106 protein-coding genes and 1 other RNA gene (2 of these 107 running past the window's edge) are annotated in these 115,343 nt (G+C 37.9%); 88 read left to right on the top strand and 19 right to left on the bottom strand.

Annotated features, from left to right (window positions below):
* The 5 genes from leuB to bsdcttw_RS17960 form a co-directional block, all read left to right on the top strand.
* On the top strand, nucleotides 1–901 hold the 3' portion of the coding sequence (leuB, locus tag bsdcttw_RS17980) for a 3-isopropylmalate dehydrogenase (RefSeq protein WP_185256201.1). The gene continues 188 nt to the left of window position 1, outside the view; the window shows 901 of its 1,089 coding nt (coding positions 189–1,089); its start codon lies beyond the left edge, outside the window; its stop codon occupies nucleotides 899–901.
* A 165-nt stretch (nucleotides 902–1,066) separates the two neighbouring features.
* On the top strand, nucleotides 1,067–2,332 hold the full coding sequence (gene leuC, locus bsdcttw_RS17975; RefSeq protein WP_185259866.1) for a 3-isopropylmalate dehydratase large subunit: 1,266 nt from the start codon (nucleotides 1,067–1,069) through the stop codon (nucleotides 2,330–2,332).
* Nucleotides 2,333–2,436: 104 nt separating this feature from the next.
* Nucleotides 2,437–2,919: a 3-isopropylmalate dehydratase small subunit gene (gene leuD / locus bsdcttw_RS17970; RefSeq protein ID WP_185256200.1), complete on the top strand. Its 483-nt coding sequence runs from the start codon at nucleotides 2,437–2,439 to the stop codon at nucleotides 2,917–2,919.
* Nucleotides 2,920–3,132: 213 nt separating this feature from the next.
* A complete protein-coding gene (locus bsdcttw_RS17965) occupies nucleotides 3,133–4,005 on the top strand; it encodes a DegV family protein (protein WP_185256199.1) in 873 nt (290 codons plus the stop codon).
* 175 nt (nucleotides 4,006–4,180) lie between these two features.
* Complete coding sequence (locus tag bsdcttw_RS17960; protein WP_185256198.1) at nucleotides 4,181–5,785, top strand: MBL fold metallo-hydrolase RNA specificity domain-containing protein; 1,605 nt, start codon at nucleotides 4,181–4,183, stop codon at nucleotides 5,783–5,785.
* 817 nt (nucleotides 5,786–6,602) lie between these two features.
* Here bsdcttw_RS17960 and bsdcttw_RS17955 read toward each other — a convergent pair.
* Nucleotides 6,603–7,385, bottom strand: coding sequence for a shikimate dehydrogenase family protein (locus bsdcttw_RS17955; protein ID WP_185256197.1), 783 nt, complete (start codon nucleotides 7,383–7,385; stop codon nucleotides 6,603–6,605).
* A gap of 378 nt (nucleotides 7,386–7,763) precedes the next feature.
* On the opposite strand from bsdcttw_RS17955, the gene spoIIIAA reads away from it, so the two are divergent.
* The 8 genes from spoIIIAA (at nucleotide 7,764) to bsdcttw_RS17915 (ending at nucleotide 13,366) form a co-directional block, all read left to right on the top strand.
* Entirely contained in the window at nucleotides 7,764–8,729 is a 966-nt protein-coding gene (gene spoIIIAA / locus bsdcttw_RS17950) for a stage III sporulation protein AA (protein ID WP_185256196.1), read from the top strand.
* A complete protein-coding gene (locus bsdcttw_RS17945; protein ID WP_185256195.1) occupies nucleotides 8,726–9,256 on the top strand; it encodes a stage III sporulation protein AB in 531 nt (176 codons plus the stop codon). The genes spoIIIAA and bsdcttw_RS17945 overlap by 4 nt, the downstream gene beginning before the upstream one ends.
* A gap of 45 nt (nucleotides 9,257–9,301) precedes the next feature.
* Complete coding sequence (spoIIIAC, locus tag bsdcttw_RS17940) at nucleotides 9,302–9,496, top strand: stage III sporulation protein AC (protein WP_185256194.1); 195 nt, start codon at nucleotides 9,302–9,304, stop codon at nucleotides 9,494–9,496.
* 15 nt (nucleotides 9,497–9,511) lie between these two features.
* A complete protein-coding gene (locus tag bsdcttw_RS17935) occupies nucleotides 9,512–9,895 on the top strand; it encodes a SpoIIIAC/SpoIIIAD family protein (protein WP_185256193.1) in 384 nt (127 codons plus the stop codon).
* A 40-nt stretch (nucleotides 9,896–9,935) separates the two neighbouring features.
* On the top strand, nucleotides 9,936–11,066 hold the full coding sequence (locus tag bsdcttw_RS17930; protein WP_185256192.1) for a stage III sporulation protein AE: 1,131 nt from the start codon (nucleotides 9,936–9,938) through the stop codon (nucleotides 11,064–11,066).
* Nucleotides 11,067–11,149: 83 nt separating this feature from the next.
* Complete coding sequence (locus tag bsdcttw_RS17925) at nucleotides 11,150–11,803, top strand: stage III sporulation protein AF (RefSeq protein ID WP_185256191.1); 654 nt, start codon at nucleotides 11,150–11,152, stop codon at nucleotides 11,801–11,803.
* 116 nt (nucleotides 11,804–11,919) lie between these two features.
* A complete protein-coding gene (locus tag bsdcttw_RS17920; protein ID WP_185256190.1) occupies nucleotides 11,920–12,516 on the top strand; it encodes a stage III sporulation protein AG in 597 nt (198 codons plus the stop codon).
* A gap of 22 nt (nucleotides 12,517–12,538) precedes the next feature.
* Nucleotides 12,539–13,366 (top strand): SpoIIIAH-like family protein, encoded by an 828-nt coding sequence (locus bsdcttw_RS17915; RefSeq protein WP_185256189.1) that lies wholly within the window; start codon nucleotides 12,539–12,541, stop codon nucleotides 13,364–13,366.
* Nucleotides 13,367–13,567: 201 nt separating this feature from the next.
* On the opposite strand, the gene pflB (bsdcttw_RS17910) is transcribed toward bsdcttw_RS17915, so the two are convergent.
* The 3 genes from pflB (bsdcttw_RS17910) to bsdcttw_RS17900 form a co-directional block, all read right to left on the bottom strand.
* A complete protein-coding gene (gene pflB / locus bsdcttw_RS17910) occupies nucleotides 13,568–15,814 on the bottom strand; it encodes a formate C-acetyltransferase (protein ID WP_185256188.1) in 2,247 nt (748 codons plus the stop codon).
* A gap of 20 nt (nucleotides 15,815–15,834) precedes the next feature.
* Nucleotides 15,835–16,578: a pyruvate formate-lyase-activating protein gene (pflA, locus tag bsdcttw_RS17905; RefSeq protein WP_185256187.1), complete on the bottom strand. Its 744-nt coding sequence runs from the start codon at nucleotides 16,576–16,578 to the stop codon at nucleotides 15,835–15,837.
* 82 nt (nucleotides 16,579–16,660) lie between these two features.
* Nucleotides 16,661–17,374 (bottom strand): Crp/Fnr family transcriptional regulator, encoded by a 714-nt coding sequence (locus tag bsdcttw_RS17900; RefSeq protein WP_185256186.1) that lies wholly within the window; start codon nucleotides 17,372–17,374, stop codon nucleotides 16,661–16,663.
* Nucleotides 17,375–17,867: 493 nt separating this feature from the next.
* Between bsdcttw_RS17900 and bsdcttw_RS17895 the strand changes: the two genes are divergently transcribed.
* The 11 genes from bsdcttw_RS17895 to bsdcttw_RS17845 all read left to right on the top strand — a co-directional run bounded on the left by bsdcttw_RS17895 (nucleotide 17,868) and on the right by bsdcttw_RS17845 (nucleotide 26,990).
* The gene (locus bsdcttw_RS17895; protein WP_185256185.1) at nucleotides 17,868–18,254 is read left to right on the top strand and encodes an Asp23/Gls24 family envelope stress response protein; all 387 of its coding nucleotides are present in this window, start codon (nucleotides 17,868–17,870) and stop codon (nucleotides 18,252–18,254) included.
* 135 nt (nucleotides 18,255–18,389) lie between these two features.
* A complete protein-coding gene (nusB, locus tag bsdcttw_RS17890; RefSeq protein ID WP_185256184.1) occupies nucleotides 18,390–18,803 on the top strand; it encodes a transcription antitermination factor NusB in 414 nt (137 codons plus the stop codon).
* 64 nt (nucleotides 18,804–18,867) lie between these two features.
* A complete protein-coding gene (gene xseA, locus bsdcttw_RS17885) occupies nucleotides 18,868–20,097 on the top strand; it encodes an exodeoxyribonuclease VII large subunit (protein ID WP_185256183.1) in 1,230 nt (409 codons plus the stop codon).
* A 92-nt stretch (nucleotides 20,098–20,189) separates the two neighbouring features.
* The gene (gene xseB / locus bsdcttw_RS17880) at nucleotides 20,190–20,399 is read left to right on the top strand and encodes an exodeoxyribonuclease VII small subunit (RefSeq protein WP_185256182.1); all 210 of its coding nucleotides are present in this window, start codon (nucleotides 20,190–20,192) and stop codon (nucleotides 20,397–20,399) included.
* Nucleotides 20,400–20,455: 56 nt separating this feature from the next.
* The gene (locus bsdcttw_RS17875) at nucleotides 20,456–21,358 is read left to right on the top strand and encodes a polyprenyl synthetase family protein (RefSeq protein WP_408626492.1); all 903 of its coding nucleotides are present in this window, start codon (nucleotides 20,456–20,458) and stop codon (nucleotides 21,356–21,358) included.
* 64 nt (nucleotides 21,359–21,422) lie between these two features.
* Nucleotides 21,423–23,330 carry a 1-deoxy-D-xylulose-5-phosphate synthase gene (dxs, locus tag bsdcttw_RS17870; protein ID WP_185256180.1) on the top strand — a complete coding sequence of 636 codons (1,908 nt, stop codon included), beginning with the start codon at nucleotides 21,423–21,425 and terminating at the stop codon, nucleotides 23,328–23,330.
* A gap of 106 nt (nucleotides 23,331–23,436) precedes the next feature.
* Nucleotides 23,437–24,252 carry a TlyA family RNA methyltransferase gene (locus tag bsdcttw_RS17865; RefSeq protein WP_185259865.1) on the top strand — a complete coding sequence of 272 codons (816 nt, stop codon included), beginning with the start codon at nucleotides 23,437–23,439 and terminating at the stop codon, nucleotides 24,250–24,252.
* A gap of 73 nt (nucleotides 24,253–24,325) precedes the next feature.
* Nucleotides 24,326–25,162: an NAD(+)/NADH kinase gene (locus bsdcttw_RS17860; protein ID WP_185256179.1), complete on the top strand. Its 837-nt coding sequence runs from the start codon at nucleotides 24,326–24,328 to the stop codon at nucleotides 25,160–25,162.
* A complete protein-coding gene (gene argR / locus bsdcttw_RS17855; RefSeq protein ID WP_185256178.1) occupies nucleotides 25,159–25,620 on the top strand; it encodes an arginine repressor in 462 nt (153 codons plus the stop codon). Before bsdcttw_RS17860 ends, argR begins: the two co-directional genes overlap by 4 nt.
* 116 nt (nucleotides 25,621–25,736) lie before the next feature.
* Entirely contained in the window at nucleotides 25,737–26,465 is a 729-nt protein-coding gene (locus tag bsdcttw_RS17850; RefSeq protein WP_185256177.1) for a YebC/PmpR family DNA-binding transcriptional regulator, read from the top strand.
* Nucleotides 26,466–26,513: 48 nt separating this feature from the next.
* Entirely contained in the window at nucleotides 26,514–26,990 is a 477-nt protein-coding gene (locus bsdcttw_RS17845; protein ID WP_185256176.1) for a hypothetical protein, read from the top strand.
* 159 nt (nucleotides 26,991–27,149) lie between these two features.
* Here bsdcttw_RS17845 and bsdcttw_RS17840 read toward each other — a convergent pair whose 3' ends face one another.
* Complete coding sequence (locus tag bsdcttw_RS17840) at nucleotides 27,150–27,623, bottom strand: DUF2691 family protein (RefSeq protein WP_185256175.1); 474 nt, start codon at nucleotides 27,621–27,623, stop codon at nucleotides 27,150–27,152.
* Between the two features lie 127 nt (nucleotides 27,624–27,750).
* Nucleotides 27,751–28,530 carry a hypothetical protein gene (locus bsdcttw_RS17835; RefSeq protein ID WP_185256174.1) on the bottom strand — a complete coding sequence of 260 codons (780 nt, stop codon included), beginning with the start codon at nucleotides 28,528–28,530 and terminating at the stop codon, nucleotides 27,751–27,753.
* A 602-nt stretch (nucleotides 28,531–29,132) separates the two neighbouring features.
* On the opposite strand from bsdcttw_RS17835, the gene bsdcttw_RS17830 reads away from it, so the two are divergent.
* The 15 genes from bsdcttw_RS17830 to smpB all read left to right on the top strand — a co-directional run bounded on the left by bsdcttw_RS17830 (nucleotide 29,133) and on the right by smpB (nucleotide 50,103).
* Nucleotides 29,133–29,852 carry a hypothetical protein gene (locus bsdcttw_RS17830; protein ID WP_185256173.1) on the top strand — a complete coding sequence of 240 codons (720 nt, stop codon included), beginning with the start codon at nucleotides 29,133–29,135 and terminating at the stop codon, nucleotides 29,850–29,852.
* 255 nt (nucleotides 29,853–30,107) lie between these two features.
* On the top strand, nucleotides 30,108–34,007 hold the full coding sequence (locus bsdcttw_RS17825; protein WP_185256172.1) for an Ig-like domain-containing protein: 3,900 nt from the start codon (nucleotides 30,108–30,110) through the stop codon (nucleotides 34,005–34,007).
* Between the two features lie 491 nt (nucleotides 34,008–34,498).
* Nucleotides 34,499–36,187: a DNA repair protein RecN gene (recN, locus tag bsdcttw_RS17820; RefSeq protein WP_185256171.1), complete on the top strand. Its 1,689-nt coding sequence runs from the start codon at nucleotides 34,499–34,501 to the stop codon at nucleotides 36,185–36,187.
* A gap of 299 nt (nucleotides 36,188–36,486) precedes the next feature.
* Nucleotides 36,487–37,776 carry a SpoIVB peptidase gene (gene spoIVB / locus bsdcttw_RS17815; protein WP_185256170.1) on the top strand — a complete coding sequence of 430 codons (1,290 nt, stop codon included), beginning with the start codon at nucleotides 36,487–36,489 and terminating at the stop codon, nucleotides 37,774–37,776.
* 480 nt (nucleotides 37,777–38,256) lie between these two features.
* Nucleotides 38,257–39,060 carry a sporulation transcription factor Spo0A gene (gene spo0A / locus bsdcttw_RS17810; protein ID WP_185256169.1) on the top strand — a complete coding sequence of 268 codons (804 nt, stop codon included), beginning with the start codon at nucleotides 38,257–38,259 and terminating at the stop codon, nucleotides 39,058–39,060.
* Nucleotides 39,061–39,279: 219 nt separating this feature from the next.
* Nucleotides 39,280–40,722: a glycogen synthase GlgA gene (gene glgA, locus bsdcttw_RS17805; RefSeq protein ID WP_185256168.1), complete on the top strand. Its 1,443-nt coding sequence runs from the start codon at nucleotides 39,280–39,282 to the stop codon at nucleotides 40,720–40,722.
* 134 nt (nucleotides 40,723–40,856) lie between these two features.
* Nucleotides 40,857–41,042 (top strand): hypothetical protein, encoded by a 186-nt coding sequence (locus bsdcttw_RS17800; RefSeq protein WP_185256167.1) that lies wholly within the window; start codon nucleotides 40,857–40,859, stop codon nucleotides 41,040–41,042.
* Nucleotides 41,043–41,054: 12 nt separating this feature from the next.
* Entirely contained in the window at nucleotides 41,055–41,339 is a 285-nt protein-coding gene (locus bsdcttw_RS17795; protein ID WP_185256166.1) for a spore coat protein, read from the top strand.
* Between the two features lie 383 nt (nucleotides 41,340–41,722).
* Nucleotides 41,723–42,736, top strand: coding sequence for a type I glyceraldehyde-3-phosphate dehydrogenase (gene gap / locus bsdcttw_RS17790; RefSeq protein WP_185256165.1), 1,014 nt, complete (start codon nucleotides 41,723–41,725; stop codon nucleotides 42,734–42,736).
* A 166-nt stretch (nucleotides 42,737–42,902) separates the two neighbouring features.
* Complete coding sequence (locus tag bsdcttw_RS17785; protein WP_185256164.1) at nucleotides 42,903–44,099, top strand: phosphoglycerate kinase; 1,197 nt, start codon at nucleotides 42,903–42,905, stop codon at nucleotides 44,097–44,099.
* Between the two features lie 74 nt (nucleotides 44,100–44,173).
* The gene (tpiA, locus tag bsdcttw_RS17780; RefSeq protein WP_185256163.1) at nucleotides 44,174–44,920 is read left to right on the top strand and encodes a triose-phosphate isomerase; all 747 of its coding nucleotides are present in this window, start codon (nucleotides 44,174–44,176) and stop codon (nucleotides 44,918–44,920) included.
* Between the two features lie 307 nt (nucleotides 44,921–45,227).
* Nucleotides 45,228–46,772 carry a 2,3-bisphosphoglycerate-independent phosphoglycerate mutase gene (gene gpmI, locus bsdcttw_RS17775; RefSeq protein ID WP_185256162.1) on the top strand — a complete coding sequence of 515 codons (1,545 nt, stop codon included), beginning with the start codon at nucleotides 45,228–45,230 and terminating at the stop codon, nucleotides 46,770–46,772.
* Nucleotides 46,773–46,838: 66 nt separating this feature from the next.
* Entirely contained in the window at nucleotides 46,839–47,075 is a 237-nt protein-coding gene (secG, locus tag bsdcttw_RS17770) for a preprotein translocase subunit SecG (RefSeq protein ID WP_185256161.1), read from the top strand.
* Between the two features lie 306 nt (nucleotides 47,076–47,381).
* Nucleotides 47,382–49,511, top strand: a complete 2,130-nt coding sequence (rnr, locus tag bsdcttw_RS17765) for a ribonuclease R (protein WP_185256160.1) — start codon at nucleotides 47,382–47,384, stop codon at nucleotides 49,509–49,511.
* 124 nt (nucleotides 49,512–49,635) lie between these two features.
* On the top strand, nucleotides 49,636–50,103 hold the full coding sequence (gene smpB, locus bsdcttw_RS17760) for an SsrA-binding protein SmpB (protein WP_185256159.1): 468 nt from the start codon (nucleotides 49,636–49,638) through the stop codon (nucleotides 50,101–50,103).
* An 84-nt stretch (nucleotides 50,104–50,187) separates the two neighbouring features.
* On the opposite strand, the gene bsdcttw_RS17755 is transcribed toward smpB, so the two are convergent.
* Nucleotides 50,188–50,523 carry a hypothetical protein gene (locus tag bsdcttw_RS17755; protein WP_185256158.1) on the bottom strand — a complete coding sequence of 112 codons (336 nt, stop codon included), beginning with the start codon at nucleotides 50,521–50,523 and terminating at the stop codon, nucleotides 50,188–50,190.
* A gap of 127 nt (nucleotides 50,524–50,650) precedes the next feature.
* Nucleotides 50,651–51,205 carry a hypothetical protein gene (locus bsdcttw_RS17750; protein ID WP_185256157.1) on the bottom strand — a complete coding sequence of 185 codons (555 nt, stop codon included), beginning with the start codon at nucleotides 51,203–51,205 and terminating at the stop codon, nucleotides 50,651–50,653.
* Between the two features lie 143 nt (nucleotides 51,206–51,348).
* On the opposite strand from bsdcttw_RS17750, the gene bsdcttw_RS17745 reads away from it, so the two are divergent.
* Both bsdcttw_RS17745 and ssrA read left to right on the top strand, forming a co-directional pair.
* Complete coding sequence (locus bsdcttw_RS17745) at nucleotides 51,349–51,588, top strand: hypothetical protein (protein ID WP_185256156.1); 240 nt, start codon at nucleotides 51,349–51,351, stop codon at nucleotides 51,586–51,588.
* Between the two features lie 501 nt (nucleotides 51,589–52,089).
* Nucleotides 52,090–52,451, top strand: a transfer-messenger RNA (tmRNA) gene (gene ssrA / locus bsdcttw_RS17740).
* A 220-nt stretch (nucleotides 52,452–52,671) separates the two neighbouring features.
* Here ssrA and bsdcttw_RS17735 read toward each other — a convergent pair.
* A complete protein-coding gene (locus tag bsdcttw_RS17735) occupies nucleotides 52,672–52,989 on the bottom strand; it encodes a hypothetical protein (RefSeq protein ID WP_185256155.1) in 318 nt (105 codons plus the stop codon).
* A gap of 219 nt (nucleotides 52,990–53,208) precedes the next feature.
* On the opposite strand from bsdcttw_RS17735, the gene bsdcttw_RS17730 reads away from it, so the two are divergent.
* The 3 genes from bsdcttw_RS17730 (at nucleotide 53,209) to bsdcttw_RS17720 (ending at nucleotide 54,376) form a co-directional block, all read left to right on the top strand.
* Nucleotides 53,209–53,475, top strand: coding sequence for a hypothetical protein (locus bsdcttw_RS17730; protein ID WP_185256154.1), 267 nt, complete (start codon nucleotides 53,209–53,211; stop codon nucleotides 53,473–53,475).
* 164 nt (nucleotides 53,476–53,639) lie between these two features.
* The gene (locus bsdcttw_RS17725; RefSeq protein ID WP_185256153.1) at nucleotides 53,640–53,993 is read left to right on the top strand and encodes a hypothetical protein; all 354 of its coding nucleotides are present in this window, start codon (nucleotides 53,640–53,642) and stop codon (nucleotides 53,991–53,993) included.
* Nucleotides 53,994–54,190: 197 nt separating this feature from the next.
* On the top strand, nucleotides 54,191–54,376 hold the full coding sequence (locus bsdcttw_RS17720) for a hypothetical protein (protein ID WP_185256152.1): 186 nt from the start codon (nucleotides 54,191–54,193) through the stop codon (nucleotides 54,374–54,376).
* Nucleotides 54,377–54,502: 126 nt separating this feature from the next.
* On the opposite strand, the gene bsdcttw_RS17715 is transcribed toward bsdcttw_RS17720, so the two are convergent.
* Entirely contained in the window at nucleotides 54,503–55,102 is a 600-nt protein-coding gene (locus tag bsdcttw_RS17715) for an acetate uptake transporter (RefSeq protein ID WP_185256151.1), read from the bottom strand.
* 267 nt (nucleotides 55,103–55,369) lie between these two features.
* On the opposite strand from bsdcttw_RS17715, the gene bsdcttw_RS17710 reads away from it, so the two are divergent.
* The 12 genes from bsdcttw_RS17710 (at nucleotide 55,370) to rlmH (ending at nucleotide 65,977) form a co-directional block, all read left to right on the top strand.
* On the top strand, nucleotides 55,370–55,837 hold the full coding sequence (locus bsdcttw_RS17710) for a DUF3783 domain-containing protein (protein WP_185256150.1): 468 nt from the start codon (nucleotides 55,370–55,372) through the stop codon (nucleotides 55,835–55,837).
* Between the two features lie 198 nt (nucleotides 55,838–56,035).
* Nucleotides 56,036–57,742 carry a bifunctional lysylphosphatidylglycerol flippase/synthetase MprF gene (locus bsdcttw_RS17705; protein WP_185256149.1) on the top strand — a complete coding sequence of 569 codons (1,707 nt, stop codon included), beginning with the start codon at nucleotides 56,036–56,038 and terminating at the stop codon, nucleotides 57,740–57,742.
* Between the two features lie 74 nt (nucleotides 57,743–57,816).
* Nucleotides 57,817–58,464, top strand: coding sequence for a flavodoxin family protein (locus bsdcttw_RS17700; RefSeq protein WP_185256148.1), 648 nt, complete (start codon nucleotides 57,817–57,819; stop codon nucleotides 58,462–58,464).
* A 215-nt stretch (nucleotides 58,465–58,679) separates the two neighbouring features.
* The gene (locus tag bsdcttw_RS17695; protein WP_185256147.1) at nucleotides 58,680–59,402 is read left to right on the top strand and encodes a peptidylprolyl isomerase; all 723 of its coding nucleotides are present in this window, start codon (nucleotides 58,680–58,682) and stop codon (nucleotides 59,400–59,402) included.
* Between the two features lie 206 nt (nucleotides 59,403–59,608).
* Entirely contained in the window at nucleotides 59,609–60,283 is a 675-nt protein-coding gene (locus bsdcttw_RS17690) for a response regulator transcription factor (RefSeq protein WP_185256146.1), read from the top strand.
* Nucleotides 60,284–60,314: 31 nt separating this feature from the next.
* Nucleotides 60,315–61,841 (top strand): sensor histidine kinase, encoded by a 1,527-nt coding sequence (locus bsdcttw_RS17685; protein ID WP_185256145.1) that lies wholly within the window; start codon nucleotides 60,315–60,317, stop codon nucleotides 61,839–61,841.
* A 168-nt stretch (nucleotides 61,842–62,009) separates the two neighbouring features.
* Complete coding sequence (locus tag bsdcttw_RS17680) at nucleotides 62,010–62,786, top strand: DUF4352 domain-containing protein (RefSeq protein WP_185256144.1); 777 nt, start codon at nucleotides 62,010–62,012, stop codon at nucleotides 62,784–62,786.
* Between the two features lie 25 nt (nucleotides 62,787–62,811).
* Entirely contained in the window at nucleotides 62,812–63,150 is a 339-nt protein-coding gene (locus bsdcttw_RS17675; protein WP_185256143.1) for a PH domain-containing protein, read from the top strand.
* A 344-nt stretch (nucleotides 63,151–63,494) separates the two neighbouring features.
* Nucleotides 63,495–64,271, top strand: a complete 777-nt coding sequence (locus tag bsdcttw_RS17670; RefSeq protein ID WP_185256142.1) for a threonine/serine exporter family protein — start codon at nucleotides 63,495–63,497, stop codon at nucleotides 64,269–64,271.
* The gene (locus tag bsdcttw_RS17665) at nucleotides 64,268–64,693 is read left to right on the top strand and encodes a threonine/serine exporter family protein (RefSeq protein ID WP_330602240.1); all 426 of its coding nucleotides are present in this window, start codon (nucleotides 64,268–64,270) and stop codon (nucleotides 64,691–64,693) included. The genes bsdcttw_RS17670 and bsdcttw_RS17665 overlap by 4 nt, the downstream gene beginning before the upstream one ends.
* Before the next feature lie 183 nt (nucleotides 64,694–64,876).
* On the top strand, nucleotides 64,877–65,464 hold the full coding sequence (locus bsdcttw_RS17660) for a histidine phosphatase family protein (protein WP_185256141.1): 588 nt from the start codon (nucleotides 64,877–64,879) through the stop codon (nucleotides 65,462–65,464).
* A gap of 33 nt (nucleotides 65,465–65,497) precedes the next feature.
* Nucleotides 65,498–65,977 carry a 23S rRNA (pseudouridine(1915)-N(3))-methyltransferase RlmH gene (gene rlmH, locus bsdcttw_RS17655; RefSeq protein ID WP_185256140.1) on the top strand — a complete coding sequence of 160 codons (480 nt, stop codon included), beginning with the start codon at nucleotides 65,498–65,500 and terminating at the stop codon, nucleotides 65,975–65,977.
* Between the two features lie 322 nt (nucleotides 65,978–66,299).
* On the opposite strand, the gene bsdcttw_RS17650 is transcribed toward rlmH, so the two are convergent.
* Nucleotides 66,300–66,674, bottom strand: coding sequence for a pyridoxamine 5'-phosphate oxidase family protein (locus bsdcttw_RS17650; RefSeq protein ID WP_185256139.1), 375 nt, complete (start codon nucleotides 66,672–66,674; stop codon nucleotides 66,300–66,302).
* A gap of 266 nt (nucleotides 66,675–66,940) precedes the next feature.
* On the opposite strand from bsdcttw_RS17650, the gene bsdcttw_RS17645 reads away from it, so the two are divergent.
* From bsdcttw_RS17645 to pflA (bsdcttw_RS17615), 7 genes are all read left to right on the top strand, one after another.
* Nucleotides 66,941–67,450: an RrF2 family transcriptional regulator gene (locus bsdcttw_RS17645; protein ID WP_185256138.1), complete on the top strand. Its 510-nt coding sequence runs from the start codon at nucleotides 66,941–66,943 to the stop codon at nucleotides 67,448–67,450.
* 64 nt (nucleotides 67,451–67,514) lie between these two features.
* Nucleotides 67,515–68,141, top strand: coding sequence for a histidine phosphatase family protein (locus tag bsdcttw_RS17640; RefSeq protein WP_185256137.1), 627 nt, complete (start codon nucleotides 67,515–67,517; stop codon nucleotides 68,139–68,141).
* A gap of 265 nt (nucleotides 68,142–68,406) precedes the next feature.
* Entirely contained in the window at nucleotides 68,407–69,174 is a 768-nt protein-coding gene (locus bsdcttw_RS17635) for a transporter substrate-binding domain-containing protein (RefSeq protein WP_185256136.1), read from the top strand.
* A 175-nt stretch (nucleotides 69,175–69,349) separates the two neighbouring features.
* A complete protein-coding gene (locus bsdcttw_RS17630; RefSeq protein WP_225903877.1) occupies nucleotides 69,350–69,988 on the top strand; it encodes an amino acid ABC transporter permease in 639 nt (212 codons plus the stop codon).
* The gene (locus bsdcttw_RS17625; protein ID WP_185256134.1) at nucleotides 69,975–70,697 is read left to right on the top strand and encodes an amino acid ABC transporter ATP-binding protein; all 723 of its coding nucleotides are present in this window, start codon (nucleotides 69,975–69,977) and stop codon (nucleotides 70,695–70,697) included. Before bsdcttw_RS17630 ends, bsdcttw_RS17625 begins: the two co-directional genes overlap by 14 nt.
* A gap of 240 nt (nucleotides 70,698–70,937) precedes the next feature.
* Complete coding sequence (gene pflB / locus bsdcttw_RS17620) at nucleotides 70,938–73,163, top strand: formate C-acetyltransferase (RefSeq protein WP_185256133.1); 2,226 nt, start codon at nucleotides 70,938–70,940, stop codon at nucleotides 73,161–73,163.
* A gap of 168 nt (nucleotides 73,164–73,331) precedes the next feature.
* Nucleotides 73,332–74,066 (top strand): pyruvate formate-lyase-activating protein, encoded by a 735-nt coding sequence (pflA, locus tag bsdcttw_RS17615; protein ID WP_185256132.1) that lies wholly within the window; start codon nucleotides 73,332–73,334, stop codon nucleotides 74,064–74,066.
* A 148-nt stretch (nucleotides 74,067–74,214) separates the two neighbouring features.
* Here pflA (bsdcttw_RS17615) and bsdcttw_RS17610 read toward each other — a convergent pair whose 3' ends face one another.
* Nucleotides 74,215–75,390, bottom strand: a complete 1,176-nt coding sequence (locus tag bsdcttw_RS17610) for an ISL3 family transposase (protein WP_185255255.1) — start codon at nucleotides 75,388–75,390, stop codon at nucleotides 74,215–74,217.
* Between the two features lie 227 nt (nucleotides 75,391–75,617).
* Here bsdcttw_RS17610 and bsdcttw_RS17605 point away from each other — a divergent pair, with 227 nt between their 5' ends.
* Nucleotides 75,618–76,637 (top strand): LacI family DNA-binding transcriptional regulator, encoded by a 1,020-nt coding sequence (locus bsdcttw_RS17605; RefSeq protein ID WP_185256131.1) that lies wholly within the window; start codon nucleotides 75,618–75,620, stop codon nucleotides 76,635–76,637.
* 124 nt (nucleotides 76,638–76,761) lie between these two features.
* Here bsdcttw_RS17605 and bsdcttw_RS17600 read toward each other — a convergent pair whose 3' ends face one another.
* The gene (locus bsdcttw_RS17600) at nucleotides 76,762–79,806 is read right to left on the bottom strand and encodes a CBM35 domain-containing protein (RefSeq protein WP_185256130.1); all 3,045 of its coding nucleotides are present in this window, start codon (nucleotides 79,804–79,806) and stop codon (nucleotides 76,762–76,764) included.
* 450 nt (nucleotides 79,807–80,256) lie between these two features.
* Here bsdcttw_RS17600 and bsdcttw_RS17595 point away from each other — a divergent pair, with 450 nt between their 5' ends.
* From bsdcttw_RS17595 to bsdcttw_RS17580, 4 genes are all read left to right on the top strand, one after another.
* Nucleotides 80,257–81,264: an ArsR/SmtB family transcription factor gene (locus bsdcttw_RS17595; protein WP_185256129.1), complete on the top strand. Its 1,008-nt coding sequence runs from the start codon at nucleotides 80,257–80,259 to the stop codon at nucleotides 81,262–81,264.
* 229 nt (nucleotides 81,265–81,493) lie between these two features.
* Nucleotides 81,494–82,831: an ABC transporter substrate-binding protein gene (locus bsdcttw_RS17590; RefSeq protein ID WP_185256128.1), complete on the top strand. Its 1,338-nt coding sequence runs from the start codon at nucleotides 81,494–81,496 to the stop codon at nucleotides 82,829–82,831.
* 132 nt (nucleotides 82,832–82,963) lie between these two features.
* Nucleotides 82,964–84,004, top strand: coding sequence for a carbohydrate ABC transporter permease (locus bsdcttw_RS17585; RefSeq protein WP_225903697.1), 1,041 nt, complete (start codon nucleotides 82,964–82,966; stop codon nucleotides 84,002–84,004).
* Nucleotides 84,004–84,861, top strand: coding sequence for a carbohydrate ABC transporter permease (locus bsdcttw_RS17580; protein WP_185256127.1), 858 nt, complete (start codon nucleotides 84,004–84,006; stop codon nucleotides 84,859–84,861). Before bsdcttw_RS17585 ends, bsdcttw_RS17580 begins: the two co-directional genes overlap by 1 nt.
* A gap of 102 nt (nucleotides 84,862–84,963) precedes the next feature.
* On the opposite strand, the gene bsdcttw_RS17575 is transcribed toward bsdcttw_RS17580, so the two are convergent.
* From bsdcttw_RS17575 to bsdcttw_RS17560, 4 genes are all read right to left on the bottom strand, one after another.
* Nucleotides 84,964–85,770 (bottom strand): Cof-type HAD-IIB family hydrolase, encoded by an 807-nt coding sequence (locus bsdcttw_RS17575; protein ID WP_185256126.1) that lies wholly within the window; start codon nucleotides 85,768–85,770, stop codon nucleotides 84,964–84,966.
* A 65-nt stretch (nucleotides 85,771–85,835) separates the two neighbouring features.
* Entirely contained in the window at nucleotides 85,836–86,741 is a 906-nt protein-coding gene (locus bsdcttw_RS17570; protein ID WP_185256125.1) for a GGDEF domain-containing response regulator, read from the bottom strand.
* 210 nt (nucleotides 86,742–86,951) lie between these two features.
* Nucleotides 86,952–87,272 carry a putative heavy metal-binding protein gene (locus tag bsdcttw_RS17565; RefSeq protein WP_185256124.1) on the bottom strand — a complete coding sequence of 107 codons (321 nt, stop codon included), beginning with the start codon at nucleotides 87,270–87,272 and terminating at the stop codon, nucleotides 86,952–86,954.
* Nucleotides 87,273–87,519: 247 nt separating this feature from the next.
* Entirely contained in the window at nucleotides 87,520–88,722 is a 1,203-nt protein-coding gene (locus tag bsdcttw_RS17560; protein WP_185256123.1) for an argininosuccinate synthase, read from the bottom strand.
* A gap of 249 nt (nucleotides 88,723–88,971) precedes the next feature.
* On the opposite strand from bsdcttw_RS17560, the gene bsdcttw_RS17555 reads away from it, so the two are divergent.
* The 14 genes from bsdcttw_RS17555 to bsdcttw_RS17490 all read left to right on the top strand — a co-directional run bounded on the left by bsdcttw_RS17555 (nucleotide 88,972) and on the right by bsdcttw_RS17490 (nucleotide 104,584).
* Complete coding sequence (locus tag bsdcttw_RS17555) at nucleotides 88,972–89,562, top strand: Maf family protein (RefSeq protein WP_185256122.1); 591 nt, start codon at nucleotides 88,972–88,974, stop codon at nucleotides 89,560–89,562.
* A gap of 114 nt (nucleotides 89,563–89,676) precedes the next feature.
* Nucleotides 89,677–90,897 carry a bifunctional glutamate N-acetyltransferase/amino-acid acetyltransferase ArgJ gene (gene argJ, locus bsdcttw_RS17550; RefSeq protein ID WP_185259862.1) on the top strand — a complete coding sequence of 407 codons (1,221 nt, stop codon included), beginning with the start codon at nucleotides 89,677–89,679 and terminating at the stop codon, nucleotides 90,895–90,897.
* A gap of 64 nt (nucleotides 90,898–90,961) precedes the next feature.
* On the top strand, nucleotides 90,962–91,864 hold the full coding sequence (argB, locus tag bsdcttw_RS17545) for an acetylglutamate kinase (RefSeq protein ID WP_185259861.1): 903 nt from the start codon (nucleotides 90,962–90,964) through the stop codon (nucleotides 91,862–91,864).
* Nucleotides 91,865–91,936: 72 nt separating this feature from the next.
* A complete protein-coding gene (locus bsdcttw_RS17540; protein ID WP_185256121.1) occupies nucleotides 91,937–93,115 on the top strand; it encodes an aspartate aminotransferase family protein in 1,179 nt (392 codons plus the stop codon).
* An 86-nt stretch (nucleotides 93,116–93,201) separates the two neighbouring features.
* Nucleotides 93,202–93,642, top strand: coding sequence for a DMT family transporter (locus bsdcttw_RS17535; RefSeq protein ID WP_225903695.1), 441 nt, complete (start codon nucleotides 93,202–93,204; stop codon nucleotides 93,640–93,642).
* 137 nt (nucleotides 93,643–93,779) lie between these two features.
* Nucleotides 93,780–94,451, top strand: a complete 672-nt coding sequence (locus bsdcttw_RS17530) for a helix-hairpin-helix domain-containing protein (protein WP_185256120.1) — start codon at nucleotides 93,780–93,782, stop codon at nucleotides 94,449–94,451.
* Between the two features lie 50 nt (nucleotides 94,452–94,501).
* Nucleotides 94,502–95,188, top strand: coding sequence for a response regulator transcription factor (locus tag bsdcttw_RS17525; protein ID WP_185256119.1), 687 nt, complete (start codon nucleotides 94,502–94,504; stop codon nucleotides 95,186–95,188).
* Nucleotides 95,145–96,605 (top strand): HAMP domain-containing sensor histidine kinase, encoded by a 1,461-nt coding sequence (locus tag bsdcttw_RS17520; protein ID WP_185256118.1) that lies wholly within the window; start codon nucleotides 95,145–95,147, stop codon nucleotides 96,603–96,605. Before bsdcttw_RS17525 ends, bsdcttw_RS17520 begins: the two co-directional genes overlap by 44 nt.
* A gap of 124 nt (nucleotides 96,606–96,729) precedes the next feature.
* Nucleotides 96,730–97,689, top strand: a complete 960-nt coding sequence (locus bsdcttw_RS17515; protein ID WP_185256117.1) for a GerMN domain-containing protein — start codon at nucleotides 96,730–96,732, stop codon at nucleotides 97,687–97,689.
* 2 nt (nucleotides 97,690–97,691) lie between these two features.
* The gene (locus bsdcttw_RS17510; protein ID WP_185256116.1) at nucleotides 97,692–100,331 is read left to right on the top strand and encodes a ComEC/Rec2 family competence protein; all 2,640 of its coding nucleotides are present in this window, start codon (nucleotides 97,692–97,694) and stop codon (nucleotides 100,329–100,331) included.
* A gap of 234 nt (nucleotides 100,332–100,565) precedes the next feature.
* On the top strand, nucleotides 100,566–101,072 hold the full coding sequence (locus tag bsdcttw_RS17505; protein WP_185256115.1) for an SF0329 family protein: 507 nt from the start codon (nucleotides 100,566–100,568) through the stop codon (nucleotides 101,070–101,072).
* 57 nt (nucleotides 101,073–101,129) lie between these two features.
* Complete coding sequence (locus bsdcttw_RS17500; protein WP_185256114.1) at nucleotides 101,130–102,329, top strand: hypothetical protein; 1,200 nt, start codon at nucleotides 101,130–101,132, stop codon at nucleotides 102,327–102,329.
* A gap of 169 nt (nucleotides 102,330–102,498) precedes the next feature.
* Nucleotides 102,499–103,020: a YcxB family protein gene (locus tag bsdcttw_RS17495; protein ID WP_185256113.1), complete on the top strand. Its 522-nt coding sequence runs from the start codon at nucleotides 102,499–102,501 to the stop codon at nucleotides 103,018–103,020.
* A gap of 61 nt (nucleotides 103,021–103,081) precedes the next feature.
* On the top strand, nucleotides 103,082–104,584 hold the full coding sequence (locus tag bsdcttw_RS17490; RefSeq protein ID WP_185256112.1) for a DUF3878 family protein: 1,503 nt from the start codon (nucleotides 103,082–103,084) through the stop codon (nucleotides 104,582–104,584).
* Between the two features lie 281 nt (nucleotides 104,585–104,865).
* On the opposite strand, the gene bsdcttw_RS17485 is transcribed toward bsdcttw_RS17490, so the two are convergent.
* Nucleotides 104,866–105,129 (bottom strand): helix-turn-helix domain-containing protein, encoded by a 264-nt coding sequence (locus bsdcttw_RS17485; protein ID WP_185256111.1) that lies wholly within the window; start codon nucleotides 105,127–105,129, stop codon nucleotides 104,866–104,868.
* A 9-nt stretch (nucleotides 105,130–105,138) separates the two neighbouring features.
* The gene (locus tag bsdcttw_RS17480; RefSeq protein WP_185256110.1) at nucleotides 105,139–106,008 is read right to left on the bottom strand and encodes a hypothetical protein; all 870 of its coding nucleotides are present in this window, start codon (nucleotides 106,006–106,008) and stop codon (nucleotides 105,139–105,141) included.
* Nucleotides 106,009–106,382: 374 nt separating this feature from the next.
* Here bsdcttw_RS17480 and bsdcttw_RS17475 point away from each other — a divergent pair, with 374 nt between their 5' ends.
* From bsdcttw_RS17475 to bsdcttw_RS17450, 6 genes are all read left to right on the top strand, one after another.
* On the top strand, nucleotides 106,383–107,213 hold the full coding sequence (locus bsdcttw_RS17475; RefSeq protein ID WP_185256109.1) for an undecaprenyl-diphosphate phosphatase: 831 nt from the start codon (nucleotides 106,383–106,385) through the stop codon (nucleotides 107,211–107,213).
* Between the two features lie 326 nt (nucleotides 107,214–107,539).
* Entirely contained in the window at nucleotides 107,540–109,012 is a 1,473-nt protein-coding gene (locus bsdcttw_RS17470) for an ABC transporter substrate-binding protein (protein ID WP_185256108.1), read from the top strand.
* Between the two features lie 92 nt (nucleotides 109,013–109,104).
* Complete coding sequence (locus bsdcttw_RS17465) at nucleotides 109,105–110,022, top strand: carbohydrate ABC transporter permease (RefSeq protein WP_225903694.1); 918 nt, start codon at nucleotides 109,105–109,107, stop codon at nucleotides 110,020–110,022.
* Between the two features lie 12 nt (nucleotides 110,023–110,034).
* Nucleotides 110,035–110,913: a carbohydrate ABC transporter permease gene (locus bsdcttw_RS17460; RefSeq protein ID WP_185256106.1), complete on the top strand. Its 879-nt coding sequence runs from the start codon at nucleotides 110,035–110,037 to the stop codon at nucleotides 110,911–110,913.
* Nucleotides 110,914–110,974: 61 nt separating this feature from the next.
* The gene (locus bsdcttw_RS17455; protein ID WP_185256105.1) at nucleotides 110,975–113,269 is read left to right on the top strand and encodes a glycoside hydrolase family 65 protein; all 2,295 of its coding nucleotides are present in this window, start codon (nucleotides 110,975–110,977) and stop codon (nucleotides 113,267–113,269) included.
* Nucleotides 113,270–113,284: 15 nt separating this feature from the next.
* On the top strand, nucleotides 113,285–115,343 hold the 5' portion of the coding sequence (locus tag bsdcttw_RS17450) for a glycosyl hydrolase family 65 protein (protein ID WP_225903693.1). 104 nt of this gene lie beyond the right edge of the window; 2,059 of the gene's 2,163 nt are visible here — the first part of the coding sequence; it begins with the start codon at nucleotides 113,285–113,287; the stop codon falls past the right edge of the window.

Below are 115,343 nucleotides of genomic sequence, written 5' to 3'. Positions count from 1 at the left end.
GGCAAAGAAAAGCGATGCAGTACTGCTTGGAGCTGTGGGCGGTAATGTAGGTGTCTCCAAGTGGTATAGTCTCCCACCGGAATTAAGACCCGAAGCCGGGCTGTTAAAGATTCGAAAAGGCTTGGAGCTATTTGCTAACTTAAGACCGGCACTATTATTTGACGATTTAAAGAAAGCTTGCCCTTTAAAGGAAGAGGTAATTGGAGAAGGTTTTGATATGATTGTGGTCAGGGAACTGACAGGAGGGCTTTATTTTGGAGACCGGAAAACGGTGGTCGAGAATGGAATTCGGAAAGCTTATGATACCTTGACCTATGACGAAGAAGAAATAAGGAGAATTGCAAAAACCGGTTTTGAAATCGCCAGAAAAAGAAGGAAGAAACTCTGCAGTGTAGATAAAGCGAATGTAATTGACTCTTCCAGACTGTGGAGGCAGGTCGTTAAGGAAGTGGCAGAGGAGTATCCCGATGTGGAACTTAGCGATATGCTGGTTGACAATTGCGCAATGCAGCTGGTAAAGGATCCGGGGCAATTTGATGTAATTCTCACGGAGAATATGTTTGGAGACATCTTATCCGATGAGGCAAGCATGATAACCGGTTCTATCGGAATGCTGCCCTCTGCCAGCCTTGGTAAAACAAAACTTGGACTGTATGAACCAAGCCATGGCTCAGCGCCGGATATAGCCGGAGAGAACAAAGCAAATCCCATGGCGACAATCCTATCTGCCGCTATGATGCTTAGATATTCCTTTGATTTGGAACCGGAAGCCCTTCTGATAGAGGAAGCTGTAAGTAAGGTACTGGGTAAGGGATACCGAACCATCGACATTATGTCACCGGGGAATATACTGGTTGGCACAGATAAGATGGGTGATTTGATAGCAGAGGAGATAGTGTGAATTATTACAAAGCATAATTCACACATAGGTTTGGTAAAGGTAAGATTGCTGGTATGAATATTGTAAAGCACATTTCAGACAAGTGCTTGGGAAAACAGGAATCAGCCTTTCTAAAAATTTGTGCTGGCATGAGAATTAAGAGACGTCAGCGGAATGGAGATTAATATGGGAATGACTATGACTCAAAAGATTCTGGCCGCTCATGCAGGACTTCGCAATGTAGTAGCCGGACAGCTGATAGAAGCTGATTTGGATATGGTGTTAGGCAATGACATTACTGCTCCTGTTGCGATACAGGAGATGACAAAAATAGAGAAAAAACAGGTATTTGACAAAGATAAGATAGCGTTAATACCTGATCATTTTACCCCCAATAAGGATATTAAATCAGCTCAGAACTGTAAGTGTCTGCGTGAGTTTGCAAAAGAATACGAAATCACCAATTATTTTGAAATCGGAGAAATGGGAATAGAACATGCGCTGCTGCCGGAGAAAGGTCTTGTGGTAGCCGGAGATGTAGTGATAGGCGCAGATTCCCACACCTGTACATATGGTGCTTTAGGTGCCTTTTCAACAGGTGTCGGAAGTACCGATATGGCAGCCGGAATGGTAACCGGTAAAGCATGGTTTAAAGTGCCCTCTGCACTTAAGTTTGAACTGACAGGATGTCCTGACAGATGGGTGAGCGGAAAAGATATTATCCTTCACATTATCGGCTTAATAGGAGTTGATGGTGCACTTTACAAATCGATGGAATTTACAGGGGACGGAATAAAGAATCTGTCCATGGATGACCGTTTTACTATGGCGAATATGGCGATTGAAGCTGGCGCCAAGAACGGAATATTTCCGGTGGATAATAAGACAATTGATTATATGAAGGGACATTCTTCAAAGGAATATAAGATTTATGAAGCAGATGTGGATGCGGAATATGAAAAAACTTATAATATTGACTTATCTAAGATTCGGCCGACAGTAGCTTTCCCTCATCTGCCCGAGAACACCAAAACAATTGATGAGGTTGGTGATATTGAGATTCAGCAGGTAATCATCGGGTCATGTACCAACGGCAGACTTGAAGATTTACGGGCGGCAGCTAAAGTATTAGATGGGAGAAAAGTAAAGAAAGGTATGAGAGTCATTATATTTCCGGCCACCCAGGATATCTATCTTAAGGCAATGGAGGAAGGGCTTCTTTCAATCTTTATAAAAGCAGGAGCAGCAGTCAGTACTCCAACCTGCGGGCCTTGTCTTGGCGGACATATGGGGATTTTAGCACAGGGTGAGAGGGCAGTGGCAACCACTAACCGTAACTTTGTAGGAAGAATGGGGCATGTGGAATCCGAAATCTATTTAGCCAGCCCTGCTGTTGCAGCAGCCAGTGCCGTAACAGGCAGAATATCCGGACCGGAAGAACTGGGTTTATAATTAAGGATAGATATTTAATGTTGAAAATATATGGATGATAAATATATGGAAGATAAAATAAATGAGGATGGAAATACTAATATTCCCCGGAAAAGGAGTCAGAAATGAAAGCACACGGAACAGTGCATAAATATGGTGACAATGTGGATACAGACGTAATAATACCTGCCAGATACCTTAATACCACCAATCCCAAGGAACTGGCGGAAAAATGTATGGAAGATATTGACCCGGCATTTGTAAATAGAGTAAAAAAGGGTGATATCATTGTTGCTAATAAGAACTTTGGCTGCGGCTCCTCCAGAGAGCATGCGCCTATTGCTATTAAAGCATCCGGAATCAGCTGTGTTATAGCAGAAAGTTTTGCTAGGATCTTCTACCGAAACTCCATTAACATAGGACTCCCAATTATTGAATGTAAGGAAGCAGCCGATGAAATAGAAGCTGGAGACGATGTTAAGATTGATTTTGACAGCGGTATTATATACGATGTGACAAAAGGGAAAACCTTTAAAGGACAGCCCTTTCCGGAATTTATGCAGAGAATTATTAAGGCTGAAGGTCTTATAAACTATATAAACAGTTAGTTCTTCTTTTAAACCACTCAAAAATTATAGGGGAAAACCCTGTAGCGTTTGAGTGGTTTTTTTCTATGCTAGGCTTTCACCTATCATGCCTGTCTTGTATTGATTTGTTAAAAGTGTTAAAATATAACTGTATTAGTGATTGATAAATTTAAGAGAGAAAGGATGCCGGGAATTGGCAGTATCAAGGCATTACTCTGATACTTGGGATTATAAATGAGGGATTTTTGTATCATAACGGACGGTACAGCGGATCTGACACAGGAGATGATAGAAAGACTTGGAATCATCTCTATACCGATGGGGTTTGAGGTTGAAGGAAAAGCGTATATTCATTATCCGGACGCCAGGGAATTGGCTTCCCATGAGTTTTATGAAAAACTTAAGCAAGGAAGTAAGTCAGTAACTTCGCTTATTAATACAGACACTTTCTTATCAGTATTTGAACCGATTATAAAAGAAGGCAAAGATATCTTATACATTGCATTTTCCTCTGCCCTTAGTGGAACCTATAATTCCTCATTGATTGCAAAAGAAGATTTGGAAGAAAAATATCCGGAGGCAAAAATCATATGTTTTGATTCCAAATGTGCATCTGTGGGAGAAGGACTTTGTGTTTATACAGCTGCCCAGCTAAAACAGGAAGGGTATACCATAGAGGAATTAAAGAATTGGCTGGAAAAAAACATACTAAATATCTGTCATTGGTTTACAGTGGATGACTTGTTTCATCTTAAAAGAGGCGGAAGAGTCAGCGCACTTAGCGCAGGAATCGGTACAGCACTTAACATTAAACCGGTTCTGCATGTTGATGAGGAAGGACGCCTGATTCCAATGGAAAAGGTAAGAGGTAGAAAAAAATCAATCCAGGCACTTTTTAGTCATATGGAAGCTTCTGTCACAGCTCCGGAAGAACAGGTTATCTTCATAGGTCACGGCGATGCAAAAGAAGATGCAGAGTATCTTGCAGAATTAATAAAAGCAAAATATCCGGTAAAGGATGTGATTATTAATTATATCGGTCCGGTGGTTGGCACCCATTCAGGGCCCGGAACGATAGCATTATTCTTTTTTGGTACTGGTAGGTAAGCTGGAAAATATAATACAATTTCCTGCACAATTCTATGCCTGGGAAATCCTCGGCACGAAACTGCTAGTGTGTTAGGTGTTGCAAATAAACTGAAAGTATAAAATCTCATATCAAACAAACGCATCATGTATGAAGTATCATCTATAGGGAATGATAGAGAACAGGAGGTTGCTTATGAAATTAATATTTATTGGAGCTGCCCATGAAGTAACCGGCAGTTGTTATTTACTAGAAGCCTGCGGAAAGAATATATTGATTGACTGCGGATTAGAACAGGGCCGGGATATATTTATCAATAAGCCTATACCGATATCGGACAGAGAGATTGATGCGGTCTTACTGACCCATGCCCATATGGATCATGCAGGAAGGCTTCCACTGCTCTATAAAGAAGGTTTTAGCGGTAATATACATTCCACACAGGCAACAAAAGACTTGTGTGAGATAATGCTTCAAGACAGTGCCCATATTCAATTGTTTGAAGCTGAGTGGAAGAATCGTAAGGGTATCAGGAAAGGAGAACCGCCGGTTGAACCTCTGTATGTGGCTGAGGATGTCAAGGGAACCTTGGACAGATTTATTTCTCACAGTTATGGAGAAAAGGTGAGCCTTTTTAACGGTATTGAATTCCGTTTTGTGGATAGCGGTCATTTACTGGGCTCTGCCAGTATTGAAGTATGGATTACGGAAGATGGTGTAACGAAGAAAATCGTATTCTCCGGAGATATCGGAAATATCAATCAGCCTTTAATTAACGACCCCCAGTATATTGAAGAAGCAGATTATGTGGTTATGGAATCTACCTATGGTACCAGAGATCATGGAGCGGCTCCGGATTATATTACAGAACTGACTGACATACTGCAGACAACCTTTGACAGAGGAGGAAATGTTGTGATTCCTGCCTTTGCGGTGGGAAGAACGCAGGTGCTTTTATATTTCATTCGTCAGATTAAGATGGAGAACCGCATCAAAGGCCACAATAATTTTAAAGTATATGTGGATAGCCCTCTGGCAAATGAAGCGACGGAAATATTTACGGAAAACGTACAGGGTTACTATGATGCACAGGCAATGGAATTGGTGGAGAAGGGAATAAATCCGATACAGTTCCCGGGACTTATAACGGCTGTTACTTCAGAGGAGTCTAAAGCCATCAACTTTGATAAGGATGTAAAGGTTATTATATCCGCCAGCGGTATGTGTGATGCAGGCAGAATTAGACACCACTTAAAGCATAATTTATGGCGAAGTGAAAGTACTGTTCTGTTTGTGGGACATCAATCAGAGGGAACACTAGGTAAGATTATTATAGATGGAGCGGATCATGTGAAGCTCTTTGGCGAAACCATACAGGTTAAGGCTGAAATCAGAAGAATGAATGGTACCAGCGGCCATGCTGACAAGACCGGACTTTTAAAATGGATTAATTCCTATAAGAAGAAACCGGAAGTAGTATTTGTAACCCATGGTGATGAAGAAAGCTGTGAATCCTTTGCTGCTGAGCTGAAAAATGAATATGGACTTGAGAGTTTCACTCCCTTTAGCGGTGATTGCTATGATCTAAAGGAAGGTATCTGGCTTGAGAAAAATCAAGGTATTCGTGTGAAGAAGGGTGAAGAAAGAGAAGAGAAGAAAGCTACTTCTTCTGTTTATATACGTCTTCTGGACACCGCTAACAAGCTATCAGCTCTTATACGTCAAAGTGAAAAGAGACCGGCAAAAGATCTGGCCAAGTTAAATGATATGTTGAATTCCTTAATTGAAAAGTGGAAATAAAAAGGATGCTTTATGGTTTCTAAGAATATCTTGCGGACCATAAAGCATTCTTTTTAGTATTTAATAAAAAACAGAAGTAAAATTATGAATGCTATTATATAAAAATTAATAATTATACAAAATTTAGAAAAAATGTTGACATTTGTAAAATCATCAATTAGACTAAAAAATAGTAATAAGGCTTAGTACATATACTGATTAAATAAGGAAGGTTATAAAAATTTTAAAAAAATAATGAGGTAGGTCTGCATGATTCTTAAAATTGTTTATATAATTTTTATATGTTTATACAGTATTCTATTATTGGTATCATCCGTAAAAGCCATTGGTGAAAATCCGAAGGAAAAGGACAAGAAGATAGACACAGGAAACCTCTTTATCCTTATCGGAAGTGTATTGCAGTTCTTTAGCATCCTCCCCTTATTACTAGAGCAATTTACGAACTATATCTTTGTTCTTCTAACTGGTTTAGTTTTCATACATATAGGTGCGCTTGTAAATGGTTATAAAAAATACGGCAAACCACACTGGCAGCACCATATTGTCAGATTGATACTATCAATCATCATTTTGTACGTCTTTTACATAAGCATGAGAATCTAAACCTATTCAACAAAAATATGTGGAAGTTTCAGGCTCTTTTATAGCCTAATATATATACATATAAATTAATCCAGCAACCGACCTGTTTCACCATATGCACAGGAAAATTACGCAAAGCAGAAAGAACGAATGCGCCTTGGAACCAGCGCATGAGTCTTTCTGCTTTGCGTAATTTTCCGTCCCATTGTAAAAAACCCGTATTTTGCCATTCAAATCAGGTAAATTCTTTCATCATTTGCATATAAATATCTTCAATAGCTTCATCATTAATAGCAGTATCTAAAAATATTTCCACTGCCCTTTTTGCCTGAGCAATTAACATTTCCAGACCATTTACGGCAGGAAGGCCAAGGCTTTCTGCCTGCAGCAACAGCTTCGTTTTTAGGGGGTTGTAGATAATATCTACAACCCCTTTTAAGTTGGTGTAAGGGGCAAGATCCATAGGAGAGTTTTCGGTATTCGGAAACATTCCCACAGGGCTTGTATTAATTATATATGCTACATCCAGGTGATTTTTCAAAGCATCTTCATAAGTAATACAGCCATTATCCTCTCTGTACTTTACATGGAGTATTTCTGAAGCTTCCAAATGGGAGAGGGCCGCAGACACAGCCTTCGAGGAACCGCCGTTACCAATTATAAAGACTTTTTTCCCTTTCACCTCCATTTGATGATGTTCCAGCGTATATAGAAATCCAAAAAAATCTGTATTGTAACCATATAACTGTCCATTGCGGTTAACAATGGTATTAACTGCACCGATTTGTTTGGCATGCTCATCAATTTCAAACAAATAAGGAATTACATCACTCTTATAAGGTATTGTAACATTAATTGCTTTAAAATCCTTCTTTACCATGAAATCTGCAAATTCATCCTTTGCGACAGGTCTTATCTCATAGCTGTAATTCTTAATATCATGATAATGAATCAGCTTTTCGTGAATTGGCTTGGAAAAGCTATGTCCTAATTTTTCTCCGATTAATCCATACTCCATAATAAATACCTGCCCTTTCTAGTAAATCTTTCTTAGATTTTTAGAATATTTTATTTGTAAGGAAGCATATAATCTTCCGGTGATAACAACATTTTAATCAGGAAATGCGCTTTAAAATCAACGCAGCCTTTTTCTGACAGGTATAAATTACGTACCTTTGCCACCCGAATCTTCCTATAAGGCTATACCAAGGATAATATAATAAATTCTATTTTGCAAGTTAAAATATGAGGTCATAAATTTTTCAAGGGTACATATATTGTTTTAAAGGAGGAGGACGAGTACCGGAAGTTACCGTTTGAATCCGTCGGAAGGAATTTTCCACTTTTGATTGAGTGTGCACAGGCTTTGGCATGGGTACATATATGGAGGTCTGCAATGAATAAGAAAGAGGAACTTCTTAAGATATTTTCCATTAAGCTTAGGAATATACTGGCAAAGGCTGAGTTGGATTATGAGCTTTTGCAGGAGATCAGGTTACGGGTGAACGCTCCTTTGTTGATTGTCTATGATAATAAGGAATATTTTCTTACAGAGCAATCTGAATTATCAAGATGCGGGGAGGACAGTTACCTTTTAACCAAAAATGAATTAAAAGAGACTATGGAGTATATAAGTAATTACTCCTTGTATGCATTTGAAGAGGAATTAAAGCAAGGCTTTCTTACCATAACCGGGGGGCACCGGGTGGGAATTGCCGGAAAGACAGTATTGGAGGAAAATCGTTTAAAAAGTATTAAACATATCTCCTTTATCAATATTCGCTTGTCCCATCAGATTAAAGGATGTGCCAATAAAGTAATTCCCCTTATTATGGAAAATGGGAACTGTCTGCATACCCTCATTATCTCACCGCCCTGCTGCGGTAAAACCACACTTTTGAGGGATATTATCAGACAGATATCCGATGGTGAAAAAGACAGAGGCGGACTTACGGTAGGTGTAGTGGACGAAAGATCTGAAATAGGAGCTTGTTATATGGGTGTTCCTCAGAATGACCTTGGTATCCGTACTGATGTATTGGATTGCTGCCCGAAAGCCAAGGGAATGCTGATGTTAATCCGTGCTATGTCGCCCAGAGTAATTGCAGTTGATGAAGTTGGTTCGAAAGAGGATATTGAAGCAATTGAATATGTAATAAACTGCGGATGTAAACTTATTGCGACAGTTCATGGCAATTCTCTGCAAGATGTCAAGGGCAAACCGCTTTTAAGAAAATTAATAGAAGACAGACTGTTTGAGAGGTATATTCTTTTAAGCAATAAAGGAAGCGTGGGACATCTGGAAGAGGTTTATGACAGAGATGGTATTGAAATTTATTCAAAAACAGGAGGAGGCTTATGATCATCACCTTCATCAAAATGTTAGGCTGTATATTGATACTTATCTCCTCAGCAGGAATGGGGATGTACTTTAGCGGTGAGTTAAAAGGAAGGATTCAAGATTTAAAGGAGCTGAGGAGAATATTGAATCTGTTAAGAGGGGATATACGCTATGCCAATACACCGCTGCCGGAAGCAGTACAAGCCCTTACGGTAAGGCATGATGGTAAGTATAGGAAGTTTCTGCAAATGGTTGCAGATAAGTTAAATGAACTTGGGGGAGTATCGTTTGCTGCAATCTGGAGTGAATCCATAGGTAAAGGATTGGAAAACACTTCTCTTAGCAAGAAAGATCTTCTTAATCTGGTTCAATTCGGTGAGAATATGGGATACCTGGATAAGGAAATGCAATTGAATACCATTGATTTATATTTGACTCAGATTGAAGAGGAGATAAAGGAGCTTTCAAAAAATGTTAAAGAAAAAACCTATATGTATAATACTCTAGGAATTCTTGGAGGGATTTTCTTAACAATTGTCATGCTGTAATTTTCAAGATTTTATGCTGCTGTTGGCGGCGGAATAGAGGTTAACATGGACATCAACGTAATTTTTAAAATAGCTGCGGTAGGAATCCTGGTCTCTGTATTGAATCAGATATTAAAACAATCAGGAAGAGATGAGCAGGCATTTCTCACTACTCTGGCAGGTCTCATCCTGGTCCTTTTCTGGATTGTACCTTATATCTCCGACTTATTTAAAACCATTCAAAACCTGTTTACCTTATAAGGAAGGGAGAAAGGAATGTTACAGATAGCCTTAGTCGGGATCAGTGTTATACTGCTTGCGATTATTTTTAAAAATTATAAGTCGGAATATTCAATATATATAAGCCTTGCAGGCTGTATTTTGATTTTCTACCTGGGTTTAAGTAAGCTAGAGCTGATAATCAGTACAATTAAGAAAATTCAAACATATATTAACCTAAACGAATCTTATTTAGGGATATTAATTAAGATTATCGGCATTACCTACATAGCAGAATTTACAGCAGACCTTTGCAAAGATTTTGGACATACTGCCGTAGCAAACCAAATTGAATTGGTAGGAAAACTGACGATACTGGCCACCGGTATGCCAATATTGTTAGCTCTGCTGGATACCATTAACAAATTTCTGACTACTTAAACAAAAGGCAGTTTTCAACTACGAATGGAAAGGGGGTATTATGAGGAAAGCAATCCTTTGCGTGATATTTCTACTGCTGTTTCTTATGATGTTTCAGACAAAAGTCTTTGCAGCCTCTGATAAACTTTCACAAGGAAGCGAGGATATTGATTTCAGCCAGATTCAATCGGTGATAGATGATACCCTGTCAAATAATAATAAATTTGATTTTATGGATTATGTAAATGATTTAGTAACGGGAAGAAAAACTTTTTCAATTACCGGGATACTAGATGACCTAAAGCAAGTAATTGCAAATGAAATTAAAAATAACATCGGTACCTTTACCGGTCTTATATCCATAGCCGTGATAGCGGCGGTATTTACGAATTTTTCATATGCGTTTCACAATGTACAGGTAGCAGATACCGGATTTTATGTGGCTTATCTTTTACTGTTTTCTATTTTAACCGGTTCTTTTATTACTGCCTCCTCCATGGCTGCCCAGACACTTTCGTCACTGCTTGAACTGATGAAAGCACTGGTTCCGTCTTATTTTATTGCGGTGGCATTTTCCACCGGACCGGGAACCTCAATGGTATATTATCAGATAACACTATTTTTAATAACCTTTGTAGATGTACTGTTAATTAAGATTATTATTCCTATGATTAATATCTATCTCGTTATCTCCATGGCAAATAATCTTTCGAAAGAAGACCTTCTCTCAAAACTGACAGAACTATTGGAAACCGTAATGAGCTGGGGACTTAAAACACTGGTAGGGGTCGTAGTAGGGTTTAATGCTGTTCAGGGACTTATTACACCGGTATCTGACAAGATGAAGAAATCATTGCTCTTTAAAGCGGCAGGTGCTGTGCCGGGAGTGGGGGATATCTTTGGTACTGTAGCTGAAAGCGTACTGGGTGCCGGAGTGCTTTTAAAAAATGCAATAGGCGTGACGGGAGTAGTGGTTATAATTATCCTGTGTGCCGTACCGGTTATCAAACTTGCTGTTATGACCTTAATATATAAGGTCAGCAGTGCGGCTGTCCAGCCAATATCGGACAAGCGTATGCTAAAATGTATCTCTGCTTCTGCTGATGCTTCTATGTTTCTCTTACAGACGGTTATCGTCGGCGCAGTTTTATTTATTATAACCATCACCATTGTGGCAGCTACTACCACATAGAGGAGATGAAACATGCGAAATACTTTATTACATATTTATTTGCTGATATTCCCAATTAACGGGTTTGGCAGTATGGAGGTTATATGCAGTATATCTATTCTTGGGTAAAGAACATTGTTATTTTTATGGTGCTCATTAGTGTGATAACCAATTTATTGGGTAAGAGCTCTTATAAAAAATACATCAACCTCATATCAGGAATTATCCTGGTAATTCTGGTCATATCTCCACTGCTAAAGATATTTCAGCTGAATAATACGCTGGACTATTATTTTACAACGAATTCACTGGTAGCAGAGACAAAGGATTCTCTTAACATGGAAGAAAAATTAAACAGCACAGGGGCCAGGCAGAAAGAAGAAATTTTCTCACAGGTAAAAGTAAAAGTTGAAAATAAAGTAAAGGAGCTGTTAAAAAATGAAAATATTGAGGTGGACAGTATGGAAGTTACCTTAGTGGAGGATGAGACAGACAGTAACTATGGTGAACTTAAGAAACTTGATATTAAGGGGGTATACAATGCAAATCAACAGTCTGATAAAAAAGCCGATAAGGAGGCTATTAATATTGACAGGGTTGTTATTGATGATATTAACATAAAGAAAGATTCAAAGAGTATGGAAGATACAAAGGAGAGTAAAAACTACCTGTCCCCGGTAGAAATCAATGCAAAAAAAGTTTTGTCGGACTTCTATAATCTCAAAGCAGATAATATAAATATTAGTATACAGGAGTAATCTCCCACATACTAAGAATGTTTTATAAGATACCAGTAAATAGGCTCCTAGTTTGGGAACCCACCTATTAAATGCAGCGGAGATGGTGACCGTTAAAGCAGCATGGAAGACAAAATATGGAAAAAGAAAAAAAGAAAATTACCTTGAAAGAGATAGGACCAGCAAGACTTGTAATGTTACTAATGGCAGGAATATTTCTGGTGTTAGTATCACTTCCTAATTTAACATCTTCTGATAAAAAAACCAAAGAGCCGTCTGTTAGCAGCAAAAGTTTGGTAAGTCAATCCTCTGACAGCGCCAAGGATGAAACAAAGCTTTATGTTACAGATTTGGAGGACCGCTTAAAAAAGGTGCTAATGAAAGTAGATGGCATCGGGGCTGTAGAGGTCATGATAACCCTAAAGGGATCCAAAGAGGAAGTAATATTAAAAGATAGACCATACACAAATGAAAGCGTGAATGAAGTTGACGGGGAGGGCGGAAGCAGGAATAGTGACAAAACAGAACAAAGTGATACCACCATTATGGTAGAGGGAAGTGACGGTGTAAAAAAGCCCTATATCCTAAAGGAGATTGAACCGGAAGTAGAAGGTATCCTTGTGATAGCTCAGGGCGGCGATCGGGCTGTCATCCAAAGTGAAATAATTGATGCTGTACAGGTATTATTTGGCGTTCCGTCACATAAAGTTAAAGTAATGAAAATGAATTCATAAAGATTCTTCAAGGAGGTTTAGCATGAAAAACTTATTCAGAAAAAATAATATCATAATTGCAGCCTTAGCAATCATGATAATCATTGCCGGGTATTTGAACTTTAGTAGTAAACATGACCCCTTAAAAACCGGTGATACAAATGACGCAAATACAGAATCCACTATGGGAAATGATATATCTGACAGCGACTTTTTGGCATTAGATGATCAGGGTAATGTATTACCGGAATCCTCACTGGACCTTTCCGACTCTGACAAGGGCACAACCAGCGACGTAGCAGCAGATACTTCAAAGAAAGATACTACAGCAAAGGACGATGCATCCACTGACACAAAGAAAACTGCAGACAAGGACAGTACTACTGATACCGCATCAAAGGATAATGCAGATGTAGCAGCAACTGATGATGGCACAACAAAGACAGCAGATAAATCCGATGGTAAAGAGACCAGTACACCAGGTGAAGCCGTTTTAGTAAGTACAACTACAACCGCTGATTTCTTTGAAGCAGCCAAGTTAAACAGAGAGCAGTGGAGATCAAAATACATAGATACTTATAATGATATTATTGCTAAAGATAATCTTTCTGAAGAGAGTAAGCAGGTTGCCGTAAATGCACTTATTAAATTAAATAAGATTAAAGAAGCTGAAAATGCAGCAGAAACCTTGCTTGGTGCAAAGGGCTTTACGGATTCATTGGTATTTATGCGCGATAAGAGAGTTGATGTAGTAGTAAATGCTGAGAAATTAACAGAACAGGATCTTGCACAGATCATGGATGTTGTAAAAGCTGAAACCGGTATGAAAGCAAGCCAGATTCATATTAATCCAACAATAGCAAATGAATAAATAAGAAATCCCCTGTAATACCTTAAAATAAGAGGTTTACAGGGGATGTTTTTTAGTTTTTCAATCATATAACAGGGAATTTGCACCAAGCAAAAAGAACGAATGCACCTTGGAACCAGTGCATGAGTCTTTCTGCTTGGTGCAAATTGCCGTCCCATTTTGAAAGACCGACCCTTCGATAATCAAATCAATTACAAGGAATTACATATTGCCATGACAGGTTCTTGCTATAACGTCAAGCTGTTGTTCTTTTGTAAGGTCAATGAATTTTACGGCGTATCCGGAGACACGAATTGTAAAGTTAGCGTATTCCGGCTTTTCGGGATGTTCCATAGCATCCTTTAATTTATCCACACCAAATACGTTGACATTAAGGTGATGTGCTCCGCGGTTAAAATAACCGTCCATTACATTTACAAGGTTTTTACTCTGTTCCTCTTCTGTATGGCCTAAAGCACTGGGACTGATGGTCTGGGTGTTGGAGATACCATCAAGGGCATATTCATAAGGCAGCTTTGCAACAGAGTTCAAAGAAGCCAGCAGGCCGTTCTTTTCAGCACCATAAGAAGGGTTAGCACCGGGAGCAAGAGGAGTCCATGCAGGTCTTCCGTCCGGGAGAGTACCGGTATTCTTACCATATACAACATTAGAGGTTATGGTAAGGATGGAAGTAGTAGGCTCAGAATCACGGTAGGTATGAAATTTCTTCAGCTTTTTCATAAATGTTTTTAAGAGCCAAACAGCGATATCATCTGCACGGTCATCATCGTTTCCGTAACGAGGGAAATCACCTTCGATTTTAAAGTCAACAGCTACGCCGTTTTCATCACGTACAGGTGTTACCTTTGCATATTTGATGGCTGCCAGGGAATCTACCACATGGGAGAAACCTGCGATACCTGTTGCGAAAGTTCTTCTTACATCAGTATCGATTAGTGCCATTTCAGCTGCTTCATAGTAATACTTATCATGCATATATTGAATCAGGTTCAGTATATTTACATAAAGACCGGCAAGCCAATCCATCATGACATCATACTTAGCCATAACGTCATCGTAGTCAAGAACATCTGAGGTAACAGGTTTATAAGCAGGTCCTACCTGAACGCCGCTCTTTTCGTCAATACCTCCGTTAATGGCATAAAGGAGACATTTTGCAAGATTTGCACGGGCACCAAAGAACTGCATTTCCTTACCGGTCTGTGTTGCGGAGACGCAGCAGCAGATGCTGTAGTCATCACCCCAGACAGTACGCATGACATCATCATTTTCATACTGGATAGAGCTGGTCTTCACAGAAATATAAGCCGCATACTTTTTGTAGTTTTCCGGAAGTCTGGAGGAATAAAGAACTGTAAGGTTTGGCTCCGGTGCAGGTCCCATGTTTTCAAGAGTATGCAGGAAGCGGTAATCATTCTTTGTTACCATATGACGGCCGTCCAAGCCAAGGCCTGCGGTTTCCAGAGTAGCCCAGACAGGGTCACCGGAGAATAGCTGGTTATAAGAAGGCACACGTGCGAATTTTACCATACGAAGTTTCAGTACCAGATGGTCGATAAGCTCCTGAGCTTCCTTCTCAGTAAGACTTCCTTCTTTTAAATCACGGTTAATATAAATATCAAGAAATGTTGAAATACGTCCGATGCTCATGGCCGCACCGTTCTGACTCTTGATTGCAGCCAAATATCCGAAGTAGAGCCATTGAACTGCTTCTCTGGCATTGGCTGCGGGTTTAGAAATATCAAAACCATAGTCCGCTGCCATTTTAAGCATCTGCTGTAATGCACGGATTTGATCGGAAACCTCTTCACGGATACGGATAATATCATCTGTCATAATTCCGGAACCGCAGTGGGCAAGATCTTCCTTCTTTTTCTCAATCAAAAAATCAATTCCATAGAGAGCAACTCGGCGGTAATCGCCTACGATACGTCCGCGGCCATAGGTGTCAGGCAGGCCGGTAACAATCTTATTGTGGCGGGCTTTCTTCATTTCTGGTGTATAGGCATCAAATACTGCCTGATTATGTGTTTTATGGTAATCTGTAAAGATTTTATGCAGTGCCGGATCAGGGGTGTAGCCATAGGTGGTGCAGGCATCTTCCGCCATTTTGATTCCGCCGTAAGGCATAAAAGCTCTCTTTAAAGGTTTATCTGTCTGAAGACCAACTACTTTTTCTAAGTCTTTGGCTTCACTGTCAATATAGCCGGGTCCGTAGGCGGTAACACCGGAAACAACACTTGTTTCCATATCTAATACGCCATTGTTCTCTCTTTCCTGTTTCTGTAGCTTTTGAACTTTATCCCAGAGGCTGTTTGTAGCATCGGTGGGGTCTTCCAAGAAACTTTGGTCTCCATCATACGGGGTGTAATTAGCTTGAATAAAATCTTTCACATTGATGTCGTCTGTCCAATGTGAGCCTGTAAAGTTTCTCCATTCTTGTTTCATCGTATTGCTCCTTTGTCATATTAATCAGCGGCACAGGTATCGTCTAGAAGAATGCTTTTCGCATTTTTCTCACTGACCGCATCAGGCGGCATTACTCCTTTTAGAGAATAGGGAATACCAAGTACTTCCCATTTATATTCTCCCATGGAATGATAAGGAAGCACTTCAATCTTCTCTACATTTTTTAAGGTAAGGATAAAATCCCTTGTTCTCTTAAGGCTGCCTTCATTGTCGGTAATTCCCGGAACAAGCACATATCGGATCCAGATAGGTTTCCGGATATCGGAAAGGTACCGGAACATCTCCAGAATATTTTCATTTGAACAGCCGGTTAATTTTATATGCTCGGCTGTATCGATGTGCTTGATATCCGCCAGAAGCAGATCTGTGTACTTCATCAGTTCCTGAAACTTATGAAAGAACGGCTCTTTTACTGTAAAAGGCTGCCCTGCCGTATCGAGTACGGTGTGGATTCCTCGTTCCTTCGCTTTTTGAAACAGGTCAAGAAGAAAATCAATCTGTAAAAGGGGCTCCCCGCCGCTGACCGTTATACCGCCTTCCTTACCCCAATAACTGCGGTAGCGTTCTGCCTGGTCAAGGAGTTCCTCTGCTGTACGCAGATCCTTTGAATGAGGGTCCCATGTATCAGCGTTGTGGCAATAACGGCAGCGCATATGGCAGCCCTTTAAAAAAATCAGATATCGAATTCCCGGTCCGTCAACGGAGCCGAAGGATTCAGTTGAATGTATTGCACCTTTGATCATGTGGTTCCTCCTTTCTGGTATGCACAGTATATTACCGCTTTTATATTTTTTCCTTGATTATAATCAAGTTTGTAATCAAGTTTTATTTTGTTTCATAAATCTTTTTAAGTCCGCTGCGATCAGTGACTATAATTTTTCCTTTTCCGAGCCTCTTAATGAGGTGAGCTTTTTCGAAATTACTTAAGTTCCTGCTGACTGTTTCCGGACGCAGCCCGATACTGGCAGCGATATCCTCCAATTTTAATTTAATCTCTGGTCCGACGCAGCGGATATCCCTATCCAATAAGAAGCCCGCCAGCCGTATTTTGGGGTCATGGATGGACAACAGCAGTGCCTTTTCATTGGAATCTTGTAAGCGGCGTGAGAGAAGGGAGATGAGGTTCATGGCGATACTTGGGTGATATGCCAGAAGCTGTATGAATTCTGTCTTTTTAATTTCACATAGATGCACATCCGATAGGCAAATAGCATCGTAGGGAAAAACAGGCTCCTCTAAAAAAAGATTTTCCCATACGGCATCCCCATCATTAATAATATCAAGAATATATTCATTACCGTCCACGTCATATTTACAGAGCTTAATCCGTCCCTTACGAATAATCAGGACAGAATCAACTTCTTCTCCGGCTCTGAATAATGTACTGCCCCTTTCAAAAGTTGTCTGTACGGAATGTTCGGTCAATTTTTTTTGCACATCTCCGGGAAGTGCGTTAAACAGTGGGATAGCTGTAGTACATAAAATACCGCTTTTGCAGTTTCCGCATCCATGTGCCATTGATTTATCTGTATTTTCCATAATTGATATCATCCTCTCGTTGTATTACAATGTATTTTATTATTCTATCATAATTTGGACGGCTTCATATAGTGTTTTTGCAACTTTCAAAAACGAATAATTTGCTGTTAAACTCAAAGTGACCAGTATTTTACAATCAAAATTGATCATAATAAAAACAAGCAGCTATAAGCTTTAGGATTGCGCTCTGTATGAAAAGATGTATAAAATGGTTTGCAAATAGGCATATTTTTGGTATAATACCTGATATAGGGATTGCAGGAAAATTTGAAATACATTTTTTCCTGCACAAGATTATACCTGGGATAACCTCGGCATAATCTTGCAGTATGTTGAATAGGGTGTGACAATGAGAATTATAAAATGCATAGTCCACACAAGTGTAGACCTGTGAAATCCTCAGCATAGCCCAAGGTGTATGAGGTAGGCATGGCAATTGGTATGAAAAAACTTTTATGTGAAGGCGTTTGCCTAAGACTAGGAGGTAATAGAGTTGGTTAAGGAAGAAAATAGAAATACTTATCAAATTCATGCGGACAGTAATGTCGGAGAAGTTCAGATAGCCGATGAAGTCGTTGCCACTATAGCAGCCCTGGCTGCAACTGAAGTTGAAGGTGTAGCAGCTATGAGCGGTAATGCTACCAGAGAACTGGTAAGCAAGCTTGGCATGAAAGGTTATTCCAAAGGAGTTAAGATAGAAGTGAGTACTGACTCTGTTTCAGTAGACTTATCCTTGACCTTAAATTATGGCTACAGTATTCCTGAGACTTCCAGACAAGTTCAGGAAAAGGTAAAGGCAGCAATTGAAAATATGACTGGATTAACGGTATCTGGTGTCAATGTCAGAATATCTGATGTTAATATTGATAAGAATAAATAAGTAAACGAATAGTTCTTAACCTATGCAGCCCTTAAGATTTTCCTATTTAAGGGTTGTTTATGCGTTAGTATGAAATAAAAGGAACTCATTTTGGCGCGTGGTTGTTGTATTTGTATTAAGAAAGGTTGGTTACGGATGAATAGAAGAGAGATAAGAGAGCATTTGTTCCGCATGTTGTTTAGAAAGGATTTTCATGAAGAAGACGAGATATCGGAACAGATGAATTTGTATCTGGAATCTCTGGATGAACCGAAGGAAGAAGAGGATATCGAGTATCTAAAGGGGCGTTCTGCTCTGATACTCTCAAAGCTCCCTGAAATTGATACCATCTTAAGTGAAATTTCAAGCGGGTGGAAGTTAAACCGAATGGGAAAGGTGGATCTTACCATATTAAGACTTGCCGTATATGAAATAAAATTTGATGAAGATGTACCAACCAAAGTTGCAATCAACGAAGCTGTAGAAATTGCAAAGCTTTTTGGAGGAGATTCTTCGGGAGCCTTTGTAAACGGAGTTCTTGCGAAATTAGCGAAAGAAGAGCAAAAGTAGATAAACTTCTTTCACTCCCCACTGATTTTACGTGCGTGTTAAAGAACGCAGATGGGAGCCCTATATGAGTAATGTATATACAGTCACACAGGTGAATACCTATATTAAAAACCTCTTTATCCGGGATTACAATTTAGGGAATATCTATGTAAAAGGAGAAGTTTCCAATTGTAAATATCACACCTCAGGGCATATATATTTCACATTAAAGGATATGACAGGACAGATTGCATGTGTTATGTTTGCCGGACAGAGAAGCGGACTTCGGTTTACTTTAAAGGAAGGTCAGAGTGTTATTGCCCTTGGTGCGGTTAACGTATATGAGAGAGACGGTAAATATCAGCTTTATGCGAAAGAAATTATTGAAGAAGGCTTAGGTCTTCTCTATCAGAAATACGAGCAGTTGAAAGAAAGCCTGGAAAAGGAAGGTTTATTCTTAAACGAACACAAGAAGAAGATACCGCCATTCCCTGCTTCTGTAGGTATTGTTACTGCAAAGACTGGAGCAGCAATACAGGATATTATAAATATTGCTAGGCGAAGAAATCCTTATATCCAATTGTATCTATATCCGGCGCAGGTACAAGGTGAAGGTGCGGCACAGACTATTGTTGCCGGTATCAAAGCCTTGGAAAAACAGAAAGTAGATACAATTATAGTTGGCCGCGGAGGAGGTTCCATTGAGGACCTTTGGGCGTTTAATGAGGAAATTGTTGCAAGAGCTATCTATCAGTGTGAGATACCGATTATATCAGCAGTAGGTCATGAAACAGATGTTACTATTGCAGATTTTGTATCGGATTTACGAGCACCTACACCATCTGCAGCCGCAGAATTGGCTGTTCCGGATGTCCGGGCTATACTTTATGAACTGGAGAAAGTAAAAAACACTTTAAACCGCAGCATGGAAATCAGAGTTTCCCTCTGCCGGAAGGAAATAGAGAGTTTAACCTTAAGACTGGAGCATCTGAGCCCAATCTATCAAATCAGACAGAAACGCCAATTCCTTGCTGATTCCGAGCAAACATTAAATCAGCTGATTAATACTAAAATCAGAAATAAGCGGCATATGCTGGAGCTTTACATAGAAAGACTCGAAGGATTATCACCGGTTAAGAAGCTGAATAAAGGTTATGCTCTAGTTACCAATGACCAGGGCAAGATAGTAAACAGTATCAGGAAAACCACCCTTGGTGATAAACTTAGAATCAGTGTAACAGATGGAGATATATTGGCTGATGTCACGGAACTAATACAGGTTGCAGGCCGAAAGCAGAACCTGGAGAACGAATAATATTAACCATATAAAAGTGTTCGCCCTTATAAAGACAATATTTGGTTTCTGTAGGGGAGAGCTTAAGAGCGCTAAGACGCGCAAGGAGGGTTATGAAGGAGAAAACAAATAATCTGGAACAATCTTTTCTGGAATTAAATGATATTATAAAGAAACTAGAATCAGAGGAAATATCCCTGGAAGATTCCTTTACCTTATATCAGGAGGGGATAAAACTCTTAAAGAGCTGTAACGATTCAATTGACCGAGTGGAAAAACAGCTTATTATTCTGGGAGAATCAGGTGACCCTGTTGCCGTATAGTAAATAGCAGAGATATCCGTTTGGTTTGAAATGCACATTTTATGGCATGGAGGGAAATGATGGAGAGGGAAGTATTTAACCGTTTACAACAGGAGAAGAAGGAATACATCGAAAAAGTATTGAAAGTTTTTTTACCTTTTGGTGATGAACCTCAAAACAAGATATATGAGGCTATGAATTATAGTGTGCTGGCAGGCGGAAAAAGATTAAGGCCTATACTGATGCTTGCAGCTTTTGAAATGTTTGAGGGCAATGAGAAAGAAATATTGGAACCTTTCTTAGCTGCTATTGAGATGATACACACATATTCTCTGGTTCATGATGATCTCCCGGCAATGGATAATGATGAATACAGACGGGGAAAGAAGACCACTCATGCTGTTTATGGTGAAGCTATTGGTATTCTGGCAGGAGATGCATTGTTAAACTATGCTTTTGAGACCGCCTGCCTGGCTTTTAAAAAGAGTCAATATTGCCAGCAGATAGCAGAAGCTATGGGAGTATTAGCTAGAAAGTCCGGAATACGGGGCATGCTAGGCGGTCAGGTAGTAGACATGGAAGGCTTTACTGAAAAAACAGAAAAGTCAGAGCTTGATTATATGTACCGCTTAAAAACAGGTGCACTGCTGGAGGCCTCTCTGATGATCGGTACTATTCTTGCCGGAGGTACTGCAAAAGAAGTGAAAATGATGGAGCAGGTAGCAGAAAGTATAGGTCTTGCCTTTCAGATACAGGATGACATTTTAGATGTGGTTTCTAGCGTTGAAGTCTTGGGAAAGCCCATTCATAGCGATGAAAAGAACAATAAAATTACTTATGTGAATCTGCTTGGCTTGGATGAAAGCCAAAAGGAAGTTAAAAAACTTACCGAGGATGGTTTAAATACTCTTAAAAATCTTAATAAAAATGCAGAATTTCTTGAGATCCTGCTTAATAGCTTGATTAATCGTAAAAACTAGAGAGAACGGAAGAAACGATTAAATAAATTGCAAATATGCAATAAATAGGAATGAAGGTGAATCAGTGGCAGGGATACTTGACCTTGTAAATGAGGCAAATGATATAAAAAAGATAAAGCCGTCGGACTATAAGGCGCTGGCAGATGAAATCAGAGAGTTTTTAATCGGAAATATCAGTAAAACCGGAGGGCATCTGGCATCAAATCTGGGAACGGTGGAACTTACCATGGCATTACACCTGTACTTGGATTTTCCGGCTGATAAGCTTGTATGGGATGTTGGACATCAGGCATATACCCATAAACTTTTAACAGGAAGAAAGAAAGAATTCTCAAGCCTTCGTACTTACGAAGGCTTAAGTGGTTTTCCCAAAAGAAAAGAAAGTGATTGTGATAGTCTGGATACGGGACACAGCTCCACATCTTTATCTGCTGCAATGGGGATGGTTCAGGCAAGGGATATACGAGGCGGAAAGGAAAAAATTGTTGCGGTAATCGGTGACGGTGCGCTTTCTGGCGGAATGGCTTTTGAGGCTTTAAATAATGCAGCAGAGTTAAAATCCAATCTAATTATTATATTAAATGATAATAAAATGTCTATTTCTGAGAATGTTGGAGGAATGGCAAATTACCTCGGTAAACTAAGAACCGGTGATAAATATATTAACCTGAAGCAGACTGTTGAAAAAGCCCTTAATAATGTGCCTGGCATTGGACACATTATCGCGGATAAAGTCAGAAAGTCCAAGGATTCTCTGAAACGTCTGGTAATTCCAGGAATGTTATTTGAGGATATGGGATTAACGTATATCGGACCTATCGACGGACATAATCTGAATGAGCTCTCGACAGCTTTGCTCAGTGCCTCCAAGGCTAAAAAGGCTGTTCTTATCCATGTTATCACAAAGAAAGGCCGAGGGTATAAACCGGCTGAAAAAAATCCAAGTTATTTTCATGGTGTGGATGCCTTTGATATTAAGACCGGAAAGAATAGTAAAGTAAAAAAAGGAATCACTTACACAGAGATTTTTTCTGATACCATTTTAGAACTGGGTGAGAAGTACGACAATCTTACTGCAATAACAGCGGCTATGCCCAGTGGTACAGGTTTAAATAAATTTAAGCAAAAATATCCGGAGCGTTTCTTCGATGTGGGAATTGCAGAAGAACATGCAGTAACTTTTGCTGCAGGTCTGGCTTTAGGAGGTATGAAGCCGGTTGTGGCCGTGTACTCTACATTTTTACAAAGAGCCTATGATCAGATAGTTCATGATGTAGCCTTAAGCTCCCTGCCTGTGATATTTGCTGTAGACAGGGCAGGAATTGTTGGAAATGACGGTGAGACTCACCAGGGTATTTTTGATGTTGCATTTTTATCACATATTCCGAATCTGACTGTTATGGCTCCTAAAAATGGAGCCGAGTTAAAACAGATGTTAATATTTGCTTATGAACAGAATGGGCCGGTTGCCATACGTTACCCCAGAGGGAAAGCTTATGAAGGACTTGCGGACCATAATGAACCCATTGTTTATGGTAAAAGTGAAATAATCTTTCAAAGTAATATAGATGGAAAGAAAAAGAATGCACATAAAAACCGAATACTTCTTCTTGCAGCAGGCAGTATGGTTGAAACGGGTGTAGAAATACGAGATATACTGACCCGGGAAGGCAGAGAAGTTACCCTTGTGAATATCCGCTTTATTGCGCCTATGGATACGGAACTTTTAACAGACATGGCAGCAAGCCATGGAATTTGGGTGACCCTTGAAGAGAATATCAAGCATGGTGGTTACGGAGAAGGGGTTGCGGCTTATCTTTTTGAAAAGAACCTAAGAAATATCAAGTTATTAAATATTTCGCTCCCCAATCAGTTTATCGAACAGGGGGATGTTAATGTACTAAAAGATAAACTTGGATTCGATGCGGTTTCATTGACTAACCGTATCAAAGAGTTTGCATCTGAGATATAACAATAAAGGCAGTATAGCCAGAGGAGTTATACAAAAAAGTATGAATACAGGCTGGCAGTGACAGTACATGAATATAAGCAATAGCAGCAGCCGGGAGGAGTTAGAGTTGAAAGAACGTTTGGATGTCCTGTTAGTCAAGAGAAATCTGGTGGAATCCAGGGAAAAAGCCAAGGCGATTATAATGTCCGGTAATGTGTTTGTGGATGGAATGCGAGAGGACAAAGCAGGGACATCCTTTCCTGAAACGGTTACTATAGAAGTAAAAGGGCAGAATTTAAAGTATGTCAGCAGAGGTGGTCTGAAGTTAGAAAAAGCGATTGCAAGCTATGACTTACAGCTCTCTGGTAAAGTCTGCATGGATGTCGGTTCTTCTACCGGAGGTTTTACGGATTGTATGCTCCAGAACGGTGCCGTCAAAGTATATGCTGTAGATGTTGGTACAAATCAGCTTGCCTGGAAATTACGGCAGGATGAACGTGTGATATCTATGGAAAAGACGAATATTCGTTATGTAACACAGGAAGACATTGGGGAAGAGATGGACTTTATTTCTATTGATGTAGCCTTTATATCTCTGACACTGGTACTGGAACCTGTAAGAAATCTTCTGAAAGAAGAAGGAGAAGTGGTATGCCTTGTTAAACCGCAGTTCGAAGCAGGAAGAGAAAAGGTTGGTAAAAAAGGGGTAGTAAGAGAAGAATCTGTCCATAAGGAAGTAATCATAAAAGTGATAGATTATGCAAAATCCATAGGGTTTACTATCTTGAATCTGGATTATTCACCTATAAAAGGCCCGGAAGGAAACATTGAATACCTGTTGCATCTCAGAAAATCAAATGCTCCTGAAAATTTGAAGGATTTCACTGCAGAAGGCTTAATCAATGAGGTTGTAGAGAAATCACATGCTACTTTAAACTTGTAAAAAATGGGTCTTTATGTTACAATGAACACATCATTGTATAAATAACCATAACAATGTAACAACAGGAGTTTTCATGAATAAATTTTGTCTGATAACCAATCGCAGTAAAGATGCAGATTTAGAGTTAACGAATGAAATAATAGCATATATGACAATGCATCAAAAAGATTGTGTGTGTATTACTTCCACAGAGGTTATCCCTCCGGGTACGGACTGCATTTTGGTTTTGGGCGGTGACGGAACAATCATACAAGCTGCAGATATTGTATGCGGGCTGGAGATTCCCCTTCTTGGAATTAATCTGGGGACCTTGGGATTTCTGGCAGAGATAGAAAAAAATCAGGTATGGGCAGCATTAGATTGTCTGTTTGCTGATAAGTACTCTATAGAAGAGAGAATTATGTTAAAGGGAGTATTGGTAAATGATAATACCAGTGAATATCTTGGCGTAGCGCTGAATGATATTGTAATCTCCAGAAGTAATTTTTCAAAAATAATCAATATCAGTATTTATGTGAACGGAGAACTTGCAGACAGTTACCGTGGTGACGGGGTTATTGCTTCGACCCCAACCGGTTCTACCGGGTATAGTCTTTCCTCAGGAGGACCTGTAGTTAAGCCGGATGCCGATATTTTGGTCTTAACGCCGATATGTCCTCACACCTTGGGAACCCGAAGTATCGTCATATCTTCAAACGATTCTGTCAGCATACAAATAAATGAGAATAAAACATCGGATCAGGAAGGTGCTGTCGCTGTACTGGATGGCAAGTTAACCAGAGAGTTAATAGCCGGAGACAGTATCCATATTACCAAGGCATTAGAAAAAACCAGGATGGTCAAGATTAATCACGTGGAGTTTTTCGAGGTCTTGAGAAAAAAAATCGGACAAGGCGGAGAAAAGAGATGAAAGTTGGCAGACAAAGTAAGATAATTGAGCTCATCAATAAATATGATATTGAAACCCAGGAAGATTTGGCGGACCTCTTAACTCAGGCAGGATATAATGTAACTCAGGCAACTATCTCAAGAGATATCAGAGAATTAAAGCTTACGAAGATAGCGGTAGATGACGGAAAACAGAAATATATTGTATTGAACAATGCCGAAACCGGTATGAGTGACAAATATGTAAGAGTTCTAAGAGAAGGCTTTTTATCCATGGATATGGCTCAGAATATCATTATCATCAAAACCGTATCCGGTATGGCAATGGCTGTAGCAGCCGCATTGGATGCATTGCATATCCCAGGAATTATGGGGTGTATTGCAGGAGATGATACCCTTATGTGCGTCATAAAGACCAATGAGGAAACCATCGGTGTAATGGAAAAGCTGAATAAACTTATTAATTCTAAAACCTTGTAAAGAAAAGCTATCCATGGTAAAATAATTTAAGAATTTAATTAAAAGTAGCAGTCTGTAAAAAGGAGCCGCCTTTGCGGCCTTTTTTGGGCCTGGAAATAGGTAAAAGGAGATGTATTATGTCAGGACATTCTAAATTTGCGAACATTAAGCATAAAAAAGAAAAAAATGATTCTACAAAAGGTAAGATATTTACAAAGCTTGGAAGAGAAATTGCAGTTGCCGTAAAAGAAGGCGGCGCTGACCCTAATGCTAACAGCCGCTTAAAGGATGTTATAGCAAAGGCGAAAGCCAACAATATGCCCAATGATACCATTGATAGAAGTATTAAGAAGGCAGCAGGAGATGCTAATGCTGTTAATTACGAATTTGTATCCTATGAAGGATATGGCCCCAATGGAACTGCTATTATCGTTGAAGCTTTAACAGACAATAAAAATCGTACAGCCTCTAATGTAAGGAATGCATTTACCAAAGGAAATGGTAATGTCGGAACACCTGGCTGTGTATCTTTTATGTTTGACAGAAGAGGACAAATTATTATAGATAAAGAGGAATATGACAAAGAAGCTGACGATTTAATGATGTTAGCTTTAGATGCAGGAGCATCTGACTTCAATGAAGAAGAAGACAGCTATGAAATTCTTACAGAAGAAGATAATTTCAGTGCTGTAAGAGAAGCACTTGAGAGTGCCGGAATCCCTATGGCACAAGCGGAAGTTACTATGATTCCTCAGACTTGGGTAGCTCTTACAGACGAGCAGGATATTAAGATGATGAACCGTACCCTTGATTTACTGGATGAGGATGATGATGTGCAGGAAGTATATCATAACTGGGACGAGTAAGAAGCAGAGTTAAATCCAGCTTGTAATCAACTTGAGGAGAACTAGTTTATGATGCTTGCGATTTTAATTTTTATTATAGGCATATGCTTTCTGTATATAAAGCATAAAGCTAAGACTATGGACATTGATGACAGAACAAAAAAAGTAACTGTATTGTTAAGCCGGTTGCTTATGATTGCCCCCTTAATCGGGGTTGTAATATTTACCATTTTACTGACAACTCTTTTGCACGGACGATTTTTAGAAAGAAGCACACATGCCTTAATTTTATTTGTATTATGGATGTTTGTAACTTCCTTTTATGTAGAGATATTAAAACATAAAAAAAATAAATTTATTATGCTGTGTTCCATGGCAGCAAGTATCGTTTCCATAGCCGTAGTAGTTATGCTTACTCCCCTTGAGAGATACAATACTTTACTGTATAGATATTTTCATGGATATATAGCAATATTAGGTTTTGGCATGTTAGCTCTATTTTATATAGGGCATCTGACCATGAAAGAAATTAACATTTCAAAATAGTATTTAAAATTATCTATCCCCCCGGTATATCGTAATTGACAGATATGACGGAGGGATATTTTTTATCAGCCTGTATATAAAAGATTTTTTAATGCAAATTGTTATGAGATAGGTGAAGACAGGTAGTGATATTGGTATAGATTACCACATAATAAGATGCTACACGATACGGTACTTTCCTTTAATAAGCTCATATTCTGTGATGTACTTTAGATTATTAAATCCCTTTTTTTGAATATAATTGAACATCAATGATGTTAAACTGGTATTTTTAAACCATAGCATAACATAAGAGCAATCATAAACACCCAGAATTATTTGGCAATCACTATCCAAAAATTCTTGATAGTTTCCCACGGGTACTATGTTTTCTTTTTTATTAAATGCTCTTAATGTTACAAATATTAAATACTGGGAGCAGCTTGTCGCAATCTTGTAAAGTTCATTTCCAGTTATTACATTATTTGTATTATGGAAAAGCCCCTCATCTAAGAATTCACCGTTGATGATTTTATATATCTCGTCATCTTCAATTAACCATTGAAATTCTGTATATGGTAAAGGATTAAGTATTTCAGAAAGATATGTTCCATATTTATTTGGTATTTCGAAGCTTAATCCCATATTCTTCATTTTAACCTTCCTTCAAAAAAATGTCATAAATAGCATTGAGGTACATAATGATGTTTTCTAGGCTGATTACTTATTAATCACCTAATTTCATATTATATTTGTATCGTATAGATCAAATGTTATATATTTATAAAAAGTCATTGCAAAAAATACGATTGTTATTATCCATAAATACTGCTTTTGAACTTCTAAAAGTATACCTTTGAAGCAATAATCGTGATGAATTATAGATGGCATCAAAACTGAATTTACCTGTGATAATATCTCTGTCCAAGCTATAGCCTATAAATTGATTTTGCTTATTATAACCACCATCAAAGATTATTTCATTTTGCTTTTTATTTATCAGAAAAGCAGATGCGCCGTCTATATTAACGTCATATACCTGGTCACTAATTAAGTTCGTTTTAACTAAATTGAAATCAGTGTAATAATAAAACCATAGATTACATTGATCATCGATATTTATTGCATAACAATCGCATATATCATACTTTGTGTTCTCCCATATTTTCTGGCCTAATTCATCCCAGATAACGATTCCGTTTCGACCTAAGGGGGTGTCCCATCCAAAGTTACCGAATATACCGTCATCAATATAACTGGTAATTATCTTTTTATCCAAGGTAACGATACAATTTTGAATACCATCTCCTAGGCAGAACTTTTTAATTAACGTACCGTATCTGTCTGTAATAATGGCATTTTTGTCAGTATTTCCATCCTTGTAAAAACGTGCTCTTGCTCCAAGAAGGAGAAATTCATTACCTATTGGTTGAATGAAATGTATGTTAGCCTCTTGAATACCTAGATTATACATTTTAGAACCAAGTAATTCATTATTATTCCAATCAACTATCAAAACAATACGCTTATAGTCTGTATTACTTTTAGTTGGAACAAACATACCGCTAACTCTTTCTGGTACGCTTTTGGAAAATAATAAGTAAACAATGTCATCATATCCAATAGATAAGTTTACTAGCTCATATCGGTGGATTTGGATGTCGATTTACCAACGACTATGATTAACGGATTTCTCAGAATAACCTACCAACGGTGGAGCCATACCCAATAGCTCATCTTGCTTATCAAATATAATATAAAATAAATTATTACTTTGAGGGATAAACAAAAATCAAAACCCAATTATTTGATAAATGATATAATTAGGAAAATGAATTGTAAAGTCATGATTGTTTACGTATAATTAAGAGTAGAAAATTGATTAAACATTTATATTCAAATACGTAAGAATTTGTGGGAATAATTGAATTTGTTTATTATTGGAAACGGATTTGATAAGGAGCATACTTTACCAATGTAAATACTGTATGGAATATTTATTATTACAGTGTAATGAGGAAGCTACAGAATTGTTACGTAGAATAAAACAAATTGGTATTAAAAAAAAGTTTTTACATTCTCTGATTTTTTAAGTTACAGAATATAAATTATGGATACTGTCTCTGAATTAATTGGATTTTGTAAATTTAAGGAGAGTATAAGATGTCAATTTGGCAAAACCCAGATGGTAGTGATAATATCAGCAGACGTAGTAATAGTTCTATATCTTCTATCGGGATAATAGGAGGTACTTTTAGTCCTAAAAGAGACCCATTGCTGGAAGAAAAGTACCATAATTGGATAGAAGAGTATGCGAATATTATTCAACCATGTTCTCATACGATAGAAGAAACGGAACAGTATTTCTTGCAGCAGTGTGAGGCTGTGCCTATGGATAATGATGATAAACGAATGAGAAGCTATCAGTATTCGGTCGTTATGAATTATAAGCTTCAAGATAAGTTATCGGTGTTTCCTTTTGATATGAATAATGAGGCAATTGAAAAATGGAATAGGATACAAAGTGATATTCGTAGGGAATTAATGAATACTTTACCAGAACAATATGGTATAAAAATATCAGGATATTACTTGCCGCAGACAGAACGCAACTTATACTTATATGAAGAATTTAGAAGTGAAATAGAGAGAATTACAAAGCATAATGAAGACTTAATTATAGATACCTATTGTAATGATATTTGCCTTTTCTTTGAGAGAACTACAGGGGATATTCAATGCAGTAATGGTGGGCGAAGCATGATTAATAGGTTATTTGTATTCCGGGGAGTAAATAAAGAGGATATTAAACTAAGAAATGCTCGTTTTCAAGGATATCTTTCATCCATGAGAGAATTGGGAAATATATCGGGTTTTCGCTAACAGTAGAGTCAAATTACCACATGGGAGTAGTGACGGATAACCATTTAAGAAGAATAAAAACAAGATTATATTTTGGTCAGTAAGCTGAGAATTATTTGTAAGTGAGACTAATTACCTCTTCTATAGTAAAAGCCTGACACATAAATGACAAAACATGGCATTAAATTTAAGTTAGAAAAATATAAGAAAAATCATATATTATGACGATATATGTATATGTACTAAAAGCAGGAACTATGCGACAGGGAGGTCAGAATGAAGAAAATATTTATGAAACGGTGGATGGCTGTTGTATGCTGCCTGATAATAGTAGTAACAACAGTTTTACAGCCTATGTCTACAAATGAGGTCAAAGCAGCCGGCGGGGTTCAATTTGTAGTTGATTCAAAGATATGTAATCCTGATGATGAAGTCATTCTTGGAACTGCAGCGCCAAGTATTTATTTAAGAGGAGCAGACGGACAGCCTATATCGGTTGGCAGTTTTAAGCCTGGAACCGTAAAATGGGTTGTTAATAGTAAGATATACTCTATCAATACTGATGGTTCGGTCACAGAGAGTGGTACTGAGTCTAAGGTTATTTCCTTAACGAATATTGATAAAGACAGTTTGAGTGCAAAAATCAAAGTAAATGGACCGGGATATGCTTCATTAACATTGATGTATGATGATATCAATGGTGGTCACTATGCTTATTTACTTAAAATTATCGTTAATTTTAAAGTAGACGATCAAACTCTTACAAGTGTTATCAGCAGTGGAAATGCTTATGATGATAAAGTAATGTTATTTGATGTGGTTGGAGATACAAAGACCGTTTTTCTATCCTACGATGGCATATCCGGCGGCAGTTTGGATACCGCCACATTACTGTCGAACAATGCGATCTCTATTACAAGTTCAGATCCGAAAGTGGCTAGTGTTACAGGAGGAAAGATAAAGTCTGAAGGTGCTGGAATTGCAAAAATAACAGTTACCACCAATACTTCTTCCGGAGATAGCAGTGTGCCCAAACCGCTGACTGCAAGTTTTAAAGTCCTTGTGAAACCTAAGGTTAGTTCGGTTTCTCATACCGTAAGTGAAGATTCTTCTTCTGATTTTACAAATCACTTGAAAGTTCCTGGGAATATCAGCGGCACCACGACCTTCTATACAAATGCTGCGAATGCTTCCAAGCTCATATGGAGAGCTTATTATAGAACCACAACCTCTAATGGATTGTTATCCTTGACACCGATTAGCAGCCCTAACGGGATTATATCTTTTACACCAAGTCTGGTTGATAATACCCTCACCGTAAACAACGCAAAAGCGGGAAGTTACGCAATCTTGGGATATTTGGATTCAATGTATGTGCCAGATAAGATTGAAACCGGTCCGGAAGGAAATAGTATACCCTATGTGGAGCTGGATTTTAATGTTGTTCCTTCCATTCCGGCTTATATGGTTATGAGTGTTGGTGATACCTACGATGTAACGCAATATTTAAATACGGCTCAGTATAGTTATAGTTACAAATCCAGCGATGCTACCATTGCGTCTGTTTCTGTAAATGGTATAATTACAGCAAAAAGTGCCGGAGATGCCGTTATACAAGTTATAGACAATAGTACTGGTAACAAATTTACGATGAATCTTACAGTGATTGATGGTATTTCACTCAATCTGACAGAGGCTAATATCTATGTGCAAGGAACACTGGATTTAGAGGCCATAGTAACCGGTAACTCAACTGTAACCTGGTCAAGTTTGACCAACGCAAATAACGGCAGTGACGCTTCCTCGATAGCAACAGTAACTGCAAATGGAACACAGGCTGTAGTAAAAGGTGTTAGTGCAGGTACGGCATATATCGTAGCATCTATTAAGACAAGCACCGGAGTTATTAAAAAAGCCGTCTGTAAAATTACGGTTAGTAATACAGTTACACAAATTGATATTAGTCCTTCTGAAATATCTCTGAATAAACAAGAACCGGCAACTTTAAATGTTGTTTATGATCCTACCAATTTACAGTCTGTTCCGGTTAAGTGGATAAGTACGGACACAGACATTGTAAATGTAGTAAACAGCAATGGCGGATTTGTAAATATTAAGGCTGGAGACAAAGCCGGATCAGCTTTGGTTATTGCGATTAATACAGAAAACTTTATTATAGGTACCTGCAAGGTAACTGTAAAACAAAGAGTTACAGGTATTTCACTTTCTGCTACGAATCTAAGTTTATTAAAGTCAGTGGGAACTTATCAGCTTAAGGCGACTGTTACACCCAGTGATGCTACGAATACAAACGTAACTTGGAAATCCACGAATCCTACAGTTGCTACGGTAAACGACTCAGGCCTTGTCACATTATTGGCTTCTGGTTCCACCTCTATTATTGTAACCTCGGTAGATGACCCCAGCGTAACAGCTGTATGTAATCTGACAGTTGGAATTTCTATCACTGCCATTAAGCTGGATGATTCCAAGAAAGTAATGTATACCGGAGATTCCACTAAACTTTCTTATACAATTACACCTGCCAACGCAACCAATACCGATGTTACCTGGAGTACAACAGATTCCAGTGTCGCAAGCGTTGATTCAAAGGGAAATGTAAAAGCAGTAGCAGCCGGTACGGCGGTAATAATCTTAAGAACAGCAGATGGGCTTTATATGTCCACCTGTACCATCACGGTAAAAGAAAAAGCAACGGGTCTTGCTTTCGATGTAACCAGTTTGGAGCTTTACATCGGAAAGACCTATACTATAAAAGTAACACCTACACCGGCAACTGCAACAGATTATACACTGACCTGGAATTCTTTGGATGCAGCAATCGCCTCAGTAGATGCAAATGGTACTGTAACTGCAAAAGCTGTCGGAAAAACCATGATTACAGCTACCACTTCTACGGGAAGTATACTTTATTGTAATATTACTGTTAAAGCTGAAGCCACCGGCCTGCAGTTAAATTATACGGAAAAGAAGTTAGTCATCGGCGATTATTTTGACTTAAAAGCTACCATTAAACCAAGTTCTGCTGCCAGTGAAGAATCTATTATCTGGGTAAGTTCAAAGACCAGTGTAGCTACAGTTTCCTCCAACGGAAGAGTTAAGGGAATAAAAGGCGGCACAGCAGTAATCACCTGTAAAACAACTGACGGTAAGTTTACCACATTCTGTACGGTAACTGTTATAGAAAGAGTTACAAGTGTAACATTAAATAAAACCAGCTATAAGCTTGGCCTTGGTAAGACCTATACTCTGACAGCGAAGGTAAAAACCAATGCCGCCAGCAATCCAAAGCTAAAATGGGCTACCAGTAATTCAAGAGTTGTATCAGTCAGCCAAAAAGGTGAAATTACCGGCAAAATAATAGGTACAGCAACCATTACAGTAACTGCAACAGACGGAAGCGGTGAAAAGGATACAGTTGCAATTAGAGTTGTAAGAAATGCTTCCTATATCACACTAAATCGAACATCGGTAACAACGGTTGTGGGCAGAAATTTCTCATTAAAGGCAACAGTTAAGCCTACCAACGCAACATTTAGAACTGTGACCTGGAAATCCAGTGATGAATCAGTTGCAATCGTTGACTCCACCGGTAAAGTTACAGCCTTAAAGGCTGGAAATGTTACAATAAAGGCAGCAGCAAAAGATAGCAGCGGAAGATATGCGATCAGTTATGTAATCGTGCAGCCAAGAGTTCCGGCTAACAGCGTAACCATATTGAATCAGAATCTTACTATGGTTGTGGGAGAAACTGCAGTTCTTCAGAAGGCACTTAATCCTTCCACTTCAACTGATTATTCAAGCTGGGCAAGTGACAACAAAACTGTCGCTACAGTTACAACTGAGGGCAGACTGACAGCGAATAGACCTGGAATCGCCAATATTACTGTAATGACAGAATCCGGTAAAACAGCAACTACAAAAGTCACAGTTGTCGGACTTAATACAACCAATCTAATACTGGAGCAGTATTCAGACTATACATTAATGGTATTAGGAATTACAAGCGGTGTAACTTGGGATATTGCTGACTCAAGTATTGCAATTGTCACCAATGGTAAAGTTAGTACCAGAAGAGTAGGTACAACAACAATTATTGCTACTGTAAACGGAAGGCGGTTAACCTGTAAATTAACTGTTACCAAAATAAAATAGTGATATAAAATAATTTAAAATTTAATGCTTAATTTTTCTTAATTTCATAGTATACAGCCTATAGACAGCAGGATTTAATATGTCTACGGGCTGTATACATGATATTTCTATGTTCTATCTGCAATATTCTGTGAGTGTGTTTTCTTTTATATCTCCCAAATGAATTAAATCTTCTAATACTTCCCATTTATGATTCAACCATTCAAACATTTTAGTATTGTTAGAAAAATTATCGGTTATTTATTCTGATAATTAAAATTTCTTGCACAAATAATAAACTTATGCTAAACTTAATAAGAACATATGTTTTGTGTAAGCTTATTCTGGATGTTGTTAAATGCAATTCTTTACCATACAATTTAATTAATTTAAAACAAAATCCCACCCATACTTGGTTTGTCTGGGATACAGCCAGATTGAAAGTATTTAAATGCAACGTATAGCTAAACTAAGATCTGTAATATAATTTCAAACCTATAGGAGGAAGAGACTTGCTGCTCAATTTACATGTAAAGAATTTTGCTATTATCGATGAAGTAGATATTACATTGAAAGACGGCCTTAATATACTGACAGGTGAAACCGGTGCCGGTAAATCCATTATAATCGGTTCTGTTAATGTCTGCCTGGGTGGGAAGATAAGCAAAGATATTATAAGACATGGTGCGGATTATGCGTTGGTAGAACTGTTATTTGAATCAAACAACAGGGCAGTGATACAAAAGATGAAGGATTTGGACCTTCCCATAGAAGAAGGACAGATTCTCATAACCAGAAAGATTACAAATGGAAAGAGCATCAGTAAAATAAACGGTGAAACGGTAACATCGCAAAGTCTGAAAGAAATTGCAGCACTGCTAATCGACATACATGGACAACACGAGCATCAGTCACTTTTATATAAAGAGAACTATTTGGATATTATTGACCGCTATGCGAAGGAGGAAGCCGCAGCCGTTAAGCAGAACCTGGCAAGAGAGTATTATGCTTTAACAGATTTAAAGAAGCAAATGTCACAGCTCACAGTAGATGAGGACAAACGGCTAAGAGAAATTTCCTATCTCGAGTATGAAGTAAAAGAAATTAAGGAAGCCAATTTAAGGATTGGAGAAGATGAAGAACTTACAAGTGAATATAAGAAGTTGTCCAATGCCAGAATCATCGCAGAAGGACTTTCCCAGGTATATGAACATATGGGCTATCAGACATCCGGTTCAGCAGGTGATATGATTGGCAGAAGTGTCAAGCAGCTTACAAAACTGATGGATTACGACGATGAATTAAAAGGATTCTATCAACAGATATTAGACCTTGAAGCCCTTGTTAATGAATTTAACAGAAATTTATCAGAGTACACGGCGGATTTAAGTAATCATGAGGAAGATTTCAAAGAAGTAGAAGAACGCTTAAATCTTATAAATCATCTCAAAGCCAAATACGGAAATACCATACAGGATATTAAAAAGGTTGTGGATGAGGGAGAGAAGAAATTAGAGCAGTATTATCATTACGAGGAGACCTTACAAGAGTTACAGGCTAATATAGATAACCAAGAAAAGAAAGTAAGAGCTCTAAGTGAAAAGTTGTCAGAAATCAGAAGAAAAAATGCAGCGATATTGTCGGAGAGGATAAAAGAAGCTTTGGTTGATCTTAATTTCCTGGATGTAAGATTTGCTATTGAATTAACCAGAAAAGATTATTATACGCAGGATGGGTTTGATGAAGGAGAATTCCTGATATCCGTTAATCCGGGTGAAGCATTAAAAACACTTTCTAAGGTTGCTTCCGGTGGTGAGTTATCAAGAATCATGTTAGCTATTAAATCGGTTTTTGCGGACAAGGATGAAATAGAAACCTTAATTTTTGACGAGATTGATACTGGTATCAGCGGAAGAACAGCTCAGAAAGTATCCGAAAAGCTCTCACAGATATCGGGCAGTCACCAGATTATATGTATCACCCATCTGGCACAGATAGCATCTATGGCCGATGTACACTATATTATTGAAAAAAATACTGACGGAATGACTACAAAAACGGATATCAGGCAGTTAAATGAGACGGAATCCATTGAGGAAATCGCGAGAATTCTTGGTGGTGCTGTAATTACAAAAACTGTTCTTGAGAGTGCCGAGGAGATGAAACAACTTGCGAAAAAAAACAAATTAGAACGAGTTTGAAATTGCAATTTATACACATACTAAATAAGGCAAGTATTTAAGGATATACACTTGAAAGTGTATATCCTTTTTTGATTTGCAATATTGTATAGGTTTATTTGAATTACCATTTTGTGTCATTAGTATCTTTACAGATTAATAATTGTAAAATTTGTATTTCGGATAAGAATTCAGCCAATAAAGTCACGAGTGAAAGCCACATCAAATGGAAGAAAGATAGACTAATAAAATACGGATAAAGGTTAAAAATATATGTATGGTATAACAAAAATAGATGAATACGTAAGGGAGCTGATATTATGCGTAAAAAATCAATTTATAGAAGAATACTCATTCTGGCATTGTGTATAAACATAACCGTGTTGTTTTATTTTACTTATCGATATATGGACAGCAGTGTTCCGGATTCTATAAAGATTATGGTAGGAGAAAATGAAAAATTTAATTTTAAACTTCCCATGGAGGGCAGTGTTACTTCGGGGGATGTAGATGTATTGAGTGTGGATAATAAGACTGTTCCCAAGGGGTTAATAAAATTAGATTTGGGTAAGCCATTTACTATAAAATCAAGCAGTACCGGTAACTATAAGATTCATTTGAAACTATTTGGATTATTTAATTTTAAGGAAGTTAACCTTGGGGTTATTGATGAGAAAGAGGTAATTCCTTGTGGTAATCCTATTGGAATATATATCGAAACAGATGGTATTATGGTTCTTGGAACCGGTGTGATAAATGCCGCTGATGGGTTGAATTATGAGCCTGCGCTGAACAAATTAAAGACCGGTGACTATATAACAAAAATAAATGATACTGTTATTCATAATAAAGAAGAATTAATTGAAGAAATTCAACATTGTGACGGAAAAGATATAAAAGTTACCTTACGAAGAGACGATAAAATAACTGAATACAAAATTACACCGGTAAAGACAGCTGACGGGGAATATAAAATCGGCGCATGGATCAGAGACAATACACAGGGTATTGGTACTTTAACTTTTATTACAAAAGATGGACAATTCGGGGCTTTGGGCCATGGGATTACAGATATTGATACCAGCCTTTTGATGGAAATAGAGAGGGGGTACCTATATAATGCTGACATTATGACTATTATAAAGGGGAAACAAGGCGTTCCGGGAGAACTGATTGGCCTAATCAATCAAAATGAAGATGATAAGATTGGTAATATTGTCAAGAACACCAACCAAGGAATTTTTGGGGAAATCAATAATGGATTTGTAAGAGCCAATACACATGATGCTTTACCGGTAGGCTTGAAGCAGGAAATAAAAATCGGTCCAGCCACCATACTTTCCTGTGTGGAAAACCAAATTAAAGAATATAAAATTAACATTGATAAGATTGATTTAAATAGTCAAAGCCCTAATAAAGGGATGGTAATCACTATAACAGATTCCGAATTAATTAAGAAAACCGGAGGTATAGTCCAGGGTATGAGCGGAAGTCCTATTATCCAGAATGGAAAGATTATAGGTGCGGTTACTCACGTATTCATACAGGATTCTACCAAGGGGTATGGAACATTTATAGAAAATATGCTGAATAATTTATCAGATAAGTAAAAATTAACCGCAATCGACTAAATATAACGGTACAAATAAAAAACAACAGGATATAACATTAGAAAAAGAGAAGATAAAATTTAATAATTTAAAAAGAAATATTATTTCTCTAATAATCACAAAACAAAAGCCGGTATGTCGTAAATTGCGATAAGAAAGAATTGATAAAATGGAAATTAATGTATATAATATGAACATGTAAATAATTTACAAGTTATTATTTGCAGATTATTTAAATTGACTTCGCTCATCTGTATTATATTATGTAAAAGGCTGTATATTTTGTGTTGATTTACAAAATCGATAGGAAAAGTCGCGATTTTGTCAAAGAATATGGAAAATATTGACTTGGAAACAATAAAGAGTTATAATATAGTACGGATGAACTATTTACACACACATGTCGTGAAAAAGGAGGTTAAAATCACTCAAGTTAGTCAAAAATTATAAGCAAAAGGATTATTTTGGGAGGAAAACAAAGTGGGTAAGATCAATGTAGCAATTGTGGATGACAATGAAAGAATCGTAAAGCTTTTAGAAGAGATCTTGAAGGGAGACTCTGATATTGAAGTAGTTGGGACAGCTGATAATGGTATTGATGCACTGGAAGTAATAAGAGATAAGAAGCCGGATGTTGTTCTTCTGGACTTGATTATGCCTAAATTGGATGGTTTAGGTGTAATGGAGAAAGTAAGACTCGACGATAGTTTCAAAAATATTCCGGCATTCATCGTTATTACAGCAATCGGCCAGGAAGGCGTAACAGAAAATGCGTTTGAGCTTGGTGCGAGTTACTATATTATGAAGCCTTTTGATAATAACATGGTTTTAACCAGAATAAAGCAGATCAGAGGCGATTTACATAATACAAAAGTATTTGAGAATCACCGCGTCAGTACTTACGAAAGTAAGGATGACTATAAGGAAAGAAATCTGGAGTCGGATGTAACGAATATTATACATGAAATTGGGGTACCGGCTCATATTAAAGGATATCAGTATTTAAGGGATGCAATCATGATGTCAGTGAATGACAGTGAGATGTTGAACTCTATTACGAAATTGTTGTATCCTTCCATAGCGAAAAGGCATAAAACAACACCAAGCAGGGTGGAAAGAGCTATCAGACATGCTATAGAAGTAGCCTGGAGCAGAGGAAAGATGGATACAATAGATGAGCTGTTTGGCTACACGGTAAGCAACGGTAAGGGTAAACCGACAAATTCTGAATTTGTAGCGTTAATAGCTGATAAGATTAGATTAGAATATAAATTAAGAGCTTAGTAGTAAGTTATTTACTATTAGAAATTACACTGCTTCAGTAAAAGGGGGACGATTGTTTAACATCGTTTTACTGAAGCAGTTTTTTATTTTAAAATAAACTTTGCTAAAAGTGGCAAATCATGTATAATCAAATTGTACCCTAGGGTTACAGAAAAGCAGATGATAAGTATCTATGATAGAGATTAGAAAGGCAGATTTCTTAATATTCCGGAGGTAGTTATGAAAAAAATACTATTTGTAGCTTCTGAATGTGTTCCATATTTAAAGACAGGCGGTCTGGCAGATGTAGTAGGTGCTCTTCCCAAATATATCAACAAAGACGAGTTTGATGTAAGGGTCGTGCTTCCAAATTATAAGATTATACCGGAAGTCTTAAAAGAAAAGATGGTCTATAAATTGAATTTTAATATGGATCTTGCCTGGAGGAACAAATATGTAGGACTGTTTGAAATTATTGAAGACGGTATACATTATTATTTTATTGATAACGAATTTTACTTCTGTGGAAATACGGCTTATGGAAATATATATGAAGACATTGAGAAGTTCGCATACTTTTCAAAAGCAGCACTTTCCATACTCCCCCAGATTGATTTTAAACCTGACATTATACATTGCCATGACTGGCAGACCGGTTTGATACCTGTATATCTTAAAGATATATTCTCAAATAATGAGTTTTATTTGGGCATTAAATCTATTATGACTATACATAACTTGAAATTTCAAGGTGTATGGGATTTAAAGACAGTAAAGGATGTGACAGGACTTTCGGATTATTATTTTACACCGGATAAGTTAGAAGCTTATGGTGATGCAAATTATCTTAAAGGCGGAATTACCTACGCTGATGCTGTTACAACAGTCAGTAAGACCTATGCGGAAGAAATTAAGACATCCTATTATGGGGAAGGTCTAGACGGACTTATGAGGGCAAGAAGCAATTCCTTGTTGGGAATTGTTAATGGTATAGATTATGAAGAATATGACCCATCTAAAGACCCTTTCATACCATTTCATTACGATTCCAAGAATTTTAGAAAAGAAAAATCGAAGAATAAAAGGGCCTTGCAGGAAGAATTAGGACTTGCTGTAGATCCTAAGAAATTTATGATCGGAATTGTATCAAGGCTGACCGATCAAAAGGGACTGGATTTGATTGATTGTGTTATAGAAAATATCTGTGCGGAAGACACACAGTTAGTTATCGTTGGAACAGGTGAAGGAAAGTATGAGAATTTATTCAGACATTATGCCTGGAAATACGGAGACAGAGTATCGGCTAATATTTATTTTTCAGAAGAAAAAGCTCATAAAATCTATGCCGCCTGTGATGCTTTTTTAATGCCGTCATTATTTGAACCCTGCGGATTAAGTCAGTTAATCAGCCTGCGTTATGGCACTGTACCGATTGTTAGGGAGACAGGCGGATTAAAGGATACTGTTGAACCCTACGATGAATTTGAAAACACCGGGACAGGTTTTAGTTTCCATAACTATAATGCCCATGAAATGCTTTCAATATTAAATTATGCAAAAAATATTTATTATAATAAAAAGCGGGAGTGGAATAAAATAGTCGACCGTGGAATGGCGAAGGATTATTCCTGGAAGACTTCCGCACTTTTGTATGAAGAATTATACCAGAATATGTTATCCTGATGAATATAACATATTCATTTCAAGATTTACTAATTTTTAACCTGTATAAGATAGAGTCCTCTTTGAGATAATAATTTCAGATAGTGTGTTAAAACGTAGCCATTATCTTAAATTAGTAAAAGGAGGAAAATGAATTGAGTAATTTATCTAAACTTGATGTTCAAAATTTAAGACATTTATTGGTTTTTGGAGAATCCGACAAACAGAAATATCAGACCTATGCGGAGCAGTGCACAGATCCTAATGTAAAACAGTTTTTCCAAAAAGAAGTACAGTCAGCTGAACAGAAAAGACAAAAATTAGTTCAATTTCTTAAATAAGGAGGTTTCATTATGCAGGAACAGGCAATGGTAACAGATGCATTGAATTCAATTAATGCAGGATTAAAAAGTCTTGGAGATATGATATCACAAGCAGAAGATCAGGAGCTTAGGCAAACACTTCAGCAGATGAGAAATGATGCAGAGACTTGCCAGCATGAATTATATACAATAGCAAAAAATAAAAATTATTATCCTCCCTCTCAGAAAGCAACACCGGAAGAAATTAACAGCTTAAGAGGAATTGCAAGCCAGGTTTCCGGCCAGGGTGCACAGAGTGGTATGTCCGGTCAGTAAATAATATAAGAAGAATATGAAACCGGGATGGAAAGCTGCTTTGTAAAAGAGGTATTTCCTCCTTACAAAGGCAGCTCCTTTTCCTGGTAATAGTTGTGTTTAAAGGTCAGTAAACATCATAAGAGAGTGTTAATAATTACCTATTGTGGTTTAGCAAGCGGTAAAATGCACAAAGAAATATATCCAAAAAAAGTTTTTGTGAAGTATCTATTAATCTTAAACCATTTTCTATTTTACACTTGATATTTTTCTTCAAAAAAGGTAAAATAATATGTGTTTGAGAAAAATTTGTCAATCAAGTAGGTTAATAGCTGTCGCTCCTACATAAAGTGATTTGGGCATCATGGCAGCATATTATAAATTAACAATTAGGAGGAATAAAAATGGCAGTAAAAGTAGCAATTAATGGTTTTGGACGTATTGGACGTCTTGCATTCAGACAGATGTTTGGAGCAGAAGGATATGAAGTTGTAGCTATCAATGACTTAACAAATCCCAAGATGCTTGCACACTTATTAAAATATGATACAGCACAGGGAAGATACGCTTTAGCAGACAAAGTAGAAGCTAAAGAATCTTCAATCGTTGTTGACGGTAAAGAAATCAAAATCTATGCTGAGAAAAATGCAGCAGATCTTCCTTGGGGAGAAATCGGAGTAGATGTTGTACTTGAGTGTACAGGCTTCTATGTATCCAAAGCAAAATCTCAGGCACACATCGATGCAGGCGCTAAGAAGGTTGTAATCTCTGCTCCCGCAGGTGATGATCTTCCTACTGTTGTATTCGGCGTTAACGAAAAAACATTAACTGCAGCAGATACAATCATCTCCGCAGCTTCTTGTACAACAAACTGCTTAGCTCCTATGGCTAAGACATTAAATGACTTATCTGAAATCGAAAAAGGTTTCATGACAACAATTCACTCCTATACTGGTGACCAGATGACATTAGATGGTCCTCATCCTAAGGGAGATTTAAGAAGAGCTCGTGCAGCTGCTGAAAACATCGTTCCTAACTCAACTGGTGCTGCTAAAGCAATCGGTCTTGTTATTCCTGAGTTAGCAGGTAAATTAGATGGCGCAGCTCAGCGTGTACCTACCCCTACCGGTTCTATCACAGAATTAGTAGCTGTTTGCAAAACTAAAGTATCCAAAGATGATGTAAACGCAGCTATGAAAGCAGCAGCAAATGCTTCTTTCGGTTACACAACAGAAGAATTAGTATCTTCCGATATCATCGGTATTAGTGAAGGTTCTTTATTCGATGCAACTCAGACAAAGGTTACACCTCTTGATGGAGATAAGACTTTAGTTAAAGTTGTTGCTTGGTATGACAATGAAAATTCTTACACAAGCCAGATGGTAAGAACAATCAAATATTTTGCTGAATTAGCATAATACCAACTGTAATTTCATAATTTATTGATCCTATTTTGGGTCCGGTCTTTGAAAAAGTCGAGGAACGTTTACCGAACCCCATGACTTCTTAAAGATACGGACCCTTTTTATGTATACATCAATATTAATATGTAACATCATATTGAAAGTTGAAAGGAGCAATTTTATGCTTAATAAGAAATCTGTTGATGATATCAATGTAAAAGGAAAAAGAGTCCTTGTTCGCTGTGATTTTAATGTACCCTTACAGGAAGGCAAAATTACTGATGAAAACCGTCTGGTAGCAGCTCTTCCTACAATCAAGAAATTGATTAATGATGGCGGAAAGGTTATCCTTTGCTCTCATCTTGGAAAACCCAAGGGTGAGCCCAAGCCTGAATTATCATTAGCTCCTGTGGCAGCAAGACTTACAGAACTGTTAGGACAGCCTGTAACTTTTGCAGCAGATGCTACAGTAGTTGGCGAGAATGCAAAGAAGGCAGTAGCTGAAATGAAGGACGGAGATGTTGTTCTTCTTGAAAATACCCGTTACAGAGCAGAAGAGACAAAGAATGTAGATGCATTCAGCGAAGACCTTGCTTCCATCTGTGATGTATTCGTGAATGATGCATTCGGTACAGCACATAGAGCTCACTGCTCTAATGTAGGTATCACAAAATATGTTGATACAGCAGTTGTAGGATATTTAATGCAGAAGGAAATTGATTTCCTTGGTAATGCCGTAAATAACCCTGAGAGACCTTTCGTAGCAATCCTTGGCGGTTCCAAGGTTTCCAGTAAGATTTCTGTAATCAATAACCTGCTTGATAAAGTTGATACTCTTATCATTGGTGGAGGTATGGCATATACATTCATGAAAGCAATGGGTGAGGAAATCGGCAGCTCCATGTTAGAGGCAGATTACCTTGACTATGCAAAAGAAATGATTGAGAAAGCAGCAGCTAAAGGTGTTAAACTTTTAATTCCTGTTGATACAGTAGAAGCAAAAGAATTCAATAATGACGCAGAATTTAAGACTGTAACCAGTGAAGAAGGAATTGATGAAGGCTGGCTTGGACTTGATATCGGAGAAAAGACCTGCAAGCTCTATGAAGACGCATTAAAAGATGCTAAGACAGTTGTTTGGAATGGACCTATGGGCGTATTTGAAATGTCAAACTTCGCAAAAGGTACTATTGCAGTTGCTAAAGCTCTTGCTGATCTTGATGCTGTTACAATCATCGGTGGTGGTGATTCTGCAGCAGCTGTAAATATCTTAGGCTTTGGAGATAAGATGACACATATCTCTACAGGCGGCGGTGCTTCTCTTGAATTCCTGGAAGGAAAAGAACTTCCCGGTGTAGCAGCAGCTAACGATAAATAATGATAGGAAGAAGCAGGGACTGGCAGAGTTAAATGCCTGACAGTCCCTTTTCTTGATGAAAAAGGAGAAAAGTTATGCGCAAAAAAATTATTGCTGGCAACTGGAAGATGAATAAGACTCCCAGTGAGACCGTAACACTTATCAATCAGTTAAAACCCCTTGTAGCTACAGAGGAAGCAGATGTTATATTCTGTGTTCCTGCCATTTCCTTAACAACAGCTGTTGAAGCAGCAAAAGGTTCCAATATTCAAATCGGTGCTGAAAATATGCATTTTGAAGAAAACGGAGCTTATACAGGTGAAATCGCTCCGGGAATGCTTGATGATATCGGTGTTCGTTATGTTATAATCGGACATTCCGAAAGAAGAGAATATTTTGCTGAAACAGATGTAACTGTAAATAAGAAAGTATTAAAGGCATTTGAACACGGTATTACTCCAATTGTTTGCTGCGGAGAATCTCTTACACAGAGAGAGCAGGGCGTAACCATTGATTTTATCCGTCAGCAGATTAAGATAGCATTCTTAAATGTAACTCCGGATCAGGCAAAGACAGCAGTTATCGCTTACGAGCCTATCTGGGCTATCGGAACCGGTAAGGTTGCAACCTCCGCACAGGCACAGGAAGTTTGCAAAGCTATTCGTGATTGTATTGCAGAAATTTATGATACCGATACAGCAGCAGCTATCAGAATACAGTACGGCGGCAGTGTAACAGCAGATTCTGCAGCTGAGTTATTCTCTCAGCCGGATATTGATGGCGGCCTTGTTGGCGGAGCCAGCTTAAAACCGGATTTTGGTAAAATTGTTAACTATAAATAAACTGTATTGAAAATGCTTTTCAAAAACTTGCACTTTCATAAAATTGGTATATAATGAAGTTATACTACAGGAGAATAATTTTCCTGTATAGGTTCTGCATCATAACTCTTTGCTAAATATTATATTTAAGGAAGTTGGAATGTAGCTGGACGATTTTTAGATTTAATTGATATACCATCTTATACAGGGTGAATAATCCTGTGTAAGAATTCGCAGTTATATACTGCTTGAAATTATTGAAAATGGCCCGCAGATATTGGCAGGATCTAGAATTCTTTCTGTGAGCATTCGGAAAAGGAGCATTCATATGAGTAAAAAACCTACAGTATTAATGATATTAGATGGTTATGGATTAAATGATAAGACAGAGGGCAATGCAATTAAATTAGCAAAAAGGCCTGTAATGGATAAAATAATGGCGGAGTATCCTTGGGAAAAAGGATATGCCAGCGGTCTGGCAGTAGGACTTCCGGATGGTCAGATGGGTAATTCCGAAGTTGGTCATCTGAATATGGGTGCCGGAAGAATTATTTATCAGGAGTTAACAAGAATTACAAAAGAAATCCAGGATGGAGATTTCTTTCAGAATGAAGCATTAAAGCAGGCAATGGAAAACTGCAAAGTAAATAATTCGGATCTTCATTTATTCGGCCTTTTATCTGATGGCGGTGTACACAGCCATATCACACATGTCTATGGTTTACTGGAGATGGCTAAAAGAGAAGGCATTCAGAATGTTTATGTGCATGCTTTCTTAGATGGAAGAGATACTCCTCCGACTTCCGGTAAAGGTTATGTTATTGCTCTGGAAGAGAAAATGCAAGAACTTGGAGTTGGTAAGGTTGCTTCTGTTATGGGACGTTACTACGCTATGGACCGTGACAATCGTTGGGATAGAGTAGAAAAAGCTTACCGTGCTTTAGCTAATGGTGAAGGAGTAGAGGCAGTAAGCGCCCCGGAAGCTATTCAGGCTTCTTATGATAAAGAAGTAAATGATGAATTTGTAGTACCTGCAGTAGTGACAGAGAATGGTAAACCGGTTGCTGTAATAAAAGAAAAAGATTCCGTAATTTTCTTTAACTTCAGACCTGACCGTGCAAGGGAAATAACCAGAGCATTCTGTGATGATGAATTTACAGGCTTTGTAAGAGCTAAGGGCAGAATGGATTTAACGTATGTATGCTTTACCGATTATGATGTTACCATTGGACATAAATTAGTTGCTTTCCATAAAGTTGGAATTAATCATACCTTTGGAGAATTTCTTGCTGAGAATAATTTAAAACAGCTTAGAATTGCAGAGACTGAAAAATATGCCCATGTAACCTTCTTCTTTAATGGTGGTGTGGAAGTGCCGAACGAAGGTGAAGAGAGAATTCTCGTTAGTTCTCCTAAAGTTGCAACTTATGATTTACAGCCTGAAATGAGCGCTTACACAGTAGCTGAAAAATTAGTTGAAGCAATTGAATCCTTAAAATATGATGTTATTATCGTTAACTTTGCAAATCCTGATATGGTTGGTCACACCGGTATTGTTGAAGCGGCTGTGAAAGCGGTAGAAGCAATTGATGATTGTGTGGGCAAGGTATATGATGCTCTGATTAAAGTTAACGGCCAGATGTTTATCTGTGCAGACCATGGAAATGTAGAACAATTAATCGATTATGAGACAGGTGAACCTTTTACAGCTCATACCACCAATCCTGTTCCTTTTATTCTTGTAAATTATGATAAGGAATACGGTTTAAAAGAAGGCGGATGCCTGGCTGATATCGCACCGACCCTTATAGAGATGATGGGTATGACAAAACCTGTTGAAATGACCGGAAAATCACTGTTAATCAAAAAATAAGCTTAAGAGGTTGTCTTTTTTATAGACCTGTGTTATAATCAAAATAGTGCGTTAGGAGGTGTCGTAATGGAAGTATTAAAAATAATCGTAACTATTATATTTGTGCTCGCGTGCCTTGCATTATCCGTATGTGTATTAGCACAGGAAGGTAAATCTGCCGGTCTTTCCGGTTCTATCAGTGGTTTAGCAGATACTTATTGGGGCAAGAACAGAAGTAGATCCAAGGAAGGTGGTTTATTAAAAGCAACCATCGCTCTTAGTGTTATTTTCTTCGTTTTCTCCATCGTTTTAAATGTTATATAATTAAACTTCAAGATAGGTTGATAGAAACATCCTTGAACCCATATGGTTTCAAGGATGTTTTTTATTTTATAAATTTTTATGCTGTTAATGTTCAGCACTAGCGTTAATCATGGGATATAGAAAAATACAGTATTAAATACAGGAGAATTATGGTATACTTAGAATAATAATCTAGTAGAATGGCACTAATTGAATATAAAATTATATAACCCTGATGATTTTATAATTAAAAATTATGGAATACTAATTCTGAAGTTTATTTAAGCTGAATAATCATGACATTGCATTTAAAAAGAAAGAGGATATATGGATAAAATATTATTAGAAGAAAGAAAAAAAATTCTGCTTGAATTTATAAGCAGTACAGAATACAAACCAATGAAATTAAAAGAAATGGCGACAATTTTGCAGGTACCAAGAAATGAAAAAAGTGATTTCAGAGAAGTACTGGAAGCTTTAGCCGCTGATGGTAAAATTGAGGCGGATAATGCAGGCAAATACAGGGTATCGGATAATAATACAAAAACTGGAACATTTTCAGGTACTCAGAGGGGGTTTGGATTTGTAATAGTCGAAGGGGAAGAGGATGATATCTTTATACCGGAGAATGCTACAAAAGGGGCTCTTCATAATGACAAGGTACTTGTAAGTGTAAGAGAAGGGCAAAAAGGTAAAAGAAAAGAAGGAGAAGTCCTTCGGATATTGGAGCGCAGTAATTCAACCGTTGTAGGTACCTTTGAACAAAGCAAGAATTATGGATTTGTTATTCCCGATAATACCAAATTCGGGAAAGATATCTTTATTCAAAAGGAGCATACCAAAGGGGCTGTTAACGGACATAAAGTAGTTGTGAAACTTACGAACTTTGGCGATAAACTAAAGAACCCGGAAGGTAAAATCATAGAAATTCTGGGCCATATCAATGACCCGGGAGTTGATATCAAGTCGGTTATCGCAGCTTATAATCTGCCCTTGGAGTTTCCGAAAGAAGTGTTAGATCAAGTAGAGACAACAGAAGAAGAAATTGATAAAGCGGAGCTTGTTGGACGAACAGATTTAAGAAACCTTCCTACGGTAACAATTGACGGAGAAGATGCAAAAGATTTGGATGACGCCATTACTCTTTCAAAAGAAGGTAATATCTATCATCTGGGTGTTCATATTGCGGACGTTTCCCATTACGTAAGGGAGAATACGCCTTTGGATAAGGAAGCATTAAGCCGTGGAACCAGCGTGTATTTAGTGGATCGTGTAATCCCGATGCTGCCTCATAAATTATCTAACGGAATCTGCTCCCTGAATGCAGGCAGTGACAGATTAGCTTTAAGTTGTATCATGGATATAGATGATAAAGGTACGGTAATCGGACATGAAATTGCAGAAACAGTTATTTGTGTAGACAGGCGAATGACTTATACAAGTGTTAAGAAGATACTGGAAGAGGAAGATGAAGCGGAAATAGAAAAATATGAGGATTTTGTTCCGATGTTTCGATTGATGGAAGAACTGGCAGAAATCCTTAGGGAAAAGAGGAGTAAAAGAGGTTCAATTGACTTTGATTTTCCGGAAAGTAAGATTGTATTAGATAAAGATGGGCGTCCAATTGATATTAAGCCTTATGACAGAAATAAAGCAACGAAGATAATAGAAGATTTCATGTTAATAGCGAATGAAACTGTTGCAGAGGATTATTTCTGGCAGGAGATTCCATTCGTATATCGTGTGCATGAAAATCCCGATTCCGACAGAATCAAGGAATTAGGTATCTTTATCAATAACTTTGGTTACAGTATACGAATTAACCAGGAGGATATCCATCCGAAAGAATTACAGAAGCTCTTACGTAAAATCGAAGGCACAAGTGAAGAAGCATTAATAAGCAGGCTTACCCTGCGTTCTATGAAACGTGCCAAATATTCTTCTGAGAGTGATGGACATTTTGGACTGGCAGCAAAGTATTACTGCCACTTTACCTCTCCAATAAGAAGATATCCGGATTTGCAGATACACCGAATCATTAAGGAGAACTTAAGAGGGAAGCTGAGTGATACACGCTACAACCACTATGATAAGATACTTCCCGATGTAGCCAGACAGGCTAGTATCACGGAACGCAGAGCAGATGATGCGGAACGGGATGTTCTAAAACTTAAAAAGGTAGAGTATATGAGTGACCATATCGGTGAAGAATTTGAAGGTGTTATATCCGGTATTACAAACTGGGGTATGTATGTAGAATTACCGAATACCGTCGAAGGACTTGTTAGAGTATCAGATATGGAGGATGATTTCTATGTTTACGACGAGGAAAAATACTCTATGACGGGGGAGCATACTAGAAAGAGCTATAAACTTGGTCAAAAAGTTCGGGTTGAAGTTGTAGATACCGATAAATGGCAGAAAGTGATAGACTTTAGATTAATAGAAGAACTGTAAAGGTATGAGGTTAGTTGATATTGTAAGTTTATACTTTAACTAACATTAGTGCTAAGGAATGCCGGTAGCAAGTAAAGCTTGCAGGAAAATATAGTTGTTAGTATAAAATCGGGAGATAATGTATATGGCAAAAGACAGTATCAAAATGATAGCAAACAATAAAAAAGCCAGATTTGACTTCTTCATTGAAGAAACCTTTGAGGCAGGTATTGTATTGCATGGAACAGAGGTAAAATCCTTGAGAATGGGAAAATGCAGCGTAAAAGAGTCCTTTATCCGTATTGAAAACGGAGAAGTATATATTTACGGCATGCATATCAGTCCTTATGAAAAAGGTAATATTTTTAATAAGGATCCTCTCAGAATTAAAAAGCTATTGCTTCATAATTATGAAATTAATAAAATGATGGGTAAGGTGGCACAAAAAGGATACACAGTTGTGCCCCTGACCGTTTACTTAAAAGGCAGTCTTGTAAAGGTAGAGATAGGTCTGGCACGAGGCAAAAAGCTTTATGATAAGAGAGAAGATATAGCGAAAAAAGATCAGAGAAGAGAAGCAGAGAAGGATTTTAAAGTCAAGAATCTATATTAATAGTAAGGGTAAGCTATTGCTGTCGTGGAGTGTATGGAAACTTAAACATTTCAGACAGTATAGTTTACCCTTATTTTAAGGGATTCAATGACACCAGTGCAAAGAAGTTATAACGATAGAAGGTCCGGCATTCAGAAACATAATTTTGGGTGTATGATTAATGAACTGGTCGACAATGCAGCCTCTTTTCCGAACAGCCAATTCTGTACTCGCACATTGTCCGAAGTCGCAGTAGCAGGCACATATACTGTCTAGAAAGGGATTTTCTTCATTTCCATAACAGACCTTCTTGCATTCACCAATTAGAAGACAAAATTCCTCTCTACGACAGATACAGCCTACACAATCTCTTTCTCTGACCGTTAAGGTCACATTCAGGTTGGCACAGGTATTGTTAATAAACTCTTTTATTCCCTCCATAAGCCACCTCCATACATATTGTCAAAACAATCGACACATTTATAGTATTGATAAAAGTCAAGGATAATATATGACACATTATCATGATATTATATGTCGGTTCTTTATTCTATGTGATGAAAGAGGGCTAACTATAAAATTTTTTCACCATGGCCCCCCATAAAATATCTGCTATCATAAGTATAAAATATTCTATATTATCATATTGATATACGTCATCGGCATAATGCATATTTTTACGTTTGGTAGCTTCATCCAATGTCATGTCCAGAAGATTCTTTAGCAGGTTTTCTAGCTGCGGTTGATTTAGATAAGGATTCATTTGTGATAGATGAGTTGAAAGTGTTTTGGCATTATCATTAAAAGCCTCCATGTTTTTGGCATAGGATAAGGTATTGCCCGCTATAACATCTTCCACCAAACCGATACTAAGTCTAATATGAGTTCGAAACAAATCCTCAAAGATATCAGTTTCTTTCCCATCGTAATAGATTCGAAATAGTCTTGCCAGCTGGATAGGTGTTTCATATATCCGATTTTTAATAACTTCCTGGTCATTAAGGCCGGAAACTCTGCTAACGATATAAAACCGCATCCACATGGTGTAATCCGTGAAATATTGCCGTAATACATTTCGAAGATCCTCTTTTGAATAATATCCGGTACGATTATTGTTATCCAAACTGATACCTCAATAGAACTTATTTCTATGGGATATTTATGTAGGAGTGCTGGTACAACATTCCATTTTTATAAGAAAGAGCAATTTATCAATTCTGCTGCATATAATGGTCTAATATTATAAGAAATAGGAGGAGAGAGATTATGAAATATCAAGCATGTGAAGAGCTATTAAAAGAAGCACTACTTACGTATTTGCAGAATGGTGGGTCCCTGGTAGATGCTGCATTAAAGGATATTCCGAAAGAATACATATATGAATTTGATGAAAAATATCCTGAAGATACAAAAAAGCAGTTAATCGATAAAGCACACCGTGCAATGAGAATGAAAAAGGACCTTCCGGAAGGTATACGATTAGTTCGTGTGATTTTGAAGAAATAATGAATTTCCGGAAGAAACGTACTTATGATTTTTAAACCTATGATAACAGAAATTATAAATAAAACTAAAAATTAAGCTATTATCGGATTTATTCGGAAGTAGCAGGTAAGTAAGACATGCTATGAAAAAGTTATTACAACACTGGGAACATGTAAGACAACAAAATCCTACAGAAAATATTGCGGGTTCATAAAGAATCTTTCATTAATATAGAAGTATTAATGGTGTAGCAGAAGATAAGAAAGGAGGAGGGGCTGTTGCCAACTTATTTATGCGGAAAGTTAACAACGGCCCCTTTTATGAAAAAAATTATTTAACCAAGAATTCTCTTGTTTCTACACTTATGATTATATCGTTCATATATGTATATACTTTGAATAGAGTTTAAATATATTATTAATTTTTTTTAGACACATTTTAGACACAATTATCGCATATAATAGCTATTGTAATTTGTTTAGTTAAACTCGAATGTCTGCAAACCATAAAAATCCTATATTCGGGGTTGTACTGGTTTCGACGGGGGTTTTGAAGTTGCGGAAGCCATTCGCGGACTAGGACCGCGTCATCAACTTAGAAATTAAATTTAAACGCAGACGAAAATTTAGCGTACGCTGCCTAATGGCAGCTGTCGACCTTAAGCTTCTTGCGGCTTAAGACCTCGGCATCAAATTAGCAAGGCACTTTGTCCTCAAAGCTTTGAGAGGATAAAAGAAACATGAAGCTACCAAAGTCATGAGCCTGTCAACCGGCGCTTGACGGAGGGAACAGCAGGTAAGACCTGCATAAATGATTGACTGTAATGGGAGATGCTGCAATGAATGGGCTTTCGGACAGGGGTTCGATTCCCCTCAGCTCCATGCGTAAAGCCTCTGTCTGTATAGATTTCTATATAGGCAGGGTAAATTAATATTTTCCACATAAGTTCTGATGATGCGTTTTTGCTCTTCAGGACTTTTTTCTTTGATATGAATATCATTCATCAAGTGTTCTCTTAAAAACTCCCTGGGGGGTATTTGCACTTTTAGTTGTCATACATATCAGTTCAAGCGGCAGAAAAACGGCAAAAATGATACTACGTATTTATTTACACTTGTCTATTTCTTTTTTTAGTAAAGCTATTTGATCTTTTAGGTCTTGAATGTCATTATTAATCTGATCATTTTGTGGATTGCAACTTTGTAAAGCTTGTTCTTGAGCAGAGGCTGTTAACATTGTTTGACCAACACTTAATAAAAAGTTCCCGATTGCACTTTGCTGATCAATACTTAGGTCATCTAGTAATAATAAACCAAATATTGTTGCCAGCACGGAAAATTGCTTTGGAGGCAATGAAAGCAAACATGAATTATCACAAGTTTTTTCGTTGGTACTCTGATCAGAATTCGAATTATTACTCATATTGCTTAGACCTTTCGTAGTATAAAAAATAGACTAATCTACATTAATATATTCACTGTAAGGGTAAATAAAACCTATTAGCTCTCTTTAAATTATTGAATTATCAGCAAAAAAAAACTTGTAAAGGAGAAAATAAAATTAACGTACTTTAATGACTGAATATTGATAGTTGGTAAAATAAGGGGTATAATATAAATATGTTTCTGAAAGGAGATTCATATGATAGGGCTTTTGATATTCGGAATTATATTTATTGTATTAGGTGTATATGCCTCAACAAAGGGAAGCATTCCGCTTTTGAAACATTATGAAGGCGTAAAAGACATAGCTTTACAATCACGAATAAACGGCGCTTCCATAATTGGTATAGGATTAGTTCTGATAAGTGATTATTTTATTGAATTTCAATCAGGTATTTTAATTGTTGCACTTTTAGCAATAGCAGCAATAGCGTTGGCATTACAAGTTGTCTTGAAAGCGATATGATGATTTTATCCTGTATATGTACTACCAGCTATCAAATCAGTTGGTAGTTTTTTTGTAATCCAAATTAAGGAGGTAAACATGAGTGAATATAAAAAATTAACATATAAGCAGTTAAAAGTGATAGAGAGGCATATATTGTTATAAAGCTGTATTAGTGGTGAATCATGGAAACAAAAAGTTATACAATTTCATTTTTTGGACTTGACCCCCAATATTACACGAATGCTATTATTGGAGATATATGGAATGCGGAAGCAACTAGAGTTTATCAAGAAACCGGTATTAGCATTACTGGAGAGGTACATGACAGATATTTTGTTAATCCAGAAATTGGAGAACTTAACGGTAGCATTATTTTTTTGATTGAGAGTAAGAAAGTTCCCGATGAAGAAGCAACTGACCAGGATTACTGGAATGCATATAGGGAAGTTGCTGAAAAAGTTAGAGCTAGATTGGGAAATCCTAGAATGAATCTGACAGAAGAGACAATTAATATTACCTATTTTGAAAAAATTTGATGTAAGCCGCGGTGGTAGAAATACCACTTGACTAAAAAGTATACAAGCAATTCAGGGGAGCTTACTTTATAGACACGTTTGAAATATAGGATTTTCTATTTTAAATTCATTTTAGAGAGATGCTTTATTATTTAGGACCTCTTGTATATTATATAAATTAATGGTAATAATGGACATATGTTTAGAGGAGAGACAATATGAATAAGCCAATAAAACAAGAAATAGTATCACAGATATTTAGCATATTACTTTTTGGAGGATTGATATATTTCTGGGTGGAAGATAGAAATCTTGGAAAGTCAATACATACAACGGTTGTTTATATTATATTTGTTATAATAATTGATGTTATCCGATTTTTGAAAAGAAAGAAGCAACATTAATAGTATAATCCAGAGCCTTATGGTTATTTTTAGCACTGTGGTTTTGTTATAGTATGGTAATCTTTCAGCTTCATAAGAAAAGGATTTGAAACCAAGTGTTTCAAATCCTTTGTTTTTATTCATCGATTATAAAGGTAAAACAGTCTTTTTGAATTCATGGTTTAAAACTTGCCCCATAGAATTATAGATTGCGGAAGCTCCGCAGAATATTCCTACATATCCTGCAAGGGTATGTATGGATTCTACACCGGTAAAGTTAGCAAGTGATAGCAGGAAGAATAAAACAGTAAGAGAACCGAATACTATCTGGCTGGCACGGTTATGCTTCAATGTTCCGATAAACATAAAAAGTGTGAATACACACCATAGACCTAAGTAGAAGCCCATGCTTTTTGAGTCAGCAGCTTCAATTCCTTTAAAAGGGTTAATCCAGATTAAAATCAAGGACCACCAGAAGAAACCATAAGCTGAGAAGGCTGTTGCACCAAAGGTGTTATTTTTCTTGAATTCCATAATGCCAGCTATAATCTGAGCGGCACCGCCTAATGCAAACCCCATTGCTATAATAACAATGGATAGAGGGATAATTCCTGCATTGTGAAAGTTAAGCAGACAGGTAGTCATTCCGAATCCTAAGAGTCCAAGTGGAGCCGGATTGGCAATACTAGAGGGAGATGATTGGGCTGTTGGTGTTGACTGGATTGTTTGAGATGTTTTAGTTGACATTATTTGAAAAATCCTTTCGTATATTGTATATGCGAAAACGCACCTGGCATATAATATCATCTCTTCAATGAAAATACAACATAAATTTGTTGAAATTGCTTGTTTATTTTCGGCATAAGTCGAATTATAGTTGATATTTTGGGGATTCATAGAAATACTGGTATATAGAATAGAATTAATCTTATTTAACTGACAGGGTATATACTTGAAACACTTCCTGGCTAGAATGTAAGAAAGAGGGATTGACCAGGAATTAATAAGCATAGTATGATAGAATATCAGCTTTTGGTGAAGGAATTACTGTCACTGAACAAAATAAATTATTGCGAAAAACTACAAGGAGATGCAAAGAGACAAATGAAAGAAACCGTATTATTATTTAATATACCTTTAAGAGAATCAAGGCTAAAAATAGGGAAAGCCTTACTGCCGTTAAATGTAACTGTAAAGGCTGTTGAAAGTAAGTATTACATGGAAAGTATCGGGTATTTGGCAGGTTATAAGGAAATGCCTGCAGCAGGAGGCACTTATGACGGAAATGAATTAGAAGGTGAAATGATAGTAATGGCAGGTATACACAGCGCAAAAGTAGATTTGGTACTGGCAGCGCTCAGAAAAGCAGGGATCCCAAAATCCTGTCTGAAGGCAATTCTGACCGATACCAACCGGTTCTGGAGTGCTCCAAGGCTTTATGAAGAATTAAAAAAAGAGCACGATACCATGAGTGGAATCTAGCATAGCTGTGTCTTCTTCCGATTGTTTATTATTCTTAGTATAGGTTGATAATATGTTAAGGAAGTTAGGAAACTGTGGTTTTGTCTTTGGAATTATACCATTCCTTTCATTCGCTTGCCATGCGACTTGAAAAATGTTGCGGGAGGTAGTACAATGGCAGAAAGTTCATATACTAACAGTTAAAGGAAGGAAGGAGTCATGAAGACCTTTATAAAAAGACTGCTGCAGAATATAACTATGGTCTTATTGATTCTGGTGGCTTTAAAGGATATTGCAATAGCACTGCCGATCAGAAGACACAGCGGCCTGCATCATATGATAATAGGAATACAAGCACCTTCTCAGATGCAGCCCAGGGGGATTCTTCCCTTTCTGTCCGGTACGCTTATGCTGCTCTTGGCGTACAGATTATATAAAAGAGTACGTTTGGCCTGGATTATTGAAATCATTGCGTTAACGGTAGGCTTAACTTACCATCTGGCGAGACACCAGGTACTTCCCTTTCACACAGTTCTGGCAGACATCTTTGTACTTACGGTATTGGTAGCATCTTATAAGGATTTTGCAAGAAGCAGTGATCGAATAACCGTTAAACGTGCCATTGGATTTATTCTATGTTCCTTTTTTCTGGTGCTGTCTAATGCAGCCATCGGATTATTCTTGCTAAAGGCAGATATTCGGAGCATTCACTCTATTTATGATGCCATCTACAGTTCTGTAAAGCTTTTAGTATTAATGGATACCGATAGCCTAGGTATGAAAGGACAAGCAGGGAAGTTTTATGGCGACACTCTCATAATTATTAACTGGATATGCATTATGGCATCTGCTTTTCTATTGCTAAAGCCTCTTGTATATAACCCTATTATCAACAAACAAGGAAAGCAAAAAGCACGACAATTAGTATTAAAATACGGTGATAATCCTATGGCTTACCTGGCCCTGGAAAATGATAAAAAGTATTTCTTTGGCAGCAGAATCGAAGGAGTATGTGCTTACAATTTGGCAGGAGACGTATTTACCGTGTGCGGGGATATGATATGCGATGAGAAAGACGGGCTGCTTTTCTTATGGGAAATAACTGATTTTTGCAGAAAAAATAATTATGATACCCTATTCATTAATATAACGGATAAATTTTCTTCCCTTCTTAAGATGGCAGGCTTCGGAATTATAAAGTATGGGGAAGATGCCTGCTTTTTACTTGAGGAGTATAATTTAGCCGGAAAAAAGGCGGCAAAGGTCAGAGCTGCTATTAATCATGCTAACAAAGAAGGGATAATGGTCTTTGAATATACCCCCCAAGAGAAGAGAGATCATTTGATTGAAAAGCAGATGCAATCCATAACAGAAGAATGGCTGCAGCAAAAAGGCGGCATGGAAATGGGCTTTATGCTTGGTGGTATGGGGTTGAATGAACCCATGGACAGAAGGTATTTTTATGCAATTAATACAGAAGGAGAGATGTTAGGATTCGTAGTATTCCTTCCTTATATGAAAGGTAAGGGATATCTTGCAGATGTTACCAGAAGGAGAAGCAATGCTCCTCAAGGTGTATTGGAGAAAATTATTTATGATGCCTTTATGGTAATGAAGGAAGAAGGTGTTCTTTGGGGCAATATGGGACTTTCACCCTTGTATAATATCCCTAATGAGCCTGGCTGCAGCTTTACGGAAAAAGTTTTTACTTTTATCTATGAAAATATGAACCAAACCTATGATTTTAGAGCTTTGCATCATGCTAAATTAAAGTATGGACCGACAGATTGGCAGCCCAGATATCTGGCCTTCAATCCAAGACCATTTTCATTAAATTTTGGTTATGCTATCTTAAAAGTACAGATGCCCAAGAATATGTTTAAGACAATACTGCCCAATCTGCTGAAGCTGGATAAGCAGCAATAATTTAGGAGAAACAACAATCGCAATGAGCTAAGAAGTAAGAATACCAAATCAAACATATAAAGGAGGAAAAGTATATGAAAGTTATTGCAATCAATGGAAGTCCAAGAAAAAAGGGAAATACAGCAGAACTGTTAAAACGAGCTTTAGAAGGAGCAGAAGAAAACGGAGCAAAAACGAAGCTTTATCATCTGTATGATTTGGAATATACAGGCTGTGTAAGCTGTTTTGCCTGTAAGAAGAAGGGGAATGACTGCAAGGGACTTTGCGTTGTAAAAGACGATTTAAAGGATGTTTTAGAGGAGATTTTAAAATGTGATGCTCTAATAATTGGATCTCCGATTTATTTTTCTGATGTAACAGGTGAAATACGATCTTTTCTTGAAAGACTTCTCTTCCCTATATTATCCTATAAGGAGGGAGAAAGAGAGCTCTTAAAGAAGAGCATTCCCTCAGCATTTATCTATACCATGAATGTTCCCAAAGAACACTATGAAATGGCTTATAAAACATTAACTGAAAAAAACCAAAACATTATCGGGGGATTATTAAGGGCAGAGTCTAAAATATTAGTGTCCTGTGATACCTATCAATTCAAAGACTATGATAAGTATGACGCTACTCGTTATTCCATAGAGGAGAAAGAAAAAGTAAGAAAAGAACAATTTCCGCTGGACCTTCAGGAAGCTTTTGCGATTGGAAAACAGCTGGCGGTAAAATTATAATTTTGATTAAGTTTTAAATAAATTGTCGTATAAAGTATATCTAGGAAAATTGACGGAAAGCTTCTGCTGTGTTATCATAAATTCTTGAGGAAGAGGCAGATTGAATTAATTGCTTCTTTTAGAATAATAGGGAAGAACAGAACAGCGAAAGCTTTGGTATTACAATAATTTTCGCTGCTAACGGGAGTCAATAAGAGGAAGGGAAACAGTACAATATGAAAAAAAATCAGATTACAATTTTAGTTGTTTTAATTATCCTGATTGCTGTAGTAGGGATAGGCGCTGCGATAAGAAACGGAAGGACAGGCTCTAGTGCGGGAACAGCGGGTTATAAGGCACAGCTGGCAGAACCTAAAAAGGGAGATACCGTAGCAGAAATCGTGGTTAAAGATTTTGGTTCCATCCATGTAAAGTTCTTTGAGAAAGAAGCTCCTAAGGCAGTGGAGAACTTTACTACCCATGCAACAAAGGGGTATTTTAATGGATTAATTTTTCACAGGGTTATAGATAACTTTATGATTCAGGGCGGGGATCCTACTGGAACCGGTACTGGCGGAGAAAGTATCTGGGGCGGTGCCTTTAAAGATGAGTTCTCAGATAATCTACAGCCTTACAGAGGAGCACTTTGTATGGCGAACAGCGGCGCGGATACGAACGGAAGCCAGTTCTTTATTGTTCAGGATAAGGATACTTATGATAAAGCCACGCTAGATTCTCTGGCGCAGCAAACAGGAGTTACTTTGAGTGAGGATGCGATTGAAGGCTATAGTAAAGTTGGCGGTACCCCTTGGCTCTATCGTGCTCATACTGTTTTCGGCCAAGTATATGATGGTATGGATGTTGTTGATTCCATAGCGGCAACGAAAACCGGTGAAAATGATAAGCCTGTAACAGATGTTGCTATCGAGAAGATTATTGTTTCAAAATATGGTGAATAAATATACTCTTTAAAGCTTGAATGAAACAGCAGCAAGCAGAGATAATAATAAGGACTGTCCTATGAGGACAGTCCTTATTATTATCTCTGAAAACATACTTTTTTCATAAATTTCTGTTATAATTATTACATAGATAGAAAAAGTGCGGATACATAATAGAATTGGAATGGTAGGTTAAGTCAGTTCCGGAAAAGAGGTTGAGGATTATGGAAAAATTGAGAGTTTTGGTCGTAGATGATGAAAGCAGAATGAGAAAACTGGTTAAGGACTTCCTCAGTAAAAAGAATTTTGAGGTATATGAGGCCGAGAATGGGGAGCAGGCTGTCGATTTGTTTTTTAATACGAAGGAGATATCCTTAATCATTCTGGATGTTATGATGCCGAAGATGGATGGCTGGCAGGTATGCCGTGAAATCAGGCAGTATTCTAAAGTACCTATTATCATGCTCACTGCCAAGAGCGATGAAAAGGATGAACTGTTGGGATTCGAGCTTGGAGTAGATGAATATATTTCAAAACCTTTTAGTCCCAAGATACTTGTTGCAAGAGTAGAAGCAATTCTTCGAAGAACCAACATTCTGGAAGAGGGTGTGACGGAAATTGGTGGTATCGTGTTAGATAAGGCCGCTCATATGGTTAAGATTGATAATGAATCAATTGATTTAAGTTTTAAGGAATTTGAACTCCTGACTTATTTTATTACGAATCAAGGGGTTGCATTGTCTAGAGAAAGAATACTAAACAATGTCTGGAATTATGATTACTTCGGTGATGCCAGGACCATTGACACCCATGTAAAGAAACTAAGAAGCAAAATGGGTGCAAAAGGTGATTATATTAAAACAATCTGGGGTATGGGCTATAAATTTGAAGTAGACTAAAAGGCAGACTGGAAATGAGGTAAGACCTGTTATGAAACAGAAGGCAAAGACATATTTTAATAAAGATTCTATCAGGGTAAAGCTTACTTTAACGCTTACAATACTGATAGTTGCAACAATAGGAATACTATGGGTCTTAAACAGGACATTTCTGGAGTCCTATTATATCAAAAGCAAAGCAGAAAGCCTCGGGAAAACCTATACGGACCTGAAAGAAGTAGTTGATAATACAGAAGACACCGATGTATTAGCAGAAACATTAACTTTAAAATTAATGAAATATAGTGAGAACCGTAATATTTATCCTTATATATTTACAAACGGTAGATTATTTTATAAAAATGGATGGGTTTTATTGGTTGATACACCAAATGCCCTTCAAAAACGAATAGATCAGTACAAGCGGCTGGTTTTTTCGAATGGTGGTAAACGTATCGTACTGAATAAGAGTTATGATATTTTTGAGGACTATGATCCTACTCTTGATACAAAGAATCTGGTATTGGTCGGAAATTCCAATGACAAAGGGAGCAGTGTAATTATATTAACTACTACCCTTGAGAGTATGCGTGAGAGTGTAAAAGTAGCAAATCAGTTTCTAGCTTATGTAGGGTTAGGTGCAGTAGCCATTTCTATTCTGGTCATGCTATGGATCAGCAAACGTTTTACAACTCCGATTCTCCAGCTTGCCGGAATTGCAAAAAAGATGAGTGACCTGGACTTTGATGTAAAATATAATGTTAAAACACAGGATGAGTTAGGGGAACTGGGCAGCAGTATTAATACCTTGTCTGAGAGACTGGAGAGTACCATATCCGAGTTAAAGAAAGCAAATAACGAATTACTTTCAGATCTTCAGAATAAAGTACAGATAGATGAAATGCGAAAAGATTTCTTATCCAATGTTACCCATGAGTTAAAAACACCTATTGCACTTATTCAAGGCTATGCAGAAGGTTTAAAAGATAACATTAACGACGATGAGGACAGCAGAGAATTTTACTGCGAAGTTATCGTAGATGAAGCTCAGAAGATGAATACCATGGTTAAGAAACTCCTCTCCTTAAATCAGATTGAGTTCGGCAACAATCAGCCGGGTATCGAACGGTTTGACCTTACGGCCCTTGTGACTTCTGTTATTCATTCAACTGAGATTCTTATGGAACAAAAGAAAGTAACATTGCATTTTGTGCAGACGGAACCTTTATATGTATGGGCAGACGAGTATATGATAGAAGAGGTACTTACTAACTATGTCAGCAATGCCTTAAATCATGTGGAAGATCCAAGAATTATAGAAATAAAATTTATCCAGAAACAGGATGTTGTTCGAGTGGCAGTATTTAATACCGGTATTCCCATTCCGGAAGAAGATTTAGAGAATATCTGGATTAAATTCTATAAAGTTGATAAAGCCAGAACCAGGGAATATGGCGGAAGTGGTATTGGATTATCTATTGTTAAGGCAATCATGGATTCACATAATCAAAAGTGCGGAGCAATTAATCATAGCAACGGAGTTGAATTCTGGTTTGAATTGGATACGAAGGCTCAATAGGAAATCTGTCATAGATTAGCGTAAGTTTAAAAATTTTCATTGCCCATTTTTGTAAACAGTGGTATGATATATTCACATATACTTACTAAGGAGGACAATGAGTAAAAGTTTAACTTTTACTCCCCCTGAATATATACGCGTGCTAAAGTACGCAGATGGGAGCCAACTATGAAAAAAACATTCTTAGCGCTGGTTATGGCATGTGGTTTATTATTGACAGGCTGTGCGCAGCTAACAGAGTTATCAGATAAACAAAGCGATGTAATAGCGGAATATATGGCAGGTTCTGTATTAAGATATACGGATAATTATATGGAAGGTCTGATTTATCCGGATGAAAATGCAAATAAAAAAACTGCAGATAAAAATACATCCTCTGCTACTGCAGTAGATACTGCGAAGGACACAGGAAGTGATGTAAATAACAATGAAACAAATAGCAGCAGTCAGAATGAAAATGTATCAGATAAAGATGCATCAGTAAAAGATAACAGCACGGCTAATACTGCGAAGGAACCTAGCAGTTTAACTTATCAGGAATTTTATAAGATTCTGAGCAATAACAACTATCAGGTAAAATATTCTGGATATAAGTTCTATGATTCCTACGCCCAGAGAAATGACTATTTTACTCTGCAGCCTTCGAGCGGAAGTAAGCTTTTGGTAGTATCTTTTAAGGTCAGCAATATAGCCAAAAAAGCAGTTACATTGGATTTAGGACAGTTACATATAGGTTATAAGCTGCATTTAGCGAACGGAAAAACCTATAAACCAATGGTTACGTTGCTGGATACAGACTTAAATTATATTGATTATACTTTAAAAAGCGGTAAATCAGATGTTGCGGTATTAGTATTTGATGTGCCTGAGAATGTTAATAAATCCGGGCTCGCTCTAAGCATTTCACTAAACGGACAAAATACAGAAATAAATTTGAATGAATAATGGAATTCCTTAAAGGAGCATAGCAATGATTTATACAGAAAAAAAGCGGACGAAGTTATTTGGACTGCCTCTCACATTTACCTCTTATACCATATCTGATGAGAAGATAACGATAACCAGTGGGTTTTTGAACATTACTGTAGATGATGCCTATATGTATAAAGTTCAGGATGTGAAGCTTACGAAGAGTTTTTGGGAAAGATTCTATGGATTAGGTTCCTTAACCTGTTACACCGGAGATACCACCCATCCGGAATTAAGGATTCTGCATATAAAAAAGGCGTCTGAAATAAAAGAATTTTTATTGACAGCTTCAGAAGAGGCCAGAAGGAAAAGAAGAGCATTGCATACAATGGAAATATAACATTAACAAAGGGACGAGCTTTTTAGCTTGTCCTTATCTGTGTGCAATACCTAGCCTTTAATCCATTGATACTTCACCAGTTAGGAAGCAAACGAGTCTGCAGGCTTACAAATAGATAATATAAAACTGCCGAAATTAATCTCATGGAAAAGATTTCTTTCGGCAGTTATGTGGTGTATCGACACCTTTATATATAATATGGGGGAGGAGAAGGTGAAGCTAATAATAAAACTTTGTTTCACTTTCTAAGAATATTATAGAATAAATTTATGAGTAAAGTATGAAGATAATAAAAATAAAATGTGAACATTTATCTCGAAGGTAAGAACGGAGTTCTAAACACTATGAATTATAAGCTACTTGCAGATACTGCCATGCTGGCAGGCGAAATCATGTTAATAAGCGGTGCAGAAACCTACAGGGTTGAAGATACAATGAGCAGAATTCTAAAGACTTCCGGGCTTGAGAAAACAGAAGCCTTTGTAACTCCAACCGGTATCTTTTTGTGCCTTGATGATACAGCAATCGATAGCATTACTCTTGTGAAGAGAGTGGAAAACCGTGTGACTAATATAGCCTATATATATGAAACCAATAATGTCTCCAGAAATTTATGTTCCGGTATTATAACTATAGAAGAAGCCTTTCTGGAACTCAAAAGTATTAAGACCAGGAAGCAGTACAGTAACTACCTGATTTATCCATGCACGATAGTTGGTTCTTCTGCGTTTACCATTCTTCTTGGCGGTGATCTGCTAAATAGTATTATAGCAGGCTTAAATGGAGGATTCATTGTATTAGTTACAATCCTTACTATGAAATTGAATATAAACACCTTTATAAAGAATCTGACAGCTTCTGTCTTAATTGCTCTAAACAGTATGATATTCCTGCATTATATGGGAAGCTATATTCAGCTGGATGCATTGATTGGTGGTTCTATCATGCCCTTGCTTCCGGGAGTTGCTATAACCAATGCAATTAGGGACACATTACAGGGAGATTATATGTCAGGGGGAGCAAGAGCAATTGAATCCTTTGTCCTGGCAGCTTCCAGTGCAGTGGGTATTGGTATAGGAATAGCACTTTATTCTTGTCTGACAGGAGGTGCTATCCTATGATGTTTGCACAGGTAGTAGGAGCTTTCATTGCAGTCGTTGCCTTCGCTGTTATCATTGGTGTACCTAAAAAATTTCTCTGGCAGGCAGGTCTTGTAGGGGCAGTGGGCTGGTTTGTATATCTGTTGTTAGAGCCGACGGGGTTAAGTGTACCTGGACGTATGTTTTTTGCTGCGCTTATGGTAGCCTTGATATCCCATAGCTTTGCAAGATTGTTAAAGACTCCGGTTACATTATTTCTTATTGCCGGTATATTACCGTTGGTTCCCGGAGTCGGTATGTATCGTATTGTTTATAACCTGATAACCAATAACAATTCTCTGGCAGGTCATTACATGAATGAAACCATTCAGACTGCTGGTATGATAGCTCTTGCTATTTTTATCATGGATACCATATTCAGGGTATTTCAGAAGAAGGGATAAAAATTGGGAATAATCCTTTCTTGCAATATAAATCAAAACCAGCTAGAATATAATAGGTATTGTGAATTAATGAATACCTCATTCATATAAACTTGGAAAAGTATGTTTGATAGTATGGAAATTAAGTAGTAATTTCCACTCCATAGGATGGTTAGAAAGAAACATTTATTTACAGGAGAAGACATGAGAATTGGATTAGTAAGACATTTTAAGGTAAATTGTCCGCATAAAAAGATGATGACCTCGGAGGAATTTCGTGAATGGTCTGAGCATTATGAAAGAGCGAAGGTTATAAAAAATAAAGTTGAAATGTATGGAAGTAAGTGGGATATCTGTTATGTAAGTGATCTTCCAAGGGCAATAACGACGGCGAAAGAAGTTTACAGCGGACATTTACATATAGACAAATTACTTCGGGAAGTTGATAATGCTCCTTTTATACATACAGAAAGAATAAAACTGCCTTTTGAAGTATGGCATGTATGCGGCAGGCTTGCTTGGTATTTTAAGTCAAAAAGCCAGCCGGAATCCAGAGAAGGGACCAGAAAGCGTATAAATGAGTTCCTGGATAAAATTGATTGGTCACAAGAAAATATTCTGATAGTATTTCATGGCTTCATGCTATATAACTTTCAAAAAGAGCTTAAAAAACGAGAGTTTACAGGAGAAAAAATAAGACGGGTAAAAAATGGAGTACTATACCAGTATGTAAAAGAAGACCCTATAAGAGAAACTTCTATGCCTGAACTGGGAGAAACTGAAATATCATAAGGTGAAGCATAGGCAGGAAGGCTGGCAGTTAAAATGAAAATTACAGTAATAGGTGTCGGTAAGATAAAAGAAAATTACCTGACTCAGGCTATCTTAGAGTACTCTAAAAGATTAAGCAGATATACAAAGCTGGAAATCGTGGAAGTTTCTGATGAAAAAACTCCGGATGGTGCCAGCGAAGCGGAAGAACTGCAGATTAAACATATGGAAGGCGAAAGAATCTTAAAGCAGGTAAAGGAGGGTTCTTTTGTCTTTGCACTTGCTATTGAAGGAAAGATGTATGATTCTGTAGAATTTGCCGAGCAACTTGAGAAGCTGCGAACCAACGGCAAAAGTCATCTTACGTTTATTATTGGAGGCTCACTGGGTTTGAGTGAAGCAGTTATTAAAAGATCCGATGCTCTTATCAGTTTTTCAAAAATGACATTTCCCCATCAGTTAATGAGGGTTATTCTATTGGAACAGATATATAGAGCTTACCGTATAACTGCAGGCGAGCCCTACCATAAATAAATAAGAGTCTTGTCAGGATTTCAAGGATTATAAGCGGCAGGTTGGTTATAATACTGACCTTGCCGCTTTTTTTGCTGTTAAAAGGAATTCCTCTTTTACAAAAAGCAGGTGTTATTATTAACCCATCTGCCTTTAAACTTACACCAAATGTAGCTGCCTGAAAACAGATAGATAGTATAATGGAACAGACCGCAGGCAAGGTCCGAAGAACTTATCTGCAGTCTGAAGTATTATTCTATATTTGGTTTATAGAAGGCTCGTTTTATTTGATGAGCTAACTTTGAAATAATACTAGCAGAATATGATATGCTGTATCAAATTCTTAGAGCAATTGTTTAGCAGACACAGCGGTTATCTCTAATACTCTGCTTAAGAAAGGGAATTTCTCTTTCATACGCTCGAAATCTGCTCCGGATTCTAGAAATTTTGCAGTTCCTTCTAATAAAAATCCAGTCCCCTGATAATTATTGTATCCTTCAACCTCTCTGCTGCCCAGGGTTACTTTCACTTTATTATTCTGAGAAACATCTGCTTGCGTACTGCGCATGCCTGCTGCCGGAATTAAAATTCGCTCATCCTCCGTTATAACTAAATAAGAGTTCCAGGTGTTCGTTACATGGGGTTCCTCTGTTCCCCAGGATACAATTGATACTACTCCTTCGTGGTTTATAACATCATGAAATTTGTCTGTAAACATTACTTTATATCCTCCTGAGATTTATTAACATAACACATATGAGAATTTCTGAAAGAAAAACGATATGAGTAATAGTTTTTCTTTATACAGATATTACAGATAAGTGTTATCTGTAATTTGAATTATACAATGAGTTTTTAATATTGTCAATGTTAAAGTATATTGCGGATAAATATTATCTATAATAATGGAATAGATATTGACTAACAAAAAATAATAAAGTATTATGTGGGAAGATTATATCGTAATATGAGAGGATGATACGAATGCAATTTTCGATAGGCGTTGAGTATGCATTGCATTGTTTATTATACATGATAGATGTTCCGCCGGGAAAATCAGTGGGAATTAAGGATTTAGCAACCTATCAGGGGGTTTCGGAAACCTATCTGTCAAAGGTATACACAAAATTAAGGAAAGCAGGAATTGTAAAAGCCATTCCCGGGGTTAATGGTGGGTATGCTCTGGCACTGGCACCAGAAAACATAAGCTTTTGGAATGTGATTGAGGCAGTAGAAGGATCCTCTCCAATGTTTCAATGTGCTGAAATCAGGCAGAATGAGCTCCTTCTGGATAAGAATAATCTGCCGGATTCCCATACGAAATGCCCTTGTTTAATAAAAGTCGTAATGCTGGAAGCGGAAGAACAGATGCGGCAATATCTGAAAAATAAGACATTAGAATGGCTTCATGCTCAGGTTAAGGATAAATTACCGAAAGAGCAAAGGGAAGCGACCATCGAATGGTTCACCCATACAAAATCGAAGCTGACTTAATACATCCCATAGGATATTATCATCGAAGGGGAGTGAGCGAATGTTTATTGGAACGGAGAGAATTATGAATATATATTTAATAAGACATGGCAGACAGAGCAGTCCACTATGCAATGTGAATGTGGATTTAGCGGAAGAAGGGAAAAAACAAGCCCATCTTCTTGGCAGACGCCTTAAAAGTTACAATATTGACGCGCTCTATTCCAGTAATCTGATAAGAGCAGTGGAAACAGCGGGAATCTTAAACGAATATCTGAAACTTGACCATATCATTCGGGAGGATATTCGGGAAATATCCTTTGGTTTCCTGGAAGGCAAGTCAAATGATGAAATTGAAAAGGAATTCGGAGATTTTAAACGAAAGCAATTGTTATTACAAGAGGATCTTCCTTATCCAGGGGGAGAATGCGGCAGGGAAGTATTTGACAGAGCTATGGAGACAGTGGGAGAAATTATACACTCAGATAAGTCCAATGTTGCAGTTGTGACTCATGGGGGGGTTATCAGGGCTTTGGTATCAGGGTTATTGGGACTAGATATGAGTAAAAAGCTGTTGCTTGGAATATCACTTGAAAATACCAGTATAACACATCTGGTTTACAGTAAGGACAGAGAGCGGTTTTATCTGCAGCGGTTTAACGATTATGCCCATCTGGAAGGGCAGGACGAATTGTTAAGAGTTAATCTATAAGTCTCCGAAAAAATATTCTTAATTTTGAATAAAAATACTTGAATTTTGAAAAAAACATGGTACAATACTAGCATTAATATAAGTTTTTTTAAATAATTATTAAGTGTCTTCCATTCGTAAGGGAAGTCTCAGTACCTTTTCCTGACGTATTTTTATAGAGCTATGTGATTGGATAGATACATATTGTAGTTTGAAAAGAGAAGTATAATTCAAGTAAAATTTTACGAATATTCAATTCTGTTGGATATTCAGGAAAGAGGTTAAGATGAAGAAAATTGTATGTTTACTATTAGCAGCAGTGACGGCTGTATCTTTAGCCGGATGCGGTAAATCAAATGACAATAAGTTGATTGTGGGTACCGAAGCAGGGTTTGCACCTTATGAATACATGGAGGGTGATAAGGTAGTAGGTATTGATATGGATATTGCACAGGCAATTGCAGATTCTATGGGGAAAGAACTTGTAATTAAGAACATGGATTTCCAAGGAGCTCTTGTAGCAGTACAAAAGGGTAAAGTTGATCTTGTGGCAGCAGGAGTTTCTGTTGATGATGAACGTAAAAAGAAGATGGATTTCTCTCATGAGTATGTAAACTCTACTGAAGTGGTCGTAGTTAACAAGGATGCGGCTACGGTAACCAGTGCAGCGGACTTGAATGACAAAATTGTAGGTGTTCAGGAAGGTAATATTGCTGATTTCTATGTATCAAATCCGGATAATGTAACACCAAAGGATATCAAAAGATATTCCAAGTTCGTTCAGGCTGCGGAAGACCTTAAGAATAATAAAATTGATTGTATCGTAATGGATCAATATCCCGCAAAGGAACTGGTTGCATCTAATGATTCTCTTGTAATCATAAAGAAAGACGATGGTACTGATGACGTGCTTTTCGAAGATAAATATGCGATTGCTGTTAAGAAGGGAAATCAGGAACTTCTTGACAAGATTAACAAAGTTATTGACCAATTGATTGCAGACGGTAAGATAGAAGAATTTACTGCAAATCATACGAAAACAAGTGGTCAATAAATAATCTAATTATTATTTATAAATTAAAAGACATAATAATTAGCAGCAGCCAAGGTACTATTGTCTGCTGCTAATTATGCGTAAAAAAGGAGAAGAAACTTTGAATGCAATTTTTGAGTGGTTTAGTAGTGTAGGCCAAAGCTATTATGATTCATTTATTACAGAGCATCGATATATGTCATATTTACAGGGATTAGGGAATACCCTGCTGATATCATTAATCGCTTTGATGATTGGCGCTTTCCTTGGAATATTGGTAGCAGTAGCACGTTTTTCTACCGGAAATATTAAAGGGCTGAAATGGATAAAAAGCCTTTGTAATTTATATGTAACTGTAATTAGGGGTACACCGGTTCTATTACAGCTGTTAATTATCTATAACATGGTGTTTACCGCCAGAGATACCAATGAAATAATTGTTGCCGGTATCTGTTTTGGTATTAACTCAGGTGCTTATGTGGCAGAAATTGTGAGAGCCGGCATAGAATCCATAGATAAAGGACAATATGAAGCAGGGCGCTCCCTTGGTTTAAACGGCAATCAAACAATGTTTACAATTATTATGCCTCAGGCAATCAAAAATATTTTACCTGCTCTTGGCAATGAGTTTATTGTTCTGATTAAAGAAACCTCCGTAGCAAGTATTATTGCTGTTACGGATTTATCAAAAGCAGCACAGTATATTGGCTCCAGAACCTATGATGTTATACCGCCTCTTATGATTGCTGCAGTATGCTATCTTATCATGGTTTTAGGTTTTACAAAGCTGTTACGTTTTATTGAAAGGAGGATGGACCAAGGTGATACAAACTAAAAATCTTAAAAAGCAATTCGGCTCCCATATCGTATTAAATAACATCTCAGAAACCATAGAAAAGGGAGAGAAGATTGTTGTTATCGGTCCTTCCGGTTCTGGTAAATCTACATTTCTGCGTTGTCTTAATCTCCTTGAGGTGCCGGATGGCGGTGAAATATGGTTTGAAGGAAAGAATATCTTAGATCCTAAGAATGATATTAATATATTAAGAAGGAAAATGGGAATGGTATTCCAGCAATTTAATTTATTCCCTCATAAAACAGTAAAAGAAAATATTACCTTAGCACCTATAAAGCTTGGTGTGATGAATAAAGAGGAAGCTGATGTAAGAGCTGCCGAGCTCCTAAAGCGTGTAGGGCTCCCTGAAAAAGCAGACAGTTATCCAAAACAGCTATCCGGTGGTCAAAAACAGAGAATTGCTATTGCCAGAGCCCTTGCAATGAATCCGGATGTAATGCTTTTTGACGAACCAACTTCGGCACTGGACCCTGAAATGGTTGGAGAAGTATTAGAGCTTATGAAGGAACTAGCTGCAGATGGTATGACCATGGTGGTAGTAACCCACGAAATGGGTTTTGCCAGAGAGGTTGGGACCAGAGTTCTCTTTATGGATCAGGGGATGATTATGGAGCAAAATAGCCCTCAGGAATTCTTTGGCAATCCTACAAATCCAAGACTGAAAGAATTCTTATCAAAAGTGCTGTAAGAAAGGACTCCATGAATCAGATTACTAGCAGTTTCTCCTAAATGATAAAAATTCTCAATAAAAGTATTGACAAGTCAGGTCGTATTCTTTTATATTTCTATATATAGATGTATTAGTTAGTATTTTTCTGATTAACTACAAGATATATAAATTGCCTGCAAGGCACAGTTGTATAGAAGATAATTATGCCCTTCTGATATTAACATACAAGAGTGCATATGCAAGTTTAGGAGGAAATTCATGAGAGAAGAATGGAACGGTTTTGCACCTGGAAGCTGGATGACAGATATCAATGTCAGAAGCTTCATTCAACATAATTATACACCCTATGAAGGAGACGGCTCTTTCTTAGCCGGTCCTACCGATAGGACGAAAAAGCTTTGGGACAAAGTTCTGGAGCTGATGTTAGTGGAAACAGAGAAAGGTGTTGTAGACGCAGAAACTACAAAACCTTCTACCATAACAGCTTTTGGAGCAGGATATCTGGATAAAGAAAATGAAATTATTGTCGGCTTTCAGACAGATAAGCCTTTAAAGAGAGGCATTATGCCTAACGGCGGAATCCGTGTGGTTAAGAATGCGCTGGAATCCTATGGATATAAGCTGGATGAGAGAACCGAAGAAATCTACACCCATCTCAGAAAGACCCACAATGACGGTGTTTTTGCAGCTTACACTGATTCTATGAGAAAGGCAAGACACACCGGAATTATTACAGGCCTTCCGGATGCTTACGGAAGAGGCCGTATCATCGGAGATTACAGAAGAGTAGCATTATATGGTGTAGATGCTCTAATTCAGGAGAAACAAGACCAGAAGAAGCTTCTTGAACGTAATACCCTGGAATCACCGGAGATCCTGTTAAGAGAAGAAATCTCTGAGCAGATCAACGCCCTGAAAGAGTTAAAAGCAATGGCAGCAAGATATGGCTGTGATATCAGCGGTCCTGCAAAGAACTCTCTGGAAGCAACTCAGTGGACTTATTTTGCTTATCTTGGTGCTATTAAGGAACAGGACGGAGCTGCCATGAGTCTTGGTAGAGTTAGTACTTTCCTTGATATTTATTATGAAAGAGATTTAAAGAACGGTTTGATTACAGAAGAGGAAGTTCAGGAGATCGTTGATCAGTTCGTTATGAAATTACGTATGGTGCGTTTCCTTCGTACTCCATCCTACAATGATTTATTCTCCGGAGACCCTACTTGGGTAACAGAGGCCATCGGCGGAATGGGACTTGACGGACGTACGCTGGTAACCAAGAGCAGTTTCCGTGTGCTTCATACCCTTTATAACCTTGGACCGGCACCGGAACCGAACCTCACAGTATTATGGTCAACATTTCTTCCTCAGGCATTTAAGGATTTCTGTGCCAAAGTATCAATTGATACAAGCTCCATCCAGTATGAGAGTGATGATATTATGAGAGATGTATGGGGCGATGATTATGCGATTGCCTGCTGTGTATCTGCTATGAGAGTAGGAAAGCAGATGCAGTTCTTCGGAGCACGTGCTAACCTTGCCAAAGCTCTTCTTTATGCTATAAACGGCGGTAAGGATGAGAAGACAGGAGAGCAAGTCGGACCTATGTTTGAACCGGTAAGGGGAGAATATCTGGATTATGATGAGCTGCTGCTTAAGTTTGACCAGACACTTGAATGGCTGGCTGAATTATATATTAACACCTTAAATGTTATTCACTATATGCACGATAAATATAACTATGAGAGACTGCAGATGGCTCTTCACGACATCTCAATTCTGCGTACGGAAGCTTGTGGTATTGCCGGCCTCTCCGTAGTAGCTGATTCCTTATCCGCAGCAAAATACGCAAAGGTTAAGATTATCCGTGATGAAAAAGGTCTTGCCGTAGATTATGAAATAGAAGGCGAATATCCTGCATTCGGTAACAATGATGACCGTGTGGATCAGATTGCGGTAGAGCTGGTAGAAAGATTTATGAACAAGCTTCGTAAGTTCAAGACTTATCGTAATGCGAAACAGACACTTTCCGTTCTTACAATTACATCAAACGTTGTTTACGGTAAGAAGACCGGTAATACACCTGACGGAAGAAAGGCAGGAGAACCTTTTGCACCAGGTGCGAACCCTATGCATGGAAGAGATAAGAAAGGTGCTGTTGCTTCTATGGCGTCTGTTGCAAAGCTTCCTTACAGACATGCAGAGGATGGTATATCCTATACCTTCTCCATTGTACCAAAAGCTTTAGGAAAGAATGAGACAGAGAGAGTCGGCAATCTTGTAGGACTTTTAGATGGATTCTTCTTCGATAAAGGACATCATATTAATGTAAATGTATTTGACAGAGAGACACTCATGGATGCGATGGATCATCCGGAAAAGTATCCTCAGCTTACTATCCGTGTTTCAGGTTATGCTGTTAATTTCGTTAAATTAAGCAGAGAACAGCAGCTTGACGTTATCAACCGTACTTTCCACGAAAGGTAATTAGCGGCAGTTTAATTAAACTAAATATACAAGATGAGGGGTTTGGTTCCATGAAAGAAGATTGGTATTTTGTCAGGCAGACAGGATTCAATTCGTCTGCAGTGGTCTCAAACCCCACATTTAACAATAGGTTCTATACGACAAGCAAAGCGGAAGGAGTGAGCCACTATGGCTACAATAGGAAGAATACACTCAGTAGAAAGCTGCGGTACAGTAGACGGGCCTGGCGTCCGATTTGTGGTATTTATGCAGGGATGTCCACTAAGATGTCAATTTTGCCATAATCCTGATACCTGGGATACGACAAAAGGCACGGAATATACACCGGATCAGCTTATGAATGAGATTATTAGATACAAATCCTATATGTCATTTTCGGGGGGAGGAGTAACCTTTACCGGTGGTGAACCCCTTTTACAGGCTGATTTTATACTGGAAATGAGTAAAAGATGTAAGGCGGAAGGCATATCGGTGGCAATTGATACTTCCGGATATGTATTCTCTGAAACGGTAGAGAAAGTTCTGGAATATGCAAATTTAGTACTTTTGGATATAAAGAATTTCGATCCCGTTGTTTATAACAATGTTACAGGGGTGGAATTAGCACCGACTCTTAAATTCTTGGATTATACGAGAGAGAAGGAAATCAATACCTGGATTCGTTATGTATTAGTTCCGGGATTGACGGACAATCTGGAAGGTGTCAAGGGTTTGGCAGCACACCTTGAAAATTATCCGAATATCACAAGAATAGAGGTTCTTCCCTTCCATAAGATGGGTGAATACAAGTGGCAGGCATTGGGATACGAATACAAATTGTTTGATACCAAAGAGCCGGATAAAAAGTTACTGGAAGAAGTGAAGGGGATTTTTCGTACTTCCGGAATACCCCTTGCAAATTAGCCAAGATTAAAATGGCTCTTTGTCAATGATGGGGGTGGGATTCATTTGAATCCCACTCCATCACTGAGTTTAGAGCTATTTTAATGTACTGGTCTATAATCCATGTTTTAGGGCATGAGAAATAAACCTCCTGCCGTCTTCTTTTTATTTAGATAGAACTATGTATAATCCTTGTACGGAACCTCTCGAAATTCTTCATGCCAAAAGATACCCTTTTTAATACTTTTATCTTGTTATTATACCCTTCTGTAGGTCCGTTGGTATATTTGTACTTAAAGGCATTCAAAATACCTTGTGACCAATTCCGATAAGTCTTCGCACAGGCTTCAAATTCGGGAATACCTGATTTTTCAGCTGTCTTCACCCATTCCCAGAATCCTTCCCGTTGATACTTATACTTCTCGCTCTGGCAGATTTCATAAAACCATTCCTTAAGTCGGTGGGCAGTCCTCAGATCATCATTATAAAGTAGCATCAGATCGCAAGCCTTCTTGTTCTCCTCTTTTAGTTTATTATATCTTGTAAGTATCAGCTTCCGGCTTCTCTTGTAGTACCTGCGCAAATTCGAAGGCATCTTCTTTTGAAGGCGTTTTCTTACATTTTCAATCGCCCAAGTAACATATCGAATGAAGTGATATTTGTCAATTATAATAGTTGCATTAGGAAAATAGGCTTTCGCCAAGTCTACATACGGTTCCCACATATCACAGATAAAGAACTTCACTCGATACCTTTGGGTGCGGTTCCATGTACGGAAATAGGCGGATAAATGCTTCTGAGTTCTGTCAGGTAGAATATCAAGAATACGATGTTTCTTTGCATCTACCAGAATACACTGGAACTTTCCAGCATCCGTATTACCTTTAAACTCATCAATTGAGATGCACTCAGGAACAGAAGGGGAGGAGTAGTTGATGGTATCCAATAACCGGGAAACGGTACTAACGGAAACATTCGTATCAACAGCAACGGACTTCATGCTGCGTAGATTCCTGAGTAGGTCGATGATTTTATAAGACAATCTAAGGGTACGCCTTTTGTAAGGAGCGAGAAAAGTATATTTCTCGAGGAACCTTTTCCCGCAACTACAGGAATAACGTCTCTTTCTCAACACCAAATAAGTGTGCTTAAGCTGAAATGGGAGGTCCTTAATTGTCTGAGAGCGGTAATCATGAATGCGTTTTGTCTGTTTGCCACAATGAGGACAGATCTGTGTCGATGGCTTTGTTTCGATATAAATACGGACAAAAGAGTCAGCTTGAATTACATTTTTAATTAAAATATCTTCTAATCCTAAAAGTTTTCTGGTACAATTAGAATGCATTGAGAGATCCTCCTTTGAAAGTGGTTGTTTGGTAGACGGCATTTTCGAGGGAGGTTTCTTTTATTATAAAACATAAAAATAAAAGTTGGAATGTGTTTTATTTACACACCCCAACATTTATTATAGAACCATTAAAATATACTAACAGATAGAACTGCTGCAAAGGAGTTCCCTTAAGGGATGATGCAGCAGTTCTTTAAAATTCAACACAAAGTGGGGGATTCGTAGTGATAACTATTAAAGAGATAGCAGATATGTTGGGAATTAGTACAACCACTGTTAATAATGTCATCCATGGAAAAACAGGTCAGGTATCGCAAAAGACCATTGAGAAGGTACAAAAGCTGATTGAAGAATATGAATATGTACCCAATATGAATGCGAGAAACCTGGCACAGAATAAATCTAAAATTATTGGGTTTGCCATGAAGGCTAAAAGTGATAAATATGAAAATGCCCTAAAGGATACCTTTATTGGTGAATTGGTGGGAGCTGTTGAAAAATCCCTGCGTATCAGCGGCTATTTTTTAATGATTTATATATCTGAGGATCTGAAACAGATTATCAATTATGTATCAACCTGGAATGTAGATGGACTCATATTATTTGGCATGACAGGGGACGATTGTATCCTGTTTAAAAGTAAAATCAATAAGCCTATGGTTTTTATTGACTGCTACTTCAGTGAAGAGGTAAATGAATATATCAATGTCGGGCTTAATGATTTACAGGGAGCCTATGATATTACAAAATATCTGCTGGATTGCGGACACAGCAGAATAGGTTTTGTTGCCGATAACTGTCTGGGCGGGGATAAAGAAAGGTTCCTTGGCTATAAACAGGCACTGCGGGAACAAGGAGTAACTTACAAAGATAAGGATTTCTTTTTGATTACTCCGGGTGAGAAGGAATTGGATGCATGTCTGAGAGACTTATTGGAGTATACGAAAGGCTATACGGCGCTTTTCTGTGTTTCGGACACATATGCGGTGCTAATCATGAATTATTTAAGAGATCATGGAAAGAGAATACCAGAAGATATATCTATCGCTGGCTTTGATGACAATGCATATGCACGGATAGTAAGGCCGTCCTTAACTACAATTCACCAGGATGTAACCCTGAAAGGTGAGATAGCAGTAGAAAAGATTCTTAAACTCGTCACTGGGGAAGAGATTGAAGAGAGATTAATTATTCTTCCTACAAAGCTAGTTGTTCGTCAAAGTGTTAAAATGCTGAAAAAGTAAAAATAATCCCCCTTTGATAGATGGTTTTTATTATCTAATCAAAGGGGTATACTTGTTTTGTAAGAAAATATATTTACGAAAGAGTTAATGTATGATTATGAGGTATCAATGAGAGTGTGTACACTTAGGGAATATCTATCTTCCAGAGTTGGTTATCTCCGCCGACATAGTCCCATTGATGTATTCTTGCACCATCTTCTGTGGAAATATTGCTGACATCCAGAACCTTTCCGCTGTTTCTGTTTGTAATCTTATAGTATTCACCTATTTTCTCTAAGGACCATTGCTGACTGGTTTTGCCGGTTATATAAGCCGATTGACAGATATTGGCGTCGTTTGCAGCGGAGCCTCCGACAACTTCAAGAACGCGTCCGCTGTGAGCGGATTTTATAGTATAGTATCCTGTGCCGGTATCTGTTATTTCCCATTTCTGATTATTACCCCCAACATAAGACCATTGATTAACCAAGGCACCTTCAGCAGAGGAATAATTTGAAACGTCTAAGGATTTACCACTGTGTTTGGCGGTGATTTTATATACTTTACCTGATGCGATTTCTGTATTCGATAAGCTCGTATTACCTCCGCTGTATTTATCGATGGTGATGCAGTCAATATTCATATCACCGGTATCACCGGCATCATATTTGTATTCAACTATATTGCTGCCGGCTTTTAGATTTATCGTTTCAGTGGATTCTGCCCAGGCATCCCAGCTTGTTGTCTGGGGCAGTATTAGCTGTTTTATTTTTGTTCCGTTAACATACAGACTTATACTTAAATTTCCTTTTGCAGGCCAATACCCGGAATATCTTAAAGTCGAAGTATAAGAAGCTGTGTTCGGTGCAGTAACATTAAATTGAGTTGATGCACCTTGCTGCCAGTATCCCGCTGTAAACCCGGTTCCGTCATACCATAAATGATCGGTGGCGGTTTGCGCACCGCCTATCAGTGTTGAATTCTCAGCCTGGTATTTCCAGGGGGTACGTTTGTTAAGATGAATACTGTCAATATTTATATTAGCGGTATCTCCCGTATCGTATTTATAAGTAATAATATTAGTTCCTTTGTTTAAGTTTATAGTCTCTAATTTTTCACTCCAGGTATCCCAATTACCGGTAGGCGGCAAAGATATCTGTTTTAGTTTGGAGCCGTTTAGATAGAGACTTAAGGTCTTACTATCAGAATTACCATTTGCGTAGCGTAACTTTACATCATAAGAGGCGGCGGTTTCCACATGTACAGAGAAGTCCACTGTGGAACCGGAAACCCAAAGACCATCAATAAAGCCGGTTCCAGTATAGCCGATATGATTGGTTGCCAGCTTGGCATTCCCCGAAAGGCCTGCATTTTCAGCTTCATAATGCCAGGTGGCCGCTTCGGTTACGGTTATGGAGTCAAGATTTACGTTACCGCTGTCTTCATTATCGTATTTGTAGGTTATGGTATTGTTACCGGCTTTCAGGGTTATATTGTCATAACGTTCTGCCCACTTATCCCAGTTCTTGTAATTCAGCAGTTGTATTTGCTTAACCTTTGAGCCGTTAACATAGACGCTTAATGTCTTATCGGTATCGTTTCCATTGCAATAACGTAAGCCCATAGAGTAGTTACCTGCATATGGAACATTCACTGTAAATTGTGCGGATGCCCCTATATTTTGCAGACCGGCTACGAATCCGGTACCGCTATAGCCTGTATGGTCAGCAGCCACAGCAGCACCACCGGTTAATACTGCATTTTCGGCCTCATACATTATACTTCTTTTTATTATCAGAGCATCTAAAGATAACCCGCTCTTTCCGTTTACACTAAGACGAATCTTATTATTACCGGCATTAAGTTGAATATTGCTTACTCCTGCCAGATCGTAATTGGAGGTAGTTCCTGCATTAGAGGGGAAGGAAATATCACGGCTTATTTGATTAACATCTAATTTCATCGGTATAGCCCCGGCGGTATTGTTGTTATATCTGAAATACAGTGAATAACTGCCGGCAGATTCCGTATTTACGGTAAATTCCACATAGTCATTGCTGCTGTTATTATATTGGGTATATCCGCTGCCTGAACAGTTCGGGCTGTCGGTTAAGATTACCTTTGAGGCTCCTGACAGGGTTGCATATTCTGCTTCGTATACTTCACTTTTTTCTTCACCGGAGGGTCTGCTTAGTACAGTTCCGGGATTTGAAGGGATTCCAAGATTTATGGAATCATCGTCGTTCCAGGTAATCCGCTGGGCTCTTACCCACCTGTTTGAGCCGGTTTGTCCACCTACCGGTCCGGCATGGTAGATAAGCCAATCCTCTGTTCCGTCCTCTGACTTAACAAACAAAGGTGAACCAGGTCCAAAAGCACTGTTTTCTGGTGATTTTACCATTGCCGGCTGAGGATTTTTTATCCAGGAATTACTATCTAACAAATTACTGTTTGAAAGCGCGGATGAAATTCCGACACAGTAATTATCATTCATAAAGCTGCTGGCAGAGTATCCAAAGTATATCTTACCATTTCTCTCAACGACAGCACATCCCTCATCTATGCTGCCTCCATTCTTTTCCCAGGTATTAACCGGATAAGCTACGGTACCTTCAGTACCTGTTAATGTCCACGGATTACTCATAGCTACCAGAGTAGGACATTCATCGAAAGTATCTCCGCTGTAGAAATATTTTGTATAACTAAAATAACGTGTACCATTTAGTGTTACAACACCACATGCCAGACCATTGCTCTGTGTATTTAGCTTTCCTTTTTCAATCCATGTTCCCTCAAAAGGATCAGGTGAGGAGTTTTCCAGGACATAAGAATTGGGGTGTCCATAACCATAACTATCAGCACTTGCAGAAGTGAAATAGATATACCACTTTCCGTCCAGCCGATAAATATAGGGTCCCCATACGTAACCATAGGAAGCCGGCTGAGGCCAAACTAGTTTGCTTTTGGCAGTAGTTACCCCAAGAATGGTTTCATGTTTTTGCAGGTGAATTCCGTCTCCAACTGAAAAGCAGGAATAATAAAAACCATCGGCAGCTCTTGCAATAGTTGGATCAGCGCCACGCATAAGCGGGTTTTGATAATTGGATGTTACATCGGCATATGTAATGCCTGTTAGCAATAATGAGAGAATTATTGCCAGTGGTACAATCAAATAGCTCTTTTTCCTCATAGTAAACTCCTTATAATTATTTATTTCTATGCCTTTGCAATTATTACAGAGGCATGGATTTATAAAGGATGTATTTGTTTATAATAACTACAAAAAAAATGTAGGATTAGATTGGAAAAAGGGTATATTTCACAGCATAAAAAGTTGTGAGATACGAAAAGGGAGATTCAATTGCAACTTGTTAAATATAAAGCTACAATAAAATCAAGCATATTACTATACAAAAAACATCTAAAAATACAACTATATATTTGTGCAATATTACCTTTATGTATCAATAAATACAAAAAAAATAATTAGCATAAGGTTTTTGGAACAAATAAAACAAAAAAATAAAACATAAAAATTGTAATAAATAATTGCTAATATGTCCTAGTAGTGTTATATTAAGAAAAGTGAGAGATAAAAAACTACATGAATAATGTAACAATCAAATAAGGAGGTGTTTGTTTGAAAATCAAGAAGAAAAGGATTGCTCTTGATTTTAATAACAAAGAAAAAATTGTACAGGTGGGAAAGGCTCTTTCTTCTGAGGTAAGACTTGATATCTTAAAATTCTTAATAGACAAGTCAGCAAATATCAGTGAGATTGCAAGTACCTTTCAGATTCCTTTTTCATCTGCTGCATTGCATGTTAAGGTACTGGAAGAGGCCGGCATGATAACCGCGACAGAACAGGCAGGAGTAAGAGGAGCACAGAAGGTATGCGGAATTGCATTTGAAGATATTTACTTTAATGCTTTTAGACATAAGATGAACAGGGATAATATGAAAGTATACCACTTTCCCATGGGTATCGGGAATTATTATAACTGCATGGTCAATGAGAATTGTGGTATTATCAGTGAACGCTCCTACCTTGGTGTGGAAGATTCTCCTTACGGTTTTTATGCTCAGAACCGGCACGAAGCACAGCTCATCTGGTTTATGTCAGGATATCTGGAGTATCGTTTTCCAAACTATATGCTAAAACAGAGCAAAGTAAAAGAAGTGTCATTTTCTTTTGAAGTCTGCTCGGAAGCACCGGGTTACCAGAATGACTGGTCCTCTGATATAACCGTGTGGGTTAACGGAAGGGAAATCGCGACGGTTTATTCGAAAGGGGACTTTGGGGGCAGAAGAGGACATCTAAATCCTGATTGGTGGAGCGATACTATGACCCAGTTCGGTGTATTAAAGAATGTTACCATCAATGGACAAGGTTGTTTTGAAGATCTGGTAAAAACCTCTGAAGAAACGATTGATACCCTTGGTATCTGTGAGGATTATTTTATCAGCTTTAAAATCGGTGTAAAACCTGATGCTAAGAATCTGGGCGGAATGAACTTATTCGGAGAAAAGTTCGGGGATTATGCCCAGGGTATCGTCATGAGCGTTCTGATGGATGGCAGTGGGGAAGATTTAGAGGTAGAAGAGGATGCAATAGAAGATAAAGTCTTAGAGGATGAAGAGAATTGAAAAGGTAAAATCTTATAGCTGTATTCAGGCATGCTAACGTCTGCGGAAGCGAAATGACATATCTGTTAATGAATTTATTTTTTATTTGAATATAAATGTGCATAAAAAATAATATAAAAAGTTGAAAATTGTACTTGAAAATTAAAAAATAAAATGATAGTATTGTAACCGTAACAAACCTTATGCGCAAAAGGTAAATAAAATTACATGCTATTATTGGAGGTTTTATATGAAAAAGAGATTATTGGCAGTTTTGCTCTCAGCTGTGCTGACAGCGGTTTCTTTAACAGGTTGTGCAAGTAGCAGTACACCAAGTACTGCCGGAAGCAATAGTAACAATTCTTCAACAACAGAAAATGATAAGACAGGTAGTGATTCCAAAGGGACGGGTAAAGCTATCCGTCTGGTGAACGGAAAGATTGAAATTGACAATCAGTTAAAAGCTTTTGCAGCTGCTTATAAAGAGAGAACAGGGCAGGAGGTTATTATAGAGTCTTTAGGGGGCGGTGCGGATATCAACGGAACCTTAAAAGGATATCTTGCAACCAATAATATGCCTGATATTTTCGTATTCGGCGGTGAAGGGGATTATCAGACCTGGAAGGACTATATGGCAGATCTAAGCAGTGAGGCCTGGGCTTCTCAGACAGATTTCGGTTTTAAGGATTCAGCCGGTAAGACGGTAGGTTTTCCTTATGCGGTAGAAGGTTATGGAATTACATACAATGCAGATATCTTAAAAAAGGCTGGGGTGGATCCGAAGTCCCTTATAAACTACGATGCTTATAAAGCAGCTTTTGAAAAGATTGATTCAATGAAGGAAGAGCTTGGTTTAACTGCCGTTTGCTCCGTTGCTGCAGAAGCAGGACAAATGTATTGGTCTACTGCAAATCACATATTTGGCTATTACCTGTCAGCAGGTTTAAAGAGAGATGATAAAACCTATATTGATATGCTGAAAGAAGGTAAGGTAGATGAACAAAGACTTGGACAGTTTGCAGACTTTACTAAAATGCTCTTTAGCTATTCTGATCAGAATGTTTTAATATCCGGTACCTATGATGACCAGTTGGCTCTTTGGGCTCAAGGTAAGGCGGCCTTTATTACCCAGGGAAATTGGATAGATCCTTCTCTTCCAAGCTACAATGCTACTTTTGACTGTGGTATTGCCCCGTTAGCTTTTACAAAAGAAGATATGCCAGGGATACTGGCTGATTGTCCCTCCTGGTGGGCTGTTTATAATGACGGTAAGAACATAGATGCCTGCAAAGCTTTCCTGAATGACCTTGCTACCTCGGCAGAAGGCCAGAAAGCACTGGTAAAAGACTGCGGTATGATATCACCTTATAAAACATGTAAAGAAATTCCTGAAACACCTCTTGCAGTAAGTTTAAAGAGTTATATTGATGCGGGAAATACTTACGCATGGCAGTGGGCAAAAATGCCGGAGGGTATTGCATCAAATGCAACAGGTGTTGTATTTGAATTATATGCAAAGGGTGATATTGACAAAGATGGATTTGTTAAAATGTTAGGCCAGGCAATTGCTGATTATGTAAAGAAATAGATAGAACAGAAGACCGCTGCATATTAAAACAACCGGATAAAAGGGAAATTTCTAATCGAACCTGTTTAATATGCAGTGAGTCTTTTAAAGATAATCTCAGGCAAGGCGGCTATGTGATATAGGAGGACTAAAGTGAATATACAGCTAAAAAGAACTTTCTCCCTGATTGAGATAATACTAGGCTTGTGTGCAATGGCATTTGCTTTGTACCTGGATTTTACAGGCAGTGAAAGCAGTTACAGAGGAATATTGCTGGTAGCGGGACTTATATTGGCAGTAGCGGGACTTTTTATACTGCCGGTTAAAAAACATCGAGCTATTGTCAATATCTTGTTTTTGCTCCCAGTTCTGCTGACATTTTTCTTCACCGTTTTAAATCCGTTTATTCAGGGTATATTCCTCTCAATGACGGATTGGAATGGTATAAAATTTACAAAGTTTACAGGTATAGAGAATTATATAACCATGTTTCGTTCTGGAGATTATATATATTCCTTCCTGATTACCTTTCTTTTTACCATTTTAAATATGATTTCAGTAAACATAACAGCCTTTGTACTTGCACTTCTTTGTACCTCTAAGGTAAGGGGAAAGAATTTTTACCGTGCTTCCTTTTTTCTTCCTAACTTAATTGGTGGAATTGTGCTTGGATATGTTTGGCAATTTATTTTTAATAAGGTATTTACTGCTGCTATAGCAGGCAGCCAGTCCATGCTCACTGACCCTAATCTGGCTCTGTTAGCTATTCTGATCGTAAGTACCTGGCAATATGCCGGATATATTATGATGATTTATGTAACCGGTCTTCAGGGAGTGCCAAGGGATATTATGGAGGCGTCAAATGTAGACGGGGCGAATTGGTGGGTAACTCTGCGAAAGATAAAGATACCAATGATTGCGAATACTTTTACGGTATGTCTTTTTCTTACATTAGTCAATTCCTTTAAACAGTTTGACTTAAATTTTGCAATCACCAATGGTGCACCTAGCAGGATACTTCAAGGAAAGGCTATATTGTCGACGGAATTTATGGCACTGAATATTTATAAAACAGCAATTGCTAAAAATGAATATGCCTTGGGGCAGACAAAAGCCGTAGTTTTTTTTATTGTACTTGCGGTGGTCTCACTTACTCAGGTTTCTATAAATAAGAAGAAGGAGGTTGAATTGTAATGAAGAAGCAAAAGATAAATCTGCGTTTTGCAGAGCTTATTGGAATTCTGCTTTCCGTTGTAGTGCTGCTCCCTTTTGTTTTAGTACTGTTTAATTCCTCAAAGAAAAGTGCGGATATTGTAATCAGTCCGATAATGCCTCCAAGACACATGGGACAATTGTTTACAAATCTTAGTAACGTAATACATAACCAGAATTTCAGCTATTGGAAATCATTCTCCAGTTCATTTATTATAACCGTAGTATCTTTGGCCTTACTGTCATTGTTTTCCGGAATGGCAGCATGGGTTTTGGTACGTAATAAAAAGACCTGGTCCAATATTATATTCATGCTCTTTGTAGCGGCAATGGTTATTCCTTTCCAGGTAGTCATGCTGCCGCTTTTATCCACCTTTAGAAATTTATCTGTTTTTACCGGAATACAGTTCCTTAACAGCTATACCGGAATAATATTTGCTTATTTGGGTTTTGGTGGCTCCATGTCTATCTTTATTCTGCATGGTTTTATTAAGGGTATCCCCTATGAATTAGAAGAAGCGGCCTGGATTGACGGCTGCAGTCCGGAAGGAACCTTTTTTCGAATTATCTTTCCTTTGCTTAAACCGGTGCAAATGACAGTTTTAATACTTAACGGTATCTGGATCTGGAATGATTATTTACTGCCTTCTCTTATGCTTGGACTAAACGGAAGAATTAAGACACTGCCTATTGCGGTAAGCAGCTTCGTAGGCTCTTATGTAAAACAGTGGGATTTGATATTAACAGCAGCCCTCTTAGCAATGATTCCAATTATTATTCTGTTTATTTTTGCTCAGAGGCAAATTATACAGGGAATGGTTGAAGGTGCTATTAAGTAACGTAATCGTATAATCTTACAGTAAAAAATAATAAACAGCATTATAAAAGCCCCGAAAATAAGAGTAACTAATTTTCAGGGCTTGTTCGCATATGTATTTTAGTTATAGCATAAAAGTTTCAATTACGTGAGCAATACCATCTTCATCATTGGAATAGGTAATATAATTTGCTTTATTTTTTACTGCATCCTGAGCATTTGCCATAGCAACACCCATACCTGCATATTCTATCATTGAGATATCATTATAACCATCACCGCAGCTAATCATCTGTTCTTTTGATAATCCGAGATAATCAAGGAGTTTACCAAGAGAATATGCTTTGTCGATGTTCTTCGGCATGATTTCCAGAAAGAAGGGCTCGGAGCGGTAAATGCTTAAGTTGTCTATAAATTTGTTTTTAAGCTCCGGTTCCATTTCTTTTAATACATCCGGGTCTCCGGTCATAAGACATTTATTGATATCGAACTGAACGTAAGAAATAAAATCCTGTACTTGTTTAATGGGGATGCCATTTATTCTGGCCTCAAGTTCCATATATTTATCAATCTTTGAATCGGTGATAACACAATCACCTTCATAAGATATCATTCCAACATTATTTTTCATTGCAGCAAGGTGAAGGTCAGGAAGATATTCTCTGTTTAGGGCTTGCTGAAAGATTACTTCTCCATCCTTGCAGTTCATAACTTTGGCACCATTGTAGGAAAGAATGTAACCGTTATATTCTGAAAGTTTAAGCTTTTTTGCAAGGGGCAGTATCCCAGGAGTAGGGCGCCCGGAAGCCAATACTACACTATGCCCGCGTTCCTGAATTGCCATAATGGAACGATAAGTCTTAGGAGATATCTCTTTTTGTGAATTCGTCAATGTTCCGTCAATATCTAGTACAAGTATTTCGTAAGCCATGAATATCCTTTCTTTCTGCCTTGTATTGCCTTAGTTTGAAATAATCATCTTTCTACAGGTAAGCATCAGCTGTCTGAATAACAGATACACAGATTCTTTCCAAGAGATTTACCCTGGTAAAGGGCTTGATCTGCGCAGGTAATATTTTTTTCTACCGATAATTCGGGATCATATTTAACGATACCGCCGGTTATCGTACAATGGAATTCTATATTCTCACAGATAAAAGTGTACTTCTCAACTTCTCTGCGTAATTTGTTGCCTATTTTTAACGCATGTTCCAGATCGGAATTTGGCAGGAATACCAGGAATTCTTCTCCGCCCCAGCGGCTTACAGTATTCTCTTCGCTTAACATAAGCCTGAAGATATTGGACATACTGACAAGGGTAATATCTCCGGCATTATGACCATAGGTGTCATTAATATATTTGAAATTATCAACATCAAACAGTATCAGAGCAAATTCCGTGTAATCGGATTCTACATATTCATGAAGCTTTTCCATAAAATAGCGACGGTTATATAATTTTGTCAGATAATCAGTAATGGCCATTTCCTTTAATTCCTTCATTAGAACCTGAAGTTCTCGTTGGCTTCTGACATTCTGCATATGAACTTTGACACGGGCCTTTAACTCTTCGGGAATAAAAGGTTTTGAAACATAATCTGCTGCACCTACCTCAAATCCGCGCAGAACGGATTCAGAATCATTATTACCGGTAATAAAAATAATCGGAATATCCTTTGTCTCAGGAAATTCCTTTAAAATCTTACAGGTTTCGTATCCATCTATTCCAGTCATCATGATATCAAGTAAAATCAGGGTAGGACGAATGGTCTTGGCTATAGGAATACTTTCCTCACCTGAATGGGCAATAGCTATGTGCAATGATGAGGATTCTAATATATCCTTAATGATGGTACATATAATCTCACTGTCATCAACTACCAAGACGGTATCCTTCTCCATAACAAATCTCCTTGCATAATTAAAATTGCAATACTAACATTATAACTAACTTATTTTATATTATAGCATTTTGGAGAAAATTTCAACTTAATCCAAAAGAAAATAAGAAAAATGTTGATGTGAATAAGGTTTTAGGGGATTATAGCATAAAATAAAGATTTATGCAGCATTAAAAACGGCTAAACATGGAAATATTTAGCCGTTTTAATATTAACGTAAAGTTACAGCGGTTCCGGAAACAGTAACCATAAGCATACCATTGTCGGCTCCTAATACTTCATAATCTACATCTACAGCCACAACGGCATCGGCACCCATATTTCTGGCACGTTCTTCCATTTCCCTGACTGCATTTTGCCTTGCCTGAATTAGTTCTTCTTCATATGTGCCGGAGCGGCCGCCGAAGAAGTTAGATAATCCTGCCGCAAAATCTTTAATAAAGTTGACACCGGATATTACTTCTCCGAAAACGATACCTTTGTATTCTGTAATAGTTCTTCCTTCAATAGTATTGGTTGTTGTTATAATCATATTATCTCCTTTCGCGAATATCAATTCTTAGAAATGATATTCCTGAGCTTATAGATGAAGAACAGGCTTTGGTTCTTCATTCTATTTCTCCATATTATTTATTATTTGATACTCTTATCCTGTGTTATGTTATGCTGCCAAAACAAGAGCTTAAGCTTTATACCTATGATAATATAGTATAAAGCTTAAGCTTCTGTGAGAGGAGTATTAACCTTTTATTAAAAATTAATTCTGAAATAACATTTTACTATTTCGTACCTTGTTTCATGGCACGAACTTTTAAGGACAGACCAAAGAGATTGATAAAACCTTCTGCATCTTTATGATTATACAATTCACCTGTTGTAAAGGAGGCAATGCTTTCATTATATAAAGAATATGGAGAAGTTGTACCCTGTTTAATTATATTTCCTTTATATAGCTTGAGTTTAACCTCACCGGTAACAAACTCCTGAGTGGAATCAACAAAAGCTTGAAGAGCCTCTCTTAAAGGAGTAAACCATTTGCCTTCATAAACAACATCTGCAAATTTATCACCAATCCCTTTTTTATATGCCAAGGTATCACGGTCTAAAATCAATTCTTCCAGAGCAGTATGTGCTTCCATAAGTATTGTTCCGCCGGGAGTTTCATACACACCGCGGGATTTCATACCTACAACACGGTTCTCAACAATGTCTACAATTCCCACGCCATGCTTGCCGCCTAAAGTATTTAACTGCCCGATAATGTTAGAGGCTGACATAGCTTCACCGTTTAAAGCAGTAGGAATACCTTTTTCAAAGGAAAGAGTAATATATTCACCATCCTCAGGAGCCTTCTCCGGTGATACACCGAGTACCAAGAGGTGGTCATAGTTCGGAGCGTTTGCCGGATCTTCAAGTTCCAGACCTTCATGACTGATGTGCCAGAGATTTCTGTCACGGCTGTAGCTGTTATCAGCAGAGAAAGGAAGATGAATACCGTGCTCCTTGCAGTATTCAATTTCTTCTTCCCGGGAGGAGATATCCCAGATTCTCCAGGGAGCGATAATCTTCAGATCAGGAGCCAGAGCTTTGATACCAAGTTCAAAACGTACCTGGTCATTTCCTTTTCCGGTTGCTCCATGACAAATGGCGGTGGCATTTTCAAGTCTTGCTATTTCCACCAGACGTTTTGCAATAACCGGTCTTGCCATAGAGGTTCCAAGTAAATATTTATTCTCGTAAACAGCGCCGGCCTTAACACAGGGTATTACAAAATCGTCTACAAACTCTTCAACCACATTTTCAATATAGAGCTTTACAGCTCCGGAAGCCTTAGCCCTTTCTTCCAAACCATCCAGTTCGTTACCCTGTCCTACATCTATACACACACAGACAACATCATAATCATAGTTTTCTTTTAGCCAGGGGATAATGACAGTGGTATCAAGACCTCCGGAATAAGCAAGTATTACTTTCTCTTTCATATTAAATCCTCCTTGTATTCGTTTTAAATTATTATAAATATACATCAAAATGATATATTATGCAATACTAATTTTTATTAAATGAAATATTTAGTAAGAATGTGATATCACCCCCTGTGGACAAGGTTGTTTCCCAATGCTATAATCTGGAAAGAAACAGTTTCCAGGCAAAGAAAAAGTGCTGGAAAAATGCTGGAAAATCAAAGGCAAGAAAAAATAAAAGAATGAATATTCAGAAAAGAGGTAATTATGTATAAAATTATTTTAGCATCAGGTTCACCGAGAAGAAAAGAAATATTGGAACAGGCAGGGGTGAAATTTGAGATACAGGTGAGTAATACAGAAGAAATAACAGAAAAGCAAGAACCTGCTGATATGGTTGAAGAATTGGCGTTATTAAAAGCAGAAGCCATAAAAGATAAACAGAGTGGCGAATTCCTTATTATTAGTGCGGATACGCTGGTGTTTCTTGACGGAAAGCCTCTTGGAAAGCCAAAGAATAAAGAAGATGCATTTGACATGCTCTTAAAACTCTCGGGGAAAAAGCATGAGGTATATACCGGAGTTACTGTTAGTATACGCGAAAGGGGAAAAGGGGACAAGCAGCTTGTGTTTCATCAGAAAAGCGTTGTTGAAGTAGACAGTTTAACAGAAGCACAGATTAACGATTATATTGCCACCGGTGAGCCTTTTGATAAAGCCGGTGCTTATGCAATCCAAGGAAAGTTTGCAGTGCATATCAAGGGAATCGAAGGAGAGTACAACAATATTGTGGGTCTCCCCATCGCAAAAATATACAGAGAACTTCTAAAAGAAGGTATTGATATCCTAAAAAATTAAAAAGAAGTATTGCATAATAATTTATTTATGTGTATAATTATAAATCAGTTAAAGAAATCAGGCTGCCAGGTATTGGCACAAATAGAAGCAGATTTAGCAATGGGAGGTATACACATGGAGATTATTAGCGGTGGAGTTACAGCTCCAAAAGGATATAAGGCAACTGGTATATATGCAGGAATTAAGAAAAAGAAAAAGGATATGGCACTGGTATACAGTGTAGTTCCGGCAAAGGCAGCAGGAACTTTTACTACCAATCTGGTTAAGGCTGCACCTGTTTTATGGGATAAGAAGATAGTTGAGGAATACGGCGCAGCTCAGGCAATCGTAATAAACAGTGGTGTTGCCAATGCCTGTACAGGTGCATTAGGCGTAGAAAATAATCAAAAGATGGCAGCCGCTATGGCTGAACAATTAGGACTTAAGGCAGAAGAAGTGCTGACTGCATCCACTGGTGTTATTGGTGCTCAGCTTCCTATTGAGGCAATAAAAGAGGGCTGTAAACTTTTGAAAGAAGGATTGGGTGAGAGTGCAGAGAGTGCAGGACTGGCAGCGGAAGCAATTATGACTACTGATACCTTTGCCAAACAATATGCTCTTACCTTTGAATTAGATGATAAGCAAATTACAATAGGCGGAATGTCGAAGGGGTCCGGTATGATACATCCTAACATGGCTACCATGATAGGGGTTATTACAACAGACCTTGCAATCAGTAAAGAGCTGCTTCTTGAAGCTATCAGAGAAGATGTTAAGGATAGCTTTAATATGATATCTGTTGACAGGGATACCTCCACCAATGACTCTCTCTTCCTATTGGCAAATGGAATGGCCGGAAATAAGGAAATTACGCAGAAAAATGAGGCGTATGCAGTATTTAAAAAGGCTCTAAATCAGGTAACTACAGAGCTTGCCAAGATGATGGCTTCCGACGGGGAAGGAGCTACAAAGCTTTTTGAATGCAGTGTAAAAGGTGCTGCTACGAAGGAACAGGCAGTAATTTTAAGTAAATCCATCATTACTTCCAACCTGGTAAAGACAGCAGTATTTGGCAATGATGCCAACTGGGGAAGAATACTGTGCGCTATGGGTTATGCAGGAGTTCCTTTTAACCCGGATAAGGTGGATTTATATATTGAAAGCGCCATAGGTTCCCTGAAACTTGTAGAAAATGGTATGGCAACAGATTACAGCGAAGAAAAGGCAACAGAAATACTAAAGCAAAAGGAAGTGAAAGCAATCGCTGATATAAAAAATGGGGATTGCATAGCGACTGCATGGGGCTGCGATTTAACGGACAAATATGTGTATATTAATGCAGATTACCGTTCTTAGTAACCTAGCCGGATAACAGGTAGCATTCAATATCACAATTTGCAGGAGGATTGGTATGGAACCCATGGATAAGATACTTATGAAAGCGCAGACTCTGATTGAGGCGCTTCCTTATATACAGAAATTCAATAATAAAAAGGTAGTTGTAAAATATGGCGGGAGCGCGATGTTAGATGAGAATCTCCAGCTGAATGTAATAAAAGATGTAGCACTTCTTAAGTTAGTAGGTATGCAGCCTATTATTGTACACGGAGGAGGCAAAGAAATTTCCAAATGGGTAAGTTTGTTAGGGCATGAATCGACTTTCGTCGAAGGATTAAGAGTAACCGATGAAACTACCATGGAAGTGGCGGAGATGGTCCTGGGCAAGGTAAATAAGAATCTTGTGCAGATGCTTGAAAAGCTTGGAGTAAAAGCAGTTGGTATCAACGGCAAGGATGGTTCTACGATCAAGGTAGAGAAAAAGTTCGTCAATGGCCAGGATATCGGATATGTGGGTAATATTACAGACGTAAAGGCGGATTTAATTAATACTCTGATTGATAATAACTTTATACCGGTTATTTCACCTATCGGTTTAGATGAGGATTACCATGCATATAACATCAATGCAGATGATGCTGCTTGTGCGGTGGCAACAGCAATAGGTGCAGAGAAATTGGCTTTTCTTACAGATATTGAAGGAGTTTATACGAATCCTTCTGATAAAGAAACATTGATCTCTGTACTTACTCTTGAAAAAGCAGATGAACTGATGCAAAACGGATTTATTGGAGGCGGTATGCTCCCCAAATTAAAGAATTGCATTGATGCGGTAAAAGGAGGTGTTTCCAGAGTGCATATCCTGGATGGCAGAATGGAACATTGTCTGTTACTGGAATTCTTTACGAACAGAGGTATTGGAACCGCAATTATTAATAATGAAAGTATTCTTTTTGAGAATGAGAAAACACAGGCAGAAAGTTAAGCGGTGAGAAGGGTTTGATTTTTAGCCGCTCTGATAATAAAAGTGTGCGAAAGCACGCAGATGGGAGCCAATATGGAGGAATATATAAACGAAGCGGAACATCTACTTATGCATACCTATTCCAGATATAAGATTATCTTAGATAAAGGGGATGGCGTTTATCTCTATGATATTGAAGGGAAAAAATATCTTGATTTTGGAGCAGGTATTGCAGTGTTTGCTTTAGGATATGGTAATACAGAATATAATGCTGCATTGAAAGCGCAGATTGATAAACTGCTGCATACGTCTAATTATTTTTACAATGTCCCTTCTATAAAGGCAGCCTCTAAGCTGGCGGCAGCCTCAGGGATGGACCGAGTGTTTTTCACTAACAGCGGAACAGAAGCTATCGAGGGAGCTATAAAGCTTGCCAGAAAATATTATTATAAGAAACATCATACGGGGGACAGCCAGATTATTGCAATGAATAAGTCCTTTCACGGAAGAAGTATGGGAGCGCTATCTGTGACCGGCCAACCCTCATACAGAGTGGCTTTTGAACCCTTAATCGGAGGAGTTGTATTTGCTGATTTTAATTCTGTTGAGGATATAAGAGCCAAAATTAATGAGAAGACCTGTGCTATTATCCTTGAACCCGTTCAGGCAGAGGGCGGCATCTATCCGGCAGAGGGTGAATATTTAAAAGAAGTAAGAAAAATATGTGATGAACAAGACATTCTTTTGATATTTGATGAAATCCAGTGCGGTATGGGAAGAACCGGCAGTATGTTTGCCTGGCAGGAATACGGTGTTAAGCCGGATATCTTAACGGCTGCCAAGGCCCTGGGCTGTGGTGTTCCCGTGGGAGCCTTTGCAGCGGTAGAAAAGGTCTGTCAGGCTTTTGAACCGGGAGATCACGGAACTACTTACGGTGGCAATCCCTTCACAGCGGCAGCAGTCAATGCTGTTTTTGACCAGTATGAAAAACTAAACCTTATTGAACATGTAAAAGAGGTATCATCTTATCTGGAGCTTTCCTTGGAGGAGTTTGCTAAGAGCCATAGCGGAATAAAGGAAAGAAGAGGGAAGGGGTTACTTCAGGGGTTAGAATTTGAATATCCTGTAAAGGAAATCATTCAAAAAGCAATGGACAACAACCTGATACTGTTTTCAGCCGGAAGTAATGTTCTCAGGTTTATACCGCCTCTTGTGATAACAAAAGAACATGTGGATGAAATGTTGGAAATACTAAAAAAAGTAATAGAATAAAGAGTAAATAATCCCATAATTGTACAAACTATGGAAAGAAGAATTTTACTGCGGTTTTTCAGTAGAAGAGGAAAGGATGTACAGTTATGGGATTTATGGGTTTTTTAATGGCAATTATTTCAGGAGCACTCATGAGTATTCAGGGAGTTTTTAATACAGGTGTCACAAAACAGACCAGTATATGGGTATCCGCAGCCTTTGTTCAGCTTACGGCGCTAATTGTATGCATAGTAGCTTGGTTTATTACAGGAAGAGAAGGCAATTTCGGAGGACTTTTTAAAATTGATAGCAAGTATATGCTTTTAGGTGGAGCAATTGGTGCCTTTATTACGATTACGGTTGTGAAGAGCGTGGATGCCTTAGGGCCTGCCAAAGCCATCATGTTAATCGTTACTTCTCAGCTCATAGTAGCCTATCTTATTGAACTTCTGGGAATATTCGGTGCCGAAAAGGCAGACTTTGAGTGGCACAGGTTAATTGGAGTAGTGTTGGTAATAGGAGGTATTCTGACCTTTAAATGGGAGTAAATTTTACGTTTTTCTTAAGGTTGTAAACTTTTCAAAATATCTATTGTAATCCCACAATTTATTAGGTAGAATGATAACATGCAGGTGTATTGAGGATACAATTTGCCAGCCCTTTCTGAAACTGGAAAGGTGTTATTATGAAGAAAAAGTATAAATATTTAAAAGCAGGTCTTATAGCTGTCTTTCTTGTTCTGACAGGAATCATCTATAGCTGTCAGCGGATTGGGAAAGAACAGGCAGACAGCACTTTAGGCACACCCCTTGCTGCGGAGGAAACAATGCAGGCGGATGCTCTTATTGATTTACCCAAAGACTCCGATAATAAGAATGAAGATATTACTGTTACGCCGACAACGGAAGCTTATTACGTCCATATCTGCGGGGCTGTAAAGAAGCCTGGAGTTTATGAGGTTTCATCCGGTGCCAGAATTTTTGAAATAGTAGAGATGGCTGACGGTTTTACCAAAGATGCAGATGAAGAATATGTCAATCAGGCAGCTTCTATAGAAGATGGTCAGCAGATATATATTCCTACGAAGGATGAAGTTCTAAACGGAGAGTTTGAAGATAAGGAAAACGTGGCTGGAACTGGACAAACAACTGCGGAGAACAGCGGTAAAATCAATATCAATACTGCTACCAAAGATGAATTGTGTACCTTGCCAGGTATTGGTGATGCAAAAGCAGACAGTATTATAAACTATCGGACAGATCATGGTAATTTCCAGAGTATTGAGGAATTAAAAGAAATCAATGGAATTAAGGATGCTGTTTATAATAAAATAAAAGACAAGATAGTAATTAAATAAGATTTTTAACAATTATAAATATGAATTGTGAATTGGAATAGGTGATTATAGTGGGAAAGAAAGTTCTTGTTGTAGATGATGAAAAGTTAATTGTAAAAGGAATCCGTTTTAGTCTGGAGCAGGATGGCATGGAAGTGGATTGTGCTTATGACGGTGAGGAAGCTCTGGAAGCCGCAAGGAAAAAAGAGTATGATGTGGTATTGCTGGATGTCATGCTTCCGAAGATGACTGGCTTCGAAGTATGTCAGCAGATCAGAGAATTTTCGAATATGCCGATTATTATGCTTACAGCCAAAGGGGATGATATGGATAAGATCCTTGGTCTGGAATACGGAGCAGATGATTATATTACAAAACCCTTTAATATTTTGGAGGTTAAGGCCAGAATTAAGGCTATCATGCGCCGAAGTACGAAGCAGAATGCAGAGGTTCAGGCTAAGGTAGTCGTATTTGGAGATCTAAAAATCGACTGTGAAAGCAGGAGAGTATATGTTGGCAGCAAAGAAGTGAATTTAACTGCAAAAGAGTTTGATTTGCTGGAATTATTAATATTCAATCCCAATAAAGTCTACAGCAGGGAAAACTTACTAAATACAGTTTGGGGATATGATTATCCCGGAGATGTTAGAACAGTGGATGTGCATATAAGAAGACTTCGTGAAAAGATTGAAGATAATCCCAGTGAGCCTAAATATGTACATACAAAATGGGGTGTTGGCTATTTTTTCCAAAATTAGAGAAAAATTATGGTTTTTAAAAAGCATGAGAGTACATTCTCTCCTTGCTTTGTTTATTATTGGCATTATACCGCTGCTATTCTTTTCCTGGGAGATCTTAAATACCTATGAAAGTACTGCTATTAGTCAGAAGAAAGCAGAGATGCAGAGTCAGGGGAATTCACTAGCCAATCTGCTGGTTTCTTCCGGATATCTCTCTGATCCTACCTTGGAGGAGGTCAATACTGAGATTACAAGGATTGCCAACATGTATGAGGGCAGAGTTCTTGTGATTGACAGCAGGCTTGATATCCTTAAGGATACCTATGGAATTGAGGATGGAAATATCATAATATCCGAAGATGTTATCAAATGCCTGAAAAGCGGCGATAATGTATACCAGGGAAATCATGCAAACTATATTGAGATGACTGTTCCAATCACCCATACCTCTTCCAAAGATACGGTGGGTGTTATTCTTATGAACTTTTCTACGAAGAACATTCAGACCACTTATACGATACTTTATAGAAAAACAACGGTTTTATTTGTTACAACCATTATATTGATATTTATTTATGCCTTTTTCTATTCCGGAGTATTCACCAAGCCTTTCCTTAACTTGAAAAAAGCAATCGGGCATCTTACAGAAGGTTATATGGATGATGAAGTTAAGGTGGATGGTTTTTACGAAGTACAGCAAATTTCTGTTTCACTCAATCAGATGCTTACCAGAATTAAGAATCTTGAGAATTCCAGGCAGGAATTCGTCTCCAATGTATCTCATGAGCTTAAGACACCTCTGACTTCCGTCAAAGTACTGGCCGATTCTCTTCTAATGCAGGAGAATGCTCCTTCCGAATTATATAAAGAATTCCTGGTTGACATTGCAGATGAGATTGAAAGAGAGAATAAAATTATTAACGATTTGCTGTCCTTGGTGAAGCTTGATAAAGCAGCCAGCGATATGAATATTACTTCTATTAAGATAAATGATTTACTTGAGCTGGTATTAAAGCGGCTGCGGCCCATAGCCAAAAAAAATAATATTGAATTGATATATGAAAGCTACAGACCGGTTATAGCGGAGATTGATGAGGTAAAACTTTCTCTTGCATTTTCCAATCTCATTGAAAATGCGATCAAGTACAATGTAGAGGACGGGTGGGTTAGAGTATCCTTAAATGCGGACCACAAGTATTTTTATGTTAAGGTATCCGATTCCGGAATCGGTATTCCGGAGGAAGCTCAGGATTCCATTTTTGATCGATTCTACAGGGTAGATAAGGCACGTTCCAGAGGAACCGGAGGAACCGGACTTGGACTTGCTATTACGAAGAATGCTGTTCATATGCATAAAGGAGCTATCAAAGTATACAGCAAAGAGAACGAAGGAACCACTTTTACAGTTCGTATACCTATTAACTATATTGCATAGTAATATTCGCACATTTTTATAACTGCGAAATCCTCGTTGCAGACATGTGTTGTTTTGTAAATACATGGCTTACAGCCAATAATGAATGAGAGGATGCTGTGTTTCACAGCAAGTAATAGATAAAATGCAAGAGCTTATTCGGAAATTACATGAAAACAGAATAGAGAAAAAGCTTACCCTAACCTTTCTTTTGCTGCTGTTTGGTGTTTTTGTGATAGGAGGGTGCAGCGTAAAGCAAAAAGATTCTTCTAAAGATGAAAAAGGTCCTTTTGTCTATTGTATTGACCAGGCTGAAACCCAAATAGTGAAAGTAAAATATACACCGACAGAAAAGACAAAAGAAAAGCTTGTAAAAGAATATTTGCAAGCGTTATCCACAGAGCCTGATGATATTACCCTAAAGAGAGCGATACCGGACGGAACTTATGTGGAAAAGGCAGTATTTAGTGAAAGTGGTCTGAGTCTTTATTTTAATTCAGCATACAGCAATCTTACCGGAGTGACCGAAGTATTGGCCAGAGCATGTATTATAAAGACCCTTTGCCAGATTGATGGGGTGGATGATGTTGCTTTTTATGTAGGAGGACAGCCTTTAAATGGCCTGAATGGAAATCCGGAAGGTTTTAAGAATTCGGATGATTTTATTGACGGCAGCAGTGCGGAGGATGTCTATATAACAGTTTATTATGCCAATGAAAAGGGAGACAGACTTGTACCAAGTAACTTAAAGGTATCCTACGACGGTAATATGCAGCCAATAGAAAAAACAATTATAGGGGCACTAATTAGCGGACCGGTGGAAGCTAATATGAAAAAAAGTGTTCCAGACGGCACGCAGCTGCTAAAGGTCTCCACCAAGGATGGAATCTGTTATGTTGACTTCAATGAGAAATTCCTAAATAAAGTGTCAGGTGTGAAGCCGGAAGTTGTACTTTATTCTGTTGTTAATTCCCTGGATGAACTTTCAACAATCAACAAAGTCCAGTTTACCATTGATGGCTCGACCAAAAAGACATTTCAAGAGGATATTCCCTTTGATGGTCTATTTGAGCGTAATCTGGATTTAATAAGCGGAGATAAATAATAATGGGGATAAAGAGACCTTTTTTATGGTTACTTGCCGCATATATAGCAGGGCTTGCTATCTATGCGGCAAACTTACCATTTGTTATTAGCGTGTTCATAAGTATCATTGTATTACTTGGGGTAATGGGTTGGATATTATATCCTGCAAAGCGCAGATACAGGCTTATAAATTATTTCTTTCTCCTGCTGCTGCCGGTTTTGTTCCTGGTCGGGTACTTGCAGCTGGAACATGTACTTTTGATTCCTAAGGCAGATAAAGATTTTAAGCTTAAACAAAATGCCACAGCCCAGGGGAAAATCAGCCTTATAGAGGAAACGGATAACTATATCAGAGTTACCATAACAGGAGCTGCTCTTACACTAGATTATAAATCCAGTTATTCAGGCCTTAAACTTTTAGTTTATGTGGATGATAAAAAAGGTCTATATACTGGTAATACAGTCAGGGTAACGGGAAAAGTAATTAAGTTCACAAAAGCATCCAATCCAGGTCAGTTTGACGAATACTTCTATTATAAAACAAAGAAATATCATTATAAATTCTATGCAGATTCTATAACAGTCATAAATTCTAATATCGATTCTTATCATCAAACCCTATATACAATCAGAAAAAGATTAACTGCCATATACGATAGACTTCTTTCCGGTAAAAATGCAGGTATTCTAACAGCTATGATGTTAGGAGATACAAATAACCTGGATGCTGATATAAAAGAACTTTACCGAAAAAACGGAATTACTCATATTCTTGCTATCTCAGGTTTACATATTTCTCTCTTAGGTCTTACTCTTTATAAGATATTGCGGCGCCTTCGACTCCCTCTGTTTGCATCTACAGCGGTGACAGTCTTTTTCCTATATTCCTATGGCATATTAACCGGTTTTGGTGTCTCTACGAATCGGGCGGTTGTTATGATGGCGGTGTACATGGCAGCAGTTCTGGCTGGAAGAACTTACGATTTGCTCTCAGGTACTGCTTTTAGTGCACTCATTATACTGATGCAAAGCCCCCTTGAAATAATGAGTGCCGGATTTCTTTTATCATTTGGCGCGGTCATAGGGATTGCAGCAGTTTATCCTGCATTAAAGAATGCTATATCTGTAATAAAAGGTGAGCAGGAACAGAAAGGTAAGCAGGAGCAGATAGGTAAGCAGGAACAGAAAGGCAAGCAGGAGCAGAAAGGTGAGCAGGAACAGAAAGGCAAGCAGGAGCAGAAAGGCAAGCAGGAGCAGAAAGGCAAGCAGGAGCAAAAAGGTGAGCAGGAGCAAAAAGGTGAGCAGGAGCAAAAAGGTGAGCAGGAACAAAAGGGTAAGTTTAACAGTCAGAAAACAAATACCAAGAAAAGGGGATATTTCGAATCAATATGCAGTACAACAGGCAATATTCTAATGCAGACATTTCTTTCAAGTTTTAGCGCTCAGCTTATGCTTCTTCCGATTCTGGTATGGTTTTTCTATGAAATTCCCATCTATTCACTGTTTATTAATATTTTAATCATTCCCATCTCATCTTTACTGACAATACTAGCGTTTATTGCAGTATTGGCCGGCTGCATCTGGATACCGGCAGGAGCTTTCATGATTGGCAGTGTAAATTATATCCTGGAATTCTACGAGGCGGTTTGCAGAATAGGTGTAAAACTTCCTGGTAACAGCCTTCTCATAGGAAAGCCGGAGTTGTTAGCTGTAATAATCTTTTATATAATACTTTTTTTCTTTGTACAATGTAATAGGAAGAAAGGAAGAAGAAATAGTTTATTACTTTTACTATCAATCGTTATATTATTGGTACCTTTCAGGGCTAAGAATCTGGAGATAACTTTTATGGACGTCGGGCAGGGAGACGGTATATTCTTAAAATTGCCGGATGGTACCAATATGTTCATAGACGGAGGCAGTTCGGATGTGAAGAATCTTGGAAAATACCGATTGGAACCATTTTTAAAGTATAAAGGAGTAAAGAATATTGATTATGCAGTCATTACTCATGGTGACAGTGATCATTATTCCGGAATTCTTGAATTCCTGCAGGCGGATTATAAGGGAGATATCAGGATAAGAAACCTGATACTTCCCAATGTTTCTTTCACTGGGGATTCTTATCTTGATCTGATAAAGGCAGCGAAAGAGAAAGGAGTCAAGGTGTCTGTATTAAACAGAGGGGATACCATGAAGAATGCAAATGTATACCTAAATTGTTTATGGCCGGACAAAGAATTGCTTCAGGCTTCGGGAGAAGCTTCGGATACCAATAGTCACTCTATTGTGTTAAGCCTTCATTATCTGGATTTTGACCTTTTGTTTACCGGAGATTTGGAAGGAATGGGAGAGAAGATTGTTACAGAGGAGATAGAGGAGGAAAAGGGGAGAGGAGGAATAATACCTCTTCGGTATGATATCTTAAAGGTAGCCCATCACGGTTCGAAATATTCAACCGGCAATGAGTTCCTGGATGCGGCAGCCCCTGCTCTTGCCATTATCTCCTGCGGTGTGGATAATTCCTATGGACATCCCCATAAGGAAACGATAGACCGACTTACGAATAGCAAAAGTGTAATTCTGCAAACGAAGGAGAGCGGGGCTGTTACAGTAATTACAGATGGGAGGTCGATAAAGATTTTAGAATATAATAGATAAAGAGGTCATAATCTCTTTAAATTATTAGTATTTTTTTGATATCTTTGATAAATTCTGATTCTCTTTTAAGCTGCCTTCATATGAAAGAAAGTAACATCTAACAATCTGCTAGGTGCTATTTGCTATGTAATGTGTTAGTTCAGTTTCAAGAATATAACATTAGTATTTTAATAATATATGTTATAAAATAATAAAATAAGCGACTGTGTACGGATATTATTTAGATTTTACGAGGTGATTACTATAAAAATTCCATGGACTAAAACACGTCATATCCTTGAGAATGACTTTCTCTGTGATTCGTTAAAAGGACGTGTTAGATATTTTGCTACACGATATCGTCATGCACATGATGAGAAAGGTCGAATCTGTGTATTGGTTGATAATCAAGAAGTCGTCAATATGCCATTTCAAAACGAAAATAAAATATATACAGATGCATATGAGCGATATGAAGACTGTGACAAAAGTTTGTATCAAGTCACTGAGGAAGTTATTCAAGAGTACCATGCAAGAGGAGATTTCAGACCATATGATTTCGGAAGATCAGTTGATGCCTATTTAGGACAATCTATTCATGATTCACTTAATTCGGAAGATCTTCTCGTTAAAATGCTTGCTATTTTAGATAGACGAATAGGCAAAAGAACCCTACAAAAAATAAAGATTACTGTTTCCGCTATGCCTGAGTGGTTACAATATTTCTATAAATTAAGGCTTGAATCAGAAAACATGCTATAAAGCTCAGAATAAGCTAGTTTAAGGCCATGCAGGCTGGGAAAATCAAGGAGAATATTAATGGGTAGCACATTCATTAGCATAAGCATAATAAAAGATAAAAAAAACTATTCAGAGGATTATATAAGAAAATGCCTAAAAGCATTAATGAAGGAAAAAGGATATGAAATTTTGCCAAACAATACGAACGCAGTATTGACATTTGCCGTTAAGGTTGATATCAATTCCAAATGGATGACATTGTATTCTGATGCTTATGACGGCGATCCTGATACACTGGATAAGTATGGGGTTCAGCTATCCACAATATTCAAAAGTCCAGCTTTGTGCACTTCCTGTTTTGACAGCGATTTTTTACTACTACACCTCATCAACTCAGCGAAGAATCCTGATGCTTATGCAATCATTGGTCACCCATATGACGATATTTCTTTACCGGTGGTGAATTATTCTGCATGGGAACCTTATGCGGTTGAAAAGGCAAAGAATATATCTTTTAAAGAAATCTGCGAACGTAAATATGTATTTGCTGAAGATGCTCTGCTTCCGATGGGAGAATTCCTTGGCTTTCATGCTCAAGATCTAAACATTCTGTTCAGCGAACTCGAAGATGTGGTAGTAACTTATAAATTCAGTTTTGCAAAGCCTGAATCAAATATTCCCAATGCCGATCATGAGCCAGTGAATCTTCAACATAAAACCTATTCGCTGACACCGGCATTCGTAGATCACCCAAGCATTGTGTCATGTATCAATCATGGAAAAGCTTCGAAAGGACTTGCTGTCTATTTTATCGGAAACTATGTAAAAGATGATATGATCACTTTTTCAAATGTCGAATTATATCACTACGATATTAAAAACAAAAAAGCTTGGAACGAGATATTAAGTATTCCCTTAAATTTAAATAAAGTGCAGCTAAAAGACGGCACATTTGCTTATTATGCTGAATGTCCTGAATTTGAAATACCCGAAAAAGTTAACGGTGGCCTTAAAGGCAAAAAACTTGATGATGAGCAGAATGCACGTAGTTTTGGCGTGCGATTTGTACCGCATGGAGATGATAAGCAAATCCTTGATATCACTGTAGCTATCATTCCCATGCAGAGATTCGAGAACCAAGTAGTCTGGAATGCATGGTATCCAGACGGTTCAAAGGAGGCCTATATAGATAATTACAATGCTAAATGGGAGAGAACAAGTAAACATAATCCCCAAATTGATGATTTGCTTTTAGATAAAGACTATTATTTAAAATAAATATAATTCACTGTATTGCGTAGCAATATTTTACTTTTTGAAATTGTAAGTAATCTATTAGATTTGAAGTAATCAAAAATATTTGAATTATTTAAATAACGAATTAGCATAATTATTATAGCATTTTTTAAAAACAGTATCTACATTCCCACAATCATGGAGAGCGATAATGACATACGAATATGAATTAAACAAGCAAGACTATATTGATTTTAACCTAAACCATATTAATACATCACCTACTTTAAAACGATCTGTGATGATACGGAGATTTATTACACCATTAATATTTTTTATTTTTCCACCAATATTTGCTAATACAAGTGATATATCAGTAATGGAATGGTATATTGTATACACTATTGTATATATATTATGGGCTATTTTTTATCCCAAACAGGTTAAAAGGAGAGTTATTAATAGAACTACTAAGTTACTTAATGAAGGAAATGCTGATGATAACTTTGGGAAACATATATTTAAAATAACTGAAGATGGAGTAGTTGAATTTACAAAAAATAATGAGTTTAAATGTAAGCGAATTGAAAATATATTAGAAACAGATCAGCATATCTTTATTTATATTAACCCGCATGTTGCTTACATCTTTCCTGTGCGGATATTTGAAAGTAGCGACGAAAAGGAAAACTTCTTAAAAGAGCTGGAGAGATTTAAAATAGGGAAGTCATGAAGTTACTTCCCGGAAATGATCTCACATGGAAGAGGTTGTCTTCCACCTGTGGAGCAAAATAATGAAAGAATATATTTATTACGATAACAAATTCTTAGAAAAATATAATAAGAAATTAGATGATTCTATTAAAGTAGCATTGAAAAAAATTCTTGATTGTGAGTATATGTTTGGGTTCGATTTATTCCAGTATGAAGACGGTGTGGTAACTTTATCCGTAGATTCTAGTGAAGCGTTTGAGCAATGGCTACTTTTTTATAATGCTAAATTTTCGAAAGGCTTCGATATTTCTTTGTATCCATATGCTTTCGAATTGTACGAAGATGGAAATAGTTACTGCCTGGAATTTATTCAGGATAATGAAGCAGGAAACCAGATATGTTGTAAGTTGCAATTTTCAACGGTAAATGCTGAGATTAGATGCTTTAATTATACAAAAAATATAATTTACGGTTATGAACCATGGAGAGCGGTCGCGAATTTTTTATGTGAAATGAAAAGTAAAAGGGAGCGGATTGGAACGGAGTTTTTGAGCGAGGAAGAAATGAGGCTCTTACCTTTGGCGGAATTTGCGCTACTGACCCAATTTTTTGGTATAATGACAGATGCAGGCGGCAGTAAAGCAGGCACAGATATTTTTATCTCCTATGCTGAAAGGGCAAATGCAAGCAATATTGTTTCGTTGGCAAGACAATACTTGAGATTAGCCGATCGCAAAAAAGAAAAGTCTATTTCGAAAAAACTGAAAAAAGTAATGGTGCGCGTTGGAGCAGAACCAGTCTATCGTATGATCTTAAATGAAATAAAAAGCTCCACCGCTCTATATCCTTATAAGATTAATAGCTGTGGCAACGATTTTTTTGCTGAGCAAACGCGAGAAAATATTACAACATTTTTTCTGTCTCAGGGTTTTCAGGGCGATTACCCGTATTTCAGGAAAATGTCTACATTGAGAGGTCTTCACTATTTATACATTGCCGGACAATTGGTTGCTTTATGGAATAAAAAACACATGGCAAGCTATATAGATTGCTACGAGAAATATGTAAATGGCGAATTATCAGTACAGTGTATCGTCGGGACTGTATTTTTAAAAAGAGAGCAAATTGACCTCTTTTCAACTTTGTCAGCTGACAGCGGTTTTTTTATTGACAAGAATAGAAGACGCGGAAGAGTAGTATTAAGTACAGCCTACTGGGAAATGGAGGGCTTATCTTTAGAGGAGGAAAACTTTAAGGTTGTGGAAATCGCATCTCGGGTCGCTCAATGTGCGAGGCTTACTCAAAAGGAACGAAAAAAATATTTGTCTTATAATCCGTTACCCATTGAAGCCGGACATATTCTGTTATTGCTGTGGTTGTTCGGTGGTTGTTTTTTTGGTACCGTGATGTGTGTTGGCTTTATTCTGATGGAAACTGCAGCTGGTTTGATATTTACGGGGAGCTGGCCTCGCACTTGGGCATTAATACGTGAAACTCCCTGGCACTGGATATTTGTGACTTGTGGTGCCAGTTTCGGTCTAACAATGCTTGTATTATCATTGATTGGTCGTAAAAGAGGGTAAATTAGTACGATTACGGATACAAAAATAGACACGGACATGGTGCATTATCGTTGCACCGTGTCCGTGTTCATCGTTAAGAGAATACCGTGTTTATCGCTAATTTGTATCCAATATAGTCACCCTAATGAATTCCTATGGACATCCCCATAAGGAAACATTAGACCGACTTACGAATAGCAAAAATGTAATTCTGCAAACGAAGGAGAGCGGGGCTGTACAGTAATTACAGATGGGAGATTGGTAAAAAGTAGAATATAAAAAAATAAATCATTTACAAAGAATTAACTGGTTGTATTGTAAAGTGCTTTAATCTCCGGTATGGTTTTACCGCTTTGACGCATCTCTCTGATTTCCTCAATACGGCATAAGGCTTCTACTCTTTTATATCTTCGGGTAAGATTGGTATCTGCCTGTTCAAAGGGCAGCATCCCTTCCTCTGTATAGAATTTGAGGGTACTGTATCTGGTATTCGAAAGACGGGCTAATTCACCAATTGTTACATATTCCGAATCCGCTATTTTTTCAAGTGTTCGTTGTCTGGACATATTTACTCCTTACAGGTTATAAAGTCGTAATCTTACGCCGTGTACCGGATATTTTCCGACAGCACTTGGAAGAAGCTCATATTTAACATTATCTATTTTAACAATTGGGACAGCTCCCCCACGTAGTACTTCGTAAACATGCCCCTGAGCAGCTATTCTATCCAATACATTCTTAAGCCGTGTTTCTGCATTGGGGAGGTAACTTTCTGTATCGATAAATACGGAATATTTCCTTTCAAAGAACGGGAAGATATAGTTCAACCCTTTTCCCGTTTCAGTAGCAGCAGCTTGACTTTTCATAAGGAGAAAGCCGGCTGATAGAGTACCCCAAAGGGAACGCAGTTCAATGGGATAGAGTCTTTTGGCCAGTTCACTTTCCTCACGGAGTCTTGTCATTTTCTTGAAAATCTTATCTTGTTCTGAGCAGGAGAAGACCTGGAAGAAAGTTAAAGACTCTAAGAGCAGCCACACCAGTATAATGCTGTCATCTGTAATTGGCCCCTCTTCCAGAAATTCTGCTTTTAATTGATCTAGTTGGCAATCAAACTCTTTTGAATTGCTGACATAGACTTTTAATTGAATATTTTTATCGTAATATAAGTCACAGCCCAGTAAACTATTTACTTTTGATATCAACTGGTAATTTTGCAAGCGTTCGAAGTAGGTACGTTCCAATGTTTTTTTATTGGCACCTTTAATGGCGGACTTAATAGCTTCCTTACTAAAAGTCCATATATCAGAAGTACTGTTGTAGTGTTCTTCTAAGTAGATAGCAACAGCTAATATCTTTAATATGCTTTGTTTCGCTGCTTCCCTGTGTTCACTTTCTCTGCCGTTAAAGCTTATAAGTGTAAAACGTTCTGCTAATGTTAAATTCATTAAAATCCTCCATTGCCCATGATTTTATAGTAAATATATGGTGCTTACTTATCACTTACTACTTATTACATACTATTTATAATATCACTTAAAATATAAAAATACAATAATTGGTGATATAAGAATTACTTATACAGGAAGTTACTGGATTATTAGAGCAGATATATAAAGAGAAGAAAACTTATGAAGGACTGCCTAAAGTGTATAGTTCTCTAGCGATAATATTAAGTAAAAACTTAAAAAGTATTAAGAATAATTTCAATACTTAACCCTGTTAGAATGGATTAATATATGCTATAATATACCAGACTATCATATGGACTGACTTATATGTAAGAGTCCAAATAAGGAGGAAGGCAAGGTAAGGTTAAGAAATGGATTTTTTTGAGATTTTAAAAGTTATTTTTTACGGGATTGTGGAAGGTATTACAGAATGGCTTCCTATCAGCAGCACAGGGCATATGATTTTAGTGGAGCAGTTAATGCCTTTAAAGGTAAGCAAGGAATTTATGGAAATGTTCCGTGTGGTTATTCAGCTAGGAGCAATTTTAGCGGTCCTTGTTCTCTATTGGAATAAAATATTCCCTTTTCAACTAAAGAATAAAAATAAGCCCTTCATTAAATGGGATATTATGAATATGTGGTTTAAAATTGTCGTAGCAGTGCTTCCTGCAGGGGTAATCGGCATACTCTATGATGATAAAATTGATGCTTTGTTTTACAACTACATAACAGTGGCAATTACGCTGATTGTTTATGGTGTTCTTTTCATCTTCATTGAAAAACGTAATAGCAGAGGGAATTTCAGAATAACAAGCCTTGCGGAAATTACTTATCAGACTGCGATTATAATTGGTATTTTTCAAGTGTTATCCTTGATACCTGGAACTTCCAGATCAGGGGCAACCATTCTTGGAGCAATATTGATTGGTGTATCAAGATCAGTAGCGGCTGAATTTACTTTCTTTTTAGCAATTCCGGTTATGTTTGGTGCCAGTCTTATCAAAATGTTGAAGTTTGGCTTGAACTATACAACAAACGAAGTCTTGGTAATGATCCTTGGTATGCTAAGTGCTTTTATCGTATCCATACTGGCAATTAAATTCCTTATGGGATATATTAAGAAACATGATTTCAAAGCTTTTGGTATATATCGTATAGTACTGGGTATCTTAGTTGTGATTTATTTCCTGGTAGTGCATTAAGAGCGAAGAGTAAGGACTGTTTTGAAGGGTGATGGTTCATATGACCATTTATCTGAGAAAACAGTCCTTTTTTTGTTGGAAGCGGAAAAGAGCTTAGGCTGTTGAAAGTAAGGAATACATTGTAATTATGCAGTATACCTTCCTTTATTCAGAGAAGTATCAACATACAATATATACAATAGAAAAATATATTTAAAACCTATTGACAACAAATTATACAACTGTTATAATTAGTTTAACGTTAAACGAACAACACGAAGTTAATTTACATAAGAGGTTTAACGTAAAACTATATAAGAACCTAATTATAAGGAAGGGGAAGATTTATGAAAAAAACTAAAAGACTTGTAAGTATGCTTATGTGCTTTTTATTAATCGCAACCATGCTTGTTGGCTGCAAGAAGAATAACAGCACAGCTAATACAAGCGCCAATGACGCAACACCGACAGCTACAGAAGAAACAACTCCTACGGAAGCAGCAACAGATACTCCTGCTGAGAAGATCCAATTAAAACTTGGTATTTGGCCTGAAGATACAAAGACAGATGATATTAAGCTTCATGAAGGCTATGTAAAGACTTTCAATGAGACACATCCCAATGTAGAAGTAGTTCCTGCTTATTACAAATATGCAACAGATACATTCGTTTCTCTTGCAGAATCAGGAAACCTTCCTACCATTTTTGAAACATGGTATACAGAACCTCAGAAGCTTATCAACGGTGGTTTCGTTGCTGATATTACCGATGAATTAAAAGCAAGAGGCTGGGATACAGCGATGAATCCATCTATCCTTAACCTGTTGTCTAAAGATGGTAAGATCTATGGTATTCCCCGTGATGGATATGCTCTTGGTCTTATGTTAAATACCGAACTTTTTGAAGAAGCTGGTTTAGTTGATGAAAAAGGATATCCGAAGTATCCTAAGACTTGGGATGAGTTAGCACAGACTGCTAAAACTATCAAAGATAAAACAGGTCAGGCTGGTCTTTGCCTTTTAGCTAAAGATAATGCAGGCGGCTGGCATTTCAGCAACCTTGCATGGGATTTCGGTGCTACTTTAACTCTTGAAAAAGATGGTAAATTCGTTGCTAATGTAAATACTCCTGAGGCTATTAAAGCAATGGAATATGTAAAATCTTTAAAATGGCAGTATGATGTACTTACAGCAGATCCTACCAATGAAGATTGGGGAACTGGTTTTGTAAACTTAGGAACAGGTACAGCCGCTATGTATATAGCAGCCAATGATGCAGTAGACCAGCCTACACAGGTTAACGGACTTCCTGCTGACAAGTTAGCTTTAGTGCCCCTGCCTGCAGGTCCTGGCGGACAGTACTCTTTATCCGGCGGTACTCCTTACATGTTCTCCAAGGATGCTACTCCTGATCAGATCAATGCAGCTCTTGATTATCTTGAAGTTATGGGTAAAGCACCTGTTGCTACCGATGAAGCAATTGCTGGTATGAAAGCTGGCGCTCAGAGTAAAAAAGACAGCGGAGTTCCTGTAATTCCTCGTTTCCCTTGCTGGGTTGATCAGAAGGTTCTTGATGCTGAAAGCGCTGTTCAGAAAGAATACAGCAATGTTGACATGAACCTTTACAATGATTACTTCAACATCATTAAGACTGATGGCAACTTAAGATTAGAAGAGCCCGGTTCTGCACAGGATTTATATTCAGAACTTACAAAGGTTCTTCAGGCAGTTATTACTGACAAGAACGCTGATGTTGCTTCTCTTATGAAGACAGCTAATGATAACTATCAGAAGCTTCTTGACGAAAACGTTAATAAATAATAATTAAATATTTTTCATAAGCTGATGGGGATCTTAAATGAGATGCCCATCAGCTCTGATAAGACAAAATGATTACAAGGAGGGCAGATAGCGTGGCTGAAACGAAAAATGACATAGCAAATAAGGCACCAAAGACTACTAGTAGGATAAAAAGAAAAGATTTAACAGGATGGCTTATCATGCTGCCAACAATCCTGTTATTTGCATTTTTTGTGTGGGAGCCATTGGTTGAAAGTATCCGACTCTCCCTTTACACTGCAAAAGGAATTCGTCTGGAGAAGTTTGTTGGTCTTACCAATTATATTAAAGTATTAAAACATCCGGATTTTCTTGCGGCATTCTCAAACACATTTGTTTATATTTTATGGTCTTTGATTATTGGATTTATTGTTCCCATTATCATGGCAGTACTGATAACGGAAACAACTCATTTCAAAAGTTTTTTCAGAATAGGGGTATATTTCCCTAATATTATGCCGGGACTTGCTACTGTACTTATGTGGGGATTCTTTTTTCGTCCCGGAAACACAGGCGTTTTGAACATATTACTTGATAAAATCGGGGTAGCACCCCAGATCTGGCTAACCAATCCGAAATGGACCATCCCTCTTATCGTAGCTGCGATGACTTGGAAGGGAGCAGGTTCTACCGCCTTAATCTATATGGCGGGTATCTCTAACATTAACCCCGAGCTATATGAAGCAGCAACCATAGACGGCGCGGGTATATTAAGTAGAATGCGATACATTACAGTCCCCAGCATCTTTTCTCTGGGCAAGACTTTACTTATCCTGCAAATAATCTCTGTGTTCCAGATAATCTACGAACCACTGGTTATGACCAACGGCGGACCAAACAATGCCAGTATCTCCGTTATGCAGTTGGTATACAACTACGCTTTCCGAGATTACAATTATCCAATGGCAGCAGCTTTGTCTGTTATGATGAGTATCGTGTTGATTATATTAAGCGGCCTATATTTTAAGATTACCGCTTCCAAAGAAAATTAAGGGGGTGTTTGAATGTTCTTTGATAATTACAGAAAAAAAGAAGACGGCGTTGTCCGTTTCTATGACCTTCATTCCAAACGCGCCAAAGCATTAGTTATTGCGATTTATATTATTTGCTTTGCAATTATTGTAGTATCCTTGTTTCCTCCTGTATGGGTTTTTCTCGCAAGTTTTAAGGATATCAGAGAGTTCAGAAGGAGTGCGACTATTATACCGTCAAGTTTTAATTTTGACAACTATGTAAAGACCTGGAAAAGTTTAAAATTCGCAAGATATTATATGAATTCATTTATTTCTGTTGGGGGCAGTGTAGTAAGTGCCGTTATATTCAACGGACTCATTGCTTATGTTATCGGAATTCTAAAGCCAAAGGGACATAAAATAGTTTTTGGACTGGTTATGTGGAGCTTATTAATTCCTGCTACAACAAGCGTTGTTGCGCTGTTTGTAAACATTAACAGAATTGGCTTGAATCAATCATTTTTACCGCTATGGCTTTCCTTTGGTGCCAATGCGTTTTACGTAGTATTATTTAAGCAGTTTTTTGAAAGTTTGCCTAAGGAATTAATTGAGGCGGCTAAATTGGACGGATGCGGATATCTGAAGACCTTTGCAAGTATTGTACTTCCGCTGTCAAAGTCTATTGTTATGGTAGTAGTTATCTTTGCAATTAATGCTGCCTGGTCTGATTTCCTATTACCTTATCTGATATTGAATGGGTCCGGAAAAGAGACAGTTATGGTACGTTTGTTTATGTTTAGAACTTCCACAGCCACTGATGTTGATGTTCTAAGAGCGGTGGCATTTTCTATTATACCTCCTATTATTTTATTTACGATATTCCAGAAGCAAATAACAGAAGGTGCAGCAGCAGGAGCATTAAAGGGCTAAGAGGGAAAGAATAGCACTTTCACTCATACGTTAAAAAGCATGAGCAGGAACGAGGTTAAGTATGGCAAAATCAGCAGATATTTATTATAAAGTAGACCCATGGAGAGTAGTTGAGACGGGCTTTGACAAAGAGTATGCAGTTGTCTCAGAATCAATATTTTCCCTGGGGAATGAATATATGGGAACCAGAGGCAGCTTTGACGAAGGATATTCAGGAGACGGCCTGATTGGTAACTATTTCAACGGAATTTATGAAGGAGCAGATTTAGAGAAATCTGGCTACAAAGGAATCATAAGCAGAACAGAATTCATTGTGAATTCTGCTGACTGGTTATATACAAGAATAGAAGCAGACGGCGAATGTGCGGATCTTAATACCAGTACTTTTGAGGATTTTGAAAGAGTGCTTGATTTAAAGACCGGTATTTTGACCAGAAGTTATACATGGATTTTAAAGAGCGGCAAGAAAGTAAGATTGGAATTCGAGCGGTTTCTTTCGATGAAGGAAGCTGAAATAGCGGTACAAAAAATAAAGATAACACCACTTAATTTCTCCGGAGAAGTTATCCTTTATTCCGGTATTGATTTTACACAGATTCACCATATGACAGGCAGGAGCATGTGGAATGTGGCAGATACCACCTTTGAAGAAGATGGCATCACTATGCTTGGTAATACTGTAAGTACGGATCAGTCCCTTTTCGTAAGCTGCCGGTTTCAGTGCGACTATGAAGAAAAATCGGATATCAGAGAAGATAAAAAGCTGGTAAGAAGATTCTTACTTCGAGCAGAAGAAGGAAAGACCCTGTCTTTTACAAAGCTTATTCGAAATATCAGCAGAAAAGGAACCACCAGCCAGGAAAAAGATGCATTTCAAGGGAAATGTGCTGAGAATTCCAAAATACTCGCTGCACTAAGCTACGAGGAGTTAAAAGAGGATACTCTTAAATGGTGGGAGGATACCTGGAATGATTCTGATATAGCGATTGAGGGAGACGAATTAAACCAGCAGGGTATTCGCTTTTGTATCTTTCAGATGCATCAGACCTATCATGGCGCTGATAAAGGAACCATAATCGGTGCGAAAGGTCTGACCGGTGAAGCATACAGCGGCAATACCTTCTGGGATACAGAAGCCTACTGTCTTCCTTTTTACATTTTCAATAATACGGAAGCAGCGAAGCATTTGCTGGAATTTAGATATCTCACACTTCCTGAAGCAATGGAGAGAGCAAAAGCTCTTGATTGTAAAGGTGCTTTCTATCCCATCGCTACCATTACCGGAAGAGAGTGTTGTTCTCTTTGGCAGCATGCCAGCCTGCAGCTTCAGGCTTCCACGGCAGTTGCTTACGGATATTGGCATTATGAGAATATAACCGGTGATGAAGAATTTATCTTTGAAAAAGGACTTCCTATTTTAATAGAATTAAGCAGAATGCTTGCTACCAGAGGAGATTGGAGTGCAGATAAGACACGTTATGGTTTTTATGGGGTAATGGGTCCGGATGAATTCCAGATGATGGTGAACAACAACTGCTATACCAACTATATGGGAAAGAAGACCCTGGAATATACTCTTGATGTACTTGCAAGATGTGGGGCAAAGGCAGCTGAAATTTACCAGGAGATTATAAAAGACCGTGGTCTTACCACAGAAGAGATAGAATATTTCCGTAATATTGCCGAGCATATGTACATTCCATATGAGAAAGAAACAGGTATATTTGAACAGCATGAAGGATATTTTAACCTTCCTCATATTGATATAGATAAGATACCGATTGAAGAATTCCCGTTGTATCATCATTGGACTTATGACAGAATATACCGCAACGATATGTTAAAGCAGCCGGATGTTCTGATGTTAATGCTGATGTATAACAGAGATTTTACAGATGCTCAGTTAAAGAGCAATTATGAATATTATGAACCCAGGTGTATACATGAGAGTTCCCTCTCCCCCTCCGTTCATTCCATCCTTGCTTCTCAGTTAAAGAAGGAAGAGGAAGCATATAAGTTCTTTGGTTTCGCTACCAGAATGGATCTTGATAACTATAACAGAAATACAGGGGAAGGCCTTCATACTACATCTATTGCAGCCGCCTGGATGAATATCGTCTACGGTTTTGGCGGCATGAGGTCAGATGGAAAAGAACTCACCTTTGCTCCCGCCCTGCCAAAGGAATGGAAGAGTTATTCCTTTAAGATTCATTTTGGGGGGGATGTTCTCTTTGTTTCAGTAGATAAAGATAATATGAAGATTTCCACCAAGAAAGGTTCTGGCATACAGGTTCTGATTTATGAAAAGCCATATACTTTAGGGCAGGAAGAACTAGTAGTTCCTATAGCCCGTTAGGAAAGGACTTAGTTTATGATTAACTGGAATATTGAAGAAAATGGATTTGATGAAGAAAAAGCAACGGGACTTGGTAATAAATATCTAACAGGAAATGGTTATATGGGTATCAGAGGAACGCTGGAAGAGTTTACGAAAGAGCAGTTTCCGGCTGTTAACCTTTCGGGCATCTATGACCAGGTGGGAAATGGATGGAGAGAACCTCTGAATGCACCTAACGGGCTTTTTACCAGAATTCTTGTGGATGGAGTAGAATATGCTCTTCCGGAGAAGGAATGTATATCCCATAAGATGTCTTTGGACTACAGACACGGAATCTTTCACCGACAGACCAGCTTTCAGACTGTGAAGGGCAATGTGCTGTTGGAAACCGAGAGATTTGCCAGTATGGATGAGAAGCATCTTATCTGCCTGAAGGTTAAGATTACACCTTTCTTTGACGGAAGCCTTGAAGTGGTTACGGGAATTGACGGAGATGTCTGGGATATAAACGGACCTCATTATGATATCATTGAGGCTGCTACGGAGGAAGAGGTTATCCGTACATTGGGAATTACTCATGAGAACAAGGATGAAGTTGTAGTATATGAAAGTTTAACGGCAGCTTTTGCAGCAGAAGAAAATGTGAAAGTTGATGACAGAAAGATAGTAAGAAACCTTAAATTCCAGGTAAAAGCGAATGGGGAGTATATTTTCTATAAATATATCAGTATCTATACCTGTAAAGATTCGGAGAACTTTAAGGCGGAAGCAAAAGTTCTTGCAGTACAATCAAAAACAGAAGGTTATGATGCCTTATTAAACAGACACTGCAGTAAATGGGAAAAGTTATGGAAAGTCTCTGAAGTAATAATCGAAGGAGACGATGAGGCAATGGAAGCGCTTAATTATTCCTTATACCACCTCCACTGTATTGCCCCCAGACATTCAAAGAGCCTGTCCATAGCAGCAAGAGGGCTGTCCGGACAGACTTATAAAGGAGCTGTGTTCTGGGATACAGAGATGTTCATGTTAGACTTCTTCCTGTTTACAGAACCGGAAGTTGCCAAAACTCTGTTAAAATACCGAATAGATACCTTAGCCGGAGCGAAGAAAAAGGCAAAAAGCTATGGTTTTGACGGAGCTTTTTACGCCTGGGAGAGCCAGGAAGGCGGCTATGATGCCTGCTCGGACTACAATGTAACCGATGTATTTACCGGACGTCCTATGAGAACATTCTTTAAGGATAAACAAATACATATATCGGCAGCGGTTGCTTACGGTATTATGCGGTATGTTCAGTTTACCGGAAAAGATGATCTGCTAAGAGAGGGCGGAGCAGAGACCATTATCGAATGTGCCAAATTCTACTATAGTCTTTTGGTAAAAAGAGTAAATAAGGACTGCTATGAGTTATGGGATGTTATCGGCCCGGATGAATACCATGAGAGGGTAGATAATAATGCTTATACCAACCGTATGGCAAAGTATACACTGGATGCGGCACTCAGAATGCTGGAAGAGTATGCTGATACAGAGGATACAGCCAATAAAGAACTCCATGAAAAATTAGTGGATGCAGCAAAGCACTTATATATACCGGCTCCGGACGAAAAGACCGGTGTCATAGAGCAATTCGATGGCTATGAACAATTAGAAGATGTGACTGTAGCCGAGGTAAAGGGAAGACTCCTTCATGAAAAGGAATATTGGGGAGGAGCATATGGCGTTGCTTCCCATACCAAAGTAATAAAGCAGGCAGACGTTGTAACCATGGTAAACCTGTTCTCTGGTGAATATGAAAAAGATACCCTTTATAAGAACTGGTCCTACTATGAACCAAGAACAGAGCACGGTTCTTCCCTAAGCGCCTGTATGTATTCCATGCTTGCCTGCAAATGTGATATGGCAGATAAAGCATATCCATTCTTCATCAAATCCGCAAAAGCCGATTTGGTGGACGGCGGAAAGCAGTGGGCAGGACTAATCTATATCGGAGGCACCCATCCCGCTGCCAGTGGCGGCGCCTACATGACTGCAGTAGAAGGTTTTGGCGGAATTCATATTGAAAACGGTGTTTTAAAGGCTGAATCAA

It is taken from the genome of Anaerocolumna chitinilytica, assembly GCF_014218355.1.
Classification (GTDB): domain Bacteria; phylum Bacillota; class Clostridia; order Lachnospirales; family Lachnospiraceae; genus Anaerocolumna; species Anaerocolumna chitinilytica.
Note: the sequence above shows the minus strand (reverse complement) of the source record. Positions and strands in the feature narration are given on the sequence as shown.

What these genes read in the sequence shown, in the direction of transcription:
- bsdcttw_RS17675 (WP_185256143.1), top strand. Translation starts at nt 62,812, where the DNA reads ATGATTTATACAGAAAAAAAGCGGACGAAGTTATTTGGACTGCCTCTC.
- bsdcttw_RS17825 (WP_185256172.1), top strand. Translation starts at nt 30,108, where the DNA reads ATGAAGAAAATATTTATGAAACGGTGGATGGCTGTTGTATGCTGCCTG.
- argB (WP_185259861.1), top strand. Translation starts at nt 90,962, where the DNA reads ATGGATAAGATACTTATGAAAGCGCAGACTCTGATTGAGGCGCTTCCT.
- bsdcttw_RS17830 (WP_185256173.1), top strand. Translation starts at nt 29,133, where the DNA reads ATGTCAATTTGGCAAAACCCAGATGGTAGTGATAATATCAGCAGACGT.
- leuD (WP_185256200.1), top strand. Translation starts at nt 2,437, where the DNA reads ATGAAAGCACACGGAACAGTGCATAAATATGGTGACAATGTGGATACA.
- bsdcttw_RS17660 (WP_185256141.1), top strand. Translation starts at nt 64,877, where the DNA reads ATGAGAATTGGATTAGTAAGACATTTTAAGGTAAATTGTCCGCATAAA.
- bsdcttw_RS17845 (WP_185256176.1), top strand. Translation starts at nt 26,514, where the DNA reads ATGATGCTTGCGATTTTAATTTTTATTATAGGCATATGCTTTCTGTAT.
- bsdcttw_RS17840 (WP_185256175.1), bottom strand. Translation starts at nt 27,623, where the DNA reads ATGAAGAATATGGGATTAAGCTTCGAAATACCAAATAAATATGGAACA.
- bsdcttw_RS17645 (WP_185256138.1), top strand. Translation starts at nt 66,941, where the DNA reads ATGCAATTTTCGATAGGCGTTGAGTATGCATTGCATTGTTTATTATAC.
- bsdcttw_RS17665 (WP_330602240.1), top strand. Translation starts at nt 64,268, where the DNA reads ATGATGTTTGCACAGGTAGTAGGAGCTTTCATTGCAGTCGTTGCCTTC.
- bsdcttw_RS17520 (WP_185256118.1), top strand. Translation starts at nt 95,145, where the DNA reads ATGTACATACAAAATGGGGTGTTGGCTATTTTTTCCAAAATTAGAGAA.
- bsdcttw_RS17945 (WP_185256195.1), top strand. Translation starts at nt 8,726, where the DNA reads ATGATCATCACCTTCATCAAAATGTTAGGCTGTATATTGATACTTATC.
- bsdcttw_RS17900 (WP_185256186.1), bottom strand. Translation starts at nt 17,374, where the DNA reads ATGGAAAATACAGATAAATCAATGGCACATGGATGCGGAAACTGCAAA.
- bsdcttw_RS17580 (WP_185256127.1), top strand. Translation starts at nt 84,004, where the DNA reads ATGAAGAAGCAAAAGATAAATCTGCGTTTTGCAGAGCTTATTGGAATT.
- bsdcttw_RS17495 (WP_185256113.1), top strand. Translation starts at nt 102,499, where the DNA reads ATGACATACGAATATGAATTAAACAAGCAAGACTATATTGATTTTAAC.
- nusB (WP_185256184.1), top strand. Translation starts at nt 18,390, where the DNA reads ATGAATAGAAGAGAGATAAGAGAGCATTTGTTCCGCATGTTGTTTAGA.
- bsdcttw_RS17960 (WP_185256198.1), top strand. Translation starts at nt 4,181, where the DNA reads ATGAAATTAATATTTATTGGAGCTGCCCATGAAGTAACCGGCAGTTGT.
- bsdcttw_RS17485 (WP_185256111.1), bottom strand. Translation starts at nt 105,129, where the DNA reads ATGTCCAGACAACGAACACTTGAAAAAATAGCGGATTCGGAATATGTA.
- pflB (WP_185256133.1), top strand. Translation starts at nt 70,938, where the DNA reads ATGAGAGAAGAATGGAACGGTTTTGCACCTGGAAGCTGGATGACAGAT.
- bsdcttw_RS17685 (WP_185256145.1), top strand. Translation starts at nt 60,315, where the DNA reads ATGAAACAGAAGGCAAAGACATATTTTAATAAAGATTCTATCAGGGTA.
- bsdcttw_RS17515 (WP_185256117.1), top strand. Translation starts at nt 96,730, where the DNA reads ATGCAAGAGCTTATTCGGAAATTACATGAAAACAGAATAGAGAAAAAG.
- bsdcttw_RS17460 (WP_185256106.1), top strand. Translation starts at nt 110,035, where the DNA reads ATGTTCTTTGATAATTACAGAAAAAAAGAAGACGGCGTTGTCCGTTTC.
- bsdcttw_RS17755 (WP_185256158.1), bottom strand. Translation starts at nt 50,523, where the DNA reads ATGGAGGGAATAAAAGAGTTTATTAACAATACCTGTGCCAACCTGAAT.
- bsdcttw_RS17630 (WP_225903877.1), top strand. Translation starts at nt 69,350, where the DNA reads ATGTCATATTTACAGGGATTAGGGAATACCCTGCTGATATCATTAATC.
- bsdcttw_RS17610 (WP_185255255.1), bottom strand. Translation starts at nt 75,390, where the DNA reads ATGCATTCTAATTGTACCAGAAAACTTTTAGGATTAGAAGATATTTTA.
- bsdcttw_RS17705 (WP_185256149.1), top strand. Translation starts at nt 56,036, where the DNA reads ATGAAGACCTTTATAAAAAGACTGCTGCAGAATATAACTATGGTCTTA.
- xseB (WP_185256182.1), top strand. Translation starts at nt 20,190, where the DNA reads ATGAAGGAGAAAACAAATAATCTGGAACAATCTTTTCTGGAATTAAAT.
- bsdcttw_RS17730 (WP_185256154.1), top strand. Translation starts at nt 53,209, where the DNA reads ATGATAGGGCTTTTGATATTCGGAATTATATTTATTGTATTAGGTGTA.
- bsdcttw_RS17590 (WP_185256128.1), top strand. Translation starts at nt 81,494, where the DNA reads ATGAAAAAGAGATTATTGGCAGTTTTGCTCTCAGCTGTGCTGACAGCG.
- bsdcttw_RS17680 (WP_185256144.1), top strand. Translation starts at nt 62,010, where the DNA reads ATGAAAAAAACATTCTTAGCGCTGGTTATGGCATGTGGTTTATTATTG.
- pflA (WP_185256187.1), bottom strand. Translation starts at nt 16,578, where the DNA reads ATGATCAAAGGTGCAATACATTCAACTGAATCCTTCGGCTCCGTTGAC.
- bsdcttw_RS17930 (WP_185256192.1), top strand. Translation starts at nt 9,936, where the DNA reads ATGAGGAAAGCAATCCTTTGCGTGATATTTCTACTGCTGTTTCTTATG.
- bsdcttw_RS17715 (WP_185256151.1), bottom strand. Translation starts at nt 55,102, where the DNA reads ATGTCAACTAAAACATCTCAAACAATCCAGTCAACACCAACAGCCCAA.
- bsdcttw_RS17565 (WP_185256124.1), bottom strand. Translation starts at nt 87,272, where the DNA reads ATGATTATAACAACAACCAATACTATTGAAGGAAGAACTATTACAGAA.
- bsdcttw_RS17710 (WP_185256150.1), top strand. Translation starts at nt 55,370, where the DNA reads ATGATAGAATATCAGCTTTTGGTGAAGGAATTACTGTCACTGAACAAA.
- bsdcttw_RS17500 (WP_185256114.1), top strand. Translation starts at nt 101,130, where the DNA reads ATGGGTAGCACATTCATTAGCATAAGCATAATAAAAGATAAAAAAAAC.
- bsdcttw_RS17530 (WP_185256120.1), top strand. Translation starts at nt 93,780, where the DNA reads ATGAAGAAAAAGTATAAATATTTAAAAGCAGGTCTTATAGCTGTCTTT.
- bsdcttw_RS17965 (WP_185256199.1), top strand. Translation starts at nt 3,133, where the DNA reads ATGAGGGATTTTTGTATCATAACGGACGGTACAGCGGATCTGACACAG.
- pflB (WP_185256188.1), bottom strand. Translation starts at nt 15,814, where the DNA reads ATGAAACAAGAATGGAGAAACTTTACAGGCTCACATTGGACAGACGAC.
- bsdcttw_RS17860 (WP_185256179.1), top strand. Translation starts at nt 24,326, where the DNA reads ATGAATAAATTTTGTCTGATAACCAATCGCAGTAAAGATGCAGATTTA.
- bsdcttw_RS17935 (WP_185256193.1), top strand. Translation starts at nt 9,512, where the DNA reads ATGTTACAGATAGCCTTAGTCGGGATCAGTGTTATACTGCTTGCGATT.
- smpB (WP_185256159.1), top strand. Translation starts at nt 49,636, where the DNA reads ATGGCAAAAGACAGTATCAAAATGATAGCAAACAATAAAAAAGCCAGA.
- tpiA (WP_185256163.1), top strand. Translation starts at nt 44,174, where the DNA reads ATGCGCAAAAAAATTATTGCTGGCAACTGGAAGATGAATAAGACTCCC.
- bsdcttw_RS17540 (WP_185256121.1), top strand. Translation starts at nt 91,937, where the DNA reads ATGGAGGAATATATAAACGAAGCGGAACATCTACTTATGCATACCTAT.
- bsdcttw_RS17690 (WP_185256146.1), top strand. Translation starts at nt 59,609, where the DNA reads ATGGAAAAATTGAGAGTTTTGGTCGTAGATGATGAAAGCAGAATGAGA.
- spoIIIAC (WP_185256194.1), top strand. Translation starts at nt 9,302, where the DNA reads ATGGACATCAACGTAATTTTTAAAATAGCTGCGGTAGGAATCCTGGTC.
- rnr (WP_185256160.1), top strand. Translation starts at nt 47,382, where the DNA reads ATGGATAAAATATTATTAGAAGAAAGAAAAAAAATTCTGCTTGAATTT.
- bsdcttw_RS17510 (WP_185256116.1), top strand. Translation starts at nt 97,692, where the DNA reads ATGGGGATAAAGAGACCTTTTTTATGGTTACTTGCCGCATATATAGCA.
- bsdcttw_RS17475 (WP_185256109.1), top strand. Translation starts at nt 106,383, where the DNA reads ATGGATTTTTTTGAGATTTTAAAAGTTATTTTTTACGGGATTGTGGAA.
- bsdcttw_RS17490 (WP_185256112.1), top strand. Translation starts at nt 103,082, where the DNA reads ATGAAAGAATATATTTATTACGATAACAAATTCTTAGAAAAATATAAT.
- bsdcttw_RS17835 (WP_185256174.1), bottom strand. Translation starts at nt 28,530, where the DNA reads ATGTTTGTTCCAACTAAAAGTAATACAGACTATAAGCGTATTGTTTTG.
- bsdcttw_RS17720 (WP_185256152.1), top strand. Translation starts at nt 54,191, where the DNA reads ATGAATAAGCCAATAAAACAAGAAATAGTATCACAGATATTTAGCATA.
- bsdcttw_RS17455 (WP_185256105.1), top strand. Translation starts at nt 110,975, where the DNA reads ATGGCAAAATCAGCAGATATTTATTATAAAGTAGACCCATGGAGAGTA.
- bsdcttw_RS17470 (WP_185256108.1), top strand. Translation starts at nt 107,540, where the DNA reads ATGAAAAAAACTAAAAGACTTGTAAGTATGCTTATGTGCTTTTTATTA.
- bsdcttw_RS17875 (WP_408626492.1), top strand. Translation starts at nt 20,456, where the DNA reads ATGATGGAGAGGGAAGTATTTAACCGTTTACAACAGGAGAAGAAGGAA.
- leuC (WP_185259866.1), top strand. Translation starts at nt 1,067, where the DNA reads ATGGGAATGACTATGACTCAAAAGATTCTGGCCGCTCATGCAGGACTT.
- spoIVB (WP_185256170.1), top strand. Translation starts at nt 36,487, where the DNA reads ATGCGTAAAAAATCAATTTATAGAAGAATACTCATTCTGGCATTGTGT.
- bsdcttw_RS17480 (WP_185256110.1), bottom strand. Translation starts at nt 106,008, where the DNA reads ATGAATTTAACATTAGCAGAACGTTTTACACTTATAAGCTTTAACGGC.
- bsdcttw_RS17555 (WP_185256122.1), top strand. Translation starts at nt 88,972, where the DNA reads ATGTATAAAATTATTTTAGCATCAGGTTCACCGAGAAGAAAAGAAATA.
- bsdcttw_RS17850 (WP_185256177.1), top strand. Translation starts at nt 25,737, where the DNA reads ATGTCAGGACATTCTAAATTTGCGAACATTAAGCATAAAAAAGAAAAA.
- argR (WP_185256178.1), top strand. Translation starts at nt 25,159, where the DNA reads ATGAAAGTTGGCAGACAAAGTAAGATAATTGAGCTCATCAATAAATAT.
- bsdcttw_RS17700 (WP_185256148.1), top strand. Translation starts at nt 57,817, where the DNA reads ATGAAAGTTATTGCAATCAATGGAAGTCCAAGAAAAAAGGGAAATACA.
- xseA (WP_185256183.1), top strand. Translation starts at nt 18,868, where the DNA reads ATGAGTAATGTATATACAGTCACACAGGTGAATACCTATATTAAAAAC.
- bsdcttw_RS17915 (WP_185256189.1), top strand. Translation starts at nt 12,539, where the DNA reads ATGAAAAACTTATTCAGAAAAAATAATATCATAATTGCAGCCTTAGCA.
- pflA (WP_185256132.1), top strand. Translation starts at nt 73,332, where the DNA reads ATGGCTACAATAGGAAGAATACACTCAGTAGAAAGCTGCGGTACAGTA.
- bsdcttw_RS17745 (WP_185256156.1), top strand. Translation starts at nt 51,349, where the DNA reads ATGAAATATCAAGCATGTGAAGAGCTATTAAAAGAAGCACTACTTACG.
- secG (WP_185256161.1), top strand. Translation starts at nt 46,839, where the DNA reads ATGGAAGTATTAAAAATAATCGTAACTATTATATTTGTGCTCGCGTGC.
- gpmI (WP_185256162.1), top strand. Translation starts at nt 45,228, where the DNA reads ATGAGTAAAAAACCTACAGTATTAATGATATTAGATGGTTATGGATTA.
- bsdcttw_RS17785 (WP_185256164.1), top strand. Translation starts at nt 42,903, where the DNA reads ATGCTTAATAAGAAATCTGTTGATGATATCAATGTAAAAGGAAAAAGA.
- bsdcttw_RS17735 (WP_185256155.1), bottom strand. Translation starts at nt 52,989, where the DNA reads ATGAGTAATAATTCGAATTCTGATCAGAGTACCAACGAAAAAACTTGT.
- bsdcttw_RS17725 (WP_185256153.1), top strand. Translation starts at nt 53,640, where the DNA reads ATGGAAACAAAAAGTTATACAATTTCATTTTTTGGACTTGACCCCCAA.
- bsdcttw_RS17640 (WP_185256137.1), top strand. Translation starts at nt 67,515, where the DNA reads ATGAATATATATTTAATAAGACATGGCAGACAGAGCAGTCCACTATGC.
- bsdcttw_RS17650 (WP_185256139.1), bottom strand. Translation starts at nt 66,674, where the DNA reads ATGTTTACAGACAAATTTCATGATGTTATAAACCACGAAGGAGTAGTA.
- bsdcttw_RS17535 (WP_225903695.1), top strand. Translation starts at nt 93,202, where the DNA reads ATGGGATTTATGGGTTTTTTAATGGCAATTATTTCAGGAGCACTCATG.
- rlmH (WP_185256140.1), top strand. Translation starts at nt 65,498, where the DNA reads ATGAAAATTACAGTAATAGGTGTCGGTAAGATAAAAGAAAATTACCTG.
- bsdcttw_RS17920 (WP_185256190.1), top strand. Translation starts at nt 11,920, where the DNA reads ATGGAAAAAGAAAAAAAGAAAATTACCTTGAAAGAGATAGGACCAGCA.
- bsdcttw_RS17695 (WP_185256147.1), top strand. Translation starts at nt 58,680, where the DNA reads ATGAAAAAAAATCAGATTACAATTTTAGTTGTTTTAATTATCCTGATT.
- bsdcttw_RS17635 (WP_185256136.1), top strand. Translation starts at nt 68,407, where the DNA reads ATGAAGAAAATTGTATGTTTACTATTAGCAGCAGTGACGGCTGTATCT.
- glgA (WP_185256168.1), top strand. Translation starts at nt 39,280, where the DNA reads ATGAAAAAAATACTATTTGTAGCTTCTGAATGTGTTCCATATTTAAAG.
- bsdcttw_RS17570 (WP_185256125.1), bottom strand. Translation starts at nt 86,741, where the DNA reads ATGGAGAAGGATACCGTCTTGGTAGTTGATGACAGTGAGATTATATGT.
- argJ (WP_185259862.1), top strand. Translation starts at nt 89,677, where the DNA reads ATGGAGATTATTAGCGGTGGAGTTACAGCTCCAAAAGGATATAAGGCA.
- spoIIIAA (WP_185256196.1), top strand. Translation starts at nt 7,764, where the DNA reads ATGAATAAGAAAGAGGAACTTCTTAAGATATTTTCCATTAAGCTTAGG.
- bsdcttw_RS17795 (WP_185256166.1), top strand. Translation starts at nt 41,055, where the DNA reads ATGCAGGAACAGGCAATGGTAACAGATGCATTGAATTCAATTAATGCA.
- bsdcttw_RS17670 (WP_185256142.1), top strand. Translation starts at nt 63,495, where the DNA reads ATGAATTATAAGCTACTTGCAGATACTGCCATGCTGGCAGGCGAAATC.
- bsdcttw_RS17560 (WP_185256123.1), bottom strand. Translation starts at nt 88,722, where the DNA reads ATGAAAGAGAAAGTAATACTTGCTTATTCCGGAGGTCTTGATACCACT.
- gap (WP_185256165.1), top strand. Translation starts at nt 41,723, where the DNA reads ATGGCAGTAAAAGTAGCAATTAATGGTTTTGGACGTATTGGACGTCTT.
- bsdcttw_RS17955 (WP_185256197.1), bottom strand. Translation starts at nt 7,385, where the DNA reads ATGGAGTATGGATTAATCGGAGAAAAATTAGGACATAGCTTTTCCAAG.
- bsdcttw_RS17600 (WP_185256130.1), bottom strand. Translation starts at nt 79,806, where the DNA reads ATGAGGAAAAAGAGCTATTTGATTGTACCACTGGCAATAATTCTCTCA.
- bsdcttw_RS17925 (WP_185256191.1), top strand. Translation starts at nt 11,150, where the DNA reads ATGCAGTATATCTATTCTTGGGTAAAGAACATTGTTATTTTTATGGTG.
- bsdcttw_RS17575 (WP_185256126.1), bottom strand. Translation starts at nt 85,770, where the DNA reads ATGGCTTACGAAATACTTGTACTAGATATTGACGGAACATTGACGAAT.